Source organism: Paraplanobispora siamensis (assembly GCF_016863175.1).
Taxonomy (GTDB): domain Bacteria; phylum Actinomycetota; class Actinomycetes; order Streptosporangiales; family Streptosporangiaceae; genus Planobispora; species Planobispora siamensis.
Genome location: NZ_BOOJ01000010.1, coordinates 1 through 113,052 on the forward strand (window position 1 = coordinate 1; position 113,052 = coordinate 113,052).

At 72.3% G+C, this 113,052-nt stretch carries 102 protein-coding genes and 3 tRNA genes; 66 read left to right on the forward strand and 39 right to left on the reverse strand.

The annotated features are described in order from the left end of the window. Window positions 1-131 precede the first annotated feature (131 nt). The 23 genes from Psi01_RS04600 (at window position 132) to Psi01_RS04710 (ending at window position 25,866) form a co-directional block, all read left to right on the forward strand. Complete coding sequence (locus Psi01_RS04600; protein WP_204062667.1) at window positions 132-1,424, forward strand: bifunctional folylpolyglutamate synthase/dihydrofolate synthase; 1,293 nt, start codon at window positions 132-134, stop codon at window positions 1,422-1,424. Beyond that, window positions 1,421-1,795 (forward strand): DUF4233 domain-containing protein, encoded by a 375-nt coding sequence (locus Psi01_RS04605; RefSeq protein ID WP_239127091.1) that lies wholly within the window; start codon window positions 1,421-1,423, stop codon window positions 1,793-1,795. Before Psi01_RS04600 ends, Psi01_RS04605 begins: the two co-directional genes overlap by 4 nt. Before the next feature lie 11 nt (window positions 1,796-1,806). Further along, window positions 1,807-3,525 (forward strand): hypothetical protein, encoded by a 1,719-nt coding sequence (locus tag Psi01_RS04610; protein WP_204062668.1) that lies wholly within the window; start codon window positions 1,807-1,809, stop codon window positions 3,523-3,525. A gap of 91 nt (window positions 3,526-3,616) precedes the next feature. After that, window positions 3,617-4,027 (forward strand): nucleoside-diphosphate kinase, encoded by a 411-nt coding sequence (ndk, locus tag Psi01_RS04615; RefSeq protein ID WP_204062669.1) that lies wholly within the window; start codon window positions 3,617-3,619, stop codon window positions 4,025-4,027. Window positions 4,028-4,225: 198 nt separating this feature from the next. Further along, entirely contained in the window at window positions 4,226-5,257 is a 1,032-nt protein-coding gene (locus tag Psi01_RS04620; RefSeq protein ID WP_204062670.1) for a rod shape-determining protein, read from the forward strand. A 1-nt stretch (window position 5,258) separates the two neighbouring features. Further along, complete coding sequence (gene mreC / locus Psi01_RS04625) at window positions 5,259-6,173, forward strand: rod shape-determining protein MreC (RefSeq protein ID WP_204062671.1); 915 nt, start codon at window positions 5,259-5,261, stop codon at window positions 6,171-6,173. Beyond that, complete coding sequence (gene mreD, locus Psi01_RS04630; protein WP_204062672.1) at window positions 6,160-6,687, forward strand: rod shape-determining protein MreD; 528 nt, start codon at window positions 6,160-6,162, stop codon at window positions 6,685-6,687. The genes mreC and mreD overlap by 14 nt, the downstream gene beginning before the upstream one ends. Further along, entirely contained in the window at window positions 6,684-8,777 is a 2,094-nt protein-coding gene (mrdA, locus tag Psi01_RS04635; protein ID WP_204062673.1) for a penicillin-binding protein 2, read from the forward strand. Before mreD ends, mrdA begins: the two co-directional genes overlap by 4 nt. Continuing rightward, on the forward strand, window positions 8,774-9,934 hold the full coding sequence (gene rodA, locus Psi01_RS04640; RefSeq protein ID WP_239127115.1) for a rod shape-determining protein RodA: 1,161 nt from the start codon (window positions 8,774-8,776) through the stop codon (window positions 9,932-9,934). Before mrdA ends, rodA begins: the two co-directional genes overlap by 4 nt. A gap of 149 nt (window positions 9,935-10,083) precedes the next feature. Next, window positions 10,084-10,314 carry a hypothetical protein gene (locus Psi01_RS04645; RefSeq protein ID WP_204062675.1) on the forward strand — a complete coding sequence of 77 codons (231 nt, stop codon included), beginning with the start codon at window positions 10,084-10,086 and terminating at the stop codon, window positions 10,312-10,314. Between the two features lie 101 nt (window positions 10,315-10,415). After that, window positions 10,416-11,834 carry an NsdA family TPR-like regulatory protein gene (locus tag Psi01_RS04650; protein ID WP_204062676.1) on the forward strand — a complete coding sequence of 473 codons (1,419 nt, stop codon included), beginning with the start codon at window positions 10,416-10,418 and terminating at the stop codon, window positions 11,832-11,834. Window position 11,835: 1 nt separating this feature from the next. Continuing rightward, on the forward strand, window positions 11,836-12,735 hold the full coding sequence (locus Psi01_RS04655; RefSeq protein ID WP_204062677.1) for a phosphotransferase family protein: 900 nt from the start codon (window positions 11,836-11,838) through the stop codon (window positions 12,733-12,735). Between the two features lie 17 nt (window positions 12,736-12,752). After that, window positions 12,753-14,678, forward strand: coding sequence for a TIGR03960 family B12-binding radical SAM protein (locus Psi01_RS04660; RefSeq protein WP_204062678.1), 1,926 nt, complete (start codon window positions 12,753-12,755; stop codon window positions 14,676-14,678). 164 nt (window positions 14,679-14,842) lie between these two features. After that, entirely contained in the window at window positions 14,843-15,619 is a 777-nt protein-coding gene (locus Psi01_RS04665; protein WP_239127093.1) for a TIGR03936 family radical SAM-associated protein, read from the forward strand. A gap of 95 nt (window positions 15,620-15,714) precedes the next feature. After that, complete coding sequence (locus tag Psi01_RS04670) at window positions 15,715-18,504, forward strand: Rne/Rng family ribonuclease (RefSeq protein ID WP_204062679.1); 2,790 nt, start codon at window positions 15,715-15,717, stop codon at window positions 18,502-18,504. Between the two features lie 279 nt (window positions 18,505-18,783). After that, the gene (rplU, locus tag Psi01_RS04675; RefSeq protein ID WP_068925702.1) at window positions 18,784-19,086 is read left to right on the forward strand and encodes a 50S ribosomal protein L21; all 303 of its coding nucleotides are present in this window, start codon (window positions 18,784-18,786) and stop codon (window positions 19,084-19,086) included. Window positions 19,087-19,104: 18 nt separating this feature from the next. Next, window positions 19,105-19,362, forward strand: coding sequence for a 50S ribosomal protein L27 (gene rpmA / locus Psi01_RS04680; protein WP_049575729.1), 258 nt, complete (start codon window positions 19,105-19,107; stop codon window positions 19,360-19,362). Between the two features lie 120 nt (window positions 19,363-19,482). Further along, window positions 19,483-20,835, forward strand: coding sequence for a GTPase ObgE (gene obgE / locus Psi01_RS04685; RefSeq protein ID WP_204062680.1), 1,353 nt, complete (start codon window positions 19,483-19,485; stop codon window positions 20,833-20,835). Between the two features lie 49 nt (window positions 20,836-20,884). After that, the gene (gene proB, locus Psi01_RS04690; RefSeq protein WP_239127094.1) at window positions 20,885-22,018 is read left to right on the forward strand and encodes a glutamate 5-kinase; all 1,134 of its coding nucleotides are present in this window, start codon (window positions 20,885-20,887) and stop codon (window positions 22,016-22,018) included. A gap of 18 nt (window positions 22,019-22,036) precedes the next feature. Further along, window positions 22,037-23,323, forward strand: coding sequence for a glutamate-5-semialdehyde dehydrogenase (locus Psi01_RS04695; protein WP_204062681.1), 1,287 nt, complete (start codon window positions 22,037-22,039; stop codon window positions 23,321-23,323). A 47-nt stretch (window positions 23,324-23,370) separates the two neighbouring features. Then, on the forward strand, window positions 23,371-23,805 hold the full coding sequence (locus tag Psi01_RS04700) for an SRPBCC family protein (protein WP_204062682.1): 435 nt from the start codon (window positions 23,371-23,373) through the stop codon (window positions 23,803-23,805). 49 nt (window positions 23,806-23,854) lie between these two features. Then, on the forward strand, window positions 23,855-24,046 hold the full coding sequence (locus tag Psi01_RS04705) for a hypothetical protein (protein ID WP_204062683.1): 192 nt from the start codon (window positions 23,855-23,857) through the stop codon (window positions 24,044-24,046). A gap of 110 nt (window positions 24,047-24,156) precedes the next feature. After that, window positions 24,157-25,866, forward strand: a complete 1,710-nt coding sequence (locus tag Psi01_RS04710) for a serine/threonine-protein kinase (protein ID WP_204062684.1) — start codon at window positions 24,157-24,159, stop codon at window positions 25,864-25,866. A 49-nt stretch (window positions 25,867-25,915) separates the two neighbouring features. On the opposite strand, the gene Psi01_RS04715 is transcribed toward Psi01_RS04710, so the two are convergent. After that, the gene (locus Psi01_RS04715; protein WP_204062685.1) at window positions 25,916-26,665 is read right to left on the reverse strand and encodes a neutral zinc metallopeptidase; all 750 of its coding nucleotides are present in this window, start codon (window positions 26,663-26,665) and stop codon (window positions 25,916-25,918) included. 110 nt (window positions 26,666-26,775) lie between these two features. After that, complete coding sequence (locus Psi01_RS04720) at window positions 26,776-27,801, reverse strand: M48 family metallopeptidase (protein WP_204062686.1); 1,026 nt, start codon at window positions 27,799-27,801, stop codon at window positions 26,776-26,778. A gap of 74 nt (window positions 27,802-27,875) precedes the next feature. Here Psi01_RS04720 and nadD point away from each other — a divergent pair, with 74 nt between their 5' ends. Continuing rightward, on the forward strand, window positions 27,876-28,496 hold the full coding sequence (gene nadD / locus Psi01_RS04725) for a nicotinate-nucleotide adenylyltransferase (protein WP_204062687.1): 621 nt from the start codon (window positions 27,876-27,878) through the stop codon (window positions 28,494-28,496). A 216-nt stretch (window positions 28,497-28,712) separates the two neighbouring features. Here the strand turns inward: nadD and Psi01_RS04730 are convergent, their stop codons facing one another. Further along, a complete protein-coding gene (locus Psi01_RS04730) occupies window positions 28,713-29,294 on the reverse strand; it encodes a DUF4240 domain-containing protein (protein ID WP_204062688.1) in 582 nt (193 codons plus the stop codon). Between the two features lie 121 nt (window positions 29,295-29,415). Between Psi01_RS04730 and Psi01_RS04735 the strand changes: the two genes are divergently transcribed. The 6 genes from Psi01_RS04735 to Psi01_RS04760 all read left to right on the forward strand — a co-directional run bounded on the left by Psi01_RS04735 (window position 29,416) and on the right by Psi01_RS04760 (window position 33,815). Further along, window positions 29,416-30,507 carry a lytic transglycosylase domain-containing protein gene (locus Psi01_RS04735; RefSeq protein WP_204062689.1) on the forward strand — a complete coding sequence of 364 codons (1,092 nt, stop codon included), beginning with the start codon at window positions 29,416-29,418 and terminating at the stop codon, window positions 30,505-30,507. A gap of 210 nt (window positions 30,508-30,717) precedes the next feature. Next, on the forward strand, window positions 30,718-31,134 hold the full coding sequence (gene rsfS, locus Psi01_RS04740) for a ribosome silencing factor (protein ID WP_204062690.1): 417 nt from the start codon (window positions 30,718-30,720) through the stop codon (window positions 31,132-31,134). A gap of 46 nt (window positions 31,135-31,180) precedes the next feature. Further along, complete coding sequence (locus Psi01_RS04745; protein ID WP_204062691.1) at window positions 31,181-31,813, forward strand: histidine phosphatase family protein; 633 nt, start codon at window positions 31,181-31,183, stop codon at window positions 31,811-31,813. Between the two features lie 162 nt (window positions 31,814-31,975). After that, window positions 31,976-32,048 (forward strand) — tRNA-Ala (locus Psi01_RS04750). A gap of 121 nt (window positions 32,049-32,169) precedes the next feature. After that, window positions 32,170-32,841 (forward strand): hypothetical protein, encoded by a 672-nt coding sequence (locus Psi01_RS04755; protein WP_204062692.1) that lies wholly within the window; start codon window positions 32,170-32,172, stop codon window positions 32,839-32,841. Beyond that, complete coding sequence (locus Psi01_RS04760) at window positions 32,838-33,815, forward strand: WD40 repeat domain-containing protein (protein ID WP_204062693.1); 978 nt, start codon at window positions 32,838-32,840, stop codon at window positions 33,813-33,815. The genes Psi01_RS04755 and Psi01_RS04760 overlap by 4 nt, the downstream gene beginning before the upstream one ends. Before the next feature lie 58 nt (window positions 33,816-33,873). Here the strand turns inward: Psi01_RS04760 and Psi01_RS04765 are convergent, their stop codons facing one another. Continuing rightward, on the reverse strand, window positions 33,874-35,151 hold the full coding sequence (locus Psi01_RS04765) for a cation:proton antiporter domain-containing protein (RefSeq protein WP_204062694.1): 1,278 nt from the start codon (window positions 35,149-35,151) through the stop codon (window positions 33,874-33,876). A 215-nt stretch (window positions 35,152-35,366) separates the two neighbouring features. Here Psi01_RS04765 and Psi01_RS04770 point away from each other — a divergent pair, with 215 nt between their 5' ends. Next, a complete protein-coding gene (locus Psi01_RS04770; RefSeq protein WP_204062695.1) occupies window positions 35,367-38,639 on the forward strand; it encodes an AfsR/SARP family transcriptional regulator in 3,273 nt (1,090 codons plus the stop codon). Between the two features lie 146 nt (window positions 38,640-38,785). On the opposite strand, the gene Psi01_RS04775 is transcribed toward Psi01_RS04770, so the two are convergent. Both Psi01_RS04775 and Psi01_RS04780 read right to left on the reverse strand, forming a co-directional pair. Next, window positions 38,786-40,126, reverse strand: coding sequence for a sensor histidine kinase (locus Psi01_RS04775; protein ID WP_204062696.1), 1,341 nt, complete (start codon window positions 40,124-40,126; stop codon window positions 38,786-38,788). Window positions 40,127-40,164: 38 nt separating this feature from the next. Then, on the reverse strand, window positions 40,165-40,845 hold the full coding sequence (locus tag Psi01_RS04780; protein WP_204062697.1) for a response regulator transcription factor: 681 nt from the start codon (window positions 40,843-40,845) through the stop codon (window positions 40,165-40,167). Between the two features lie 50 nt (window positions 40,846-40,895). On the opposite strand from Psi01_RS04780, the gene Psi01_RS04785 reads away from it, so the two are divergent. Continuing rightward, complete coding sequence (locus Psi01_RS04785) at window positions 40,896-41,588, forward strand: hypothetical protein (RefSeq protein WP_204062698.1); 693 nt, start codon at window positions 40,896-40,898, stop codon at window positions 41,586-41,588. A gap of 33 nt (window positions 41,589-41,621) precedes the next feature. Here the strand turns inward: Psi01_RS04785 and Psi01_RS04790 are convergent, their stop codons facing one another. Beyond that, a complete protein-coding gene (locus Psi01_RS04790; protein ID WP_204062699.1) occupies window positions 41,622-42,119 on the reverse strand; it encodes a 2-thiouracil desulfurase family protein in 498 nt (165 codons plus the stop codon). Window positions 42,120-42,205: 86 nt separating this feature from the next. Here Psi01_RS04790 and Psi01_RS04795 point away from each other — a divergent pair, with 86 nt between their 5' ends. The 5 genes from Psi01_RS04795 to Psi01_RS04815 all read left to right on the forward strand — a co-directional run bounded on the left by Psi01_RS04795 (window position 42,206) and on the right by Psi01_RS04815 (window position 46,019). Then, window positions 42,206-42,568 carry a hypothetical protein gene (locus Psi01_RS04795; RefSeq protein WP_204062700.1) on the forward strand — a complete coding sequence of 121 codons (363 nt, stop codon included), beginning with the start codon at window positions 42,206-42,208 and terminating at the stop codon, window positions 42,566-42,568. After that, entirely contained in the window at window positions 42,565-43,047 is a 483-nt protein-coding gene (locus tag Psi01_RS04800) for a hypothetical protein (RefSeq protein ID WP_307819220.1), read from the forward strand. Before Psi01_RS04795 ends, Psi01_RS04800 begins: the two co-directional genes overlap by 4 nt. 109 nt (window positions 43,048-43,156) lie before the next feature. Continuing rightward, window positions 43,157-43,651, forward strand: coding sequence for an SRPBCC family protein (locus tag Psi01_RS04805; protein WP_204062701.1), 495 nt, complete (start codon window positions 43,157-43,159; stop codon window positions 43,649-43,651). Between the two features lie 216 nt (window positions 43,652-43,867). After that, the gene (locus tag Psi01_RS04810; RefSeq protein ID WP_204062702.1) at window positions 43,868-45,094 is read left to right on the forward strand and encodes an MFS transporter; all 1,227 of its coding nucleotides are present in this window, start codon (window positions 43,868-43,870) and stop codon (window positions 45,092-45,094) included. 67 nt (window positions 45,095-45,161) lie between these two features. Further along, window positions 45,162-46,019, forward strand: a complete 858-nt coding sequence (locus Psi01_RS04815; protein WP_204062703.1) for an alanyl-tRNA editing protein — start codon at window positions 45,162-45,164, stop codon at window positions 46,017-46,019. A 59-nt stretch (window positions 46,020-46,078) separates the two neighbouring features. Here Psi01_RS04815 and Psi01_RS04820 read toward each other — a convergent pair whose 3' ends face one another. Both Psi01_RS04820 and Psi01_RS04825 read right to left on the reverse strand, forming a co-directional pair. Further along, window positions 46,079-47,242, reverse strand: a complete 1,164-nt coding sequence (locus Psi01_RS04820; RefSeq protein ID WP_204062704.1) for an NAD(P)-binding protein — start codon at window positions 47,240-47,242, stop codon at window positions 46,079-46,081. Between the two features lie 58 nt (window positions 47,243-47,300). After that, on the reverse strand, window positions 47,301-48,188 hold the full coding sequence (locus Psi01_RS04825; protein WP_204062767.1) for an RNA polymerase sigma-70 factor: 888 nt from the start codon (window positions 48,186-48,188) through the stop codon (window positions 47,301-47,303). Window positions 48,189-48,336: 148 nt separating this feature from the next. Here Psi01_RS04825 and Psi01_RS04830 point away from each other — a divergent pair. Further along, window positions 48,337-48,409: transfer RNA gene (locus Psi01_RS04830), tRNA-Ala, on the forward strand. Window positions 48,410-49,053: 644 nt separating this feature from the next. Here the strand turns inward: Psi01_RS04830 and Psi01_RS44500 are convergent. The 3 genes from Psi01_RS44500 to Psi01_RS04845 form a co-directional block, all read right to left on the reverse strand. After that, window positions 49,054-49,350, reverse strand: a complete 297-nt coding sequence (locus Psi01_RS44500) for a WD40 repeat domain-containing protein (RefSeq protein ID WP_204062705.1) — start codon at window positions 49,348-49,350, stop codon at window positions 49,054-49,056. 117 nt (window positions 49,351-49,467) lie between these two features. Then, window positions 49,468-50,109, reverse strand: coding sequence for a TetR/AcrR family transcriptional regulator (locus Psi01_RS04840; protein WP_204062706.1), 642 nt, complete (start codon window positions 50,107-50,109; stop codon window positions 49,468-49,470). After that, a complete protein-coding gene (locus tag Psi01_RS04845) occupies window positions 50,106-51,626 on the reverse strand; it encodes an N-acyl homoserine lactonase family protein (RefSeq protein WP_204062707.1) in 1,521 nt (506 codons plus the stop codon). Before Psi01_RS04845 ends, Psi01_RS04840 begins: the two co-directional genes overlap by 4 nt. Window positions 51,627-51,774: 148 nt before the next feature. Here Psi01_RS04845 and Psi01_RS04850 point away from each other — a divergent pair, with 148 nt between their 5' ends. Next, entirely contained in the window at window positions 51,775-52,572 is a 798-nt protein-coding gene (locus Psi01_RS04850) for a hypothetical protein (protein ID WP_204062708.1), read from the forward strand. A 134-nt stretch (window positions 52,573-52,706) separates the two neighbouring features. Here Psi01_RS04850 and Psi01_RS04855 read toward each other — a convergent pair whose 3' ends face one another. Further along, on the reverse strand, window positions 52,707-53,273 hold the full coding sequence (locus Psi01_RS04855; protein ID WP_204062709.1) for an alpha-amylase inhibitor: 567 nt from the start codon (window positions 53,271-53,273) through the stop codon (window positions 52,707-52,709). Between the two features lie 659 nt (window positions 53,274-53,932). Here Psi01_RS04855 and Psi01_RS04860 point away from each other — a divergent pair. Together Psi01_RS04860 and Psi01_RS04865 are read left to right on the forward strand one after the other, a co-directional pair. Further along, window positions 53,933-55,411 (forward strand): acyl-CoA synthetase, encoded by a 1,479-nt coding sequence (locus Psi01_RS04860; RefSeq protein WP_204062710.1) that lies wholly within the window; start codon window positions 53,933-53,935, stop codon window positions 55,409-55,411. Window positions 55,412-55,468: 57 nt separating this feature from the next. Continuing rightward, a complete protein-coding gene (locus Psi01_RS04865) occupies window positions 55,469-56,584 on the forward strand; it encodes a 5-methyltetrahydropteroyltriglutamate--homocysteine S-methyltransferase (RefSeq protein ID WP_239127096.1) in 1,116 nt (371 codons plus the stop codon). A gap of 66 nt (window positions 56,585-56,650) precedes the next feature. Here the strand turns inward: Psi01_RS04865 and Psi01_RS04870 are convergent, their stop codons facing one another. Beyond that, entirely contained in the window at window positions 56,651-57,973 is a 1,323-nt protein-coding gene (locus tag Psi01_RS04870; RefSeq protein ID WP_204062712.1) for an MFS transporter, read from the reverse strand. 216 nt (window positions 57,974-58,189) lie between these two features. On the opposite strand from Psi01_RS04870, the gene Psi01_RS04875 reads away from it, so the two are divergent. Together Psi01_RS04875 and Psi01_RS04880 are read left to right on the forward strand one after the other, a co-directional pair. Continuing rightward, window positions 58,190-59,197 carry a diacylglycerol/lipid kinase family protein gene (locus Psi01_RS04875; RefSeq protein ID WP_204062713.1) on the forward strand — a complete coding sequence of 336 codons (1,008 nt, stop codon included), beginning with the start codon at window positions 58,190-58,192 and terminating at the stop codon, window positions 59,195-59,197. A gap of 48 nt (window positions 59,198-59,245) precedes the next feature. After that, window positions 59,246-60,148, forward strand: coding sequence for an oxidoreductase (locus tag Psi01_RS04880; protein ID WP_204062714.1), 903 nt, complete (start codon window positions 59,246-59,248; stop codon window positions 60,146-60,148). A 43-nt stretch (window positions 60,149-60,191) separates the two neighbouring features. Here Psi01_RS04880 and Psi01_RS04885 read toward each other — a convergent pair whose 3' ends face one another. From Psi01_RS04885 to Psi01_RS04895, 3 genes are all read right to left on the reverse strand, one after another. Next, on the reverse strand, window positions 60,192-61,010 hold the full coding sequence (locus tag Psi01_RS04885) for a MerR family transcriptional regulator (RefSeq protein ID WP_204062715.1): 819 nt from the start codon (window positions 61,008-61,010) through the stop codon (window positions 60,192-60,194). 100 nt (window positions 61,011-61,110) lie between these two features. Next, window positions 61,111-61,644, reverse strand: a complete 534-nt coding sequence (locus Psi01_RS04890) for a DUF1990 domain-containing protein (RefSeq protein ID WP_204062716.1) — start codon at window positions 61,642-61,644, stop codon at window positions 61,111-61,113. Between the two features lie 42 nt (window positions 61,645-61,686). Next, entirely contained in the window at window positions 61,687-62,589 is a 903-nt protein-coding gene (locus tag Psi01_RS04895; RefSeq protein ID WP_204062717.1) for a YndJ family protein, read from the reverse strand. A 106-nt stretch (window positions 62,590-62,695) separates the two neighbouring features. Here Psi01_RS04895 and Psi01_RS04900 point away from each other — a divergent pair, with 106 nt between their 5' ends. Continuing rightward, window positions 62,696-63,436 (forward strand): SAM-dependent methyltransferase, encoded by a 741-nt coding sequence (locus Psi01_RS04900; RefSeq protein WP_239127097.1) that lies wholly within the window; start codon window positions 62,696-62,698, stop codon window positions 63,434-63,436. A gap of 70 nt (window positions 63,437-63,506) precedes the next feature. Beyond that, on the forward strand, window positions 63,507-64,340 hold the full coding sequence (locus tag Psi01_RS04905; RefSeq protein ID WP_204062719.1) for an SCO6745 family protein: 834 nt from the start codon (window positions 63,507-63,509) through the stop codon (window positions 64,338-64,340). A 96-nt stretch (window positions 64,341-64,436) separates the two neighbouring features. Here the strand turns inward: Psi01_RS04905 and Psi01_RS04910 are convergent, their stop codons facing one another. Beyond that, window positions 64,437-65,696, reverse strand: a complete 1,260-nt coding sequence (locus tag Psi01_RS04910; protein ID WP_204062720.1) for a serpin family protein — start codon at window positions 65,694-65,696, stop codon at window positions 64,437-64,439. 100 nt (window positions 65,697-65,796) lie between these two features. On the opposite strand from Psi01_RS04910, the gene Psi01_RS04915 reads away from it, so the two are divergent. Further along, the gene (locus tag Psi01_RS04915) at window positions 65,797-66,240 is read left to right on the forward strand and encodes a MerR family transcriptional regulator (protein WP_204062721.1); all 444 of its coding nucleotides are present in this window, start codon (window positions 65,797-65,799) and stop codon (window positions 66,238-66,240) included. On the opposite strand, the gene Psi01_RS04920 is transcribed toward Psi01_RS04915, so the two are convergent. Continuing rightward, window positions 66,201-67,013, reverse strand: a complete 813-nt coding sequence (locus tag Psi01_RS04920; RefSeq protein ID WP_204062722.1) for a TetR/AcrR family transcriptional regulator — start codon at window positions 67,011-67,013, stop codon at window positions 66,201-66,203. The two genes, Psi01_RS04915 and Psi01_RS04920, sit on opposite strands and share 40 nt — an antisense overlap. A 72-nt stretch (window positions 67,014-67,085) precedes the next feature. Between Psi01_RS04920 and Psi01_RS04925 the strand changes: the two genes are divergently transcribed. The 3 genes from Psi01_RS04925 to Psi01_RS04935 all read left to right on the forward strand — a co-directional run bounded on the left by Psi01_RS04925 (window position 67,086) and on the right by Psi01_RS04935 (window position 70,665). Beyond that, window positions 67,086-68,051 carry an ATP-binding cassette domain-containing protein gene (locus Psi01_RS04925; RefSeq protein WP_204062723.1) on the forward strand — a complete coding sequence of 322 codons (966 nt, stop codon included), beginning with the start codon at window positions 67,086-67,088 and terminating at the stop codon, window positions 68,049-68,051. Next, complete coding sequence (locus tag Psi01_RS04930) at window positions 68,048-68,923, forward strand: ABC transporter permease (protein ID WP_204062724.1); 876 nt, start codon at window positions 68,048-68,050, stop codon at window positions 68,921-68,923. The genes Psi01_RS04925 and Psi01_RS04930 overlap by 4 nt, the downstream gene beginning before the upstream one ends. 107 nt (window positions 68,924-69,030) lie before the next feature. After that, the gene (locus tag Psi01_RS04935; RefSeq protein ID WP_204062725.1) at window positions 69,031-70,665 is read left to right on the forward strand and encodes a RecQ family ATP-dependent DNA helicase; all 1,635 of its coding nucleotides are present in this window, start codon (window positions 69,031-69,033) and stop codon (window positions 70,663-70,665) included. 91 nt (window positions 70,666-70,756) lie between these two features. On the opposite strand, the gene Psi01_RS04940 is transcribed toward Psi01_RS04935, so the two are convergent. Next, window positions 70,757-71,380, reverse strand: coding sequence for an HD domain-containing protein (locus Psi01_RS04940; protein ID WP_239127099.1), 624 nt, complete (start codon window positions 71,378-71,380; stop codon window positions 70,757-70,759). Between the two features lie 106 nt (window positions 71,381-71,486). Between Psi01_RS04940 and Psi01_RS04945 the strand changes: the two genes are divergently transcribed. Next, entirely contained in the window at window positions 71,487-72,425 is a 939-nt protein-coding gene (locus tag Psi01_RS04945; protein WP_239127101.1) for a helix-turn-helix domain-containing protein, read from the forward strand. A 31-nt stretch (window positions 72,426-72,456) separates the two neighbouring features. Here Psi01_RS04945 and ftrA read toward each other — a convergent pair whose 3' ends face one another. Further along, window positions 72,457-73,443, reverse strand: a complete 987-nt coding sequence (gene ftrA / locus Psi01_RS04950; RefSeq protein ID WP_204062726.1) for a transcriptional regulator FtrA — start codon at window positions 73,441-73,443, stop codon at window positions 72,457-72,459. 156 nt (window positions 73,444-73,599) lie between these two features. On the opposite strand from ftrA, the gene Psi01_RS04955 reads away from it, so the two are divergent. The 4 genes from Psi01_RS04955 to Psi01_RS04970 all read left to right on the forward strand — a co-directional run bounded on the left by Psi01_RS04955 (window position 73,600) and on the right by Psi01_RS04970 (window position 76,601). Then, the gene (locus tag Psi01_RS04955) at window positions 73,600-74,172 is read left to right on the forward strand and encodes a rhodanese-like domain-containing protein (RefSeq protein ID WP_204062727.1); all 573 of its coding nucleotides are present in this window, start codon (window positions 73,600-73,602) and stop codon (window positions 74,170-74,172) included. An 87-nt stretch (window positions 74,173-74,259) separates the two neighbouring features. Continuing rightward, the gene (locus Psi01_RS04960; RefSeq protein ID WP_204062728.1) at window positions 74,260-74,793 is read left to right on the forward strand and encodes a TIGR03086 family metal-binding protein; all 534 of its coding nucleotides are present in this window, start codon (window positions 74,260-74,262) and stop codon (window positions 74,791-74,793) included. A gap of 99 nt (window positions 74,794-74,892) precedes the next feature. Next, on the forward strand, window positions 74,893-76,407 hold the full coding sequence (locus Psi01_RS04965; protein WP_204062729.1) for a vWA domain-containing protein: 1,515 nt from the start codon (window positions 74,893-74,895) through the stop codon (window positions 76,405-76,407). Window positions 76,408-76,528: 121 nt separating this feature from the next. Beyond that, window positions 76,529-76,601, forward strand: a tRNA-Ala gene (locus tag Psi01_RS04970). Window positions 76,602-76,715: 114 nt separating this feature from the next. Here Psi01_RS04970 and Psi01_RS04975 read toward each other — a convergent pair. Continuing rightward, entirely contained in the window at window positions 76,716-78,344 is a 1,629-nt protein-coding gene (locus Psi01_RS04975; protein ID WP_204062730.1) for an ATP-binding cassette domain-containing protein, read from the reverse strand. Window positions 78,345-78,441: 97 nt separating this feature from the next. On the opposite strand from Psi01_RS04975, the gene Psi01_RS04980 reads away from it, so the two are divergent. Further along, window positions 78,442-79,179 (forward strand): TetR/AcrR family transcriptional regulator, encoded by a 738-nt coding sequence (locus Psi01_RS04980; protein WP_204062731.1) that lies wholly within the window; start codon window positions 78,442-78,444, stop codon window positions 79,177-79,179. Between the two features lie 21 nt (window positions 79,180-79,200). On the opposite strand, the gene Psi01_RS04985 is transcribed toward Psi01_RS04980, so the two are convergent. Together Psi01_RS04985 and Psi01_RS04990 are read right to left on the reverse strand one after the other, a co-directional pair. Next, on the reverse strand, window positions 79,201-79,710 hold the full coding sequence (locus Psi01_RS04985; protein ID WP_204062732.1) for a GNAT family N-acetyltransferase: 510 nt from the start codon (window positions 79,708-79,710) through the stop codon (window positions 79,201-79,203). Between the two features lie 123 nt (window positions 79,711-79,833). Beyond that, entirely contained in the window at window positions 79,834-80,583 is a 750-nt protein-coding gene (locus Psi01_RS04990; RefSeq protein ID WP_204062733.1) for a DUF6434 domain-containing protein, read from the reverse strand. 161 nt (window positions 80,584-80,744) lie between these two features. Between Psi01_RS04990 and Psi01_RS04995 the strand changes: the two genes are divergently transcribed. Beyond that, window positions 80,745-81,335, forward strand: coding sequence for a dihydrofolate reductase family protein (locus Psi01_RS04995; RefSeq protein WP_204062734.1), 591 nt, complete (start codon window positions 80,745-80,747; stop codon window positions 81,333-81,335). A gap of 12 nt (window positions 81,336-81,347) precedes the next feature. Here the strand turns inward: Psi01_RS04995 and Psi01_RS05000 are convergent, their stop codons facing one another. From Psi01_RS05000 to Psi01_RS05010, 3 genes are all read right to left on the reverse strand, one after another. After that, on the reverse strand, window positions 81,348-82,094 hold the full coding sequence (locus tag Psi01_RS05000; protein WP_204062735.1) for a hypothetical protein: 747 nt from the start codon (window positions 82,092-82,094) through the stop codon (window positions 81,348-81,350). Window positions 82,095-82,258: 164 nt separating this feature from the next. Further along, on the reverse strand, window positions 82,259-82,813 hold the full coding sequence (locus Psi01_RS05005; protein WP_204062736.1) for a hypothetical protein: 555 nt from the start codon (window positions 82,811-82,813) through the stop codon (window positions 82,259-82,261). A gap of 181 nt (window positions 82,814-82,994) precedes the next feature. After that, window positions 82,995-83,627, reverse strand: coding sequence for a maleylpyruvate isomerase family mycothiol-dependent enzyme (locus tag Psi01_RS05010; RefSeq protein WP_204062737.1), 633 nt, complete (start codon window positions 83,625-83,627; stop codon window positions 82,995-82,997). A 134-nt stretch (window positions 83,628-83,761) separates the two neighbouring features. Between Psi01_RS05010 and Psi01_RS05015 the strand changes: the two genes are divergently transcribed. Continuing rightward, on the forward strand, window positions 83,762-84,778 hold the full coding sequence (locus Psi01_RS05015) for a sigma-70 family RNA polymerase sigma factor (RefSeq protein ID WP_307819221.1): 1,017 nt from the start codon (window positions 83,762-83,764) through the stop codon (window positions 84,776-84,778). 8 nt (window positions 84,779-84,786) lie between these two features. On the opposite strand, the gene Psi01_RS05020 is transcribed toward Psi01_RS05015, so the two are convergent. From Psi01_RS05020 to Psi01_RS05030, 3 genes are all read right to left on the reverse strand, one after another. Next, complete coding sequence (locus tag Psi01_RS05020) at window positions 84,787-86,073, reverse strand: ArsB/NhaD family transporter (protein WP_204062739.1); 1,287 nt, start codon at window positions 86,071-86,073, stop codon at window positions 84,787-84,789. Window positions 86,074-86,379: 306 nt separating this feature from the next. After that, window positions 86,380-86,838: a CBS domain-containing protein gene (locus Psi01_RS05025; protein WP_204062740.1), complete on the reverse strand. Its 459-nt coding sequence runs from the start codon at window positions 86,836-86,838 to the stop codon at window positions 86,380-86,382. A gap of 137 nt (window positions 86,839-86,975) precedes the next feature. Further along, entirely contained in the window at window positions 86,976-87,929 is a 954-nt protein-coding gene (locus tag Psi01_RS05030) for an SPFH domain-containing protein (protein ID WP_204062741.1), read from the reverse strand. A 195-nt stretch (window positions 87,930-88,124) separates the two neighbouring features. Between Psi01_RS05030 and Psi01_RS05035 the strand changes: the two genes are divergently transcribed. Further along, window positions 88,125-89,174, forward strand: coding sequence for a sensor histidine kinase (locus tag Psi01_RS05035; RefSeq protein WP_204062742.1), 1,050 nt, complete (start codon window positions 88,125-88,127; stop codon window positions 89,172-89,174). A 2-nt stretch (window positions 89,175-89,176) separates the two neighbouring features. After that, window positions 89,177-89,836, forward strand: coding sequence for a response regulator (locus tag Psi01_RS05040; protein WP_204062770.1), 660 nt, complete (start codon window positions 89,177-89,179; stop codon window positions 89,834-89,836). Between the two features lie 48 nt (window positions 89,837-89,884). Here Psi01_RS05040 and Psi01_RS05045 read toward each other — a convergent pair whose 3' ends face one another. Beyond that, a complete protein-coding gene (locus tag Psi01_RS05045) occupies window positions 89,885-90,877 on the reverse strand; it encodes an ArsR/SmtB family transcription factor (protein WP_204062743.1) in 993 nt (330 codons plus the stop codon). 173 nt (window positions 90,878-91,050) lie between these two features. On the opposite strand from Psi01_RS05045, the gene Psi01_RS05050 reads away from it, so the two are divergent. Together Psi01_RS05050 and Psi01_RS05055 are read left to right on the forward strand one after the other, a co-directional pair. Next, window positions 91,051-92,466: an MFS transporter gene (locus Psi01_RS05050; RefSeq protein ID WP_204062744.1), complete on the forward strand. Its 1,416-nt coding sequence runs from the start codon at window positions 91,051-91,053 to the stop codon at window positions 92,464-92,466. Window positions 92,467-92,522: 56 nt separating this feature from the next. Further along, window positions 92,523-93,062 carry a hypothetical protein gene (locus Psi01_RS05055; protein WP_204062745.1) on the forward strand — a complete coding sequence of 180 codons (540 nt, stop codon included), beginning with the start codon at window positions 92,523-92,525 and terminating at the stop codon, window positions 93,060-93,062. Between the two features lie 180 nt (window positions 93,063-93,242). Here Psi01_RS05055 and Psi01_RS05060 read toward each other — a convergent pair whose 3' ends face one another. Next, complete coding sequence (locus Psi01_RS05060; RefSeq protein WP_204062746.1) at window positions 93,243-93,647, reverse strand: RidA family protein; 405 nt, start codon at window positions 93,645-93,647, stop codon at window positions 93,243-93,245. Between the two features lie 74 nt (window positions 93,648-93,721). Here Psi01_RS05060 and Psi01_RS05065 point away from each other — a divergent pair, with 74 nt between their 5' ends. Genes Psi01_RS05065 through Psi01_RS05085 form a run of 5 tightly spaced genes read left to right on the forward strand, consistent with a single transcriptional unit; the run spans window position 93,722 to window position 101,066 of the window. Further along, on the forward strand, window positions 93,722-94,225 hold the full coding sequence (locus tag Psi01_RS05065; protein ID WP_204062747.1) for a hypothetical protein: 504 nt from the start codon (window positions 93,722-93,724) through the stop codon (window positions 94,223-94,225). Then, the gene (locus Psi01_RS05070; RefSeq protein ID WP_204062748.1) at window positions 94,225-95,622 is read left to right on the forward strand and encodes a hypothetical protein; all 1,398 of its coding nucleotides are present in this window, start codon (window positions 94,225-94,227) and stop codon (window positions 95,620-95,622) included. The genes Psi01_RS05065 and Psi01_RS05070 overlap by 1 nt, the downstream gene beginning before the upstream one ends. 8 nt (window positions 95,623-95,630) lie before the next feature. After that, a complete protein-coding gene (locus tag Psi01_RS05075) occupies window positions 95,631-97,097 on the forward strand; it encodes a VWA domain-containing protein (RefSeq protein ID WP_204062749.1) in 1,467 nt (488 codons plus the stop codon). Window positions 97,098-97,110: 13 nt separating this feature from the next. Then, a complete protein-coding gene (locus Psi01_RS05080; RefSeq protein ID WP_204062750.1) occupies window positions 97,111-98,226 on the forward strand; it encodes an ATP-binding protein in 1,116 nt (371 codons plus the stop codon). Further along, window positions 98,223-101,066: a DUF5682 family protein gene (locus Psi01_RS05085; RefSeq protein WP_204062751.1), complete on the forward strand. Its 2,844-nt coding sequence runs from the start codon at window positions 98,223-98,225 to the stop codon at window positions 101,064-101,066. Before Psi01_RS05080 ends, Psi01_RS05085 begins: the two co-directional genes overlap by 4 nt. 130 nt (window positions 101,067-101,196) lie before the next feature. On the opposite strand, the gene Psi01_RS05090 is transcribed toward Psi01_RS05085, so the two are convergent. The 7 genes from Psi01_RS05090 to Psi01_RS05120 form a co-directional block, all read right to left on the reverse strand. Continuing rightward, entirely contained in the window at window positions 101,197-102,726 is a 1,530-nt protein-coding gene (locus Psi01_RS05090; protein WP_204062752.1) for an MFS transporter, read from the reverse strand. A 31-nt stretch (window positions 102,727-102,757) separates the two neighbouring features. Continuing rightward, entirely contained in the window at window positions 102,758-105,988 is a 3,231-nt protein-coding gene (locus Psi01_RS05095) for an AfsR/SARP family transcriptional regulator (protein ID WP_204062753.1), read from the reverse strand. A 93-nt stretch (window positions 105,989-106,081) separates the two neighbouring features. Further along, window positions 106,082-107,116 carry an ABC transporter ATP-binding protein gene (locus Psi01_RS05100; protein ID WP_204062754.1) on the reverse strand — a complete coding sequence of 345 codons (1,035 nt, stop codon included), beginning with the start codon at window positions 107,114-107,116 and terminating at the stop codon, window positions 106,082-106,084. Then, a complete protein-coding gene (locus Psi01_RS05105) occupies window positions 107,113-108,273 on the reverse strand; it encodes an ABC transporter ATP-binding protein (RefSeq protein WP_204062755.1) in 1,161 nt (386 codons plus the stop codon). The genes Psi01_RS05100 and Psi01_RS05105 overlap by 4 nt, the downstream gene beginning before the upstream one ends. After that, the gene (locus Psi01_RS05110; RefSeq protein ID WP_204062756.1) at window positions 108,273-109,253 is read right to left on the reverse strand and encodes an ABC transporter permease; all 981 of its coding nucleotides are present in this window, start codon (window positions 109,251-109,253) and stop codon (window positions 108,273-108,275) included. The genes Psi01_RS05105 and Psi01_RS05110 overlap by 1 nt, the downstream gene beginning before the upstream one ends. Before the next feature lie 19 nt (window positions 109,254-109,272). Further along, window positions 109,273-110,781: an ABC transporter permease gene (locus tag Psi01_RS05115; protein ID WP_204062757.1), complete on the reverse strand. Its 1,509-nt coding sequence runs from the start codon at window positions 110,779-110,781 to the stop codon at window positions 109,273-109,275. A gap of 141 nt (window positions 110,782-110,922) precedes the next feature. Next, window positions 110,923-112,671, reverse strand: a complete 1,749-nt coding sequence (locus Psi01_RS05120) for an ABC transporter family substrate-binding protein (protein ID WP_204062758.1) — start codon at window positions 112,669-112,671, stop codon at window positions 110,923-110,925. Between the last annotated feature and the right edge of the window lie 381 nt (window positions 112,672-113,052).

Consider the following 113,052-nt stretch of genomic DNA (forward strand, 5'->3'; position numbering starts at 1 on the left):
GGGGTATTCGTCCTGAGGTCGTCCCGGTGGGAGCAGCAGCCCGTGCCGGGAGAGGCGGACGGCGGTCGGGAGGGGGCGGACGGGGTCAGTAGGCTGGGAGCGTGGATTATCGAGCGGTTGAACTGGAAATCATGAAACGCGGCGTCGAGTGGAACTTCGAGCCCACTCTCGACAGGATCGCCGCACTCATGGACGTGCTCGGTTCCCCGCAACGCTCCTACCAGGTCGTCCATGTCGCCGGCACGAACGGCAAGTCGAGCACGACGCGGATGATCGAGACCATCCTGCGCGAGCGCAACCTCCGGGTCGGCCGTTTCACCAGCCCGCACCTGGTCTCCATGCGGGAGCGCATCTGCGTCGACGGGCTCCCGCTGAGCGAGGAGCGTTTCGCCGAGGTCTACGAGGACATCGCCCCCTACCTCGAGATGATCGACGCCCAGGGCAGGCGGCTCTCCTTCTTCGAGACCCTCACCGCGATGGCCTTCGCGGCCTTCGCCGACGCGCCCGTGGACGTCGCGGTCGTCGAGACCGGGATGGGCGGCAGCTTCGACGCCACCAACGTCGCGGACGGGAACGTGGCGGTCATCACCCCCATCTCCCTGGACCACACCGACTACCTCGGCGACGACGTGGCGACCATCGCGGGGGAGAAGGCCGGCATCATCAAGCCCGGTGCGACCGCCGTACTGGCCCAGCAGCAGCTTCCCGCGGCCGAGGTGCTGATGCGCAAGGCCGCGGAGGTCGGGGCGACGGTGGCCAGGGAGGGCCTGGAGTTCGGGGTGCTGGGCCGGGAACTGGCGATCGGCGGGCAGCTGCTCCACCTGAAGAGCCTCAAGGGAGACTACGAGGAGATCCTGCTCCCGCTGTACGGCGCGCATCAGGCGGGCAACGCCGCCTGCGCGCTGGCGGCGGTGGAGGCGCTGACGGCCGGGGACGACCCCCTCGACCCCGAGCTGGTCCGTCAGGCGTTCCTGCAGGTGCGCTCGCCCGGCAGGCTGGAGGTCGTCCGGCGGGGCCCCACCGTCCTCCTGGACGCCGCGCACAACCCCGGCGGGGTCCAGGCCACGTTGGAGGCCGTCCACGAGTCCTTCGGCTTCTCCCGGCTCATCGGCGTGGTCGCCGTGTTCGAGGACAAGGACGTGCAGGGCATCCTGGAGCTGATGGAGCCGATGTTCGACGAGATCGTGGTGACCCGCAACTCCTCGCCCCGCTCGATGGACGTGGCCGCGCTCGCCGCGCTGGCGGAGGACGTCTTCGGGCCCGAGCGGGTGAACCGCGCCGAGCGGCTCGACGACGCCATCGACATCGGCATCGGCCTGGCCGACGAGGCGGGGGAGCACGCCGGGGCCGGCGTGCTGATCACCGGTTCGGTGGTCACCGCGGGCGACGCGCGGGTCCTGCTCAAGGTGGAGGAGGCCAGGTGAGCGAGGACCGGCCGCCGGAGGGAAGGCGAGAGATGATCACGGTCACCCCGGGCATGCGGCGGCTGTGCGCCAGCGTGCTCGGCATGGAGGCGATCGTCGTGGGGCTCATCACCCCGGTGGCGATCAACGTCCAGGGTGTCGAGCCGCCGGTCGCGGTGGCCGTCGGCATCGGCCTGGCGGTCCTGTGCGTGCTGGTCATCGGCATGCTCAAGCGTCCCTTCGCCTATATCGCGGGGAGTGTCGTCCAGGTGCTCGCGATCGCCTCGGGCTTCCTCGTGCCGACCATGTTCTTCCTCGGAGTGATCTTCGCGGCCCTGTGGATTACCGCGATATTCGTCGCTCGCCGTGTCGAAGGCGTGACTTCCCGCTAAAGTCGGCCTACATGGCCGTCCCCCCTATGCAGCCGACGCAGGCGGTGGCCGCAGGGTCCACCGCCCCGTCGCGCTCGCTTCGTCTGTCCTTGCTGCTCGATGTCGTCCTCGGACTGCTCGTCGTGGTGGCGCTTCCGCTGGCGATCGTCGCCATCCCGAACACCGTCTCGGTGGTGGCAGCCCTGCTCCCGCCGGGCGTCTCCCAGATCGAGATGATCCGGGCGCACGGGCTGGCCCTGCCGGCGATGGTGCTGACCGTTCCGCTGGCCGCGGTGGCCGTGCGCCGTCTGAGGGCGGCCCCGATCCTCGTGGGCGGGCTGGCGCTGCTCGCCGTCGCCGACGTGGCCGGAGGATACGCCGACTCCCCGATGGTGGTGGCGCTGCTGCGCACCCTGCACGGGATCGGCGCCGGTCTCCTGGTGCCCGCCACGCTGGTGGCGGTGTGGGAGCGGCCCCGGATCCTGCGCGCGGTGTGGGCGGGCACGCTCGCGGTGAGCCTGCTGTCCGCCCAGGCGCTGGCGCTCTGGCCGCTGGACGAGGCCACCTCGTGGCAGATCACGCTCCAGCCGTACCCGCTGCTGACCGGCATCGCGCTCGGACTGGCCGGGTTCTACCTCGTGCTCTGGCTCAAGGGCGGCGAGAGCACCGCCTCGGGCCCGGGGCCGAAGGGCGCCGAGCGCGGGCGGCTGCTGATGACCGCCACGCCGGCGCTGGGCATCGCCCTCCTGGGGCTGGGCACCACCTTCGACTGGCCTCCCGACCTCGTCATCCTCGCCGCCGTGCTGTCCGTCGTGGCCCTGCTGGGCCTGGCGTCGGTGGGCACCTTCGAGGGTCTGGGCGGGCGCGCCCTGTCCTACACGATGGTGGCGGTGGGCGTGGTGGTCCTGCCGACGGCGGCCCAGGTCACCTACGTCGAGCTCGGCGGGCTGGGCGGTCCGGGGCTGTCCGGGCTCTGGCCGGCCTTCCTGATCGCGGGGGTCGCCGCCCTGGCCGCGGCCCTGCTGGCCGACCGGGTGAGCGAGTCGCTCATGCCCCCGGTCGCGGCCGGCGGCCTGGTGGCGGTGGTGGCCGGGCTGTGCGCGGTCCGCTTCCTGCTGCCGGCCACCGACGGGCCCGCGCTGATCATCCCGTTCGTGTTGCTCGCGGTCGGCACCGCGGCGGCTCTCGCCTCCGTCCTGCGTCCGTCCGGCGCGGGCACCGCGCTCTTCGGGCTGTCGCTGTTCTTCCCCGGCGTGCTCGCGGGTTTCCTGCTGGGCAGTGGGATCCAGTTCACCCGGCTGAAGGAGGCCGACACCCCGCAGGGGCTGGTCGACGCGTTCGTGAGCGCCCTGCACCTGTGGGCGCTGATCGGCGGCGTCCTGGTCGTCGCGGTGATCGTGCTCGGCGCCGTCCTGGCCCGCCGCTCACCCGTCCCGGAGACCGGCAGGGCGTCCGGCGCGAAAGCCGGCACGGCGGCCGGGATGACGTCCGAGACGGATCCCAAGGCGGTGGCCGACGCGGCGTCCCCGGTGGCGCCCGCCCCGGCGGAGACCACGGCGACGTCCGCGCCGAAGACCGACGCGGTGGCCGCGGCGATGACCGAGGCGCTGCCCGTGGTGAAGCCCGGCACGACCGCGGCGAAGACCGGGGCGGAGTCCGACGATCCGGATGGATCCGACACTTCGCCGGTGGTGCCCTCGCCGATGGCCTCTCCGGAGGACTCCATCGGCGACAGGCCGGCCGGGGCGTGAGCCCGCCGGGCACGGGGGGCGGCGCCGAGGGCGATAAACTTCGCCCGTTCACCGCACTCTGCGAGTCATCCATGTTCGAAGGAGAACATCAGTGTCCGAGCGCACTCTTGTCCTGATCAAGCCCGACGGCGTCGCGCGGGGTCTCATCGGCGACGTGATCGCCCGCGTCGAGCGCAAGGGCCTGAAGGTCGTGGCGATGGACCTGCGCACCCTGGACGCCGAGACCGCCAAGGCGCACTACGCCGAGCACTCCGAGCGGCCGTTCTTCGGCGAGCTGGTCGAGTTCATCACCTCCGGCCCGCTGGTAGCGATGGTGCTCGAGGGTCCCCGGGCCATCGAGGCGTTCCGCGCCCTGGCGGGCCTGACCGACCCGGTCAAGTCCGCTCCCGGCACCATCCGCGGCGACCACGCCCTGGAGATCGGCGAGAACGTGGTCCACGGCTCCGACTCGCCCGAGTCCGCCGCCCGCGAGATCAAGATTTTCTTCCCGGACCGCTTCTGAGGTTCGCACCGGATTTCCCGGCGCCACCGGGCCCCGTCATCCCCTGGGGAGGACGGGGCCCGTGGTGTTTGTGTGTCCCTGAGATTTTTGTGGGGCGAATCTGCGCATAACGCCCATTGTTGGGTACGTCAGGTAGCGGTTCACGTTCTCTCCGTAGTTTTCTTACCGGGGACCTGACGGAAGGAAGGGGCGCCTTCCATGGGCAGCAAGTTCGCGTTCCTCGGCCGGGACATGGCGGTCGACCTGGGCACGGCCAACACACTCGTCTACGTCCGGGGGCGTGGCATCGTCCTCAACGAGCCGTCTGTGGTGGCCATCAACACGGCCACCGGCAAGATCCTGGCGATCGGCATCGAGGCCAAGCGGATGATCGGCCGAACACCCAACGACGTCGTCGCCGTCCGACCGCTGCGGAACGGGGTCATCGCGGACTTCGACGTCGCCGAGCGCATGTTGCGTTACTTCATCCAGCGGGTGCACAAGCGCCGGCCCTTCGCCAAGCCGCGCATCGTCATCGCCGCGCCGAGCGGGATGACCGGCATCGAGCAGCGCGCGGTGAAGGAGGCCGGATACCAGGCCGGGGCGCGGCGGGTCTACATCGTCGAGGAGCCGATGGCCGCGGCGATCGGGGCGGGCCTCCCGGTGCACCAGCCCACCGGCAACATGGTGGTCGACATCGGCGGGGGGACCACCGAGGTCGCCATCATCTCGATGGGCGGCGTGGTGACCTGCCAGTCGGTCAAGGTGGGCGGCGACGAGCTGGACCAGGCGATCATCAACTTCGCTAAGAAGGAGTACGCCCTCATGCTCGGTGAACGCACCGCTGAGGAGATCAAGATGTCGATCGGTTCGGCCTGTGCGCTCTCCGAGGAGAGACACGCCGAGATCCGGGGCCGCGACCTGGTCAGCGGCCTGCCGAAGACGGTGATCGTCACGGCGTCGGAGATCCGCGCGGCCACCGAGGAGCCGGTGAACGCGATCGTGGACGCGGTGAAGACCACCCTCGACAAGTGCCCGCCGGAGCTGTCCGGCGACCTGATGGACCGGGGGATCGCGATCACCGGCGGCGGAGCGCTGCTGGCGGGCATGGACGAGCGGCTCAGGGACGAGACGGGGATGCCCATCCACCGGGTGGACAACGCGCTCGACTCCGTCGTGCTGGGGTCGGGCAAGTGCGTCGAGGACTTCGAGGCCCTGCAGCAGGTACTCGTACCGGAACCGCGGCACTGAGATGAAGGACACACGCCGGGGGCGGGCGATTCTGGGGCTGCTGCTGGCCACGGCTCTGGTGATCATGACCGTGGACCATCGCGCGGGGGACGGCTCTCCGCTCGCCCCGGTCAAGGGGGCCGGTACGGCCGTGCTGGGCGGCGTCGAGCAGGTGGGCTCCGGGATCGTGCAGCCGGTGGGCCGGTTCCTCCAGGCGCTGCTGGAGGCGCCCGGGGCCCAGCGGCAGATCGAGCAGCTGCGCCGGGAGAACGACCGTCTCAAACAGGAGCTGGCGGCCCAGGCCCTGGACCGCCGGAGATCCCAGGAGCTGCAGCACATGCTCGGCGCGGCGGGGGCCGGGAGATACAAGGTCGTGCCCGCCCAGGTGATCGCCAGACGGGGCGCGCCGGGCTTCGAGGAGGCCGTCGAGCTCGACGTCGGCGAGGCCGACGGGGTGCGGCCGGAGATGACGGTGCTCAACGGCGACGGCCTGGTCGGCAGGGTCGTCCGGGTGGGACCGTCCACCTCGACCGTGGTGCTGATCAGCGACCCCGCCTCCGCGGTGGGGGGCCGTCTGGAGGGCGGCGATGAGATCGGGGTGGTGAACGGGGCCGGTGAGTACGGCCGCCTGCTCAGGTTCCGCCTGCTCGACTCCACCGCGCCGCTCACCCCCGGCCACCGGATCGTGAGCTTCGGCTCCCATCGCGGCGTGCCGTACGTGGCGGGGGTGCCGATCGGAGTGATCGAGAAGGTCGAGGCGACGCCGGGCGAGCTGACCCGGATCGCCTACGCGCGGCCGTTCGCCGACCTGACCGCGCTGGGAGTGGTGGGCGTGGTGGTCGAGCCGCCGCGCAGGGACCCGCGTGACGGGGTCCTGCCCGTGCTGCCGGAGCCGGCGGCGGGGGCGACGGGAGGAGATCCGAATGGCGGGACGTGACTGGATGTCCCTGGGCCTGCTGCTGGCGGTCATGGTCGCGCAGGTGATGATCGTCAACAGGGTGCCGCTGCCCTGGCAGGTCGCGCCGGACCTGGCGCTGCTGGGCGTGGTGGGCTACGCGCTGGTCCGGGGGCCCGAGGCCGGGACGGTGATGGGGTTCACCGCCGGGCTGGCCAGCGACCTGCTGCCGCCGGTCGCGCACGTGATGGGGCAGCACGCGCTGGTGCTGTGCCTGCTCGGGTTCGTCGCCGGCCGGGTGGCGGAGGCCCGCCCCCAGGCCGGGCCCATGGTGGCGCTGGCCTGCGCGGCGGCCGGTCCGCCGGCCATGGTGGCGGCCGGCGGGCTGCTGGGTGAGGTCCAGATCATCCCGGAGACGCTCGGGGACGTGCTGCCCACGGCGGTGCTGTGCAACATGGTCGCCGCGCCGCCGATGGTGTGGGCGGTGACGAGGATCGTCCGGGGCAGCCCGCGGACCGTGTCGTGGGCGCGCTACGCCGTGCGGAGCCAGCCGTGAGCCTCATACGGGGACGGCTGCGGGTGCTGCAGGCGCTGACGCTGGTCCTGCTGCTGCTGCTCGGCACCCGGCTCTGGCAGGTGCAGGTGGTCGACGGCGCCAAGTACGTGGCCGCGGCGACCCAGACGCGTACGCGCGAGGTCGTCGTGCCCGCCGTACGGGGACAGATCCTCGACTCCGCGGGACGGCCGCTGGTGCGCAACCGGACGGCGCTGGTGGTCTCGGTGGACCGTACGGCGCTGGGCCGGATGAAGGACAAGGGCGCGGGCGTCATGGCGCGGCTGGGCGCGGTGCTCGGCCACGACCCCGCGGACCTGAGCCTGCGCATCAGGCCGTGCGGGCCCTCGGTCTCCCGTCCGTGCTGGGCGGGCTCGCCCCACCAGCCGGTCCCCATCGACGTCGATGTGACCACCCGCCAGGCCCTGCAGATCCTGGAACACCAGGAGGACTTCCCGGGGGTCACCGCCAGGGAGCAGGCCGTACGGGATCATCCGGGCAAGAGCGACGCCGTGCAGGCGCTGGGCTACCTGCAGCCGGTCACGCAAGAGGAGCTGGACCGCCGCGAGGGCTTCAAGGCGGAGTTCTCCGGGATCGACGTGGCGGGCCGGGACGGGCTCGAGTCGGTGTACGACCGCGAGCTGCGCGGCACGCCCGGGCGCAAGCGGGTGCAGGTGGACCGGCTCGGCCGGGTGCTGGGGACCGAGCACGAGGTGCCCTCGGTGCCCGGGCACACCCTCATCACCAGCATCGACGCCAAGGTGCAGGCGGTGACCGAGAGGGCGCTGGCCGAGGCGATGAAGAAGGCCCCGCACGCCGACGGCGCGGCCGGAGTGGTGCTGGACGCGCGGACCTCGCGGATCGTCGCGATCGCCAGCGCCCCCACCTACGACCCGGCGATCTGGACCGGGGGCATCACCGAGGCGGGCTACCGGCGGCTGCTGTCGGACAAGTCGGGCAAGCCGCTGGTCTCGCGGGCGATCAAGGGGGAGTTCGCCCCCGGCTCGACGTTCAAGATGTCGTCGGTCACGGCGATGCTGCGGGCCGGATACCCGCTGTACGGCAGCTACAACTGCCCCGGCTCCTTCAAGGTCGGCGGCCGGGTCTTCAACAACTTCCGCGGCCAGGCGCTGGGTGTGATGAGCCTGCACAAGGCGCTGGTGAAGTCGTGCGACACGATCTTCTACCGGGCGGCGTTCCAGCAGTGGGTGCGCGACGGCGGCATGAAGCCCAAGGGCAAGCCCAAGGAGATCATGGCGAACACCGCCAGGGCCTTCGGGTTCGGCCGTCGCACGGGCGTCGACCTGCCGGGCGAGTCGCCGGGCAGGATCCCCGACCGCGCCTGGAAGAAGGAGGTGTGGGCGGCCACCAAGGAGGACAACTGCCGCCGGGCCAAGGTCGGCTATCCGGAGGTCGCCAAGAAGAGCAAGGAGCGGGCCGACTTCCTCAAGGCGCTGGCGCGCGACAACTGCCTGGAGGGCAACCGGCTGCGCCCCGGTGACGCGGCCAACTTCTCCATCGGGCAGGGCGACGTGCTGGTGACGCCGCTGCAGCTGGCGACGGCCTACGCGGCGCTGGTCACCGACGGCAGGCTGCGCAGCCCCCGGGTGGGCTGGATGCTGGTGCGGCCGGACGGTACCAAGGTCAAGGAGATCAAGGCGCCGGTCCGCGGCAAGCTGCCGCTCTCCGCGGAGGAGCGGGCCTACATCAAGGGGGCGCTGAGCCAGGTGGCCTCCGACGGCACGGCGGCCGGGGCGTTCATCGGGTTCCCGATGAAGAAGGTGCGGATCGGCGGCAAGACCGGTACCGCCGAGGTGTACGGCAAGGCCGACACCTCGTGGTTCGCCTCGTTCGCCCCCGTGCACGACCCCCGGTTCGTGGTCGTCGTCATGGTGTCCCAGGGCGGCATGGGCAGCGAGAGCGCGGCTCCGGCCGTACGCAAGATCTACGAGGGCATCTACGGGTTCACCCCCGAGGGCGCGCCCGCTCCCCGCGCGCTCAAGGCCAGGGCCCCCGCGGCCAAGCCGCCGGTGATCAAGCCGGACGGGACGGTCGCGCACCAGGTGAGCACGGGTGGGAGGACCTCATGGTGAGCCGGGTGACGGCCGCACGGGGCCGGTTCCTGACGCGCCGGGCGGTGGCCTCCTCGGCGGTGCACCGCGTGGACGGCCTGCTGCTGGTCGCGGTGGCGGCGCTCCTGCTGATCGGCACGCTGCTGGTCTGGTCCTCCAGCAGGACCTGGGCGCCGGGGGCCACCGGCCTGGTCAAGAAGCACCTGCTCAACGTCGGCATCGGCGTCGCGCTGGCCGTGGCGGCGGCCACGGTGGACCACCGGGTGCTGCGGGCCTACACGCCGCTGGTTTACGGCGGGGCGCTGCTCGGGCTGATCCTGGTGATCACACCGGTCGGCTCCGAGGTCAACGGCGCCCACTCCTGGATCATGCTGGGCGGCGGCTTCGCCTTGCAGCCCTCGGAGTTCGCCAAGCTCGGCCTGGCGCTCATGCTGGCCATGCTCCTGGCCCAGCCCGCGGAGGGCGACGACCGGCCGCGCGGGCTGGCCGTGATGATGGCGCTGGCGGTGGCCGCGCTCACCATGGGCCTGGTCATGGCGCAGCCCGATTTCGGCACGACGATGGTCCTGGCCGTGATCACGGCCGGCGTGCTCATCCTCGGCGGGCTGCGCAAACGCTGGATCATCCTGCTGGCGCTGGCCGTGGCCGCCGGGGGAGCGGCCGTGTGGTTCATGGACGTGCTGAAGCCGTACCAGGTCGCGCGCTTCACCGCCTTCATCGATCCGGCCACCGACCCCCGGGGCGTGGGCTACAACAGCACCCAGTCGCTGAACGCCGTGGGGTCGGGAGGCCTGTTCGGCAAGGGCCTGTTCGGCGGCGGCCAGACCATGGGCCGGTTCGTCCCCGAGCAGCACACCGACTTCGTCTTCACCGTCGCGGGCGAGGAGTTCGGGTTCCTCGGCTCGGTCACCGTGGTGGTGCTGCTCGGCGTGGTCCTGCTGCGCGGGCTGCGGATCGCGCGCCAGTGCGAGGACCGGTTCGGCATGCTGGTGGCCGGCGCGATCGTGTGCTGGCTGGGCTTCCAGACGCTGATCAACGTCGGCATGACGATCGGGATCATGCCGATCACCGGTCTGCCGCTGCCGTTCGTCTCCTACGGCGGCACCGCGACCTTCGCCAACATGATCGCCGTCGGGCTGCTCCAGGCGATCCACATGCGCGAGCGGCACCCGGTCTGACCACGGCCCTGACTACGGCTCTGACATGGCGGCGTCCGCTCTGACATGAGAGCCGTCCGCATGCGCGTGGTCCCGCGCTCTCACTGGTGTTCCGCGCCGAAAGCGAACATCGTGGAAACGACGCCGGAACCCGTGATGACGGAGGGGCCGTGACTTCCGAGCTCGCCGAGCGGCAGCGCGCGCTGGAGCTGTTGCGCACCGCGTTCCCCGACTACCGGATCGTGTTCAGCAAGGGCCGGTGGGCCGCGGTGTCGGCGGGCAGCCCCCCGGCGGTGTGGTTCGCCGAGACCCCGAGCAGCCTGTGCGGCCAGCTCTTCCAGGCCCAGCTCCGCAGCGGCGGGACGATCGCGCCCATCGGCGGGGGCGGCGCCGCCTCATGAGAGGACCGGCCTCCGCGGCGGAGGCCGGTTCTCAGTCCACCCGGCACCGGCCGGGCCACTAGCGTGAAGACGATCCCTCGCACAGACGGCCGGGAGCGCCGATGACCCACAGTTCGCGTGGCGGAGACCGCGCCACGCTGGCCTACGCCACCATCATCCGCAACAGGACGCTGGCGGGCCTGTCCGGCCCGCCCTCCGCGGCCGTCATCCAGCGGATGGTGGAGGAGATCCACGCCTGCGCCCCGCAGCAGAGCAGGTTCAAGTGCTGGCGGCTGGCGCACGGCTGGACGGTGGAGGAGGCCATCGAGCACTTCCACGCCATGTGCGACCGGCAGGGGATCAGGCGGCGCGGGCTCAGCGAGCGCTCCTGGCGCGAGTGGGAGGCGGGCGGACGGCCCGACCGCGACTACACCGACCTGCTGTGCCGGCTCTTCGAGACCGGACCCGTCCAGCTCGGCTTCGCGCAGGACTACACGCCCGAGGGGCTGCGCGCCGCGCCGCCGCCCGCGACGGACCTGATCGCCGCGGCCGCCGACGAGGCGGGCACCCACGCCGAGCAGGCCGAGGCGAGCGAGCTGGGCTCCGGCGCGCTGGAGCGGCTGCGCACCCAGGTGATCTGGGTGGGCAAACGCTACGTCTCCGAGCCCCCGCTGCCGCTGTTCGTGGAGATGCGGGAGCTGCAGGAGCGTACCCGCCGGGCGCTGGACAAGCGCATCCACCCCGGCCAGGCCAGGGAGCTGTACTTCCTCACCGGCGCGCTGAGCGGGCTGATGGCCAACGTCAGCATGGACATGGACCGCCGCATCCCCGCCGACACCCTCGCCCGCGCGGCGTGGACCTACGGCAAGGTGGCCGGGCACCCGGCGCTGATGGGCTGGGCGCGCGGCATGCAGTCGTCGGTGGCGATGTGGGACAGGCGCTACGGCGACGCGGCCCGGTACGCCGAGGAGGGGCTGACCCACCTGCGCGCGGGCTCCGGCGCGACCCGGCTGCACATGCTCAGGGCCCGGTGCTACGCGCTGCTGGGCCGGGCCCGCGAGGCCGCCGAGGCGCTCGCCCGCGCGCGGGACGCCCGCGCGGCCGGGGCCGACGAGCTGCACGACGAGATCTCCGGGGAGTTCGCCTTCATCCCGGCCAAGGAGCGCTACTACGCGGCGGTCACCCACCTGCACCTGGGCGACCCGGCCCGGGCCATCGAGGCGGCGCGGGAGTCGCTGGCCCTGTACGCCGCGGGGGAGCCGGAGAACCGCTCCTACGGCTGCGAGTCCATGGCCGGCGCCCACCTGGTGGTCGCCCACCTGATGGAGGGCGACGCCGAGGGCGCGGAGGAGGCCATGGCGCCCATCCTCGCGCTCCCTCCCGACCGGCGCATCGGCAGCCTGGGCACCACCCTGGACACCGGCCGCGCGCTGGTGTCCGGCCGGCCGGACGGGGAGCGGATCGCCCGCCGGATCGAGAGCTTCTGCGCGGTGGGACTGCCGCAGCAGGCCCGGCACGCGATCTCCGAGAGGAGCCGATGACATGACGATCGCCGCCGAGGGGGAGATCCTCGGCCGGACCCCCGCCGAGGCGCTCCGGCTGGCCTGTGAGAAGGCCGGGCTGGACACCCGGGGGGTCACGCTCCTGCGCGACTTCGCCAACAGGGTCTACCACCTGCCCGCCGAGGGGGCGGTGGTCAGGCTGGCGCAGGCGGCGGCCCCGGGCAAGTACGACCGGCTGGCGACCTCCGTCCGGGTCACCCGCTGGCTGTCCGACCAGGGCTTCCCCACGGTCCGGCCGCTGGAGGTCCGGCAGCCGGTCGCCGCGGAGGGGTTCCTGGTGACCTTCTGGCACCACGAGCGGCATGCCGGACCGGCGCCGGACCCGGTGGATCTGGGGACGATCCTGCGGCGGCTGCACGAGCTGCCGCCGGTCCCCTTCGAGCTGCCGACCCACGACCCCTTCGGGCCGGTGCGCCGGGCGATCGACGCCTGCCGCGTGCTCGGGCGGGACGATCTGGACTGGCTGCTCGGGCGCTGCGACGAGCTCGCGGAGACCTACTACGAGCGGACGCGCTTCGCGCTGCCGTACGGCCTCATCCACGGCGACGCCCACCGGGGCAACCTGATCCGCACCCCGGAGGGCCTGCTGCTGTGCGACTGGGACTCGGTGTGCGCGGGACCGCGGGAGACCGACCTGATCCCCACCCTGCAGGGCGTGCGCTTCGGGCTGACCGAGGAGCAGCGGGCCGGTTTCGTGCGGGCCTACGGCCACGACCTGACCGTCTGGGCGGGCTATCCGGTGATGCGCGACATGCGGGAGCTGCAGACTCTCACCGCGATCCTGCGCAACGCCCACCGCGACCCGGTGGCCCGCGACGAGCTGCGGCACCGGCTTGACTCCCTGCGAGCGGGTGACGACCGCCTGTGGCATCCTTTTTAGCGGATACCCTTGGACACATGTCTGTCGAGTCTCAGCCTGTAGAGTCTCTGTTCCCGCGTTTGGAAGCGCTGCTCCCGAAGGTGAGCAAGCCGATCCAATACGTCGGCGGTGAGCTCAACTCGACCGTCAAGGACTGGGACGAGGCCACGGTCCGTTGGGCTCTGATGTATCCCGACGCCTACGAGGTGGGATTGCCCAACCAGGGCGTCCAGATCCTTTACGAGATCCTCAACGAGATGCCCGAGACGCTCGCCGAGCGGACCTACGCGGTCTGGCCGGACCTGGAGGCGCTCATGCGCGCCGAGGGCGTCCCGCAGTTCACGGTCGACGCGCACCGGCCCGTGCGGGCCTTCGACGTGCTCGGCGTCTCCTTCTCGACCGAGCTCGGTTACACCAACATGCTGACGGCCCTGGACCTGGCGGGCATCCCGCTGGAGGCGGCCGACCGCGGCGACGACGACCCGATCGTGCTGGCCGGAGGCCACGCGGCCTTCAACCCCGAGCCGATCGCCGACTTCCTCGACGCCGCGGTGCTGGGCGACGGCGAGCAGATCGCCATCGCGATCACCGAGGTCATCCGCGAGTGGAAGGCCGAGGGCTCGCCCGGCGGACGCGACGGGCTGCTCATGCGGCTGGCCGAGTCCGGCGGGGTCTACGTGCCCAAGTTCTACGACGTCGACTATCACCCCGACGGCCGCATCCGGCGGGTGGCGCCCAACCGCTCAGGCGTGCCGTGGCGGGTGCACAAGCACACCGTCATGGACCTGGACGAGTGGCCCTATCCCAAGAAGCCGCTGGTCCCGCTGGCCGAGACCGTGCACGAGCGGTTCAGCGTGGAGATCTTCCGGGGCTGCACCCGCGGCTGCCGCTTCTGTCAGGCCGGGATGATCACCCGTCCGGTGCGCGAGCGGTCCATCACCACGATCGGCGACATGGTCGAGGCGGGCGTCAAGGCGTCCGGCTTCAACGAGGTGGGACTGCTCTCGCTGTCCAGCGCCGACCACTCCGAGATCGGCGACGTCGCCAAGGGCCTGGCCGACCGCTACGAGGGCACCAACACCTCGCTGTCGCTGCCCTCGACCCGGGTCGACGCCTTCAACATCGACCTGGCCAACGAGTTCTCCCGCAACGGCCGCCGGTCCGGCCTGACCTTCGCCCCCGAGGGCGGATCCGAGCGCATGCGCAAGGTGATCAACAAGATGGTCACCGAGGAGGACCTGATCCGCACCGTCACCACCGCCTACACCCAGGGCTGGCGGCAGGTGAAGCTCTACTTCATGTGCGGGCTGCCCACCGAGGAGGACGCCGACGTCCTGGGCATCGCCGACCTGGCCAGGAAGGTCATCCAGGCGGGCCGGGAGGCGACCGGTTCCCGGGACATCCGCTGCACCGTCTCCATCGGCGGGTTCGTGCCCAAGCCGCACACCCCCTTCCAGTGGGCGGCCCAGGCCGACCACGAGACGGTGGACCGCCGGCTCAAGGCGCTCAAGGACACCCTGCGCGGCGACAAGGAGTACGGCCGGGCCATCGGCATGCGCTACCACGACGGCAAGCCCTCGATCGTGGAGGGTCTGCTGTCGCGGGGCGACCGCCGGGTGGGCGCGGTCATCCGCGCGGTGTGGCAGGACGGCGGCCGCTTCGACGGCTGGAGCGAGCACTTCTCCTTCCAGCGCTGGATGGACGCCGCGGCCAAGGTCGGCGTCGACGTCGACTGGTACACCACGCGCGAGCGCGAGGAGAACGAGGTCCTGCCCTGGGACCACCTCGACGCCGGGCTCGACCGCGAGTGGCTCTGGCAGGACTGGCAGGACGCGATCAACGACGTCGAGGTCGAGGACTGCCGCTGGACGCCCTGCTACGACTGCGGTGTGTGCCCCTCGATGGGCACCGAGATCCAGATCGGCCCCACGGGCAGGAAGCTCCTGCCGCTGACAGTCGTATAGTCCCCGCACGCGCGGCGCCCCGCCGGGGGCCGCGCGTGCGTAACCGGCGGTCGCCCCGGATGGACGGTGCGTGAGCACGACCTATTCTGGAATGACAGTCGCGATTCAGAAAGGACGGTAGCACTCTGAAACCCGCTCCCGACGGCCCTCCGCCCGCGCCCCCGGTGCAGCGCCTGCGCGTGCGCTACGCCAAGCGCGGACGCCTGCGCTTCACCAGCCACCGTGACATCTCCCGAGCCGTCGAACGGGCGGTACGCCGGGCCGAGGTCCCCGTGGCGTTCAGTGCGGGCTTCTCACCTCATCCGAAGATCTCCTACGTGGGGGCGGCCGCCCCGACCGGAGTCGCCAGCGAGGCCGAGTACCTCGAGATCAGCGTGACGCGGCAGTGTGATCCCGGCCGGCTCAAAGCCGCCCTGGACGGCTCGCTGCCGCCGGGTCTCGACGTTCTCGACGTCGTCGAGGCGGGCTCGGGGAGCCTGGCCGACCGCCTGGAGTGTTCGGCGTGGGAGTTGCGCCTGCCGGGAGCCGACCCCGCCCTCGCCGCGGTCGCGGTCGCGCGGTTCAACGCCGCCGAGCGGATCGAGGTGGAGCGTCTGACCAAGAAGGGGATGCGCCGCTTCGACGCGCGGGAAGCGGTGCTGAGCCTGACCACTGCCGAGGGGAGCGGGACAACAGCAGGTCAGGCGACCAGTCAGTCATGTGTCATACTTCGCATGGTTGTACGGCACGCAACTCCTGCCGTTCGACCCGACGACGTCCTCACCGGACTGCGTCTCGTGGCCGACTTCGCGCCGCCGTCACCCCCTGAGGTGACCAGGCTGGCGCAGGGGCCGCTGGACGTGCGCACCGGTGGCCCCGTCGACCCGTTCGACCTTGACCGCGACACTTCGCGCGGCGGCGAAACGGGACCGGCGGGCGAGCACGTCGACGGCGACCTATAGGACTTGGCGCCGGGCGCACGCCCGGCGGACAGCGAGAGACGAGAGCTCCCGCGCGGCGCGGAGACGCGCCCGGGAGCTGACGGGAGAACGCCCGCATGCTCGACAACGAGCCCAATGCCGGGGCCAACGGCCCTGCCGGGGATACAACAGAACAGACAACCCAGCCGACGCGCCGTCGCAGGTCAGCCAGCAGGCCCGCCGGCCCTCCGCCGGAGGATCCGGAGCCCGAGAGCGCGCCGCCGGTCGTCACCGTGACCGCTGCGGCAGCGGCGGCGGCTGAGAGTACGGCGGGCACGGCCGCGCAGGAGGAGGCGCCCGCCGGGGTGCCCGCCGAGGAGGCGCCCGCCGGGGTGCCCGCCGAGGAGGCGCCCAGGCGCGCCACCCGGCGCCGGACGACGGCTGCCGCCGGCACCACCACGCGGCGCAGCCGTACGAAGAAGGCCGACGCCGAGCAGACCGAGGCCCCCGCGGCTCCCGCGCCCGCCGAGGCCGGAGCGCCGACGGAGACGGAGCGGCCCGAGGGCGAGGCCCCGGCCGCGCAGGAGGAGGTGCCCGCGCCCGCTCCGGCCAAGCGGACCCGCTCGCGCAAGAAGGCGGTCCAGGAGGAGCCGGCGCGCGCCGAGCCGGTGCCGCTGGAGCCCGACCCGTCGCTCGACCTGACCGAGGCCGAGGCCGAGGAGGTCGCCGCGTCCCTGCTGCTGGCCATGCCCGCCGACGAGCCGCTCGACGACGAGCCGGCCGGCGAGGACATCGAGGAGGAGCCGGGCGACCTGTTCACCGACCCGTTCGGGCTGGCCGCGCAGCGGCGCGCCGAGGTGCCGTCGGTGACCTTCCAGGCGCCCGCAGCGGTCTTCCAGCCGCTGTTCCAGGCCCCCGACCCGTACCGCGCCGAGCAGCCCCAGGCCCGTCCCGCCCCCGAGCGGCAGCCCGAGCCCGCCGAGGCCGAGGCGGAGACGGCCGAGGAGCCGGACGAGACCGAGGACGAGGAGACCGAGGGCGACGAGGGCGGCGGCCGCCGCCGTCGCCGCCGCCGGGGAGGCCGCGGCCGCGGCCGGGCGCGAGAGCTGGACGAGGCCGAGGAGACCGAGGCCGAGCCGGCCGAGGATGACGAGGAGACCGCCGCGGAGGCCGAGCGCGAGGACGAGGCGGAGGAGGGCGGCAGCTCCCGTCGCCGCCGGCGCCGTCGCCGCCGCAGCTCCGACGACGCGGTCGAGGCCCAGGACGACCCGCCGAACACCGTGGTGCGCATCCGCGCGCCCCGCGCCGGGCGCAGCACCTCGATGGACGAGGTGCAGAGCGTGCGCGGCTCGACCCGGCTGGAGGCCAAGAAGCAGCGCCGCCGCGAGGGGCGCGAGCTCGGCCGCAGGCGTCCCCCGATCATCACCGAGTCGGAGTTCCTGGCCCGCCGCGAGTCCGTCGAGCGCATGATGGTGGTCCGCCGCACCGGCGGCCGCACCCAGATCGCGGTGCTCGAGGACGACATCCTCGTCGAGCACTACGTCGACCGCGAGGCCAGCCAGTCGTACGTCGGCAACGTCTACCTCGGCAAGGTGCAGAACGTCCTGCCCAGCATGGAGGCGGCGTTCGTCGACATCGGCAAGGGCCGCAACGCGGTGCTGTACGCCGGTGAGGTGAACTTCGACACCGCGGGCCTGGAGGGCCAGCCCAAGCGGATCGAGGCGGCCCTGAAGTCCGGGCAGTCCGTGCTCGTCCAGGTCACCAAGGACCCGATGGGGCACAAGGGCGCCCGCCTGACCTCCCAGATCAGCCTCCCCGGCCGCTACCTGGTCTACGTGCCCGACGGCTCGATGACCGGAATCAGCCGCAAGCTCCCCGACAAGGAGCGCACCCGGCTGAAGAGCATCCTGAAGAAGGTCATGCCCGAGAACGCCGGCGTGATCGTCCGCACCGCCGCCGAGGGCGCCTCGGAGGAGGAGCTCGGCCGCGACGTGGCCAGGCTCTCGGCGCAGTGGGACAACATCCGCCGCAAGGCCAAGTCGGCCAGCGCGCCGGAGCTGCTGTCCTCCGAGCCCGACCTGACCGTCCGGGTGGTCCGCGACGTCTTCAACGAGGACTTCACCTCCCTGGTCGTCCAGGGCGACGAGGCGTGGGAGACGGTGGACGAATACGTCCGCTACGTCGCCCCGCACCTGGCCGACCGCCTGGCCAAGTGGGAGGAGGAGGGCGACGTCTTCTCCGCCTACCGGATCGACGAGCAGATCTCCAAGGCGATGGAGCGCAAGGTCTGGCTGCCCAGCGGCGGTTCGCTGGTGATCGACCGGACCGAGGCGATGACCGTCGTCGACGTCAACACCGGCAAGTTCACCGGGCAGGGCGGCAACCTCGAGGAGACCGTCACCCGCAACAACCTGGAGGCGGCCGAGGAGATCGTCCGCCAGCTCCGGCTGCGGGACATCGGCGGCATCATCGTCATCGACTTCATCGACATGGTGCTGGAGAGCAACCGGGACCTGGTGCTGCGACGGCTGCTGGAGTGCCTGGCCCGGGACCGTACCAAGCACCAGGTCGCCGAGGTCACCTCCCTGGGCCTGGTCCAGATGACCCGCAAGCGGGTCGGTCAGGGCCTGCTGGAGGCGTTCTCGACCGTCTGCGACTGCTGCAACGGCCGGGGCCTGCACATCTCGACCGAGCCGGTCGACGGCAAGCCCGAGCCGCGCGGCACCCAGGGCAAGATGGCCGTGGAGAAGGCCGTCGCCGAGAAGCTGGGCGGCAAGGAGGGGTCGAGCGCCGTCGCGGCCGGGGACCAGTCCGGGCGTGATACGGTGACCGATGCGCTCGTCGACGTCCAAGCTGACGACGCCCAGGGCGCACAGGCCTCCGGCCGGGGACGGCGACGCTCCCGCAAGGCCAAGCCGGCCGACTGATCAAGGCCAAACCGGCCGACCGATCGGGGCCCCGCGGCGCTGGACCGCCGCGGGGCACGACCAGGTCGGGTCCGGTGACCGCCGGCGCGCGGGTCGCGCCGGCACCCCGACGTTCCGCCCGGTTCGACCAGGCCGCCGTAGTCCGGTACCCTGATGAATCGGTGCGCTCGTGGCGCGCCCTGTTCGCGCGCCTACCTGGTTCGTCGGTCAGACAAGTGACCGCAGCCGGATGCGGGGCGCAGCATCCAGCGAGCATTGAGTCAGAAGAAGGGTTCCGCGGTGTACGCGATCGTTCGTTGCGGCGGCAGGCAGCAGAAGGTCTCCGTCGGTGACGTCCTCGAGGTGGACAAGGTCGCCGGCGAGGTCGGTTCCACGGTTACGCTGCCGACGGTGCTCGTCGTCAACGACGGCGACGTGACCACCGAGGCGGGCCGGTTCACGGTGGCCGCCGAGATCCTCGGCGAGACCAAGGGTCCGAAGATCCGCATTCTGAAGTACAAGAACAAGACCGGTTACAAGAAGCGCCAGGGTCACCGCCAGCGGTACACCCAGGTGAAGATCACCGGCATCAACCAGGCCTGAGTTCGGGAGTTTTGCGAGATGGCACACAAGAAGGGCGCGTCGTCCACCCGGAACGGCCGTGACTCCAACGCCCAGCGGCTCGGTGTGAAGCGCTTCGGCGGCCAGCTGGTCAACGCCGGTGAGATCATCGTCCGCCAGCGCGGCACCCACTTCCACCCCGGCGACAACGTCGGCCGTGGCGGTGACGACACGCTGTTCGCGCTGGCCGCGGGTCACGTGCAGTTCGGCACCAAGCGCGGTCGTCGCGCGGTGAGCATCGTCCCGGTCGCGGAGTAGATCCGCACCGCAAGACGTTGAGGACAGGGGTGGATCGCGTTACGCGGTCCGCCCCTGTTCGTGTTGTGAGACGGGGTCCCGACAGGCGAGATCTCGATAGATGGGGGTAGGAAAGCAGACATGCCGGACTTTGTGGACCAGGTGGTCCTGCACATCAAGGCCGGTGACGGGGGGCATGGCTGCGCCTCTGTCCATCGGGAGAAGTTCAAGCCGCTGGGCGGCCCCGACGGCGGCAACGGCGGCCGGGGCGGTGACGTGATCCTGGAGGTGGATCCGAACACCGCCACGCTGCTGGACTACCACCGCCGCCCGCACCGCAAGGCCGACAACGGCAAGCAGGGCTCCGGTTCCAACCGCGACGGGGCCAACGGCGAGGACGTCATCCTGCCCGTGCCCGACGGCACCGTGGTCAAGGACGCCGTCACCGGTGAGGTCATCGTCGACCTGATCGGCGCCGGCACCCGCTACGTCATCGCCGAGGGGGGCCACGGGGGCCTGGGCAACGCGGCGCTGGCCTCCGCCAAGCGCAAGGCCCCGGGCTTCGCGCTGCTCGGCGAGCCCGGCGACGCGCTCGACGTGATGCTGGAGATGAAGAGCGTCGCGGACGTGGCGCTGGTCGGCTTCCCGAGCGCGGGCAAGTCCTCCCTCATCGCGGCGCTCAGCGCGGCCCGGCCGAAGATCGCCGACTACCCGTTCACCACCCTGGTGCCCAACCTCGGCGTGGTCACCGCGGGCGACACGATCTTCACCGTGGCCGACGTGCCCGGCCTGATCCCCGGCGCCTCCGAGGGCAAGGGCCTCGGTCACGAGTTCCTGCGCCACGTCGAGCGGTGCAACACGCTCGTGCACGTGATCGACTGCGCCACCATGGAGCCGGGCCGCGACCCGATCAGCGACTACGAGGCGATCGAGGCCGAGCTGGCGGCGTACGGCAAGCTGGAGGACCGGCCGAGGCTGGCCGTGCTCAACAAGGCCGACGTGCCCGACGCCCGTGAGCTGGCCGACATCGTCCGGCCCATGCTGGAGGAGCGGGGCCTGCGGGTCTTCCAGATCTCCGCGGCCACCCACGAGGGTCTCAAGGAGCTGACCTACGCCATGGGCGAGATGGTCGCCGCGGCCCGCGCCGCCGCCCCCGCCCCCGAGCCCACCCGCCTGGTCATCAAGCCCCGGCAGCTCGGCGAGGCCGGCTTCACCGTGCGGAAGGTCGGCGAGAACACCTTCCAGGTCACCGGGACCAAGCCGGAGCGGTGGATCCGCCAGACCGACTTCACCAACGACGAGGCCGTCGGCTACCTCGCCGACCGCCTGGAGCGCCTCGGGGTCGAGGAGGAGCTCGCCAAGGCCGGCGCCACGGCCGGGGCGGAGATCGTCATCGGCTCGATGGAGGGCGGCTACGTCTTCGACTGGCAGCCCACGCTCAACGCCGAGGCCGTGCACCAGGGGCCGCGCGGCACGGACAACCGGCTCGGCTAATCTGCTCACGCCTGCCATACCCTCTCAAAGCCCTTGAAAGGTGCGTCCTGTGACCCCGGCGACCTCCGCCCGCGACCGGATCCGTACGGCCTCGCGCCTCGTCGTGAAGGTGGGGTCGTCCTCGCTCACGACACCGCAGGGGACGATCGACGTCGACCGGGTGGACGCACTGGTCGACGTGCTCGCCGCCCGCCGTACGGCCGGCACGCAGATCGTGCTGGTCTCCTCCGGCGCCATCGCGGCGGGCCTGGGCCCGCTGGGCCTGTCGGCCCGGCCCAGGGACCTGGCCACCCAGCAGGCCGCCGCCTCGGTCGGCCAGGGCGTGCTGGTGGCCCGCTACACCTCCTCCTTCGCCCGTTACGGCCTGCGCGTCGGCCAGGTGCTGCTGACGGCCGACGACATGATGCGCCGCGCGCACCACGTCAACGCCCAGCGCACGCTGAACCGCCTGCTGGAGCTGGGCATCGTCCCGGTGGTCAACGAGAACGACACCGTGGCCACCGACGAGATCCGCTTCGGTGACAACGACCGCCTCGCCGCGCTGGTCGCCCACCTGACGCGGGCCGACGCGCTGGTGCTGCTGTCCGACGTGGACGCGCTCTACGACGGCGACCCCCGCCGCCCCGGGGCGCGCAGGCTCGCCGACGTACGCGGCTCCCAGGACCTGGCCGGCGTCGAGCTCGGCAAGGGCGGCGCGGTCGGCACCGGCGGGATGATCACGAAGGTGCAGGCGGCCAGGATCGCCACCGGCGCGGGCGTGCCCGTGGTGCTGACCGCCGCCGCGCACGCCGCCCAGGCCCTGGCCGGCGCCGACATCGGCACCTACTTCCACCCCGACGGCCGCCACCCCGGCACCCGGCTGCTCTGGCTGGCCCACGCCACCACCGGCCGCGGCCGGCTCCACCTGGACGACGGGGCGGTCGAGGCCGTCGTGGCGCGGCGCAAGTCGCTGCTGCCGGCCGGGGTCACCGCGGTCGAGGGCGACTTCGCCGCCGGGGACCCGGTGGACCTGTGCGGGCCGCACGGCCACGTGGTCGCCCGCGGCCTGGTCAACTTCGACGCCGCGGAGATCCCCGACCTGCTCGGCCGCTCCACCCGCGAGCTGGCCAGCACTCTCGGTCCGGAATATGAACGCGAGCTGATCCACCGTGACGACATCGTCATACTGGAGCCCACCTACTAGTCCCTCCCTGGAGCGCACATGTCCGAGGATTTCCTGAAGGTAGCCCTGGCGGCTAAAGAGGCCGCCGCCGAGCTGGCCCCGCTGCCGCGGGCGCCGAAGGACGCCGCGCTCCGGGCGATCGCCGACGCGCTGGTGACCCGGTCCGCCGAGATCGTCGAGGCCAACGCCCTCGACGTGGCCAAGGCGCGGGAGAACGGCACCTCCGAATACATGATCGACCGGCTCAGCCTGGACGCCGGGCGGATCGAGTCCATCGCCGACGCGGTGCGCCAGATCGCCGACCTGCCCGACCCGGTCGGCGAGGTGCTCCGCGGCAGCACGCTGCCCAACGGCCTGGAGCTGCGCCAGGTCCGGGTGCCGCTCGGCGTGATCGGCATCATCTACGAGGGCCGCCCCAACGTCACGGTCGACGCGGCCGCGCTCTGCCTCAAGAGCGGCAACACCACCCTGCTGCGCGGCTCCTCCAGCGCGTATGAGTCCAACACGGTCCTGGTGAGGGTCATGCAGGAGGCGCTCGCCGGCACCGAGGTCCCGGCGGGAGCCGTACAGCTCGTGCCCGGCCAGACCCGTGACTCGGTCAAGACGCTGATGAAGGCGCGCGGCCTGGTCGACGTGCTGATCCCGCGCGGCGGCGCCTCGCTGATCAACTCGGTGGTGGAGGAGTCCACGGTCCCGGTCATCGAGACCGGCGTGGGCAACTGCCACGTCTACGTCGACGCCGACGCCGATCTCGACCTGGCGCTGGAGATCCTGCTCAACGCCAAGACGCAGCGGCCCTCGGTCTGCAACGCGGCCGAGACCTTCCTGGTGCACGCCGCCGTCGCCGACGCCTTCGTGCCGCGCGCGCTGGCCGCGCTGGCCGAGGCGGGCGTCACGGTGCACGGCGACGAGCGGATCGCCTCCCACGGCCAGGGCGTCGTCCCGGCCACCGAGGAGGACTTCGGCGCCGAGTACCTCTCGCTGGACATCGCCGCCGCCGTGGTCGACTCCCTGGAGGACGCGGTCGCCCACATCAGGAAGTACGGCTCCGCCCACACCGACGCGATCGTCACCCGCTCGGTCACCGCCTCCCGCAGGTTCGTGGCGCTGGTCGACTCCGCGGCCGTGGCGGTCAACGCCTCCACCCGCTTCACCGACGGCGGCGAGTTCGGCTTCGGCGCGGAGATCGGCATCTCCACCCAGAAGCTGCACGCCCGCGGCCCGATGGGCCTGCCGGAGCTGACCTCCACCAAGTGGGTCTACACCGGCGAGGGCCACCTGCGCACCTCCTCGGGCACGATCATCGCCTCCTGCCCCGGCGCCTGACCGTCGGCGACAAGTCGGATACAAGGCGGGCGGGATATCACTGGGGTGTGGCTGAACAACATATTGAGATCACACACAACTCGCCCGCCCCGCCCGAACGCCTGTGGGCGGTCCTGGCGGATGTGTCCACCTGGTCCCGGTGGGCCGCCTTCGACGTCGCCAAGCTGGAGTCTCCGGGCCTGCCCGAGCCGGACGGTGTGGGGGCGGTCCGGTTCTTCCAGCGTGGCAGGAGGGTCACCCGGGAACGGGTGATCGTCTTCGATCCCGGCTCCTGGCACTTCGCGTACGAGCTTCTGGAGGGTGTGCCGGTGCGGGACTACCGGGCCGACGTCACCTTGGAGGCGATCCCCGGGGGCGGGACCACCGTCCGGTGGCGCTCGCGCTTCCACGGCCGCCTGCCCGGGCAGGGGCCGATGGTCAGGTTCGTGCTGCGCCGGTTCATCGATGATCTGGTAAAGCGCCTCGCAGCTCAGGGTATGTGACCGCGTGTCGCGCCCGGCGGACATGGCGGGCGTGGCTTGACTGGCCCGCATGGACACCGCGATCGCATTGCTCTTCATCGGCGCCGTGCTGTTCGGGGCCGACCGGGTGATGGTGTTCCTGGAGAGCCGGGGACACGTGTACTGGAGGCACAGGAAGCGCCGGGACCCGGACGCCGAGCCGGTCGCCGAGCTGGAGAGCATGCTGACGTCCCCGGAACGGGAGCCCGCCGGCCGGTCGTGACGCGTTCCGCCGTCCGTTCCTCTCGCTGATCTTCCTTCTTGTACGGCGCGCCGCCGGGAGATCAGCCGTCCCCGCCCGCTAAGGTGTGGTCTCCTATGGCTGGAGGGCGGGTGGGCAGGCTCGGACGCGTCGGGCCGTACACACTGGTGGAACGTCTCGGCAGGGGCGGGATGGGCGAGGTCTACCTCGCCACGACCCGGCGGGGTGAGCACGTCGCGCTCAAAATGCTCCGTGACGCCGTCGACGTCGGCGCCGAGGCCCGCATCCGGCTCGAACGCGAGGTCCGCGCCCTACGCCGGGTCGAGAGCCCCTACGTCGCCCGGGTCCTCGACGCCGACCTCACCTGCGACCGGCCCTACATGGTCATGGAGCACATCGAGGGGGACACCCTCCTCGACCGGGTACGGCACGGCGGCCCGCTGCGCGGCGCCGACCTGATCATCCTGGCCCAGGGGCTGGCCGCCGCCCTGGCGATCATCCACGCCGCCGGGGTCGTGCACCGCGACCTCAAGCCGGCCAACATCCTGGTCGGCCCGTCGGGCGAGCCCGTACTGATCGACTTCGGCATCGCCCAGGTGCTGGACGCCACCCGGCTCACCATGACCGGCACCTTCCTCGGCACCCCCGGCTACGCCGCGCCCGAACTGTTCGCCGACGAGCCCGTGGGCGAGCCGGCCGACGTGCACGCCTGGGCCGCCACCGTGGCGTTCGCCGCCACCGGCCGCCCCACCTTCGGCCGGGGCACGGTCGAGGCGCAGATGTACGCCGTCCTCAACGGCCGGGCCGACCTGGTCGGCGTCCCGGCCGTCCTGCTGCCCCTGCTGCGCGCCGCCCTCCACCGCGAGCCCGCCAAGCGCCCCACCGCCGCCCTGCTCTCGGCCCGCCTGGCGCGGCTGGCCCGCGCCACCCCCGTCAAGCCGGCGGCCACCCGCCGGGCGGTGAAGCCCTCCGTGCCGCCCCCCGCCGAACCGATCTCCACACCCGTCCCCGAGAAGGCGGGCTCGCGCAGGACGGGACCGTCGACGGCCAGGAAGACGGAGCCCCGGGCCAAGGCCGGGGCGAAGACGGAGAACCGGGCGGAGCCGGGAGTCAGGCCGGAGACCCGGCCGGAGTCCTCACGCGCGGCCCGTCTCGCCGACAAGGAGCCGCAGCCCGCCGTACGGCCCGCGGACAAGGAGTCTCCGCGCGCGGCCCGCTCCCCGGCCAAGGAGGCGCGCCGGCCCGCCGCGGCCGCCCGGGTGGCCTCCAGGGTCCGGCGGGCGGACGCCGCGGCGGAGGCGGCGCCGGACGACTTCCGGGGACCGCTGCCCCCGGGGAACATGGCCCTGGTCCTGCTGGCGGTGCTGGCGGTGCCCTGCGTGGTGGCCTCGGTGATCTGGCCGCTGGCGACCTTCGCGGTCACCGGGCTGTTCGCCGTCCTGGCCCGTACGGTCTGGACCGGGCACTGGCTGGTCAGGAAGCGCAAGTCCGCCAGGGTGCGGGGCGCGCTGCGGGTGCTGGGCTTCCCGCTGACGTTCACGGGGTCGCTGGCGACCGCCGTGGTCTGGCCGGGACTGCCCGCCGCGGGCCTGGCCGCCGTCGCCCTCTGGCTGGCCCTGGGCGGGTCGCTGCCGCACGAGTGGTGGCAGCGACCGGCCCCGGTCGCCGTCGCGGGCGTCGTGTTCGGGGTGGTGTGCGGGGGGATCGTCGGCCGCGAGGTGGAGCGGGTCAGCTCCGGCCTGCCCGACCTGCGCAAGGAGGGGCTGAGGGCGCTGGCCGTCCTGGGCGGGTTCGTCGCCCTGTGCACGGCGGCCGTACGGGTGGTGGCGCTGGTCCTGTGAGGGCTGCGGGATGCCGTTCCTCACAGGACGGGTCGCGTCATCGGCCTGGTCAGGCGACCTTGGAGGCGGGGGCGGCCCAGGTGTTGCAGGAGGCGGGGTCGCCGGTGGTGTAGCCGCGCTTGGCCCAGTAGACGATGTTGGAGCCCTTGCCGGAGAATCGGGGTTCGCCCCTGGCGTCACCGTTGTCTTTCAGCAGGCTCTGCAGTTCTCTCCAGTCCTTGTCCGAGCGGTCGAGGGAGGACCAGATACTCCGGAGGAACACCATGCTGAGGCAGTCGCTCTGGAGGTTCAACCTCCGGAATTGCTCGTCGCTCTCCTTGCTGTTCGCATACCGCATCTTCTGGTAGACCCGTTCGATGCCCACGAGGTCCTGGATGTGGTAACCGTACGAGGAGGCCGCGACGTACAGCAGCCAGAGGTCGTCGGTGTCGTGGAGCCAGCTCTTTCCGATCTGCGCGAGGATGGTGTTCGTGTCCGAGCAGTGATACACCATCGAGTTGTCCTTGCCGACCGTGTAGCCGCAGAACTTCTTGGGTATCTTCCCGAACTTCAGGGTGGGCTCGCTGAACGGCAGCCCGGCCGCGGTCAGATGCGCCTCCCAGGCGGTGTTCAGGCAGTCCTGGACCCCGGCCCAGTACTTCTTCGCCAAGGTCAGGTCGCCGTCGTTGATCGGCGGTTCCTTGCACTCGGTCTCGGCGAGTTTGCCGGACTCGTAGAGCGCGTTCTTCGTCAGCTCCTTGTCCTTGATCGGGTAGGCGTGGGCCGTACCCGTCAGAAGGAGCCCTGCCACGCCGGTCATAGCAATGATCGTGCGGATTCTCATGGACCGGCACAGTAGAGCATTACCCATGGGCGTACAAAAGGCCCAGGAGGTGAACTCCCGGGCCTTTCCTGTGAAGGTACGGAGATCTAGTTGCCATCGCGGCGGGCGAAGCGGTTGAAGATCCGCTCACCCGCGTTGGCCGCGCCCTCGGCCACGTCGCGCAGCACGCCGATGAACGGGTCCTGAGACTGCGACCACGACTCGCGGTAGGAGCGGGCCGCGGCCTTGACCTCCTCGGAGATCTTGGCGTTGGAGTCGTCGGCGCGGCGGGGGTAGGTGCCGGCGAGGATCGCCTCGTACTCGCCGCTGCGGCGCCACTTGTCGAGCTCGGCGACGCGGGAGACGGCGAACGGGTGGGTCGTGCCCAGCAGGTTGAGCACCTTCAGCAGGCCGTCGCGCACGTCGCCCGCCGTGTCGTACTCACGCGCCTGGTCGAGGAAGGCCTCGATGTTCATCTCGTGCAGGTGCGAGCCGCCGGCGAGCTTCATCAGCGCGCGCAGGGCGGCGTCGGGGTCCTGGCCGACGAGCAGGCCGCCACGGTCGGCGGAGAGCTCGGACTTGCGGTGCCACTCCTCCAGGCCCGCCACGATCGCGCGCAGGCCGATGTAGCCCAGCGGGATCCAGGCCACGCGGGCGGCCAGGCGGGTGAGGATGTCCAGCATGGTGCGGTAGACCGCGTGCCCGGACAGGATGTGGGCGGTCTCGTGGCCGATGACGAAGCGCTGCTCCTCCTCGTCCATCAGGTTCAGCAGGCCGGTGGTGACGACGATGAACGGGTCGTCGAAACCGATCGCCTTGGCCTGGACCTGCGGGTTCTGCTGGACGTAGACCTCCGGGATGCGGTGGAGGTCGAGGACGTAGGCCGCGTCACGGCCCATGTCGTGCAGTGCGCGGAACTGGGTGTCGCCGGTGCGCACGGCGGAGGCGAGATAGATCAGGCGCAGACGGCGTTCGCTGACAAGGCCGGACATCTGCTTCAGGACCGTGTCGAACCCGCTGAGCGACCGGAGGGCGACCAGCGCGGACCGGTCTGCGGGATGTTCGTAAGCACGGGAGCTGATGCCGGGAAGCTGCACGCGGTTGCGATCCGGGGTGGTGGTCATGTCCGGCATGCTACGTCGGGTACGCCCGTCACGCGCGGGGGGCGATTAAAAGCTCCGTACGGCTTGCGCGTATGGTCCGTTCCATGACGAATGCGCCGATCAGCCGGGGGAAGCGCCGTCTGGGCGTCATGGGTGGCACCTTCGATCCGATTCACCATGGTCACCTGGTCGCCGCCAGCGAGGTCGCGCACCACTTCGACCTCGACGAGGTCGTCTTCGTGCCGACCGGCAGGCCATGGCAGAAAGCCGACAAGGTGGTCTCCGCCGCCGAGGACCGCTATCTGATGACCGTCATCGCGACCGCCTCCAACCCCCGTTTCTCGGTGAGCCGGGTCGACATCGACCGGCCGGGCCCGACCTTCACCATCGACACCCTGCGCGACATCTCCGACCTGCACGGCCCCGAGACGGACCTGTACTTCATCACCGGCGCGGACGCCCTCTCCCAGATCCTGAGCTGGCGCGACGCCGAGGAGCTGTTCACCATCGCCCACTTCGTCGGAGCCACCCGCCCCGGCCACCACCTCCACGACCCCGGCCTCCCCGAGGGCCGCGTCAGCCTCCTGGAAATCCCGGCCCTGGCCATCTCCTCCTCCGAATGCCGCCAACGGGTGGCCGCCGGAGAACCCATCTGGTACCTGGTCCCCGACGGCATCGTCCAATACATCAACAAGCGCGGCCTCTACCTGGAAAAGGACGACTGACCGGCGCTTTCGTCATTTCCCCGCCGGTCGGGCGCCGCCGGACGGCGTGCTCGCTCGGCCGGAGCTGGTGCGGGCGTTGGCGGCGGCGCAGCGCTTCGTCGACTCCTACCCGCACAGGGGGGACCTTCCCGCCGCCGGCGATCAAGGAGTTGTTCTCCGCCGATCACCGGTATCCGGGGTGGGCGGGAGACGCCTGGGCTGATCGCGCGGCCGCGATCAGTCCTCGGGATCCAGGAACAGGGCGCTGAGGCGGGGCAGGTGCTTGCGGGTCTCGTCCTCGTCGTCGATGTCCCAGTCCTCGCCGGCCGGGTGATCGGGCCGGTCCATGGCCGCGAACGCGGCCGTCAGCACCTCGTCGAACGACTCCGACTCACCCTGGACGCGCTCGTAGGCCCGCTTCGCCGCGTAGGAGGCGTCCTCGCAGCCGATCCAGCCCTCTCCGGCACGGCCCATCCGCACCACGACGGGAAGGTCGGCCAGCGAGTCGGGGTCGGCGACGGCCCGGGTGAACACCGTGCGCCCGAGAAGCATGAGCCCGGCGCGGAAGTCGACGAAGCCGTCGTCGCCGCAGCCGCCCTCGATGAGCTGCGCGGCGTTGCGCAGCGGCCGCCGGTAGGCGAGGTCCTGCATCTGCACGAAGATCCGCTCGAACGCGATGATCTCGACGGGCTCCAGCTCGGAGATCAGATCGGTCAGGATCTCCACCAGCGGGTCGTCGGGCGGGTCGCGGTCGTCGGCACGGTCGCCGGCGATCGCCCGCGCCCGCTCGATGATGTTCCACCAGGTATCGACGTCCACCCCGGTCACCATAGCCCCGGCCGGGCTCCCCGGGATTCCGGGGAGGCTGATGCGCCGGAGAACGCCTGGAGAGGCGTGTTCCGTACGGCGAGCAGACCATGCCCTCGGGTACGTTGGCCGGATGGAGGATCAGCACGCGAGAGCTGCCCGACCGAAGCACGACCACCGGCAGGGTCGTCCCGGCCCGGCGCCCGCACCCGGGGACGACCCCGCCGCCGGGCCGCCGGGAGCACGCGCCGGACGGCTGCGCGGCAGGCCGCTGGCCGCCTCGTTCCTCGGACTGGCGATGCTCCTGTCGGGCTGCGCCGGTACGGAGGGCTCCGCCTCCACGGCCGCCTCCGACCGGACGCCGATGCGGTCGGCCGCCGAGCAGCCGGCGTCGGGGCGGGCCGCCGCGGGACCCTCGGCGACGCCGACGGCCGATCCCGCGGGCCGTACGACGCCCGCCCCGCCCGACCCGGACGTGGCCATCCCCAGGGACCCCGCCCGGCTGGCCCGTGCCCTCGCCGGCACCACGACGCGGCTGCGCGGCGCCATCGACGAGTGGCGGCGCACCGGCGACCCCGCCACCGGGCAGGCTCCCGAGCCGGTGGTCCTGCTGGCCCTGCACCAGCAGCGCATCTACCGCTTCATGGCCCGCAACCGCGAGATCGCCTCCCGCACCTACGCCGCGCTGCCGAAGGCCCTGGCGGGACCGGCCAAGGAGAACGTGACGGCGATCCGCGAGCTGCTCAGCCTCGCCCATCCCGTCAGCAAGCCCGCGAAGTTCCGCGTCACCCAGCCCAAGCCCGCCGACGTCCTGATCGGTCACTTCCGGCGGGCCGAGCGCCGCTTCGGCGTCGACTGGGAGGTGCTGGCGTCGGTGATGTTCGTCGAGACGAAGTTCGGCCGTGTCCGCTCGCCCAGCCACACCGGCGCCAAGGGGCCCATGCAGTTCATGCCCGGCACCTGGAAGGCCTACGGGATGGGGGGCGACGTCCACGACACCGGCGACGCCATCCTGGCCGCGGCCAACTATCTGCACGCCTCGGGGGCGCCGCGGAACTACCGGCGGGCGCTGTACGCCTACAACCACTCCTGGGCGTACGTCAACGCGGTGCAGCGGCACGCGCGCCAGATCAAGCGGGACATCCGCAACTACTACGCCTACTACAACTGGCAGGTGTTCGTGCTCACCACCCGCGGCGAGCGCCGCCTCAGCGGACCCTCCTGACCCCCGCCGGCGCGCGCCCTTCCGCGTCGTGGCGGCTCACGGAGGCGGACGACCGGTGAGTGGGGAGGGTCATGAGTGTGAATCTGTTTGCAGGGTGGAATCGGGTGGCAGAGGATAGGCGTTGTACCTATCCGGGCCTGCTCTTCAACGCGGGCCGCACCGGGCATCCTTAGGGGTGACGACACCGACTACGGAGGATCAGTCCACACCGTGACAGCAACCGAAAGATCCGTCCAGCTCGTGAGGATCGCCGCAGAGGCAGCTGCGGACAAGCTGGCCGACGACATCCTGGCCTACGACGTGAGCGACCAGCTCGTCATCACCGACGCGTTCCTGCTCTGCTCCGCCACCAACGACCGTCAGGTCCGCGCCATCGTCGACGAGATCGAGGACCGGCTCCGGATCGAGGCCGACGCCAAGCCCGTCCGCCGCGAGGGGGAGCGGGAGGGCCGCTGGGTCCTGCTGGACTACGTCGACATCGTCGTGCACGTCCAGCACGAGGAGGACCGGACCTTCTACGCCCTGGAGCGGCTCTGGAAGGACTGCCCCTCCATCTCCCTGCCCGACAGCGTGACCCAGGTCGCCGCGCAGCGCGCCCGGCCGACCGGCGTGGAGGACGCCTCGTGAGGGACCTCCACGCACGGATCGCCGGGGTGCGGGGCGAGGGCGGAGCATGAGCCGTCGCGTCGTCTGCCTGAGGCACGGCCAGACGCTGTGGAACGTCGAGCGCCGCTTCCAGGGGCACACCGACATCCCGCTGGACGAGACGGGCATCGCCCAGGCTGACCGGGCGGCCTCGATGCTCGCCACGCTCCGCCCCGACATGATCGTCTCCTCCAACCTGCAGCGGGCCTCGGAGACCGCTCGGGCGCTGGCCCGTGTCACCGGCCTGGACGTGGCCGTGGACGAGGACCTGCGGGAGCGCGGCGGCGGCGAGTGGGAGGGCCTGACCCGCGAGGAGATCTCCGCGGGCTGGCCGCGGGAGTTCGCCGCCTGGGAGGCCCCGGGAGGCGAGGACGTCGCCGACGTCGCCAAGCGGGTCTCCTCAGCGATCACCCGCTGGGCCGACCGCATCGACCCCGACGGGCTGCTGGTGGTGGTCTCCCACGGCGCCGCCATCCGGCTCGGCATCGCCAGGCTGATGGGGCTGCCGCAGGAGCACTGGCCGGCCCTCGGCGGCCTGGGCAACTGCTCGTGGTCGGTCCTGCAGGAGGGCCGCAAGGGCTGGCGCCTGCTGGAGCACAACGCCGGGACCCTGCCGGAGCCGATCCAGAGCGACGACAGCCCCGAGGCCACTCCCTCCTGAACGACCCTCTGACAGCCTCCTGAGAGGACAGCCTCCTGAGAGCAGGCGTCACCCGCGCCGCGGATGGCGCGCGCGGGCCGTACGCCCGTCGATTAGGTGAACGGGACGTTGTCCCTATATGCTTCCGGAGCGCCGCAACGAGAGCACTCGGAGCGGTGACCAGGGGCTATGGCGCAGCTGGTAGCGCGCCTCCATGGCATGGAGGAGGTCTGGGGTTCGAATCCCCATAGCTCCACAGTGTGAGGCGGGATCCCGTCCGATCATCTCGATCGGGCGGGATCCCGTCGTTTTCGGCCTCCGGCCTCGCCGTTCCCGCAGGCCGCACCGATCGGTGCGCGGGGGCTACGGTTGCAGGCGTGAACGACTCTGTGCCCCCCGAGCGTCTTACGTCCTCCGAACGCCCCACACCTCCCGAACGCCTCGCCTCCCCGGAGCGCCTCGCCTCCCCGGAGCGCCTCGCCTTCGCCGACGCCGACGAGCGCCTGGACGGATCCCTGTCCGCCTGCTTCCAGGGCGACCACGACACGGTCCTGTTCTTCGACGGCGACGTCGTGCTCGGCGGGGACTTCCTGGACGCCCTCACCGAACTCGGCGGGCAGGGGGCGGACATCGTGGTGATCACCGGGGACCTCACGGTGAGCGGCCGGATCGCCCTGTACGACGACACGCCGGGACTCTACGTGGAGGGCACCACCCGGGCCGAGACCCTGGAGGGCGGTGACGCCGAGATCTACATCCAGGACGGCGTCTTCACTCATCTGGTCCACGGTTACTACAACCACGGCGTCCTGGAAGCGGGCAGGGTCGAGACGCCCTGGGTGATCAACTATGATCACGATCTGCGGATCACCGCCCCGGGCGCCCGGCACGTGGACAACTACGGCTTCTCCGCCGAGGCGGAGTTCACCAGGCACGACATCGCCGGGTCGTTCGTCCCGGAGGTGGTCGACCCGGGCCGGGGCTCGATCGTCGTCGAGAGGTTCCTCGACCGGCTCCGCGCCGGACTGCCCGTCCGTTCCTGGTCGTGAGCCCTCCGGTCCCGCCTCCCGCGTTCCGGGACGTGCACATCGGGCGCTGCGGCCCGGCTGATGTGGCCTTCCACCCCGGCGGGGGCTGTTTCGCCGTCGCGGGGGAGGACGGGACGGTGCGGCTGTGGGACACCGTCACCGGTCACGAGATCGCCCGGTCCCCCACCGGTACGGCCGGACAGGCCTGGGCGGTGGCCTTCCACCCCCGGGGCCGCCTGGTCGCCACCGGCTGGTCGGACGGCGCGATCCGGATGTTCCGCACCGCCGCCCTGCGGCCCGCAGGTGAAACGCCGGGCGGCCACAGCGAAGGCGTCACCGCGCTGGCCTTCCACCCCGGCGGTCGCCTGCTGGTCAGCGCGGGCCAGGACGGGACGGTACGGCTGTGGCACACCGGCACCCCGCGGCCCGCTGAGGAGCCGCCGGGCGGCCACAACGGAGGCCTCACCGCGCCGGCCCTCCGCCCCGGAGGTCGCCTGCCGGCCGGCGACCCCGTGCACGCGGTGGCCTTCTCCGCCGACGGACGCCTGCTGGCCGGCGCCGCGGGCCGTACCGTGCGGCTGTGGGACGTCGTGACCGGGCGGTCCGCCGGTCATCTGAGGGGCGATCGCAGCGGGGCCGTCCACGCGGTGGCCTTCCATCCCGGCGGACGCCTGCTGGCCGCCGCCGGTTACGACCTGAACCAGGTGAGACTGTGGGACGTCGCGACCGGCTGTCCCGCCGGCGAACCGGTGCGCGGTCATCTCGGGGACCACGTCTGGGCGGTGGCCTTCCACCCCGGAGGCCGGTTCTTCGCGACCGCCGGCGACGACCTCACGGTGCGGCTGTGGGACACCGCGACCGTCCGGCCCGCCGGGGAAGCGCTGAGCGGCCACACCGGGTATGTCTCCTCGCTGGCCTTCCACCCCCGCGGGCACCTGCTGGCCGCTCCCGACGCGAGCGGCACGGCGCGGCTGTGGAGCATGCCTGTCCACTGAGAGGCCCGCGTCACGGCCTCCCGCCGGGGCGTCCCGGTCACGCAAGCGGGGCCGCCGGTCAGACCCAGGGGCGCCCGATGCGCCGATGGCGGCGGATGAGGCGTCGTTCGGGCACGTCGGTCAGATCGGGCGGGCCGTCCGCGTCCCCCGGCCGGGCCAGCCGCGGGCCGTACCGTTCGGCCAGCGGGGTGGCGCTCAGCCCGTGTGCGAACACGCTGAGCAGTACGGTGAAGGCGATCACCGTGACCGCCGGCTCCGCCACGGGCCCGGCCAGGTCCTCCGTGGCGAGCAGCCCGAAGACGACCGAGGCCAGGCCGCGCGGGCCGAACCAGCCCACGAACAACACGGTGGGGCGGCCCAGTCCCGACCCGGCCAGGGCGATCGCCACCGGCAGCATCCGGAGCACGGTCAGGCTCGCCAGGGCGTACAGCACCACCTGCCAGGTCAGTCCCGCCAGCGCCGGGACCACCGCGACCATCCCGAACATCAGCCACGCCAGCAGTGAGAGCAGAGTGCCCGTCTCCTCCACGAAGGGGACCATCCCGACGGCCGGGCCGGCCCCGGCGGCGAAGGCGAGTCCTCCGACGAAGGCGGCGATGAAACCGTTGCCGTGCAGCGCCACGGAGGCGGCGTAGGCACACAGCGCCAGGCCCAGCACCGCGGCGCCCGCGAACCCCTGGGCCACCCAGCCGCGGCTGCGGCAGGCCTTGACCAGCAGGCCGCCGCCACCGCCGACCGCGATCCCGATCAGCAGACCGAGCGCCAGCTCGCCGAGCGCCGTCCCGACGCCCCTGTCGGCGTGCTCGGCGGTACCGGCGCCCGCGATAGCCAGGAGCACGAACGGTGTGGCGATCCCGTCGTTGAGGCCGCTCTCGACGTTGATCAGCCGGCGGATCCTGGCGGGGACCGCGGGGTTGACCATCATGGCGGCCCCCAGTGCGGCGTCCGTCGGCGCGAGCGCCGCGCCGACGAGCAGGGCGAGCCAGATGCCGGTCATCCCGGGCAGCGCGAGGGCCAGCAGCGTACCCAGGCCGATGGTGAACAGCAGCCCGATGCCCAGCAGCCGCGCGCACAGCCCCATGTCGTCTTTCAGGTGGTGCAGTCCCACCCGGGACGCGTCAGAGAACAGCACGAGCACCAGCGTCAGCTCGGCCAGGAGCTTCACCGCTTCGTTGCCGGGCGCCGCCTCCGGCCTCGCCAGCGGGCCGTGGGTCAGCAGCACTCCGGCGGCGGTGAACACGATCGGCGCGGTCATGTCGAAGCGTTCCAGCCGCGCCGACAACGCGCCCCACACGAACACCAGCCCGGCGATGATCGCCACATTCGCCGCCGTCATCGTTTCCCCTGACCGCCTGGACCCCGGGATCCGCGCGGGCCGGTACGCCCCGCCCGGCCGCCCGTGCCGTCTGCAGTCCCAGCTTCCGCCGGTCGGGCGCGCGCGCATCACCCGCAACGGGTCGCAATCACCGGTCTCGGCCGATCCGGGGACGGAGCGGTGATCACGAGGCCGGGCGGTCGCCACATGACCATGGAACAGGGAGAATTCAGCGCATGTGGTTCGGCGTGCTGGGGGCGGTGGAGGCGCGGAGCGCCGATGGGCTGGTGCTCGCGGTCGGAGGGCCGCGGGTGCGCGCGGTGCTGGCGATGCTGGCGCTCGACGCCGGGCGGGTGGTCACCGCCGAGCGGCTGATCGACGGCCTGTACGGCGACGAGCCTCCGGCCAACGCCGCCAACGCGCTGCAGTCCCAGATCTCCCGGCTCCGGCACCAGCTCGGGCGGACCGGCGCGGTCGAGGGGCATCCGGCGGGATACCGGCTCCCGGCCGAGCCGCAGGACGTCGACGCGCACCGCTTCGAGCACCTGGCGGAGGCCGGGCGCCGGGAGCTGGCCGCCGGTCGCGCCCGGGAGGCGGCGGCGCTCCTGCGCGAGGCCCTCGGCCTGTGGCGGGGACCGGCGTTCGCCGACGTGGGGGACGCGCCGTTCGCGCGCGGGCAGGCCGCCCGCCTGGAGGAGCTGCGGCTGGGCGCCGTCGAGGACCGGATCGAGGCCGGGCTCGCCCTGGGCGCGCACCGGACGCTGGTCGGGGAGCTGCGGGACCTGGTGGCCGCGCACCCGCTCCGGGAGCGGGTGCGCGGGCAGCTCATGCGGGCGCTGTACGGCGGAGGCCGCCAGGCCGAGGCACTGGCCGCCTACGAGGAGACCAGGCGCGTCCTGGCCGAGGAGCTCGGCGCGGAGCCGGGAGCCGACCTGGCGGCCCTGCATCTGGCGATGCTGCGCTCCGAGCCCCTGCCGCCCGTTCCCGGCTCCCCGCCCTCCGTCGCGGGCCCACCGCCGGAGGCGGAGCCGCGTACCGGGCCGGATGCCGGGGTCACCGGGGCCGCGGTCGCGGAGGAGCCCGCGGGGAGCGCGGCCGGGGACACACGTGCGGGCCTGCCCGCGCAGCTGACGAGCTTCGTCGGGCGATCGCAGGAACTGGAGCGGGTCGGCGCCCTCCTGGAAGAGGGCAGGCTCGTCACGCTCACCGGCCCCGGAGGCGCAGGCAAGACCCGGCTGGCCGTGGAGGCGGCCGGGCGCTCGCCTGGCGAGGTCTACTTCGCCGACCTCGCCGCGGTCACCGACGGCGCGGAGGTCCCGCAGGCCGTCCTTGGCGCGCTCGGCCTCCGGGAGACCGGGCTCGCGCCGCCGATGCCCGGCAGGCCCGTCCCCGGCCCGGTGGAGAAGATGATCGCGGCCCTCACCGGGCGCAGGGTCCTGCTCGTCCTGGACAACTGCGAGCACCTGGTCGAGGCCGCCGCCGGGCTCGCCGCCCGGCTGCTCGGCGCCTGCTCCACACTGCGGATCCTGGCCACCAGCCGGGAGGCGCTCGGGATCACCGGGGAGAGCCTGTGCCCGCTGTCCTCCCTGGCCCTGCCGCCCGCCGGGACGCAGGCGCAGGAGGCGCCCGGCTATCCGGCGGTGCGGCTGTTCGCCGACCGGGCGGCCGCCGTACGACCCGGGTTCACGCTGGACGAGACCACCGCCGAGGCCGTGGTGCGGATCTGCCGGGCGCTGGACGGGCAGCCGCTGGCGATCGAGCTGGCCGCGGCGCGGCTGCGGTCCCTGACGGCCGAGGAGGTGGCCGCGCGGCTGGACGACCGCTTCCGGCTGTTGTCGCGCGGCAGCCGTGCCGCCCAGCCCCGCCATCGCACGTTGCGCGCGGTGGTGGAGTGGAGCTGGGACCTGCTGGAGGAGGACGAGCGCGTCCTGGCCAGGCGGCTGACCGTCTTCGCCGGAGGGGCCACGCTGGAGGCCGCCACGGCGGTGTGCGGGCTCCCGGGCGAGGACGTGGTCGAGTGGCTGACCGGGCTGGCGGACAAGTCGCTGGTGGAGGTGACCGGCGACCGCTATCGCATGCTGGAGACGATCCGCGCCTTCTGCGCCGAGCGGCTGGCCGAGGCGGGCGAGCAGGAGCGGATGCGGCGGGCCCACGCCGACCACTTCCTCGGCCTGGCGCTGGCCGCGGGGGCGCGCCTGCTCGGGGCCGACCAGCTGCGGTGGCTGGCCTCGCTGGACGCCGAGCGGGACAACCTGCACGCCGCGCTGCGCCGCGCGACCGACGCGGGCGACACCGAACGGGCGCTGCGCCTGCTCGCGGCCCTGATCCCCTACCTGTGGATGCGCGGGACGCGCGGGGAGGGGACGGGCCCGGCCGAGGAGATCATCCGGTCGATCGGCACGCGGATCCCGGCGGGACTGGAGGAGGAATACGCCATGTGCGTGTTCAGCATCGTCTCGGGCGGGTCGCGCGGGGAGTTCGACGAGCACCTGAACAGCGTGATCGGGAGCATGGTCGCCGCCGGACGGCCGCCCCGGCAGCCGTTCCTGACCATGCTGTGGGGCATGGCGATGGGCATCCCCGAGCCCGGCGTCGCCGCGTCGATGAAGGAGGAGCGCGCCCTGATCGGGCAGGACCCCTGGAGCCGGGCGCTGGGGCTTCTCGGCGACGGGCTCATGATGGTGCACGCCATGCGGGTCGAGGAGGGGGAGCGGGCGCTGTCGGCGGCGCTGGAGGGCTTCCAGGCGGTCGGGGAGAGGTGGGGCCTGTCACTCACCCAGTCCGAGCTGACCAAGATCGCCGAGTGGCAGGGCGACACCGGCCGGGCGCTGGCGCTGATCGAGGCGAGCATGGAGCTGTCACGCGAGCTCGGCGCGGACGACGACGTCGCCGAGCGACTGTGCCGCCGGGCCCTGATCCGGGTGCGGACCGGAGAAGCCGAGGGGGCGCGCCGCGACGCCGAGCAGGCGATGGAGATCGCCCGCCGGGCGGGGGCGGCGGAGGTGCTGGCCCAGGCGTACCAGGCCCTGGGCCGGATCGCGCGCGCCCAGGGGGACGCCGACCGGGCCCGTGGGTTGCTGGAGGAAGGGCTGGCCGCCTGCCCGACCGGCTGGTTCGGGTTCGAGGAGACCCGCGCCGGCATCATGATCGACCTGGGGTTCCTCTGCGAGGCGGCGGGGGAGGGTACGGCTGCGCTGGCCTGGTACCGGCAGGTGCTGGACATCGCCGTGGCCCACCGGAACATGACGCTGGCAGCGGCCGTGGCCGGGGCGTTGAGCGGGGTCGCGCTGCTGGAGGGCGACGACGAGCGCGCGGCGCTGCTGCTGGGCACCGCCGCGGCACTGCGCGGTACGGCGGTCGCCCCGGACGCCGAGGCGGTCCGGCTGGAGAGCGCGGCCCGCGCCCGGCTCGGGGACGCGGCCTTCGAAAAGGCCTTCGGGCAGGGCACGTCGGCGACCGGCGAGCAGGCCCTGGCCGTGCTCGTCTCGGAGGACGCGGGCGGTCGGTGACCGGGGCCGGACGTCGGGTCGGCGGTTCCGGGCGGCTTACGACCGGGGCGCATGACCGGAGATCGCCGTCAGCGAGTCCGGACGGCGTACGACCGGAGACCGCCGTCAGCGGATCCGGTGGGCACGCGACGGGGCCGGACTCCGTGTCAGCGGGCTCGGGCGGCGCGGGACCAGCGGTTGCGGACCAGGCGGCGGGCCGTACGGGGGGTGCGGTCGCGCTGGTCGGTCCTGAACCACAGCTGCACCCTGGCGCCGCCCATGGAGGAGCCGTCGATCCGCAGGTCGCCTCCGGAGGACTCGGCGAGCTGGCGGGCGATGTCCAGGCCGAGACCGGTGGAGCCCGACCCGCTGGCGCCGCGCCGCAGCGCCGCATCGATGTCGGGGATGCCCGGCCCGGCGTCGGCGATCAGGATGCCGACCGTGCCGGAGCCCTGGTGCAGGGTCACGGTGAAGGCGGCCCCCTCGGGGGTGTGCCGGAAGACGTTGCCGAGCAGCGCGTCCACCACCGCGCTGAGCTCGGTGGCCGCGACCGGGACCCGGACGGGCTCGGAGGCGCCGATCAGCTGCCACGGCCGCTGCTGGTCCTCGGCCAGCGCGGACCAGAAGGTTATCCGCTCGCGGAGCACCTCGGCCGCGTCGCACGAGACGAACGCCGGGGCGCGCGACGGCTCGCGGGCCGCCGCGATGATCTGGTCGACCTCGGACTCCAGGCGGCTGAGCGAGCGACGGCTCTGCTCCGCCTCCGGGCCCAGGTGGTCGAGGCTGAGCCGCAGGGCGGTCAGCGGGGTGCGCAGCCGGTGCGACAGGTCGGCGGCCATCTCGCGCTCGGCGGCCAGGAGCTGGACGACCCGGTCGGCCATGGTGTTGAAGGCCTCTCCCGCGGCGACCAGCTCCGGCGGGCCCTCGGGTTCGATGCGCACGGTCAGGTCGCCCGCGCCCAGTGAGCCCGCGGCCCGGCCCAGGCGGCGGGCCGCGCGCACCACGCGCCCGCCCAGGCGGTCGGCGACCACCACCGAGCCGGCGACCAGCACCACGGCGACGCCGGTGAGCACCGCCCACGAGGAGGTGACTCCCCGGGTGAGCTCCTCGGCCGGCACGAAGACCTCGATGACCACCGTGCGGCCGCCGTCCAGGGCGACGGGGCGCAGCAGCAGGCGCCCGGTGCCGGTCTCGGCGGTGACGGCCCGGGCCCGCTGGGAGACCGCGGCCACGGTCGGGGCCGGGGCGCGGACGGTGCCGATCGAGCCCCCGCTCGGCAGGTGCACGGCGATGCGGTCCTGCGCCCCGGTGCTGGCCAGGGCGTGCGGCAGGCGGGCCGGGTTCACGGTGATCGCCAGGACCGGGACGAGCGCCGAGGCCTGCCGTTCGGCCTCCGCCATGGCCCTGGCCTCGGCGCTCTCCTTGATGAAGAGCGCCAGGGGCACGAGGAACGCCAGCGCGATCATCGAGGCCCCGGCGAGCGCGAGCAGGGCGAGGGTCCTCCTCATCGCGGCCCTCTCATGACGACGGGCTCACAGCGACCGGCTCATGACGACGGGGCCACCAGCATCACCCCGACGCCCCGGACGGTGTGCAGATAGCGGGGGGCCGAGGCGCTCTCGCCGAGCTTGCGGCGCAGCCACGACAGGTGCACGTCGATGGTCTGGTCGTCGCCGTAGGACTGCTGCCACACCTCGGTGAGCAGCTCCTTGCGGGATACCACCCGGTCGGCTCTGGCGGCGAGGTAGGCCAGGAGGTCGAACTCCCGGCGGGTCAGCGTCAGGGGAGTGCCGCCCACGGTGGCCTCGCGCCGGTTCAGGTCCACCGCCAGCTCGCCGACCCGCACGATCTGCGGGGGGCTCGCGGCCCGGGCCCGCCGCAGCACCGCGTCCAGCCGGGCGTTGAGGTGGTCGCCGGAGAACGGCTTGACCAGATAGTCGTCCGCCCCCGCCTCCAGCAGGCGGACGATCTCCGCCTCGTTGTCCCTGGCCGTCGCGACGATGACCGGGACGCTGGATACGCTGCGGACCATCTTCAGCGCCTCGGACCCATCCAGATCGGGCAGGCCGAGGTCGAGGATCACCGCGTCCGGAGGATGCTGGGTGATCTCTCGTAACGCGTCGAGGGCACGCCCCGCGCTGCGCACGGCATGCTGGCGCCTGCTCAGTTCCTGAATGATCGCGGAGCGCACATACTCGTCGTCTTCCACCACGAGAACGGTCGCCATGAGAGGTAACCGTAGTGAACAAAGAGACATCTGGGGTAATAATTCACCGCATGCGGCAAAAGCTGGGCTTCGTAGCGGTGTGGGTGGGCGCCACGGTCATGGCGACCTCCGTCGCCTGGTTCGGCGTCCGGGACGTGCTCCACCGAGGGGCCTTCGACGACGTGAAGATCGAGCCGCTCAGCGCCGCGGACGGGCGGACGGGCGAGACGCCGCCGCCGATCGAACCGGCGGAGTTCCTCGGCACCCCGGCGGTGTCGCCCAGCCCCGGCGAGAGCGGTACGCCGACCCCTGCCGCCCGGCCGCGCCCGGCCCGCTCGGAGCAGGCGGGCGGCACCTCCGCGCGGCCGCGTACGTCGCCGAGCCCCAAGCGCTCGTCGAGCAGCCCGGGGATCAAGCCGGTCCCGGCGCGCACCACGCCGACGACCGCCCGCACCACCGCGGCGCCCCGGCCCGCCCGGACCACCTCGGCCCCCCGGGCGGCCCAGACCACCTCCGCGCCCCAGCCGGCCACCCAGGCGGCGGCGAACCAGAACGTGCGGGTGGTGCAGGTCAAGGGCGGCACCGTCTCGTTCACGATCGAGAACGGCGCCTGCCGCCTGGTGTCGGCCGTGCCCGTCTCCGGTTACCAGACCAGGATCTCCCAGGCCGACGGCTGGATCCGGGTGGACCTGTTCCAGGGTGACCACGGCTCCTCGGCCTTCTGCATCGGGCACGAGAACCGCACCGACACCTGGGAGTACTGACCCGTACGGAGGCGCGGGCGTACGGCGCGCGGGTCAGCCGTTCTCGATCTCCCGCAGCAGCTTGCCCGCCTCGGCGATCCGGTCCTCGGAGAAGACCGCGATGCCGTGCAGCTCCAGCAGGGCGGTGGTGACGCCCTGGCCCGGCAGGCGGTGGCCGCGGAAACCGCCGTCGTAGATGGTCAGGCTGCCGCAGGAGGGGCTGCCCTCCTTCAGAACGGCGATCTTGACGTCGAAGGACGTGGCGACGGCGAGCGCGGCCTGGGCCCCGGCGAGGAAGGCCTGGGTGACGTCGCTCCCGTCGGCGGCCAGCACTCTGGCGGCCCCCGCGAGCACCGCCGCGCCCCCGGCGCCGGCCTCGATCTCGGCGGCCGGGCGGGGGACGGGCAGGCCGCCCTCGACCTCCGGGCAGAAGGGGACCAGGCGTCCCTCCCGGCGCCAGTCGGCCAGCAGGGCGTCGCCGCTCGTCTTGGCGGCCCCGTCGTAACGGACCTTCCGCCCCATCAGGCAGGCGCTGACCAGGATTCTCTCCACGTTCCCAGCCTATGCGCCTCGGATCAGGGGGCGGGGCGGGCGGGCAGTACCCTACTGCCCATGTCCGCAAACCTCCTGAGGTCCCGATGATCGATCCGCTCGCGATCGGCCTGATCGTGCTGGCACTGGTGATCGCGCTGGTCAGTCTGCTGACGACCGCGCTGAACAAGGCGATGGGCAACCTGCTCCTCGTCGCCCTCGGCGTGCTGGAGCTCGGCCTGCTCATCCAGGCGGGGTTCCTGATCGCCGCGCTGGTGCGGGGCGAGGGCCCTGAGGAGACGGCGACCCTGATCGGCTACATGCTGGGCACCGTGGTGATCCCGCCGGTGGCGGCGTTCTGGGGAGTGGGCGAACGCTCCCGCTGGGGCCCGGCGGTGATCGCGGTCGCGGGCTTCGCGATCCCGGGCATGGTCGGGCGGATGATGCAGATCTGGCAGGGGGTGGCATGAGCGGGACGACCAACGGGCACGACACGCCCGTGAACACGGACTCCGGTCACGAGGCGGGCGCCGCCGCCCCCTCCTCCGGGAACGGGCACGGCGGGGACGGGCACGGCATCGGCTCCGGGCCGGGCCGGGTCCTGGTGGCGGTCTACGCCGTCTTCGCCCTCGCCGCCGGGTCGCGGGCGGCCGTGCAGATCGCGCGGCAGTTCGACGAGGCCCCGCTGGCCTACTCGCTGTCGGCCTTCGCCGCCGTGGTCTATCTCCTGCTCGCGGTGGCCCTGGCCATGGGCAGGCGCACACTGGCCCTGGTGGCCTGCGGCATCGAGCTGGCCGGGGTGCTGATCGTGGGCACGCTCAGCCTGGCGGATCCGGAGGCTTTCCCGAAGGCCACGGTCTGGTCGGGCTTCGGGAGCGGATACGTCTTCATCCCGATGGTCCTGCCGTTGATCGGCCTGTACTGGTTGTCGCGGCGCAGGCAGCCGTAAAAAAGTCGCTCCGACGTCGCGTGTGACGGGTTTCCGACATCCCGGGGTGTTAGCCCCGCGCCGACTCGGGCAGTCCTGCCTTCCCCGACCCCAACAGGAAGGCAGGATCGTGAGCACTATCGAGCAGTCCATCGACGTGAACGTGCCGATTCGCACGGCCTACAACCAGTGGACCCAGTTCGAGAGCTTCCCCGAGTTCATGGAGGGCGTCGAGTCGGTCAAGCAGATCAGCGACACGCGTACCGCGTGGATCGTGGAGATCGCCGGCGTCCGCCGCGAGTTCGAGGCGGAGATCACCGAGCAGCACCCCGACGAGCGGGTGGCCTGGAAGTCCATCGACCGGCCGCACCAGGCGGGTGTGGTGACCTTCCACCACCTGACCCCCGACACCACCCGGGTCACGCTCCAGATGGAGTACGACCCGGAGGGCTTCGCCGAGACGGTCGGTGACTGGCTGCAGATCGTCCGGCTCCGCGTCCGCGGCGACCTGGAGCGTTTCAAGACGTTCATCGAGGCGCGCGGCGCCGAGACGGGCGCCTGGCGCGGTGACGTCCCCGGCCCGCAGGACCGGGGCACGGGCACGCTCCCGGGCGGGCAGTTCTAAGGGCGGCTCTCCGTTCCCGGCGGTACGGTTCCGCGGAGCCGTACCCCGCAGGTCACCGGAGGCCCGGGTTCCTCTCTGTCAACGGAGAGGGGTCCGGGCTTTCACCTTGTCAGGGGTTCTTCACGTCAGGAACAAATTCATATTTCAGTCCTGTTAAAGTCAGGGTCGACCAATCATCCCATGAATAGACGCTGACATCAGGAGGACTGAACCCGCATGAGCGTGCTCACCCAGGAAGCCCGGGGCCGCACCCAGACAAGGCCGGGACCCCTGGCATGGTTGCTCGTGCTGGGCATCGTCCTCGCCGCGCTGAACCTGCGCACCGCCGTCACCAGCGTCGGACCGGTCCTCGACCACATCTCGGCGGGCCTGGGCATGTCCGGGGCCGGGGTCGGGTTGCTGACCACCCTCCCCGTGCTCATCTTCGCCACGGTCGGCGCGGTGACCCCCGCGATGGCCAGGAAGGCCGGCGACCACCGGCTGCTGCTGCTCGCCCTGCTCGCGCTGGGCGCGGGCCTGCTGATCCGCGCGATGGTGGACTCGGCGGAGGTCTTCCTGTTCAGCAGCGCCCTGGCGCTGTCCGGCGGAGCGGTGGGCAACGTGCTCATCCCCACCCTGATCAAGCGCCACTTCCCGGGCCGGGCCGGGACCATGACCACCGTCTACACCACGGCCCTCGCGGTCGGCACGATGCTCGCCGCCGCGGCGACCGTCCCGATCGAGCGGGCCGCCGACGGCAACTGGCACGTCGCGCTCGGGGTGTGGGCGGCGCTGGCCGCCGTCGCCGCGCTCCCGTGGCTGGTGCTGCTGCGCGCCGAGCCGGAGAGCACCGGCGCCCGCGCCCTCGGCATGCGGACGCTGCTGCGCAGCAGGCTGGCCTGGGCGGTCGCCGCCTACTTCGGGACGCAGAGCATGGTCGCCTACATCATGTTCGGGTTCCTGCCGACGATCCTCACCGACGGCGGCCTCACCACCGGCCAGGCCGGTCTGCTGCTGGGCGTCTTCACCGCCATCAGCATCCCCGTCTCCCTGATCGTGCCGTCGGTCGCCGAGAAGTTCTCCGACCAGCGCCCCGTGGTGGCGGCGTTCGTGGTGTTCTACGTGACCGGCTTCCTCGGCCTGTGGCTGGCCCCGGCCGCCTGGGCCTGGCTGTTCGTGGTCCTGGTCGGGATCGGGATGGGCTCCTTCCCGCTGGCGCTGACCATGCTCGCCCTGCGCACCCGCACCCCCGAGGCCACCGCCGCGCTGTCCGCCTTCGGGCAGAGCGCCGGATACCTCATCGCCGGCGCCGGTCCGCTGGTCGTCGGCGTGATGCACGAGGCGACCGGCGGCTGGACGGCGCCCTTCGCGCTGTTGTTCGCCGTGGTCGCGGTGCAGCTCGCCGTCGGCTGGTACGCCGGTCGCTCGCGCTATCTGGAGGACGAGCGGGCCCTGGCCCGCTGAGTCCCGGAGCGGGGTACGGCCTGCGCCTCCTCGGGGGCGGCGCAGGCCGTACTGGCATCATGAGGGCATGAAGATCGAGGCATCGACGCTGGTCACCTATCCGGCGGGAGACGTGGGGGGAAGCTCGGCGGTCGTGGGGATCGTGCCGGTGGGGGACCGGCACGGCGTGATCGTCACCGAGACCCCCTTCCACCCGCTGGACCACACCTGGCCGGACCAGCCCGCCGACACCGGCACGATCGGCGGCGTCCCGGTCCTCGACTGCGTCACCGGAGCCGTTCAGGACGGCGGGGAGACCGTCCACCTCGGCGCGGACATCCCGGTCCGCCGGGGGACCGAGGGCTGGCACTGGCTCGTCGTCCACGTGACCGGCACGCCCCCGCCGAGCCCGCCCGACGGCGAGGTCGAGCTGGCGGTGGACGCGCGGCACCGCCGGGCCCTGTCGGCCGGGCACACCGCCTGCCACCTGGCCGCCCTGGCGCTCAACGCCGCGCTGGCCGATCGCTGGCGCAAGGAGATCCCGGCCGACGGGCTGGGCAATCCCGACTTCGACCAGACGGCCATCACCTCCTCTCGGATCACCCCGTACGGCAGCCGCGACGTCTACCGGCTGGGCAAGTCCCTGCGTCGCAAGGGCTTCACCGCCGACGGGCTGGCCGAGGAGCTCCCGGAGATCGCCCGGCGGGCCGGAGACCGGCTCAAGGAGTGGATCGCGGCCGACGCCCCGGTCCGGGTCGATAGCCCAGGACCCGAGCTGACCGCCCGCCGTACCTGGCACTGCGACCTGCCCGAGGGGGCGGTGAGCATCCCGTGCGGGGGCACGCACCTGTCGCGCACCTCCGAGCTCGGGACGGCCACCGTCACCCTGGAGCTGTCGGCCGACGGCTCGGAGCTGACCATGCTCACCGCGGTGTCCCCGGACTGACCGGCCTCCCCGTGACCGGCGACGGCCCCCGCGTCGTCGCCGGTCACCGGGTGACGGGGTCAGGCCGCCACGGGCGAACCCACGGCGCGCAGCGCGCCGCGGGCCGCCGCCAGGGCGCTGTGCGTGGAGACCTCGCTGAGCATGCCCGGGGCCGCGACCGAGTCACCGGCCAGCCAGACGCCGTCACCCCGGTCGATCGCCGGCCGGTCCCGCCAGGAGGTGCCGGGCAGGTCCAGGGCGCCGCTGCGGCCGTTCGACACCGCCTCCCGCCGCCAGGTCGTGCGCTCACGCCAGCCCGGCAGGGCCAGGTCGGCCAGGCGCTCCAGCCGGGCGAGCCCGTCGGCCTTCGCCTCACCCGCCCGCAGCGGCATCTCCAGCTGCGCGAGCGTGTGCCCGGCCGGGGCCAGCGTGCGGTCCGCCATGCCGTACTGCTCGACGAACCCGCCCTCGTCCAGGTCCGAGGCGAAGAACACGTCCCGCGGGCTGCGGGCGAGCCCGAGATCCAGCAGGACCGCCCGGCCGCTCTCCCAGCGCAGGGACTCCTCGCCCAGCAGGGGCCCGGCCGCCTCCAGCGAGGTCGCGACGATCACGGGCGTGTCCTCCGGCAGGCGGTCCACCCGCGATCCGGTCTCGATCCGCACGCCGAGCCCGCGGGCGTGGGCGGCCATCCGTTCGACCACCTTCCGCCAGCCGCCGACGACGTAGCGCGGGGCCGGATACTGCGGCGCGCTCGCCCGCAGCGCCCGCTCCCAGACGAACGCGGCCGACAGCCGCCCGGGGTCGGCGTCGAAGGTGATGACGCCCACGAGCCCGCAGGCCGCGCGCATCGCCTCCGCGCCGAAGCGCTCGGTGGCCCAGCTGCGGAAGTCCTGATCCACCGGGGCCACCGCCTTGCGCTTGGTCAGCGCGCTCACCAGCGGCCAGGGAGGGGTCAGGGTCAGGCGGCCGCCGTACCGGAGCCGGCTCCGCGCGATCTCGCCGAGCGTGGGCTTGCGGAACGGCTGGACCAGCCTGCGGGCCGCCATCCAGCGCCACGGCGCGCCGTCGGAGTAGAACACGTGCGGCCCGTCGTTGGCGATGTACGGCGCCGCGGACGAGCGGGCCCGTCCGCCGAGCGACCGATGGGCCTCGTGGAGGGTGACGGCGGCGCCGCCCTCGGCGCACGCGATGGCCGCGGTGAGCCCGGCGAGGCCGCCGCCGATGATGGTGATTTCTCGTCTCATGCCCCTCATGACGCGAGGCGTCACGGCATTCGTGACATCACAGGCCGGATTCGTGACATCACACGCGGGAGAGTTTCTCCGGGTTGACGACAAGATAGATCGTCTCGATCAGCCCGTCCCGCACGACCAGGGAGAACATCGTGATCGCCCGCCCGCCGGCGGTGACCACGGCCGCCGGGGCGTCGTTGACCTCCGGGAACTCCACGGTGATGCCGTCGGCTTCGGTGAGGCCGACGGACTCCAGGAACCGCCGGGCGCCCGTCTCGGACGCGATCGAGATGAGAAGACGCGCGATCTTGTCGGCGCCGGTGATGCTCCGCAGCGGCGCCCTGACCTTCCCGCCGCCGTCGCCCACCAGCGTGGCGTCGGCGGCGAGCATCGAGACGAGGCCCTCCAGGTCCCCGTCCACGGCGGCGCCGATGAAACGCTCGGTGATCTCCCGGCGCCTGGCCCGGTCCACCTCGAACCTCGGGCGCCGCTCCTCGACGTGCCGCCGCGCCCGGCGCGAGAGCTGCCGGGCCGTCGCCTCGCTGCGCCCGATCGCCTCCCCGATCTCCGCGTACGGCAGGCCGAACGCCTCCCGCAGCACGAACACCGCCCGCTCCAGCGGCGAGAGGGTCTCCAGCACCACCAGCAGCGCCAGCTCCACCGAGGTGGTCAGCTCCACCCGCTCGGCCACGTCCGCGCCGGTGGCGACCGGCTCGGGCAGCCACTCCCCGACATAGGACTCCCGGCGGGCCCCGATCCGCCGCAGCCGGTCGATGGACAGCCGGGTGGTCACCCTGATCAGGTAGGCCCGGTCGTCCTCGACGACGCCGGCGTCCACACCCGACCAGCGCAACCACGCCTCCTGCACGACGTCCTCGGCGTCGGCGACGGTGCCCAGGATCCGGTAGGCCACCCCGGTCAGCAGGTCGCGGTGTCGTTCGAAGCGTTCGACGGTCATCTCGACGGACATGGACCTAGGACGTATCACGCCCTGCCCGGCGTGACATCTTCAGGGAGAGACCGCCCATAATGATGGCGCGAGGCGGTCACGGAGTCGGCTAGGATTCTTCTGTGCCGCGTTCCGCGAGGGACACTCCACACCGCAAGGGGCTATGGCGCAGCTGGTAGCGCGCCTCCATGGCATGGAGGAGGTCTGGGGTTCGAATCCCCATAGCTCCACAGTGTGAAGCGAGATCCCGTCTGATCATCTCGATCGGGCGGGATCTCGTCGTCTTCCCGGATGCCGTGGCCGCCGGCGGGCTCGTCCGGGAGACCGTCTGACTTTCCTGATCACCTTGTGATCATGCGCGCCGTACGGCGGTTTGTGCCGGGCAGGTGAGCCCACCCGTGGAGCGCGTCCGTGGCCGGCCGGGTGTCGCCCACCCGGGCTGCGCCGTACGGCAGACGGACCCGACCGCCACGCCGGAGCAGAAACGGCGAAGGATGCTGAGGATCGAGGTGGACGACGAAGCGGTCGAGCAGTTTCGGAACGCGTTGCGGCTCGTCCTCGCCTATGGCCGAGAGGCCGCGCGCCCGGGCGTTGTCCACCTGTGACGCGACGACGCCAGGATGTATCGGCCGTTGGAGACGGCCGGACTCACCGCTGCAGCATCCGGCCACCGGCGGAACCCCGAAGGCGGAGTAACGAACCTGCCCTCCAGCACCTTCGGAGATCGAGCAAGACACCCCGTGACCCTCCATCCGGAGGGACAGTCTTGCGGAACACCCCTGTCGAGAGGCGGTCCTGCAGTCACCGACCCACCTGTACGACCTTCTCCGCGCCTTATGGCCCGTCCTCCCCCATCCGCCGGTGTGCCCGGTGTTCACCGACCGGATACGGGGATGCCGTGTTCCACGGGCGCGTCACGGACGTTGTCGGTGATGTGCCACAGCCGCGCGGTGCCGTCTGCGCCGGCGGTGGCCAGCAGGTGCCCGTCGGGGTGGAAGGCGATCGCGGAGATCGACCGCGCCGGAAGGTGATCGATGGAGTGGACGGGACGCTGCCCCGAGCCTTCCGGGGCGCCAGGTGGCGGCAGGAGGGTCGCAGCAACATCACGCCCCGCTCGGCCCGATAGGCACCCGGCTCGGCCGCCGTGCGGCGCAGCGTGGGCGGGCAGCACCCGGCCCGGCGGGGAGACGCCTGACGGGTGGGCTCACCCGCCCGGTACGCATCGCCGTACTGCTCTCCGCTTCAGGAGTCACTCATCTGACACCGGCGGACGGCCCGGTGTGTCCGGTCATGTGGGTTCTCGTCCCTGCTCCTGCCGGGGGCGTATCAGGCGGTCGGCCTGGTTGAGGACGGCCTGCAGGTACCGGCGTGCGGCGGCGGGGTCGGCCGGGGAGTCCTGGTCGACGAGCATGCGGTACACGGCCGCGCCCACGACCATGTCGATCACGGTGTCGAGGTCGGCGTCGGCGGCCAGCCGGCCGTCGCGGCGGGCGCGTTCCAGCGCGGCGTGGATCAGCCGGCGGCGGGGCCGGATGTACTGCTCGCGGTAGGTGGCCAGCAGCGACGGCTGGGTGACGCTGGAGCCGATGAGCTGGGCGAGGATCGCCCGGAAGCGGGCGTCGCCGAGGGTGTTCGCCCAGGAGTCCATGAGCCGCCCGTCGACCGGCTGCGCCGCGGCGTCGGCGGTGGTCCAGATGTCGTCCTCGGGGACGAGGGTGCGGGCTCGTTCGATCGCCTGGATGAGCAGCTCCTCCTTCGACGACCAGCGCCGGTAGACGGTCACCTTGGCCACGCCGGCGCGCTTGGCGATCTGCTCGATGTTGGCGCCCTCCAGACCGCGTTCCACGAACAGCTCCAGCGCCGCCTTCATGATCGCATCGTCGGCCTCGGGGTCGCGGGGCCTGCCCCGGGTGCGACGGTCGGAGGTCATCGGAAGTCCACCTTTCCCGGGCCCGTCCCCGAGGAGGGCGCGACGAAGTGGGGGGTGTGCCCGGGCCGCAGCCGCCAGCCGGGGGTGAGGACGGTCTCCATGTGCCCGCGCAGCTCCCGCAGCCCCGCCTCGCCGGGCGCGCCCCGGGCGAACACGGAGGCGACCAGGTCGGACTGGTAGCGGGTGTTGTCGTGGGCGAACAGCGGCACGGTGCCGGGTTCGGAGGCCAGCAGGTGCTGGATGCGCCGGGCGGCCTCGATCTGGCGGACGGTGTCGGCGCCGCCGACGGTCATCTGCCGGACCTGGTCGACGGCCAGATGGGGCAGCGTGTAGAGGGTGTCACCCATGAACAGTACGCTGCCGGACTCCAGACGCAGCAGCACGCACATGTGGCCGGGCGAGTGGCCGGGGGTGGGCAGCAGGATGACGCTGCCGTCGCCGAAGTGGTCCTGGCTGGCGGGGAAGGCGCCGAAGGCGCCGGAGTCGAAGGCCGGGAAGGAGAGGTCGTCCTCGACCGGGGCGAAGGAGTACGGATACAGCACGCCGTGCTCCCAGTCGCGGCGATCCAGCACCACCGTCGCCCGGGGCAGGTGGCGCAGCCCTCCCGCGTGGTCCTCGTGGACGTGGGTGAGGAACACCGTGGTGATCTCCCCGGCGTCGTAGCCGAGCCGGGCCAGGCTGACCCGCAGGTCCTGCCCGAGGGTCATCCGGTACTCGTCGCGCTCGGTCAGCAGGCGCGGGGTCATGTCGTAGTACGCATCGTGATCGTGGGCCTGTTCCCAGCTGACACCGGCGTCGACCAGCAGCAGGCCGTGCCGGGGGTGGTCGATGAGATAGGCGTAGACCGGCACCACGATCTGCGTCTTGTCCACCAGGGTGCGCAGATAGCCGTTCAGCCCCTCCCAGCCGGCCAGACCGCCGTAGAACTGGCCGTAGGTGACGACGGTGTCGCCGGTGTGGATCGGGAACACCCGTACGGCGCCGTCGATGATCCGCCGCCGCGCGCCCGGGGCGCGCACGGCCGCCTGCCGTTCCCGCTCCGCACGTGCCAGCGCCTCGCGGCGCCGCCGTTCCACCTGGCCGGCCGAGAGCCCGCTCAGCACGCCCAGCGCCAGCCCGGCACCGGCCGCCAGGAAGGCGCGCCTGCTCTGCCTGGCGCCCCGGCCGCCCGCCGGCCGGCGTCCGCGCAGGAGGGAGGCCGCCGCCCATGTCAGGCATCCCGCGGCGGCCAGCGCGAGCAGCACCGGCAGGTCCGTGACGTGGTAGACGACCGCGAGATAGAGCCCCAGCGTGCCCAGGACGGCCGGGACTCCGAGGAACGTCAGCACCCGGCGCCGCGTGGACGGCGGGCCGAGCGCACCGGGCCACAGCAGCCCGGCCATCGCTCCGGCCGACAGCAGTCCGTAGGCCGCCAGCAGCGGCACCGGCACGTTTTCCAGTCGCAGGACGACCAGCCAGACGGCGCCCACCGCGAGGGCTGGGACGAGCAGCCCGATCTTGCCCAGGGTCTTCAGCATCCGATCACCTCATTATGTAAACGCTAACGGATGCGTTTACATAAAAGAACAGGGTGGTGGCACCTGTGGGACCCGGTTGCGTGTGACGCGTTCGTGATCAAGGGACGGCAGGATTTCCCTTCCCATACCGGGCTGAAAGGACATCACTGTGAAGCGAGTGATCGCGGGCGCCGTCGCGGCCGTGGCCATCACCTCCGTGGCGGCGGCACCTGCCCAGGCGGCTTCCGCGGATCCGGTCAAGGCGTTGGAGAGCCGGTTGGTCGCGGGCAAGGGGGTGAAGTTCACCGACATCACCACCCTGGTCGAGTTCCAGGACAACAGGACGCCTTTCCTGCGGCGCACCGGCTCCTTCCAGTTCGGCAAGGGCACGATCGTCGCCTCCGAGGTCAGCGTCAAGCGCACCAGCGAGGCGACTCCCGACGAGTGGTTCAGCTATCTCCCCCAGCCCGGGGACAAGCCGGAACGGACGATCAGGATCGGCACCACCAGCTACTACTCCGGTGGCCGCTGGCGGCCGTCGAAGGGCAAGACCTGGATCAAGCACCGGGACGGCATGAGCGCCGGACTCAGCGGCGAGTACAGCCAGCAGGTGAACGCGGCCGAGCCGGCGACGCTGAAGGCCCTGATGGCGAAGGGGAAGCGGACGGGGCGCACCTACTCCGGCAAGATCACGTTCGGCGCGCTGGACAAGGTCTCCCCGTGGGCGCGGAACAGCGGGGAGTTCGGACGGTTGAAGGGGGAGGCATCCGAGGTGCTGCACTTCACCCTCACTCTGGGATCCGACCACCTCCCCGAGCGGCTGGTCGTCCTCTACCCGTGGCCCACCCGCGACAACGCGGCGGAATGGGAGAAGAGCAAGATCAGCGTCGAGACCCGCTACACCGGGTGGGGCAGCCGGGTGAGCGTCAAGGCGCCTCCGGCCGCCAAGACCATGACCGTGAAATAGCCTCGGGAAACAGCGTCGGCCGATCGTCATGAGCGGGCCGGGCGGTGGACCGCGATCGTCCCCGCCCGGCCCTCGCCGTACCCGCCCGGCGTACGGCCGCCGCGGAATTCGGTGTCCGCGTCGGAAGGCGGCCGTCAGAAGGCGGGCTGGATGTGGTGGACCCCGCCCCCGGTGCCGGTGTGGTCGGCTCCGGTGGACCAGACACGGTCGTTGAGCAGCACCTTGTAGGCGAAGCGCTGCCCGTCGGGGATGCCGGTGACCGTGCACTCCCACAGGTCGGCGGCCCTGTTGACGCACGGCAGGCCGGAGTGCCAGCTCAGCGGCGGCACGTCACCGCGGATGGTGATCGCGTTGCCGAAACCCGCGTCGTGGCGGACGAACACGGTGCTGTCGCCGGCGCACAGTTCCAGGTGGTCGACTCTGCCGTGCGGGCCGATGTGCCCGGAGCCGACGGTGGAGGTCTGGCCGGGCGCCAGGGACACGCAGGTCCCCCGCTCGCCGTCCTGGTAGACGATCCTGAAGGTCAGCCTCTCGGCGCAGCCGTTGGTGGCCATGGTGTAGCGCCAGTCCTGCCCGTAGGTCAGGCAGGCGGGGACGGGCGTGCCGGAGGCGGAGCGGGCGCCGGCGGGACCGGCGGCGCCCAGCAGCGCGGCGACGACGAGGCCGGCGACGGCCGCCGCCATGGTGAACCGGAACTTCATCTGCTGTTCCCCCAATGATCGGGCGCGGGCCGATGAAATGGCCTGCGCGTTTTCTGGAAATGACGAGGAAACCGTTGGACGGCCGTGCGGAGAATGGCTCCGGAGCAGCTCGTGGAAACGACGTCTGAGTTTCTCCGGAGAGGAAAGCGGATGAGCCCTCGACGGGATCACCGCTCGGTCGTCGAGATTCTCTGTGCGCGTTCGGCGGGGTGCGGTGACACCGCGGATCCTCCTCGGTCGCTGACGGATGTGGACTCCCGGGGACGCCGTCGCTGCGGTGACGGGTCTCCGGGACGCACGGAGCTCCTTGCGGTCTCGGATTCTGATGACGGCCCAGAGCCCTTGCAAGACCTTGTGGAAACTTTCTGAAATATTGCAAGAAGCGATCTGTCGCGAAGAGGGCACGGAGGGTGCCGACACGGCTCTGAGGTGCTTTTCAGCGGGAATCCCGTACAGAACCTTTATCTGTGAGAAGACTCACACTGTCATTTTCCGGACGGTCGCATTCGACGGTCGGGGGCATTTCCGGATTGACGCGGAATGAAATTCCGGAGAGTCGGCGAGAAACTCTGCGGCGAGCGATGTTCGGCACGGTGGTGACAGCGGTGAGATATTGGCCTAACTTGATGGCGGGATGATCCGTCCGTCGAGGAGTGCCGATGCGCAATCAGGGACTCGGCTCGTGGCCGGCACGCCGGGCGAGGATGACACCGGACCGGACGGCGCTGAGCCACCGCGGCGGCCGGACGACCTACCGGGAGCTGCACGCGAGGGTGAACAGGCTCGCCTCGGCCCTGCGAGACCTGGGGGTACGGCGCGGCGACCGTGTCGCCTACCTCGGGGTGAACCATCCGGCGCTGGTGGAGACCTTCTTCGCCGCCGGCACGCTGGGTGCGGTGTTCGTGCCGCTCAACACCCGCCTGGCCGCGCCGGAGCTCGGCTACATCCTGCGCGACGCCGAGCCCGCCGTCCTGCTGGCGGGTGCCGAGCACACGGGGCTCGCCGCCGACCTGCCCGCCCGCCTGGCGGACCACGGGGAGCTGGCGGCGGCGGGCGATCCGGCGCCGATCGACGAACCCGTGGACCGCGACGAGGTGTGCCTGATCATGTACACCTCGGGCACCACGGGGCGTCCCAAGGGGGCGATGCTCACCCACGCCAACCTGACGTGGAACACCTTCAACCTGCTGGTCGACGTCCCGCTGGCGCACGACGAGGTCACCCTGATCGGCGCCCCGCTCTTCCACATCGCCGCGCTGGCCCAGACGCTGGTCCCCACCGTGCTCAAGGGCGGCACGGCCGTACTGGAGCCGGTGTTCGACGTGGAGCGGACCTTCGACCTGATCGAGGCCGAGCGGATCACGGTCATGTTCGGCGTCCCGGCGATGTTCGCCTTCCTGTCCCAGTCGCCGCGCTGGCCGCGGGCGGACCTGTCCAGCCTGCGCTATCTGCTGTGCGGGGGAGCGCCGGTCCCCGAACCGCTGATCCGGGCCTACCAGGATCGCGGCCTGACGTTCCTGCAGGGGTACGGGATGACCGAGACGTCGCCGGGGGCGCTGTTCCTGGCGGCGGAGCACTCCGTCGCCAAGGCCGGTACGGCCGGCGTGCCGTGCTTCTTCTCCGACGTGCGGCTGGTGGGGCCCGACGGCGCGCCCGCGGCCCCGGGGGAGCCGGGAGAGGTCCACGTGCAGGGGCCGAACGTGACGCCGGGCTACTGGCGCCGTCCGGAGGAGACCGGGAAGGTGCTGTCGCAGGACGGCTGGTTCCGCTCGGGCGACATCGGCGTCGCCGACGAGGACGGATACGTGCGCATCTCCGACCGGATCAACGACATGATCATCTCTGGCGGGGAGAACGTCTATCCCGCCGAGGTGGAGGGCGCGCTGTACGGGCACCCCGATGTGGCGGAGTGCGCGGTGATCGGCGTACCCGACGACCGGTGGGGCGAGGTCGGCAAGGCCCTGGTCGTCCTGCGGCCGGACGCCAAGAGCGGGGGCGCCGACCTGCTGGCCTACCTGGACGGCCGGCTGGCCCGCTTCAAAATCCCGAAATATGTGGAATTCGTCCCGCAGCTGCCCAGGAACGCCGCGGGCAAGGTACTGAAGGCACAGCTCAGAACGTCGCACGGAGCGCCGTGACCACCCCGTCGCGGCTCGCCGGGATCACGGCCGTCCAACGTGGGAGAAGTGATGCAGATGCGTACCCGACCCCCCTTCCGCGCCGACCACGTCGGCAGCCTGCTGCGCCCGGAGCGGCTGCTGCGGGCCCGCGACGACGCCGCAGCCGGGAACCTCCCCGCCGAGCGGCTGCGCGAGATCGAGGACGAGGCGATCCGCGAGGTGGTGCGCAGGCAGGAGGAGATCGGCCTGCAGTCGGCCACCGACGGCGAGTTCCGCCGCACCTCCTGGCACATGGACTTCATCTACCGGCTGGGCGGCGTCGCCCCCAACCCCGACGAGCGCATCACCGTGAAGTTCGCCAACGCGCAGGGGCGGATCGAGTTCACCTCCGCCGCACTGCGGGTCCGCGACCGGGTCCGGCTCGATGAGACGATCTTCGCCGAGGACTTCGCCTTCCTGCGCGACACGGTCACCACGGCCACCCCCAAGCTGACCGTCCCCTCGCCCAGCATGGTCCACTACCGGGGCGGCCCCGCCTCGATCGACCCCGGCGTCTATCCCGACGTCGAGGAGTTCTGGTCCGACCTCAGCGCCGCCTACGCCGAGCAGGTCCGCCGGATCGGCGAACTGGGCTGCACCTACCTGCAGTTCGACGACACCAGCCTGGCCTACCTCAACGACCCCGCGCAGCGCGCCGAGATCGCCGCGCGCGGTGACGACGCCGAGCACCTGCACCTGCGCTACATCAAGCAGATCAACGCCGCGCTGGCCGCCAAGCCGGAGGGCATGACGGTCACCACGCACATGTGCCGGGGCAACTTCCGCTCCTCCTGGGCCGCGGCGGGCGGTTACGACTTCGTCGCCGAGGCGCTCTTCGGCGAGCTGGCCGTGGACGGCTTCTTCCTGGAGTACGACGACGAGCGGTCGGGCGGGTTCGAGCCGCTGCGCTTCGTCCCGCCCGGCAAGACGGTGGTGCTCGGCCTGGTCACCACCAAGAGCGGCGAGCTGGAGTCCAAGGACACCCTCAAGCGCCGCATCGAGGAGGCGGCCAAGTTCGTCGACGGCGACCGGCTGTGCCTGTCGCCGCAGTGCGGCTTCTCCTCCACGGTCGAGGGCAACGCGCTCAGCGCGGAGGAGCAGTTCGCCAAGCTGGCCCTCATCGCCGAGACCGCCCGGGAGGTCTGGGGCTGACCGGGCGGTCCCGCGCGGTCGCCGGCGGGCGGCCCCGGCCCCGGTGGGAGGCCGCCCGCGCCGTCGTCAGGAGGCCGTCCGCGCCGCCGTCGTGGGCTCGTCGGTCAGATCGGCCCGGTGGCTCTCCCGTGTCATGAGGACCGACGCCACCGTCACCAGGCAGCACGCGGCCATCACGGCGGAGATGAGCACGGTCGAGCCGCCCGCCTCGAGGATGGCGGCGAAGACGAGCGGGGCGAACCCGGCGCCGGTGGCCGCGATCTGGTAGCCGAGGGAGGCACCGGTGTAGCGGGTCCTGGTGGCGAACATCTCGGCGTACAGCGCGGCCAGCGGGCCGTACATGGCCGGATGCGCGAGCGACTGGCCGAGCACGACCGCGACCGTGAGCAGGGCGGCCGACCCGGTGCTTATCAGGGGGAAGAGCGCGAAGCTCAGCACGGCCATGGCGACCGCGCCGCCGAGCACCACCGGGCGCCGGCCGACGCGGTCGGACAGGGCGGCGAAGGACAGGATGGCGACCACCGCCAGCGCGGAGGACAGAGTCAGGGCGTTCAGCACCGTCGGCCGGGCGAACCCCGCCTCCTCGACCGCGAAGGAGATGACGAAGGTGGTGATGGTGGCCTGCGTGACGAAGGCCGCGAAGCCCACGCCGACCGCTAGCGCGAGGTTGCCGGGCTGACGGCGGAACACCTCCACCACCGGCATGCGCTCGACCCCGCTCTGCCGGGCGCGGGCGAACACCGGGGTCTCCTCGACCTTCAGCCGCACGAACAGGCCCAGTGCCAGCAGCAGGATGCTGAGCAGGAACGGCACCCGCCAGCCCCAGGACAGGAACTGCTGCTCGGTGGTGATGGCGGCCATGAGGGCCAGGACCAGGGAGGAGACCACCATGCCGCTGGGCGCACCGGCGTTGGTGAACCCGGCCCACAGGCCGCGCCGCGAGGTGGCGTGCTCGGCCGAGATCAGCACCGCGCCGCCCCACTCGCCGCCGATCGCGATGCCCTGCACGATCCTCAGGAGCACCAGCAGGACCGGTGCCAGGAGGCCGACCTGGGCGTAGGTCGGCAGCAGGCCGATGAGCGTGCTGGCCACGCCCATCATGGTCATGGTGATCACCAGCATCCGCTTGCGGCCCAGCCGGTCGCCGAAGTGCCCGAACAGGACGCCGCCGATCGGCCTGGCCAGGTAGCCCGTGGTGAAGGTGCCCAGCGCGGCCACGGTTCCGACGCGCGGGTCGAGGTTGGAGAAGAAGATCTGACGGAAGAAGGTCGCCGCCGCGGTGGCGTACAGCAGGAAGTCGTAGAACTCGATCAGGCTGCCGAGATAGCTGGACAGTACGGCGCGCCTGAGCTGGGTGGCCGGCGGCCGGGATGCGTGAGTGTCTGACATGGCGGGGCCCTGTCTGTCAGGTGGCCGGTGCCGGGCGGCCACACGTATGGCGCACATCACAACGTTGCCCAGAAGTTAAACAAATCCGTGACTGCCGTCAATGCAGTGCCTAATGTGCGGAGTCGTCCGGAGAGCGGGCGACCTTCCCGGCGTTTGGATCTTGCCGGCCGGGGCAGCGGTCGGTTACCTCGGGGACGGACGCTGCGGGAGGTCACCATGAAGAAGGGACGACGGAAGGTCGGCACGGTCGCGGTCGTCGCCCACCAGAAGAAGTCGCTCGGCGGCGGTCTGGACGAGCTGCGCAGGCTCGTGGCCGACCAGGGCGTCGAGAACCTGCTCTGGTACGAGGTCCCCAAGAGCAAGAAGGCGCCCAAGCAGGTGAAGAAGGTGCTCAAGGAGGGCGCCGACCTGGTCCTGGTGTGGGGCGGGGACGGCATGGTGCAGCGCTGCGTGGACGTGCTCGCGGGCTCCGGGACGCCGGTGGGGATCATCCCCGCCGGTACGGCCAACATGTTCGCCAGGAACCTCGGCATCCCCGAGGACCTGCCCGAGGCCGTGCGGATCGCCTTCCACGGCGAGGACCGCAGGCTCGACCTCGGCAGGGTCAACGGCGAGCACTTCGCGGTGATGGCCGGGATCGGGTTCGACGCGGAGATGATCAAGGATGCGGACCGGGGGCTGAAGGACCGGATGGGCCGGGCGGCCTACTTCTGGACCGGGCTGCGGCACGTCCGCGGCGAGCTCGTCACCACGAAGATCAAGGTCGACGGGACGCCCTGGTTCGAGGGCGAGGCCAGCTGCGTGCTGTTCGGCAACGTCGGCACGATCACCGGCGGCATCGAGGCCTTCGACGACGCCCGCCCCGACGACGGCTGGCTGGAGGTCGGCGTCACCACGGCCAGCGGTCCCATCCAGTGGGCCCGCACGCTCGGCCGGATGAGCGTGAGCCGCTCCGACTCCTCGCCGTTCGTCCGGATGACCCGCGCCCGCAAGGTCACCGTCAAGCTGGGCAGGCCCATGGCCTACGAGCTGGACGGCGGCGCGAAGGGCACCGTCACCAAGCTGACCGCCGAGGTCGTCCCCGGCGGCCTCATCCTCCGCGCCCCCGAGCCGGTCGCCTCCGGGCGCGACGGGGAACCGGGGGCGGACGGGGAGGCCGCGGCGAACGGCAGGCGTGCCGGTGACCGCTCCGCCGACGGAGTGCCCGCCGGGAAGAGCCGGTGAGTAGGGTGATCTCCACAAGCTTCGCCTGATCCGGAAGTGGTGGGCGCCATGGGCACGGACCGCTGGACCGAGGACGACATCCCCGAGCAGAAGGGGAGGATCGCGGTGGTCACCGGCGCCAACTCCGGCATCGGCCTGGAGACCGCCCGGGTGCTCGCCGCCAGGGGCGCCACGGTGGTGATCGCCTGTCGCGACACGGCCAGGGCGGAGCGCGCGGCCGATCTCATCGGCTGCCCGGTCGAGGTGCTCCGGCTCGACCTGGCCTCGCTCGACTCGGTACGGCAGGCGGCGCAGGAGGTGCGCGACCGCCACGACCGCGTCGACCTGCTGATCAACAACGCCGGGGTGATGGTGCCGCCCCTGACCCGCACCGCGGACGGCTTCGAGCTGCAGTTCGGCACCAACCACCTGGGCCACTTCGCCCTCACCGGGCTGCTGCTCGACCTGCTGCTGCCGGTGCCGGGCTCCCGGGTCGTCACCGTCGCCAGCATGGCCCACCACCGGGGCCGCATCGACTTCGACGACCTGCACTCCGAGCGGTCCTACGACCGGGTCGCCGCCTACGGCCGCTCGAAGCTGGCCAACCTGCTGTTCACCTACGAGCTCCAGCGCCGCCTGTCCGCCGCCGGGGCGGAGACGGCTGCGCTGGCCGCCCACCCCGGGGTGGCCCCGACCGAGCTGGCCCGCCACCTGCCCGGGGTGCTGCGATTCCTCAACGACACCGCGGGCAGGCTCGTGCTCCAGCGTCCCGAGATGGGCGCCCTGGCCACTCTGCGGGCGGCCACCGATCCGCAGGCCGAGGGCGGCTCCTACTACGGCCCGTCCAGCCTGGGCGGGATGCGCGGCCACCCGGAGCGGGTCCGTTCCAGCGCCCGCTCCCACGACACCGCCGTCCAGGCCCGCCTGTGGGAGGAGTCCGAGCGCCTGACCGGGGTCGCCTATCCGGTGTGACGCGCGCCCAGCCCGGTCAGCCCGGTCGGCCCGGTCGGCGCGCTCAGACCCGGGTGACCGTCATCTGCAGCTCGGTGACCCAGTCCTTCGGGTCCTGCGGGCAGTCGAGATAGACCTCGCGGGCCAGGCCGACCGGGCGGTAGCCGTTCTCCTCGATCCAGTGAGCCAGGACCTGGAAGGTCGGGTCGACCTCCTCCATCGGGCCGCGGTGGACGATCGTGGCGGCTGTCTCGACCGCGGGCAGGTCCACGATCTCGAAGTCGAATCCCTCCCGGGGCGCCGTGGCGACCTGCATGCCCGCGTGCACGACCACCTTGCCGTCGTCGCCGGGCTCGTAGCAGGCGATGCCCGGGCCGGTGATCTCGACCCCGGCGCGTTCCAGCCGCGCGCACAGCTCCTGGTAGAGCGGCTGGATGACCGGGCCGATGTCCTCGCCGTCGTAGCTGGCCGCGACCGCGGTGAGCTCCGCGACGCGGACCGGGGCGACACGCTTGACCATGACCTCTTCCGTGCTCATGTGCCCTTCCCTCTCGATCATCCGGAGCCTCGCCTCGACCCGGAGCAGCCGTGCGGCGTCGGCCGCGATCCGCTCCTCCAGCTCCGCGCGGCGCAGCCGTACCATGCCGTGCAGCTCCTCGGCGCTCACCTTCTCGTCGAGGATCGAGGCCACCTGCCGCAGGGTGAAGCCGAGGTCCTTCAGAGCGATGATGCGGTTGAGCCGCGCGAGCTGGGCGGCCTGGTAGAACCGGTAGCCGCTGGCCGGGTCGACGTGGGCCGGCCGGAGCAACCCGAGCGCGTCGTAGTGACGCAGCATCCGGATCGACACGCGGCCGAGCTGGGCGAAGTCTCCGATGCTGAACATGGTGCCTTCAGGTGTAGGGCCTCACACGGTGTCAGGGTCAACGCCGTCGAAACGCCGTCAGGGGGACGCCGTCGGGACCGACACTGCCAGAGGGTCGGCCTCAGCGCAGGGCCCGGGCGTACAGGCGGGCGAAGGCGTGCTGCAGGAGCACCGGGGCGGGGCCCGCGATCCGGGTGTACCACCGGCCGGGGCGGCTGTAGGCGTGCACCGTGAACCACACCCGCCCGCCGGAGTCGCGCTCCAGCAGGAAGCCCTCCTCGCCGCTCTCCGGATGCCCGGACAGGGTGCCGTAGCCGAACCCGGCGCGGTCCTCCTCCTCCAGCGCCCACACGACCCGGCAGGGCGCGGAGATCCGCAGCGGTCCCAGGCCCATGCGCGAGACCACGGTCACCCCCCGCGCCGCCCTGGGGGCGGAGGCGACCGGGCGCAGGCCGCACCCGGCGTGCGCCCGCCACGTCAGCAGGGTCTCGGCGGCCCGCTCCAGGCTCTCCCCGCGGCCGATGAGCGTCCGGTGGCGCAGCCGCCGGTAGCCGGGCGGGACGGCGCCCGTCTGGAACTCCTCGGTGTCCGGATGGGTGAGGCCGACGTCGGGATAGCTGAAGGCGGCGTCGCGGTAGCGCTGCAGGAGGTCCATCGTGCTCCTCGTCGGTGGATGCGGCAGTGGGAGTGCGGGCGGTCAGAGCGGCTCGGGGCGGAGCCTGAGCCGGGCGGCGATCGCGCACAGGGCGAACCCGAGGGCGTTGGCCAGGCCGTGGGTGGCGATCATCCAGTCCAGCGGCGGATGGGGCAGACCGGCCGCCTGGCCCAGCGCCCAGCTCATGGCCAGCAGCATCGAGACCACCAGGACCGCGGACGCCACGGTGAGCAGGACACCGTTCAGCCGGTCGTGGCCGCCCCGCCGCACCTCGGCCAGCGTCAGCAGGCTCACCAGCCACATACCCGCGGTGAGCACCGCCGCCCCGGCCAGTTCGGCCCAGTCGCCTGCGAAGTAGCCGCCGAGCACCAGCAGCGTCCCGCCGGGCACGCTGAGCGCCGCCGCCCGTGTGAGCGGACCGTCCCCGGCGGCGCGGCAGGTCAGCCCCGCGACGAGCGCGGCGGCGAAGCCGGCGAAGTGGAAGTGGGCGACGGTGAGCGCCAGGATCTTCAGCGAGAAGCCCCACAGCGGGTGGCCCGCGCGCTCGGCGACCAGGGCGACGGCGCCGACGGCGGGGGTGACCATCGCGGTGAGGACGGCGACCTCCACGGGGGCGGGCAGGCGCCGCGCCGGAGCGCGGAGGGCGACGGGGGAGCCGGACGGATCCGCGGCGCCGGGGACACGGGACGGGCTCGTGGAGGCGGGGGAGTAGCGGGACCACAGGCGGATCGGTGCCTGCACGGCCAGGCACACGGTGGCGAGCGCGTAGACCGAGGCCGCGGCGGCCGCCCAGGGACCGCGTTCCAGCCACAGGGAGGCCGCGCCCGGCAGCGCGCCGGCCCACCACACCGGCGGCAGCCACGGGGGCACTCGGAGCAGGCGCAGACCGGCCGGGACCACCACGAGCATCCCGATCGTCAGAACCGCGTCGAGCAGGGGACGCATGGCGCCCTCCAATTTTGAACACGTTCAAATCCTGACTCCCTCACGGTAGCACCCGGCCGGAGATAACCGGTTGGCGGGCTGACGCGGTGGGGGGAGCATGGCGGGCATGTCACTGCGTTTCCATGAGATCGCCGAGAGCGGTCATCGCATCCTCAACCCGTTCACCGACGACAAGCTCGCCCTGCTCGGTGAGGTCGCCCGGCTCCGGTCCGGCATGCGGCTGCTCGACCTGGGCTGCGGGAAGGGGGAGATGCTCTGCCAGTGGTCGCGGGCCCACGGGATCGAGGGGGTCGGGGTCGACATCAGCGAGGTCTTCCTCGACGGCGCCAGGGCCAGGGCCGCGGAGCTCGGGGTGAGCGGGCGGGTGCGCTTCGAGCACGGGGACGCCGGCGCCTACCGGGCCGAGCCGGGCTCCTTCGACGTCGTGTCCTGCCTCGGGGTGACGTGGATCGGCGGCGGCCTGGAGGGAACCGTCAAGCTGATGCTCCCCGCGCTCAAGGACGACGGGATCCTCCTCGTCGGCGAGCCGTACTGGATCTCCGAGCCGCCCGCGGGGGCCCACGAGGCCTTCGGCTTCGCGCCGGAGGAGTTCGCCTCGCTGGCCGGGACCTTCGACAGGTTCGAGGCGGCCGGGACCGAGGTACTGGAGATGGTCCTGGCCGACCGGGACAGCTGGGACCGCTACGTCGCCAGCCAGTGGTGGACGCTGAGCGACTGGCTGCGCGCCAACCCCGATGATCCCGACGTCGTGGACGTCCGCGCCTTCCTGGAGGGCTCGCGCCGCTTCCACGTGGAGTACGGCAGGCGGTATCTCGGCTGGGGCGTCTTCGTGGTGCGCCGTCGTTGACGGTTACCGGCCGGTAGAAATATGTTCTAGAAAACTGTTCTGGAACGACCGCCGACCGCCCGGAGGCATCATGACCGACGTCCAGCTCGCCCGGCAGGCCTGGCGCCGTCTGGAGCCCGTCCACGGGATGATCTACTTCGTGCCCGAGGCCACCGAGCGCTACGCCGCTCTGGGCCTGGACGTCCACGCGGGATACTTCGCCTCCCGCTCGGCGGCGTTCGGCACCGCCTCGCCGGAGCTGGTCATCGCGACCTTCTACAACTTCTGCCCCGCGCTGGTACGGCGGGCGCTGCCGGCCGCCTGGGAGGTCGTGACCCCCGAGAAGATCCTCCAGGCCCGCTACGACGCCGCCGGCGCGGCGCTGCGCCGGGGCGGGATCGACGGGGTGCCCGGCCTGGCCGAGACGGTCGCGCTGGCCCGCCGGGCGGCCGAGCGCGCCTGCGAGCACCCGCAGGGCCGGCCGCTGTTCGCGGCGCACGCCACACTGCCCTGGCCCGACGACCCGCTGCTGGAGCTGTGGCACGCCCAGACCCTGCTGCGCGAGTTCCGGGGCGACGGCCACGTCGCGACCCTGCTCGCCGAGGGGGTCGGGCCGCTGGAGGCGCTGGTCCTGCACGGTGCCTCCGGGGGCGTGCCGACGATCTTCCTGAAGTTCAGCCGCGCCTGGCCGGAGGAGGAGTGGGCGGCGGCCGAGGAGGCGCTGCGCGGGCGCGGGCTGCTGGCCGGTGACGAGCTCACCGAGCAGGGACGGGCGCTGCGGCAGCGCATCGAGGACCGCACCGACGAGCTGGCCCTGCCCGCCTACGCCGCGCTCGAAGACGAGGAGCTCGCCCGCCTGGCCGAGCTGGCCCGCCCCTTCGGCCGCGCCGTGGTCGGCGCGGGCCTGCTGAACATCGGCGGCTGACCCGCCCGGCCCGTCGCTGTCCGGCCCGTCGCTGTCCGGCTTGTCACTGTCCGGCTTGTCACTGTCCGGCGCCCCTAACACGGGGCGCCGGTCCGGTCAGCCCGTCGCGGCAGGGTCGGCGACCTGGCCGACGAAGAGCGGGACCCGCGTCGGCAGGTGGACGATCGCGAAGGCGAACGGCCGGTCGGCGCGGACCTCGACCTCGGCGGGCGGCGGGGCCGAGACGGCGAAGGCCATGCCGGTGACCGCGGCGGCCTCGGTGCCCCACTCGTCCACGGTCACGTTCGCCCGGTGGACCGCCTGCTGCAGGAAGAGGCCGTCGGCGATGCCGGAGTAACCGGTGCTCTTGAGCCCGAGGCCCCCCAGCGACTCGGCCAGGTCCAGCCCGGTGGAGAAGTCCCAGCGGGGCATGACGACCCGCACCCTGGTCTTCTTCAGTCCTTCGGCCGTCTTGGCGAGCGCCTCGGGGGCGAGCCGGTCGCCGGGGGAGCCGCCCGCCTCCGGCAGCAGGATCCACATGGCCAGCCCGCTCTCGGCGTAGGGCAGTTCGACGGCCTGCCAGCCGGGCCCGCTCGCGTAGCGGAACTCGTTCTCCTGTCGCATCAGGGCCGTGCGCACCACCGTGCCGTCGGCCCGGGTGAAGCTCCCGTCCTCCTGCGGCGGGTCGGTGAACGGCAGGGCCCAGTCGGCCTTGAGATAGAGGGTGTTCGCGATGACCAGCTTCGTGCGCGGGTCGAGCCGGTCGAACACCCGCTTGATCCGTCCCGCGGTCTGCTCGTCGGCCCAGGCGTTGATCGCGCCGGCGGCGTCCCCGGTGAAGTCCACCTGACGCGCGCCCGTGCCGTACTTGGCGGCGAGCACGCGCAGGAACTCCTGCCTGACCGCCAGCCCGTCCTGGACGAACAGGGCGCCCCCGAGACTGACCACCGGCGGCTGCGGCTGGTCGTCCGGGTCCTGTGCGTCCCGCACCGCGTCCCGGTCGGGGACCGGCGGCGGCCCGTCGGTCGTGGTGATGACGCGGGAGAGCGTGTTGAACGCCGAGTGCGGTCCCTCCGAGGGGAAGCCGAAGACCTCGTCCAGCTCGGCCCCGGTCGCCGGGTCCGCGCCGGCCCTGGCCATGCCGTACGCGTAGGCGATGCTCAGCGGGGACAGCACCGTGTTGGTCCCGGGCTCGGCGACCGCGGTGAACAGCCTGTGGCCGAAGGCGGCCAGGGCGGGCTGCAGGTTGCTGACCGGAGCCCCGGCCGGGGTCTCCCGCCCGACCCCCTCGGCGGTGATCACGCGGGGTTCGGACACGCCGCATGCGGCGAGGGCGGCGACGGCCAGCAGGCCGAGAGCGAACGCGCGACGAGTCATGCCCTTCAAACGTCCGCCGGCGCCGTACGGTTCACCGGCCGGTCCCGATCGTTTCCTCTCCAGGATTGACCCCGGCCCCACCATGCAAGTTAATGTGAACATGAAGTCGACCGCCGGAGAGCTGCTCTCCATCGGGGAACTGGCCGGCCGCCACGGCCTGGCCACGCACGTCCTGCGCCACTGGGAGGCGGTGGGCCTGCTCAGCCCGGCCCGCCAGGCCGGTGGGCGGCGCCGTTACGGCCCCGAGGACGAGGCCAGGGTCGCGCTGATCGTGCGGGCGAAGGAGACCGGGGCCTCGCTGGAGCAGATCCGCCTGCTGGTGACCGCGGGCGACGGGGCGCGCAGGCGAGAGATCCTCACCGGGCACCTGGCCGTGCTGGCCGGGCGGATGGAGCGGCTCCGCGCGTCGATGGAGCTGATCGAGCACGTCCTGGAGTGCCCCAGGGAGGACTTCTTCACCTGCCCGCGGTTCCAGCGGATGCTGGCGGGGGAGGGGGCGGGCCGTCAGGAGGCGCCGCGCCCGCCGGGGCCCGCGTTCACGTAGGCCTCGATGCCGTCCAGCACCCGCTGCAGGCCGAACTCGAAGCCGTCGCCGTCCGACGGGTCCCCGCCGCTCACATCGGCGAACACGCCCGCGTCGGCGATGCGCCGGAGCGTCGCGAAGCGCCCGTCGTCCAGCAGGCGCATCATGAACGGCTCCTGCGCCTGCCAGAACTGCTCGTCGCTGACGCCGGTCTGCTGCGCGGCCCTGCCCGCCTCCACGATGATGCGGGCGGTGCCGGTCACGTAGCCGTCGACGAGAGTGATCATCTTCATCATCTCGAACTCGTCCAGGCCGATGCCGTCGAGCACGCGCAGGGCGATCTCCAGGCCCTTGATCGAGCTGGGGCCCAGCACCGGCCGGGCCTGGGAGACCTGCAGGATCCACGGGTGGCGCAGGTGCAGCGCCCACGCCCCCCGGGCGATCTTCTCCAGCCCGGCCCGCCAGCCCTTCTCCCGCAGGGCCTCGGCCTCCTGCTCCGGGGTCTTGTCCGGTTCGAGGTCCTCGCCGTACGCCGCGTCGAGCATGAGGTCGACGAGCTCGTTCTTGCCCGGCACGTAGCGGTAGAGCGACATGGTGCCGACGCCGAGCTCGGTGGCGATGCGGCGCATCGACAGCGCGGCAAGCCCCTCGGCGTCGGCGACCTGGATCGCGGCCTGGACGATCCGCTCCACGCTGAGGCCGGGCTTGGGTCCGCGGGTGGGTTTCTCCCTGCCGCCCCACATCACCTTGAGGCTGAACGTCAGGTCGCCGCCACCGCTGTATTCCGTCGACATATTGCGTTCATCATAAAACTGCGTAGTCTGTACGCATAACTTCGTACACCGTACCCAGTAAGGGGGCCGAAGGTGACTCCGAACGGATCGGCGATCGTCGCCGAGGGACTTCGGAAGGAGTACAAGCAGACCAAGGCGCTGGACGGATTCGACCTGACCGTCCGCGAAGGCGCGGTCTGCGGGCTGCTCGGCCCCAACGGGGCCGGCAAGACCACGGCGGTGCGGATCCTGGCCACGCTGCTGGAGTTCGACGGGGGCCGCGCCGAGGTCGCCGGGTTCGACGTCGTACGGCAGGCGGCCGAGGTGCGCTACCGGATCGGGGTGATCGGGCAGAGCCCGGCGGTCGACGAGATCCTCAGCGGCCGGCAGAACCTGGAGATGTTCGGGCGGCTCTACCATCTCGGCGGGGCCGAGGCCCGCCGCCGCGCGGACGCGTTGCTGGAGCGGTTCGGGCTGGCCGAGACGGGCGGGAAATCCGTCAAGCACTACTCCGGCGGCATGCGCCGCAGGCTCGACCTGGCGGCCGGCCTGATCATGGCGCCGCAGGTGCTCTTCCTCGACGAGCCGACCACGGGCCTGGACCCGCGCGGCCGCGTCGAGGTCTGGGAGGCGATCCGCTCGCTGGTCGAAGGCGGCACCACGGTGCTGCTGACCACCCAGTACCTGGAGGAGGCCGACCGGCTCGCCGACCAGATCGCGGTGATCGAGAGCGGCCGGGTCATCGCCGAGGGGTCGCCGGAGCGGCTCAAGTCCACGATCGGAGGCGACCAGCTCGACGTGGTGGTCGCCGACGGCGGCGAACTGGCCGCGGCCGTCGCGATCGTCGCGCGCGTCTGCGGGGCCGAGCCCGACGTCGGGCACGACGCCCGCCGGGTCAGCGCCCCGGTGCGGCACCGCGTCACCACGCTCACCGAGGCGGTCCGCGCCCTCGACGACGCCGGCGTCACGGTGGAGGACATCGCCCTGCGGCGGCCGACCCTGGACGAGGTGTTCATGCGGCTGACCGGGCACCGGGCGGAACAGGAGGCGAACGCATGACATCGACCACCTCGTCCAGGACGACGGCCGCCGGGGGGCCGCCCGGCGGCCCCCTGCCCGGGACGCTCACGATCTCCCCGCTGTCGCGGGTCCGGTGGGCGGTCTCCGACAGCTGGACCGTCACCCGCCGCTATCTGATCCACTGGGTGCGCGAGCCCTCCTACATCGTGTGGGGGCTGATGTACCCGATGGTCTCGGTGCTGCTGTTCGGCTACGTGTTCGGCAGCGCCATGGTCGTGCCGGGCGGCGGGGACTACCGCGAGTTCCTGCTGCCGGGCATGTTCGGCATGACCATGATGTTCGGCATCGGCAACACGATGATGGCCGTCACCACCGACGCCGCCAAGGGCATCGCCGACCGGTTCCGGGCGATGCCGATGGCCCGGTCGGGAGTGGTGGTCGGGCGGAGCGGAGCCGACATGCTCAACTCCGTCATGGACCTCGTCGTGCTGATCGGCTGCGGCTTCGTCGTGGGCTGGCGGGCGCACGGGAGCCTGGCCGAGACGCTGGCCGGGATCGGCCTGCTGCTGTTGCTCAGGTTCGCGTTCATCTGGGTCGGCATCTACATGGGGCTGATCGCCAAGAGCCCGGAGACGGCGGGCAACCTCTACGCGCTGCTGTTCCCGCTCACGATGATCTCCAACGCCTTCGTGGCGCCGGAGATGATGCCGGGCTGGCTGGGCACCATCGCCGCGTGGAACCCCCTGTCCTCCACGGTGGCGGCGACCCGCGAGCTGTTCGGCAACCCCGGCATGGGCGGCGACTCCTGGATCGCCCAGAACGCGATGCTCATGGCCGTGGTCTGGCCCCTGGTGATCGTCGCGGTGTTCCTGCCGCTCTCCGTGCGCCGTTACCGCCTGTCGCGGCGCTGACCGGACCTTCCGGTGCGGCGCTGACCGGCGAGGACTCCCGGCCCGCCGCCGACTATCACGCCGATCCGCGGGTAGCTGGTGGCGGGCACGAGGAGAGGCGGAAGTGCATGGGGATCAGGGGCAGGTTCGGGTCGCGGGCCGGGCGGCTGCGCGCCAAGGCCCGCGAGGTGTTCGGCTGGCGCGAACTGCGGCCCGGGCAGGTGGAGGCCATGACCCACCTGATGAAGGGCGGGGACGCCCTGGTGGTCATGCCGACCGGGGCCGGGAAGTCGGCCGTCTACCAGGTGCCCGCCCTGCTGCTCGACGGTCCGACGGTGGTCGTCTCCCCGCTCATCGCCCTGCAGCGCGACCAGGTCGCGGGGCTGGTGGAGGCCGACGCGGGCGGGGCGGTGGCGATCAACTCCGCCCAGTCCGGCGGGGAGGAGCTGCTGGAGGGGGTGCGGGCGGGCCGTACCGAGTTCGTGTTCCTGGCCCCCGAGCAGCTGGCCAAGCCCGAGACGGTGGAGCGGCTGCGCGCCGCCCGCCCCTCGCTGGTGGCCATCGACGAGGCGCACTGCGTGTCGGCCTGGGGCCACGACTTCCGCCCCGACTATCTGCGGCTCGGCCAGGTCATCGAGCGGCTGGGCCACCCGCCGGTGGTGGCGCTGACCGCCACGGCGACCCCGGCGGTGCGCGAGGAGATCATCGCCTCCCTGGGGCTGCGGGACGTCCGGCAGGTCGTGCGCGGGTTCGACCGGCCCAACCTGGAGCTGTCGGTACGCCGCTTCGTCTCCGACGACGACCTGCGGCGGGAGCTGGTGCGCGAGGCCGCCGACCGGTCCGGGACGGGCCTGGTCTACGTCGCCACCCGCCGGGCCACCGAGGAGTACGCCGCCGAGCTGCGCGAGGCGGGCCGCCGGGCGGAGCCGTACCACGCGGGGATGAAGGCGGCCGACCGTCACCGCGTCCACGAGATGTTCCGCGACGACGAGCTGGACGTCGTCGTGGCGACCTCGGCGTTCGGCATGGGCATCGACAAGCCCGACGTGCGCTTCGTCCTGCACGCCGCGCCGCCGGAGTCGCCGGACTCCTACTACCAGGAGATCGGCCGGGCCGGCAGGGACGGGGAGCCGGCCGCCGCGGTGCTGTTCTACCGGTCCGAGGACCTGGGGCTGCGACGGTTCTTCGCCGCGGGGCGGGCCGACGAGGAGCTGATGCTGCGGATCGCGACGCTGGTCGGCGAGCACGGCGGCACCGTCCCCGTCCGGGAGCTGCGCGAGTTGCTCGGCGTCAGCGCCACCCGCCTGACCCGCGCGGTGAACCTCCTGGAACGCGCGGGCGCCGTCGAGGTCACCGCCAAGGGCGACCTGCGCCGGTCCTCCGGCGGGCCCGATCCCGAGCGCGCCGTCGAGCGGGCCGTGGAGCTGGAGGACAACCGCCGTCGCATCGACGAGTCGCGCATCGAGATGATGCGCGCCTACGCCGAGACCACCGGGTGTCGGCGCCGCTTCCTGCTGGAGTACTTCGGCGAGCCGTACGAGCGGCTCTGCGGCACCTGCGACACCTGCCGGGCGGGCGAGGCCGAGGCGCCCGAGAGCGAGGGCCCCTTCGAGATGCACGCCCGGGTACGGCACAGCGCCTGGGGGCCGGGGACGGTGATGAGCAGGGAGTCCGACCGGGTCACGGTGCTGTTCGACGAGGTCGGCTACAAGACGCTCCTGCTGGAGGCCGTCGAGCGCGAGAACCTGCTGGTGGCCGGCTGAGCCCGCCCCGCCGCAGGGTCGTTCCGCCGCAGGGTCGTTCCGCGGTACGGCGACTGCGGGGGCGGTCCCGCGGGCCGGGCGCCGGGGCGGGTCAGGCCTCGCGCTCCACGCCGGCGGCGAGGTCCGGGCCGCCGGGATCACGCTCCCCGTTGAGGGCGTGCGTCACCCACTCCAGCGACCCGGTGCGCAGCACCTCCTCCGCCAGGCGCTTGGCGGTCTCCGTGGTCAGCTGGGCCAGGGAGCTGTCGATCCACGGCTGGACGTTGTGGTTGCCCTGCTCGCGGTACTCGACGGCCTGGATCAGGCACTCCAGCTTGTCGGCGTCGCGGGCGCAGACGGCCTCGCGGCTGGCCCTGGCCTCGTACTCCCGCACCGCGCCGCCCACCATGTCCGCCACGACCCCCGGCAGGCCGCGCGTCTGGTCGGCGGTGACCTGCTCGTTCGGCGCCGCCGTCAGATAGCGCTTGCCGAGGTAGGGGATGTCGGTGATGCGCGTCTCCTGGGTGTCGTGGAACAGGCTCATGAACGCCGCGCGCTCCGGGTCACCGCCCTCCAGAGCGGCGATCACGCTCGCGATGACCGCCGTCCGGAACGAGTGGTCGGCGACGCTCTCCGGATCGCGCACCCCGGCGACCAGCCAGCCGGTGCGCCGATAGCGTTTGAGCAGACCCATCTCGTAGAGCAGTCCGGCCAGGCCCGTCAGTTCCTCCGCCACGGAAAGTCCCCCTTTTCCTTCTGGATCGGTCCCTAGAGCGTAGATAACGCTTCCCCGTGAATGGGGGCTTGAGCTTCCAGCCGCTGGAAGGCCCACACTCGGCTGTATGAGCGACGGCTGTATGGACGACGGCGGCCCGGAGGCGTTCACCATCGGGGAGCTCTCCGCGCGCACCGGGACGCCGGTGCGCACCATCCGCTACTGGTCCGACATCGGCGCGCTCCCTCCGGCGGGCCGCAGCGAGGGCGGCTACCGCCTCTACGACGCCGGGTCCGTCGCCCGGCTCGAACTGGTCCGCACGCTGCGGGAGCTGGGGCTCGGCCTGCGGGACGTGCGCCGGGTGCTGGAGCGGGAGACCACGGTCGCGGCCGTCGCGGCCGTCCACATCAAGGCGCTGGACGCGCAGATCCGCACGCTGCGGCTACGGCGCGCGGTGCTCGGCACCGTGGTCAGGCGGCAGTGCGGCACGGAGGAGATGAAACTGTTGAACGATCTGGCACGCCTGTCGGCCGAGGAGCGCCGGCGGATCATCGAGGGGTTCGTGGCCGAGGTCTTCGGCGGCGTGGACGCCGATCCGGACATCGGGCAGCGGATGAACCACACCGCCGTGGACCTGCCCGACGATCCCACCCCCGAGCAGGTCGACGCCTGGGTGGAGCTGGCCGGGCTGGTACGGGATCCGGGCTTCCGGCGGCGGATGCGCGAGATGGTGGAGCACAACGCCCGGGGACGCGCCGGGGAGGGGCCGCAGCGGGAGTCCGGTGCGTCCATGTGGTTCGCCAAGAAGGTCGTCCGGCTGGTGGGCGAGGCGCGGGAGCGCGGCGTGGCCCCGGACTCGCCCGAGGCCGCCGACGTCCTCGACCGGCTGATGGGCGACATGGACGAGGCCGGGCGGGCCGCCGTGCTGCGGCGGCTGGAGACGGGGCTGTACGGCGAGGCCGAGCGCTACCGCCGCCTGATGGCCCTCGTCAACGGCCGCCCGCCCAAGCCGTCCCACGGCGAGGACTTCGCCTGGCTGGCGGCCGCCCTGCGCGCCGCCGGGTGAGGGGCGCCGTGTCCCGGGCGCGGGCCGTGTTTCAGGCGGAGGGGCGGAAGGCCCGGCGGTAGGCCGACGGGGAGGTGCGCATCGCCCTGCCGAAGTGGTGGCGGAAGGTCGCCGGGCTGTCGAAGCCGACCGCGGCGGCGATCTCCTCGACCGGGGCGGCGGTGGACTCCAGCAGGGTGAGACTGGCCGCGATCCGCTGGGAGATGACCCAGCGCAGCGGGCTGGTGCCGGTCTGGCGGCCGAAGTGACGGATGAAGGTCCGCTGCGACATGCGGGCGGCCCCGGCCAGGTCGGCGACCGTGAGGGGCTCGGATAGGTGTTCAAGGGCCCAGTCCATCGCGGCGGCCACGGCGTCGTCGTCCTCCACCGGAGCGACGGCCGCCTCGACGAACTGGGCCTGGCCGCCGTCCCGGTGCGGCGGGATGACCAGCCGGCGCGCGACCGTGTTGGCCACGCCCGGCCCGTGGTCCCTGCGCACGAGGTGGACCAGCAGGTCCAGCCCGGCCGCGCTGCCCGCGCTGGTCAGCACGTCGCCGCCGTCCACGTAGAGCACGTCGGGGTTCACCCGCACGCGGGGGAACCTGCGCTGGAGCAGTTCGGCGTACCGCCAGTGGGTCGTCGCCTCCCGCCCGTCCAGCAGTCCCGCGGCGGCCAGCGCGAAGGCGCCCGAGCAGATCGACACGATCCTCGCGCCCCGCTCCCGCGCGGCCCGCAGCGCGGCGGTCACCCCGGGGGAGACCTCGCCCCGTACGTCCGGGACCCCGGGGACGATCACCGTGTCCGCCGCGGCCAGCGTCTCGAGCCCGTGCTCGGCCCGCATGGTGAAGCCGCCCACGACCCGCAGGTCGGCGGGGGTCTCGGCGCAGACCGTGAGGTCGTACCAGGGCACCTCCAGCTCGGGGCGGGGGATGCCGAAGATCTCCACCACGCATCCCAGCTCGAAGGGGGCCATGCCGTCGAAGGCCAGGACGGAGACCGCGTGGCGCGGGCGGCGCGGCGCGGGCAGGGGGAGCAGCATGGCGAAATCTTAGCGATAAGCGGCATTCACGCCACTGGTGCCGGTCGGCCCGGTGCCAGCAGCATTTCCCTGTCGCCCTTCCCGCTCTGCGGGGAGGGCCGCCGGGCCCGACGACAGACCCGACCGTCCCGACCCTCTCGACAGAAAGGCCGGATGATGTCCGCCGCTTCCGTTCCCGCCCCCGCCCCCGCCCCCGCCGCCTCCGCGCAGGCCGTACCCGGATCCACCGCCGTACAGGCCGAACCCGCCGCGCCCGGGCAGGCTGCGCCCCGCTCCGCCGTCACGGCCGTCCCGGCTGCCGGGAACGCCGCCGCGCTCGCCCACTTCGCCGCCCGTCTGGCGTTCGAGACCGACGTGTCCGACGTCGCCGCCGCGCTGGCCGCCGGGGCCGGCGACGTCATCGTGATCGATTCCCGCAGCCGGGAGAGCTGGGAGCAGGGCCGCATCGAGGGCGCCGTGCACCTGCCCACCGCCGAGATCGCCGCCCGCGCGGCCGGGACGGTCCCCGCCGGGGTGACCGTGGTGACCTACTGCTGGGGCCCCGGCTGCAACGGCGCCACCCGGGCCGCCCTGGAGTTCGCCCGGCTCGGCTATCCGGTCAAGGAGATGCTGGGCGGCTTCGAGTACTGGGCCCGCGAGGGCTTCCCGGTGGAGACCGCCGACGGCGTCTCCCGCCGGCCGGCCGACCCCCTGACCGCCCCGGTCTCCGGCGTCGCCTGCGCCTGCTGACCCCGGCCGTACCGGCGGCGCGAGACCATCGATCTTCGGTTCCGATTCCCCGGGACAATCCGGGGTTCGGAAGGAAGGATGGTTCTCATGAACGAGATGCTGTCGCGTGCGGCCGCTCGCACGGTGAACGTGGTCCGCGGGATCCGGGAGGACCAGTACGGCCTGCCGACCCCCTGCGCCGAGTACGACGTCCGGACCCTGCTCGGTCACCTGTCCTGGGTGGCGCTGATGTTCGAGGCGCTGGCCGACAAGAAGCCCATGCCGCCGGAGGACAACGAGCCCGGGGCCCTCGAGAGCAGGGTCGAGGGGATGGTCGCGGGCTGGTCGAAGCAGGAGGCGTTCGAGGGGGAGAGCCCCGGGATGGGGCTGCCGATGACCGTGGTCTTCCAGATGGGCCTGGGCGACCTGGTCTTCCACGGCTGGGACCTGGCCAGAGCCACCGGGCAGGACTACGAGGTGGACAAGGAGACCGGCGAGGCGATGTTCGTCTACGCCGAGCAGATGGCCCCGATGGCCCGGCAGAACGGGGTGTTCGGCGACGAGGTCGCCGTGCCGCAGGACGCCCCGCACTTCGAGCGCGCCCTCGGGCTGACCGGCCGGGACCCCGGCTGGAAGCCCTGATCACGCGCCGAACACGGTTCGCACTCGCTTGGGTCAAGCACCCGGCCCGTGTGCGGGATTCGTCGTCGTAGGAGGTGACACGCATCCTACGGAGGCGATATGAGATCACGTCCGTTCGTCATCGCTTGTGCCGTTCTCGCTTTGCTGTCCGCCGCCGCCTGTGGCGGGGCGGACAGCTCGGGCGGCCGATCCGTCAACGTGCCCTCGATGGACGCCGAGGCCGCCCGGCCCGCGCCGCCTGAGGCGTCGGCCGGGGGGAACGACTCGGCCACCGTGCGGGAGAGCCCGCGCGAGGAGAGCGAGAAGCCGGACACCGGTGCCGAGCAGATCTCCACCTTCGCCCTCGACGTGGACACCGCCTCCTACGGCTACGCCCGGCGGACCATCCAGGAGGGCCGCCTGCCCGAGCCCTCCCAGGTCCGGCCCGAGGAGTTCGTCAACTCCTTCCGGCAGGACTATCCGGAGCCGGGTGACGACGGCTTCGCCGTACACGTCGACGGTGCCAGGACGCCCGAGGAGGGCACCGCGCTGGTCCGGGTCGGCCTGCAGACGCGCAGGGCCGATCCGGAGGCGCGGCGCCCGGCGAACCTGACCTTCGTGGTGGACGTGTCCGGCTCGATGGGCGAGCCCGGGCGGCTCGACCTGGTCAAGGAGGCCCTGCACAAGCTCGTCGACCAGCTCGGCCCGGGGGACCAGATCTCGATCGTGGCCTTCAGCGACCAGGCCGAGACGGTCGTCGCCATGACCCCGGCGACCGACGGGGACAGGCTGCACTCGGCCGTCGACGGCCTCGCCGTACAGGACTCGACGAACGTGGAGGCGGGCCTGACCAGCGGCTACACCGAGGCCTCCCGGACGTTCAGGTCCATGGCCACCAACCGGGTCATCCTGCTGTCGGACGGTCTGGCCAACACCGGCGACACGAGCTGGCAGGGCATCCTGGACCGGGTGAGGGAGTACGCCGGCAAGGAGATCACCCTGCTGTGCGTGGGCGTCGGCCGCGAGTACGGCGACGAGCTGATGGAGCAGCTCGCCGACAACGGCGACGGCGCCGCCGTCTACGTCAGCTCGGTCGACGACGCGCGCAAGGTCTTCGTCGAGCAGCTCGCCACCACCCTCGACCTGCGGGCCCGCGACGCCAAGGCGCAGGTCGTCTTCAACCCCTCGGTGGTGGAGTCCTACCGCCTCGTCGGCTACGAGAACCGCGAGCTGGCGACCGAGGACTTCCGCGACGACGCCAAGGACGGCGGCGAGATCGGTCCCGGCCACTCGGTGACGGCCCTGTACCGCGTACGGCTGCGCGAGGGCGCCTCGGGCCGGCTCGGCACGGCGACCGTACGCTGGCAGGACCCCGACACCCGCCGCCCCACCGAGGCCGGCCGGTCCCTGGACGCGGCGGACCTGTCGCCCTCCCTGTGGGAGTCGGCCTCGCCGAGGTTCCAGGTCGACGTGGTGGCGGCGGCGTTCGCCGAGCACCTGCGCACCCGCGAGTCGCTGGCCGGAGTGGCGACCGCCGACCTGGCCGGCCACGCCACCCGCCTGGCGAGGACCACCGAGGACCCGATGGTGACCGAACTCGCCGACCTGATCGGCAGGGCCGCGACACTCGGCTGACCGAGCGGGTACGGCACCGCATACGACCGGACTCGCTCCGCGCCTCGCGGTTACGGGGTGCGGAGCGTTGTCCTATACACTGGCGGGGTGCCGCAGGGGTGAACGCCCCGGTGGTCACCCAGGGGCTATGGCGCAGCTGGTAGCGCGCCTCCATGGCATGGAGGAGGTCTGGGGTTCGAATCCCCATAGCTCCACAGCGTGAAGCAGCCGAGATCCCGTCCGATCACTTCGATCGGGCGGGATCTCGCCGTTTTCCGCCTCTCCACCACCGCCGATCGATCCGGCACCGGGCGGGACGGTCTGCGATCTCAGTAGGCGCGTTCGACCCGGCCTTCGTGCCAGACCGGCTCGTCGCTCTCGTAGACCGTCCCGTCGGCGGCGAAGATCAGGAAGCGGTCGAAGTCGGCGGCGAACCAGCGGTCGTGGGTGACGGCCAGCACGGTGCCGGAGAAGGAGGCCAGGCCCTGCTGCAGGGCCTCGGCGCTGGCCAGGTCCAGGTTGTCGGTGGGCTCGTCCAGCAGCAGAAGGGTGGCACCGGACAGCTCCAGCAGCAGGATCTGCAGCCGGGCCTGCTGGCCGCCCGACAGCGTCTCGAACCGCTGGCCGGCCGCGGGGGCGAGCTCGTAGCGGGCCAGGGTGGCCATCGCCTCGTTCAGCGTGAGCGCATGACCGGTCATGACCAGCTCGGCCGGAGTGTGACCGTGCAGATCAGGCCGGGCGTGGGTCTGCACGAACCTGCCGGGCGCCACGCGCGCTCCCAGCCGCACCGAACCGCTGTGCCGCACGGCGGGCACCGCGCCGTCGGCGGCCTGCTCCAGCAGTTGCAGGAAGGTGGACTTGCCCGAGCCGTTGGAGCCGAGCACCCCGACGCGCTCGCCGTACCAGATCTCCGCGTCGAACGGCCGCATCAGACCGGTGAGCTCCAGGTTCCGGCAGATGACGGCGCGTTTGCCGGTACGGCCGCCGCGCAGCCGGATCCGCACGTTCTGCGCCCTGGGCGGGCGCTGGGGCGGACCGGTCTCCTCGAAGCGGCTCAGCCGGGTGCGCGCGGCCCGGTAGGCCGAGGACAGCGCGTCGTTGCTGGCCGCGGTCTGCTGCAGGGTGCGCACCAGCTGCTTGAGCTTGGCGTGCTCCTCGTTCCAGCGGCGGCGCCGTTCCTCCAGGCGGCTGATGCGCTCCCGGCGGGCCTCGGCGTAGGTGGCGAAGCCCTCGCCGTGGATCCAGACGCCCCGGTCCTCCACGGTCACGATGCGGTCGGCGGCCTCAGCCAGGAGCCGGCGGTCGTGGGAGACCAGCAGCACGGTCTTGGCCGTGGCCCGCAGCCGGGCCTCCAGCCACTGCTTGCCGGGCACGTCCAGGTAGTTGTCCGGCTCGTCCAGCAGCAGGACCTCGTCCGGGCCGCGCAGCAGGGCCTCCAGGGCGAGGCGCTTCTGCTCACCCCCTGACAGGGAGGTCACCGGGCGGTCCCGGATCGCGTCGTAGGGCGGGCCCACGGACTCTGTGGCGCACACGTCCCAGACGACCTCCATGTCGTAGCCGCCGGCGTCGGCGTAGTCGGCGGCGGCCTGCGCGTAGGCCAGCTGCGCCGCCTCGTCGTCGCGGGCGGCCAGTGCCGCCTCCGCCTGCTCCAGGGCCGCGGCGGCGGCCCGGACCCGGTCCGGCGCCACCGACAGCAGCAGGTCGTGCACGCTCCGGTCGTCGCGGACGCCGCCGATGAACTGCCGCATCACCCCCAGCCCTCCGGAGGAGACCACGCGGCCGTCGTCCGGTCGCAGATCTCCGGCGATCAGCCTCAGCAGGGTGGTCTTGCCCGCGCCGTTCGGCCCCACGAGGGCGGCCTTGACCCCGTCGCCGACGCGGAACGACACCTCGCGCAGGAGCAGTCGCCCGTCCGGCAGCACATAGGTCAGCCGGTCCACCTCGACGTGTCCTGCCACGGCGCCTCCCTGATACGGGCTTCCCACGCTTCCGGATCGGTGTTCTAGTGACTAGACCAACGATCCGGTACCCGATCCTCATACTAGACTCACGCCCGTGGACACGAGCAAGACAGATCAGGGAGCACGTCGCGCGGGAGCGGCAGGGGACGTATGGCTGCGGCCGTCTGCGCGAACGGGACGCGACGCCCCGCCGCTCAGCCGGGACCGGATCGTCCAGGAGGCCGTGGCCCTCCTGGACGCCGAAGGCGCCGACCGGCTGACCATGCGACGCCTGGCCGAGCGGCTGGGCACCGGCTCCACCACGCTGTACTGGCATGTGAAGACCAAGGACGACGTCCTCGATCTCGCCCTGGATGCGATCTTCGCCGAGGTCGGGATCCCGCCGAAGAGCGACGAGGGGTGGCGCGCCGACGTCACCGCGCTGATCAACGGATGGCGCGCGGTCCTGCTGAGGCACTCCTGGTCGGCGGCGCTGCTGAGCCGTCCGATGCTGGGCCCCAACGTGCTGGCCCGCACCGAGTTCCTGTACGCGACCCTCCTGGAGGCCGGGGTCGTCGAACCCCGCCTCACCGCCGCGGCGTACGGGCTGTCCAACTACGTCATCGGCTCCGGGCTGATGCAGGCCACCTGGCCGGCCGACGCGGAACGGGATGTGCGGAGCGCCGCCCGGGAGTATCTGGACGCCAACCGGGAGCGCTACCCGGCTCTCGCCGCCCACGGCCCTCTCGTCGTGGAAGGCGACTGGGACGCCGGTTTCGCTCTCGGCCTGACCTGGCTTCTCGACGGTATCGAGGCCGGCATCGCCGGTGCCGGTGGTGCGGCGCGAGCGTGAGACGGCCGAGAGCCCGTCCGATCACCCGGATCGGGCCGTCCTGCGATAGCGGACCATCGGGCCCAGCAGGCCGGGCACCGTCGCGAACGGCGTCATGCCGAGCCGCTCGACGACCGCGATCGAGGTGACGTTGCCCTCGTCGACCTCCGCCAGCACCTCGGGTAGTCCGAGAGGACCGAGAGCGTATTCCACCACCGCGCCGGCGGCCTCGGTGGCGTATCCCCTGCCCCACACGGCCGGCGCCAGACTGTAGACGACCTCGAGCCCGAGCTGCTCCAGCGGCCGCAGTCCGGCTGTGCCGACCACGTCGGGTCTCTCCTTCTGCCGGATCAGCCACAGCCCGTAACCCGCTGCGGCGAAGTCCCGCGTGCTGTCCCCGATGACCTTGGTGATCTCCGCATCGGACAGGACCGCCCCGTCGAAGAGGAAGCGTCGCACTTCCTCGCTGTTCCAGTGGTCCGTCAATCGGGCCCGGTCGTGCAGGGTGGCCGGACGCAGGACCAGGCGCTCCGTCGTCAGGACGTGATTCATGACGGCCAAGCTACCGATCAGGTCATCGAAACCGCTTCCGAGATTCACGTCCCGGGCTCCTTCGATGCGCTCCCGGCCCTGCGCCATTCTCATGTCCCACGGCGTACCGGGCCGGGCACACCACTACGGACACGATGGGCAGCACTTTCCATGAGCATCGATCCTCATGGGCGCCTCACCGGGTCGCGGCAGACCGGCGCGGATCGGCGGGCGGCCAACGCCGCTGCGGCCGGCGGTCATGACGCTGCCCAGCGGATCTCCGTCACCGACCCGATGTGGGGAATGTGGGGCGGCTGCCTGGTGGTGATCGGCCTGTCCACCCGGACCCTGACGGGCCTCGACAGGTAGGGAGCGATAGTGCCGCCAAGCTTGCAGGGCCTCGTGGCGACCGGCGCCGGGGTGGGCCGCGTGCCAGTCGCGAAGGAAGCGGTTGAGCTCGAACTGGGCGCCGATCTGGGAGGGCGGGGCCTGGCGTGTCGCGTGCCAGTGCCGTACGGCCTCACCGAGGGTGCGCCCGGCGCCGGTGGCGATGAACTCGCGCATCGCGGCGTCGAAGTGGAAGGCGGCACCTATCCGTTCCCGGAAGAAGGCGCGCAGCTGCTGGCTGCAGCGCTGTCCGTCGGGAAGCACGGTGTCCGGTGTCAACGGCTCGGGCAACCGGGCCGCCGGGGGCCTGCGGGCCGCCGGGGGCGGCTGCGGAAGGGGGCGGCCGTCCAGGGCCGCCGCCAGACGGGCCAGCAGGTCGTGCTTGCCGCCGCCGGTGCCGGTGCCGATCTGCCGGGCGAAGGCGACCAGCTCGTCCTTGCGCCAGTACCAGCGCGTCAGCTCCTCTCCGCTCAGATCGGGGGTGAGGGCGGGGCGGAGGTCAGTCATGTCGATGAGCATGGCAGGGAGGCCCGACAATCCCCGGCGCCTCTGCGACCGGAGCGCCCGTCCCGGAAAAAAGACGGCGGATCGTGCCGGCCCGCTGTCCGATCCGGCGCATCGGCTCCGACGTCCCAGGCAAATCCGGTCTTCGGAAAGGACTGCGCACCATGGGAAAGGTGATCGCGAGCGCGACGGTGTCGCTGGACGGGTTCATCGCCGACGAGTCGGATAAGGTGGGCCCGCTCTTCGACTGGTACGGCAACGGGGACGTCCCCTTCAACGGCGGCGACCCGGAGCGGGTCTTCCACGTGTCGGCCGCCAGCGCCGCGTACATGGAGCGGACCTGGCCGCGGATCGGAGCGGCCGTGATCGGACGCCGTCTGTTCGACCTCACCAACGGCTGGAACGGCCGCCCCGCGGCCGGTGACGCCGTCTTCGTGGTGACCCACGAGCCGCCGGCGGACTGGCCCTTCCCCGATGCGCCGTTCACGTTCGTCACAGACGGCTTGGCGGGCGCGATCGCCCGGGCCAGGACCGCCGCCGGGGACAAGGACGTGTCGCTGACCGGCGGCGACCTGCTCGGCCAGGCCCTGGCCGCCGGTCTGGTGGACGAACTCCAGGTCGACCTGGTCCCGGTGGTCTTCGGCAAGGGCGTACGGTTCTTCGGCGCGTACGACGGTCCGCTGGTGCTCCTCGGCGACCCGGAGATCGTCCAAGGCGACCGCGTCACTCATCTGCGATACGACGTGCGCCGATAGCGCGCGCTCGGCTCACACGTGGGCGGTTCTCTCCGGCCGGAGCAGCCGGGCCACCCCGGCGGCGTTCAGGGCTCTGCCCCAGAGCGTGAGGACGACGAGCCACTGGGCCCACATCACCGCGCTCATCTGGCCGGAGAGCAGGTTCTGCGCACCGGCGAACGGGGTGAGCCAGTCCTGGGCGGGGCGCAGGGCTTCCACGTTGCCCAGCGCGTACCACAGACCCAGCGGCAGCACGATGGTGGCGAGGCAGGCGATGACGGGCGAGCGCAGCAACAGGCCCAGCCCGGTACCGGTCAGCTGGGCGAGGGCCTGCACCAGCACGCCGCCCACCGCGATGGCCCCGGCGTGATCCCACGCGGCGGGGGCGGTGGACGGAACGACCGCGAGGGCGGCGGCGCAGACCAGGAAGCCGAAGGCGCCGACGGCCGCGGCCAGCAGGACCGCTCCCAGCAGGGTGGGGGCGATCCGGGTCGTACGGGACGCCCGGCGCAGGTCGTGGGCGAGCAGGACGCCGAAGAACGGCACGGTGACGGACATCAGGAGCTGCACCGCCTGCGACAGTCCGGCGAGCGTCCGCTCGGCGGGCGGCAACGCCGCGGCCAGCGCCGCGGCGGCGGACAGGCCCAGCAGAAGGGTGATCGCGAGCAGCCACCGCCGGGACCGGGTGCCGACGGCGCGCCGGATCACGCCGAAGGTCTCCTCGCCCGGGCCGGTGGGCACTTCGCCGGTGCTTGAGGTGCTTGAGGTGTGCTGCTGCAAGATCTGGCCTCCCGTCCGTCTTCTCCTGCATGATCTCTCATCCGGCCGGAGAAGTCATGGGCCGATCTCTCCGGGCGAACCGCCCCGGCCCCGGCCCCGGGGCGGGCGTGCGGACGGCGGCCGGTCGCCGGGGCGGTGATGCGGGGTCCGGTGGGGACGGAGCGTCAGTTGGCGCAGTCCTGGTTCTTGAGGGCCAGCGCCACCTGGTAGATCTCGCCGTGGGACAGGAGGAAGCGGTAGGAGGCCTTCGGGTTGCCCGGAACGGTGACGGTGGCGTATCCGCTGTCGCTCTGCTCCAGCTTGGGATAGGCCTTGATCATCTGCCTGGCGGTGGAGCCGATCTTGATCCCCTGCGGGGTCCTGACGCCCTTGGGCGCGTAGATGATGGCCACGCCGCGCTTCTTGGAGATGAGCATGCCCACGTTGTCGCGGCCGGCCGGGTACGCCTTCAGGTCCCAGCCGGCGCACGGGCTGTAGCCGGGCTTGCGCACGATCTTCTTCGTCGCGGCGGCCTGCTTGGCGCTCATCCCGAGCCGCACCCCGCCGAACCCGAACGGCCCCAGCGTGGCGGTCTTGCCGGCGGCGGCGTGCTCGGCGAACGCGGTGGACTCGGCGGACCCGGCAGCCGTCGCGGGCGCGACACCGCCCAGCAGCCCTCCTCCGACCAGCGCCGTCACCAGCGCCGTACGGCCCAGCCGCCGCGTATTGGTACGTTCCATTTCGATCCCCTCCGTCATGGTCATCGGTCGTACGATCATCTGACGGAAGATCCACTGTGAAGGTTCACGACTCCGCCGGAAACATCCGTCTCCTTTCGGCGTGAGCGCCGAAGGCGGCACTCCCCCGGATCGGTACGGCGCCGGCCGTACCGATCCCGGGGAGAGGCTCAGGGCGGTCCGGTCACCGGTCCCGCCGGGTGAAACGCGCGGCGGCCTCGCCGCCGAGGCGGCCCGGCGGGAGCAGGCGGCCGCACACGACGAGCAGCAGGTCCTGGGCCAGACCCCGGACGGGGGCGCCCGTGCCGTGGCTCCAGTCGAGGTCGGTGGCCTGCAACGTCACTCCCGTGAGGTCGGCTCCGAAGAAGGAGATGTTCTTCGGCCGCATCCCGGACAGCACCACGGCGATCCGGTCGGCGGGGACGCGGCGGTCGAGTCCCAGGCCCACCGTGATGTCGAGCCCGTGGATGACGTCGTGCGAGAGCGCCCCGTGGACGCCCCCGCCGGGCGGGGTCCACGGGTGGGCGGCGTTGTCCCGCAGCGACGCGACCAGCTCCGCGGGGGACAGCTCGGCGGCGTCGCGGCGCGCGCACCGGTCGGCCATGCGGTTGAAGTCCCCACGGGCCTTGACCAGCTCCAGCAGTGTCCGCGGGAGCGAGGCCCGGAAGGGCATCGTCGTGTGGGCGACCACCTCGCGCACCCGCCAGCCGTCGCACAACGTGGGCGCGTCCCACTGCTCCGGCCGGAGGGAAGCGAGCAGGTCCGCCTGCTCACGACGTTCCGCCACCACCGCGTCCCGAAGGCGGTCCTCAGTCATCACATACCTCCCGCATTCGGCGCACCCGCTGTGCGCCTTCCTCCGGGGTACGGAGGCGGAGGCGCAAACTCATCGGTCGGCGCCGGGAAATGTCGTGCCGGGACGTGTCGGAGGCGGGGCCTATGGTCGGGGGCGTGGCGGGAATTCACGGGACGGCGGGGGCGGCGGCCGGAGAGGCCTCCCGGCTGGAGCCGTACCGGACCGAGCTGACCGGTTACTGCTACCGGGTGCTCGGCTCCGGCTTCGAGGCCGAGGACGCCGTGCAGGAGACGCTCCTGCGCGCCTGGCGGTCGTTCGGCCGGTACGACGAACGGCGCGCCTCGCTGCGGACGTGGCTCTACAGCATCGCCACCAACGTCTGCCTCGACATGCTGCGCAGCACGCAGCGCCGGGCACTGGCCGTGGACCTCGGCCCGGCGGCGGAGGGCGGGGCCGACATCGGCCGGCCGCTGCCCGAGCGGGTCTGGGTCCAGCCGGTCCCGGACTCCCTGGTGCTGCCGGCGGAGGGCGATCCGGAGAGCGACCCGGAGGACGCGGCCGTGCGCCGCGAGACGATCCGCCTGGCGTTCGTCGCCGCGCTGCAGCACCTGCCGCCCCGGCAGCGGGTCGTGCTGATCCTGCGCGACGTGCTGGCCTTCAGGGCCGAGGAGGTCGCGCAGCTCCTGGAGACCACCGTCGCGTCGGTGACCAGCGCGTTGCAGCGGGCGCGGGCGACGCTCAGAACCGCCGGCGTCACGCCGGGCGAGCCGTCGCGGCCCGCCGACCCCGCCCAGCGCGAACTGCTCACCCGCTACTGCGCCGCGTTCGAGCGCCACGACGTCGCCGCGCTCGTTGCCCTGCTCCACGAGGACGCCACGATGTCGATGCCGCCCTTCACCTGGTGGCTCCGCGGACGCGACCGGATCAGGCAGGCGCTGCTGGACCCCGCGGCGTCCTGCGCGGGCGCCCGCCTCGTCCCGGTCGCGGCCAACGGCTCGCCGGCGTTCTGGCAGCTGCGGCCCGGCCCCGGCGGCGCCTACGCGCCCTTCGCGCTGGTCCTCCTCGACGTGTCGGAGGGGTCGATCACCGGCATCACCACCTACCTCGACGCCGACCGGCTGATCGGCCTGTTCGGCTCGCCGGGCGATCCAGCCGCCGGAGCCCTCACATGAAGTGACCCTCACATGAAGTAACGCAGCCATACGTAGCCCCAGGCCATCAGCGAGCTGAGGGCCGTGACGAGGAGGCCGTACCTGGTGAACTGCCAGAAGGAGATGGGGTGCCCGGAGCGGGCGGCGATGCCGATGGCCACCACGTTGGCGCTGGCCGCCACCGCGGTGCCGTTCCCGCCGAAGTCGGCGCCCAGGGCGAAGGCCCACCACAGGGACTGGCCGGTGGCCGGGTCGGGGGCCTGCGCCACGATCCCGTCGACGACGGGCGCCATGGTGGCGACGTAGGGGATGTTGTCGAAGAAGGCGCCCAGCGCCGCGGAGCCGAACAGCAGCGCGGTCGCCGCGCCGAAGTAGTTGTCGCCCACCGCGCCGATCGCCCAGTCGCCCACGGTGGAGATGACACCGGTGTGCACCAGCCCGGCGACCATGACGAACAGGCCGACGAAGAACACCAGAGTCGGCCACTCGACCTCGCGCAGGGTCTCGGAGACGTCGGCGCCCGAGACCAGGATCATCACGCCGGCGCCGACCAGGGCGATGATCGACGGGTCGACGTGCACGACGGCGTGCAGCCCGAAGCCGACGATGACGAGGGCCAGGACGGCCAGGCAACGGGCCAGCAGGCGCGGATCGGTGATGGCGCGCCGCTCCTGCAGGGCCATCACCGCGGCCACCCGGTCGGGGTTGTAGCGGAACGACCTGCGGAACAGCACGCGGGTCAGCAGCACGAACGCGGCGAAGGCGACCACGACGATCGGCGCCATGTGGATGAGGAAGTCGTTGAAGGTCAGACCGGCCCGGCTGCCGATGATGATGTTGGGCGGATCGCCGATGAGGGTGGCCGCACCGCCGATGTTGGAGGCCAGGACCTCGGCGATGAGGTAGGGCTGGGCGGGAATGTCCAGCCGGTTGCACACGACGATGGTGACCGGGGCGACGAGCATGATCGTGGTGACGTTGTCCAGGAACGGCGAGGCGACGGCGGTGATGGCCATCAACATGACCATCAGCCGGTACGGCCGGCCCCGGGACTTCTTCGCGGCCCAGATGGCCAGATAGTCGAAGATCCCGGTCTGCTTGAGAATCCCGACGATGATCATCATGCCCAGTAGCAGGAAGATCACATTCCAGTCGACGCCCTCGTGTTCGGAGAAGAACACCTCGGAGCCGGGGACCAGACCGAGCACCGCCATGATTCCGGCGGCGACGAGCACCACCTTGACCTTGTCCGCCTTCTCCGTGGCGATGAAGAAGAACGCCACCACGAAGACGGCCAGCGCGATGAGGGCACTCATCGCGCCCGCCCCGGCGGTCCGCTGCGGGCGGTGGCCGCGGCGGCCGAGATGACGGGACGTGCCGGGTGTGACGGTATGGAGAACCGGGGCACGCCGAAGAGAGCTCGCCGGAAATGGTGCATGAGAAGGCCTCCGAACGGTGCGCGCGCCTGTGGAACCTCGGCGCGGGAGAGCAGGACCTGGTGATGTACGGCGCGCGCGAAGGCGGGGGCCGGTGACCTATCGCGGGCGGAGCGCCGGGCGTCCCGGCCGCGGCGGTCCGGGACGCCCGGCCCGGCCCCGGGGGCCAGGACCGCCCGCCCGGGGTCAGTCGTCGGGGGCGGCGAGGGCCATGCTGGTGAGCAGCCGGTCCAGAGTGATCGTTCCGAACAGGACTCCGGTCCTGTCGACCACCGCCACCAGCGGGCTGCGCAGCCGGGCCATGAGAGCCGCCACCTCCAGGAGCGTCGCGTCCAGGGCCACCGCGGCGGGTCTGATGGGCCGGTTCGGCAGGCAGTCGCCCACCGTCAGCCCGCCCCGCTCCTGCCAGAACAGATCGGCGTGGGCCTCATCGATGGCCCGGGTGAGCGCCGGGTCCTCCTGGTAGGCGCCCGGGACCGTCATGCGCAGCACCTGGGTGCCCGGGAGCACCACGCGGGGCCGCGAGTCGTCGTCGACGACGATCAGTCCCGGCAGGCGGGCCAGTGTCATCACCCGCACCGCCCTGGTGACCGGGTCGTGGACCGTCACCGTCGGCAACTTCACCGCGATATCGCGTGCCTGCATGACACCGTCCCTTCGGGCCGTGCGGGTACGACCCGATTTCGAGCAATGGCTTCTCACATCCGGAGAGTGCGCGGACGGCACACGCATGGATCTGTGCTGCGCGTTCGGGAGGGGTGCTCCGGTCCTGCCCCGGCTCGTCATGGCGCCCCTCCGGTGAGCGAGGTGAGCCGGTGTTCGAGGTCGGCTATCCGGTCGGCCAGCGGCCGGACCTGGAGGACCTCGGCGACCTGGCCGGCCTCGTCGCGTTCCATGACGATGGACTGCACAGGCGTGTCGGGGTCGACGGAACCGTAGACCATCAGGCAGAGCTGGTCCGCGGTGTCGTCGGCCAGCACGCTGAAGCGGTGCCCGCTGCGGGTGGTGAAGTGGTGCAGGGCGCCGATGCCGGGGACGGTGGTGCGGTTGATCTCCATGGTGTTCCTCCGTTCGCGGGAGCGGGACGCGGCCGCGGTGGACCCGTCATGACGTGGAGGGGCGGCGGGCCCGTTCTGACGTGGAGAGGCGGTGAAGGCCTCCGCCCAGTGGATCAGGCCCGCGCTGAGCGGGACCTCGATCCGGTGGACGTCGACGCCGGTGACCTCGACCCCCCATTTCCGGGTTCCGGCGGTGATGACGGAGGGCAGGTTCCGCCTCCTGTCGCCGGGCGGCGCGGCCAGCTCCGCCAGTTCGCATCCGGCGACGTACCGGCGCACCTCGGCCTCCACCAGGGCGATCAGGGCCGGCTGCACGGAGTCACCGGCCGCGCCGTAACGGATCGGATCGCGCACCGAGGCCAGTACGGCGCCGCTGACCGTCACCGCCACACCGTCCCTGGTCTCGGCCTCCAGCCAGAGCAGGTCGAGACAGATCGGGCGCAGCGAGACCCGTACGCCCCGCTCCAGGACCGGCAGAGTGAACACGACCCCCGGTCCGCCCACCCGGGCCGGGCGCCCGCGCCTGGACAGGACGAGGCGCTCGTCGGAGGCGAGGACGCGGACCGTGAAGACGGCGACCGCCGCGATCCCGGCCAGCACCAGCGTACCGGCGACCACCCAGGCGGGCAGGACCTCGACGGCGAGCCCCGCCTGCGGACCGGTACTGAGCACGGTCATGTTCCCTCCCCTTCCACCTGCGCTTTTCCTTCTCTTCCAGCCTGGGCGAGAACGGGCCGTCGCACCATCGGGGCCGGTACCCATCTGTGGCAGGGGGCATCATGTAGAAGGGACGGGTGGGAACGGGGCGGGGTGCGGCCTGATGGGGAGCGCTGCGCATGGACAGGGGAGCCCGGTCACAGTGAGGCTGGGAACATGAGCGATCGCACCGGGCGGCACCCGGACCGGACCGGCGCCTCCGACGCGCCGCCGTCCGCACCGCCGCCGGCTGCCCGCTCCCGCAGAGCACCGGTGCAGTCCCTGTTCTGGCGGCTCTTCGCGATCAACGGCCTGGTCTTCACCGCCGGCACGCTCGTCCTGGCGCTCTCCCCGGCCACGGTGTCCTCACCTGTCCTGCTCACCGAGGTCCCGGTCCTGACGGTCGGGCTGGCCGTCATCCTGTCCGCCAACGCGCTGCTGCTGCGCAGGAGCCTGGCCCCGCTCGACGCCCTCACCGCGCTCATGCAGCGGGTGGACCTGCTCCGTCCCAGCAACCGGCTGGCCGAGAGCGGCAACGGGGACCTCACCCACGTGATCGGAGCCTTCAACGCGATGGTGGAACGCCTGGAGACCGAACGCAGCATGACCAGCGCGCACGCCCTGGCCGCCCAGGAGGGCGAACGGCAGCGCATCGCCCGCGAACTGCACGACGAGATCGGCCAGAGCCTCACCGTGGTGCTGCTCGGCCTCAAACGCACGGCGGACCGTGCCCCGGACGACCTGCGCGAGGAACTGCACGCCATCACTGAGACCGTCCGCGCCAGCCTGGACGAGGTCCGCCAGGTCGCCCGCAGGCTCCGGCCCGGCGTGCTGGAGGACCTCGGGCTGATCAGCGCCATGAACGCCCTGGCCGCCGACTTCTCCGAGATGAGCGGCGTCCCGGTGACCCGCCGCCTCGACCCGAAACTGCCCGCCCTGGGCAACGACGCCGAACTCGTGCTGTACCGCATCGCACAGGAGGGCCTGACCAACGTGGCCCGGCACGCCGGTGCCTCGCGTGTGGAGCTGGAGCTGGGCGGCGGGCCCGGCGCCGTGGTGCTGTCGATCACCGATGACGGCCGCGGCGGGCCGATCCGGGAGGGCGCGGGCATCCGAGGCATGCGTGAGCGCGCCCTGCTGATCGGCGCCCGGCTGACCGTCCACCACCCGCCGGAGGGCGGGACACAGGTGCGCCTGGCCGTACCGCACGGGGGAGAGGCGAAGTGAGCATGGGGGAGCGGCGTCCGACCCGCATCCTGCTGGCCGACGACCACGCGCTGGTCCGCCAGGGGCTGCGGCTGATCCTGGACGCGGAACCCGACCTGACCGTCGTCGCCGAGGCCGGCAACGGCGCCGAGGCCGTGGAGCTGGCCGACGCCCGCGAGGTCGATCTGGCCATCCTGGACATCGCCATGCCCCGGATGACCGGTATCCAGGCCGCGCGCGAGATCTCCCGGCGTGCGCCGGAGATCCGGCTCCTCATGCTGTCGATGTACGACAACGAGCAGTACCTCTTCGAGTCCCTGCGCGCCGGCGCCTGCGGCTACGTGCTCAAGTCCGTCGCCGACCGGGACCTGCTGGAGGCCTGCCGGGCGGCCATGCGCGGGGAGCCCTTCCTCTACCCGGGCGCGGTCACCACCCTCATCCGCGACTACCTGCGGCGCGACGACGCCGCCGAACGGCAGCCCGCCGACGTGCTCACCCCGCGGGAGGAGGAGATCCTCAAGCTCGTCGCCGAGGGGCACTCCTCCAAGGACATCGCCGACATGCTGGTCATCAGCGTGAAGACCGTCGACCGGCACCGCGCCAACATCCTGGGCAAGCTCGGCATGCGCGACCGGCTGGAGCTGACCCGCTACGCCATCCGCGCGGGCCTGATCGAGCCGTGACCCGAAGCCCGCCTGGCCGTCACCGCCGCCCGGAGGACGGCCGGGCCCTCACCGCCGCCCGGCGGTCCCGCCGGTCAGTTCCTCGCCCAGCGGGCTGAGGCGGTACAGCACCCGCCGCCCGTCACGGGCCCGGCTGACCAGGCCCGTGGCGTGCAGCACGCGCAGGTGCTGGGACACCGCGCTCGGGGTCACCCTCAGGCGGCGGGCGAGCTCGACCGTGGGCATCGGCTCCGACAGCAGGCCGAGCAGCCTCGCCCTAGGCGCGCCGAGCAGCGACACGAGAGCCGCCGCGTCGGCGACCGGAGCCGGTTCCCACAGCGTCGCCACCCCGCGGCCGGGATACACCAGCAGCGGCGCCTCCTGCGGGCTGAGCGGCGGAGCGGGCTTGTGGGCGAACACCGACGGCACCAGCAGAAGCCCCCGCCCGTCCGCCGCGACACGGTGGTCGCCGATCATCTTGTCGATGCGCAGAGTGCCGTCGTGCCAGCGCAGGTTGGGATGCATGTCGGCGAACAGCAGACGCGCGCCGCCCACGGCCAGCTGCCGCGCTCGGTAGGTCATGTCGGCCTCCAGCACGAGCCGCATCCGGGGCCACGCCGGTTCGACGGCGATCCGCCAGTAGTCCCGCAGGAGCTCGCACACCGCGTCGCGCAGCCCGGCGACGGCGGCGTCGTCACCGGTGGCGGCCGCGCCCAGCGCCTCGGGAAGCGGGTCCGGCGCGTGCGTGGCCGACAGGTCGCGGCGGACGATCTCCGGAGGCGTCCGCCGTACGGTGGCCAGTTCCTCCCCGAAGTCCGCGGCGAAGACCGCAGGGCGCGGGGTCAGGAAGTCGGGGAGGGGGAGGCGCCGTCCGACCAGGGACGTCAGCAGCCCGGTGTCGAGCCCGTCGAGCCTTCCCAGGACGGACCTGCGCCATGGGAGGTGCAGCGCGTGCAGGCCCGGATCGCACAGTATCCGCAGGCTGAAGACCGTCTCGTTCAACGGGGAGATCGCGAACCGGGTGTCCGCGAGGTCCTCGACACCGAGCACGAATTCGATCATTAAGCCTCACGCTACATCAATTGGCGCCGGGGCCGCTGTGGCGTGGACTTCGACGCATGGAACCCACGGCTCACAGACAACCCGCAGCCCATGGACGACCGGCAGATCACGCACGGGGCACCGCGATCCGCAGGGGTGCGGCGACCGGTACGGGCAGGAAGACCGGGACGGGCATGGCGACCGGTGCGGGTACGGCGGATGTCACGGGTGCGGCCGCCGGCACCGGTATCGCACGGGACTCCGGCGGGCCCGGCGCGGCCGGTTCTCCGTGCCCGCCGCCCCGTCTGAGCCGCCGGGTGATCCTGCTGCTGGCCGTCACCTGCGGGGTGGCCGTGGGCAACGTCTACTTCCCCCAGGCCGTCAACCCGTCGGTCGCCTCCGGCCTGTCCGTGACCCCCGACGCCGCCGCGCTGGTGGTGACCGCGGCGCAGTTCGGCTACGCGGCCGGGATCTTCCTGCTGGTGCCGCTCGGCGACCGGCTCCCGCACCGCCGGCTGATCGTCACCCTGCTCGCCCTCACCGGCCTGGGACTGCTCGCCGCGGGCGCCGTCCCCGCACTCGCTCCGCTCATCGGAGTGAGCGCCCTCGTCGGCGTCACGACCGTGGTCGCGCAGATCATCGGCCCCATGGCGATGGGGCTGGTGGCCGATGACCGCCGTGGGGAGGTCAGCGGCATCCTGCTGAGCGGATCCATCGGCGGCATGCTGCTGTCGCGCACCGTCGGCGGGGCCGCCGGCCAGTGGCTGGGCTGGCGGGCACCCTACCTGCTGGCCGCGGCGCTGACCCTGCTCGCGGCGGCGCTCCTGGCCCGCGCACTGCCCGCCACGACCCGGCCGGTACGGCAGCGGCCTCCGAGCGCGGCGGTACGGCGACGCCACCCGGCCCCGCCGCAGACGGCTCCGGCGCGGGAGCGCCATGCGGCCCCGCCGCAGACGGCTCCACCGTCCCGGGAGCGCCATCCGGCCCCGCCGGTGCGGGAGCGTTATCCGGCGCTCCTGGCCGGGGCGCTCCGGCTGCTGCGCGCCGAGCCAGACCTGCGCCGTTCCTGCTTCTACCAGGCCATGCTCTTCGCCGGTTTCTCGGCGCTCTGGACCAGTGTCGCGCTGCTGCTGACCGGCCCGGCCTACGGCCTGGGCACGTCGGCGGTCGGCGCGCTCGCCCTGGTCAACGCCGCGACCATGCTGTGCACGCCGCTCGCGGGACGGCAGGTGGACCGCCGGGGGCCCGACGCGGTCAACCTCGTCTGCATGCTCGGAGCGGTCGCCGCGGCCCTCGTCCTGCTGCCCGGCGGTCTCGGCGGGGCGGCGGGCCTGACGGCGCTCGTGCTGGGGTCGCTGCTGCTCGACGTCGCGATGCAGTCGGGGATGGTGGCCAACCAGGTGCGGATCTACGCCCTGCGGCCCGAGATCCGCAGCAGGCTCAACACCGCCTACATGACATGCGCCTACGTCGGCGGCGCCATGGGCTCCTGGCTCGGGGCGCGCGCCTACGCCCACGCCGGATGGCGGAGCGTGTGCGCGCTGGTGGCCGCGCTCGCCGCCCTCGCCCTGGTCCGTCATCTCAAGTTCATGTACGGGCGGCGTGGTTGAAGGCGGCCCGAGGGCTGTTCATACTCCGAAGGACACCGGTCTGAGGAGGCTGCCCCGTGCTGTACGTCTTCGGTTTCGAACGGATCGGCGTGGCGGTGAGCGACATCTTCTTCGTCGACCCGAACCCGGACAAGGGGCAGGAGGGCGCCGAGCGCGGCGTCCGCCTGGAGGTGCGGGTGCTGGAGCAGGCGGAGCTGAAGGGCTCGATCTACTCGGCGCGGCCCATCCGGGTCGACCGGCCCGTCTGGCGGGTGGACCTGCTGGAGTCGGTCGCCGGGGAGCCGGGCAGCTTCGACCGGACCCACCACCACCCGGCCTTCACCGGCTGGGAACCGGGCCCGCGGGTGTTCGACAAGGAGCTGTCGGCCGACCCCCTCGGCTGGCTGGAGGGCAGGCTCGGCGACCTGGACGGCGTGCTGCGGGAGGCGGGCGTCGAGCCCGACGACGCCACCGCCGCCGACGCGGCCCGGCTCCGGGAGCGCGCCCCGGAGATCGTCGACAGTGCGCGCCGGCTGCTGGCCGGGGTACGGGCCGGCGAGCTCGCCCGGCCGCCCGGGGAGGGGCCGGACGACAACGTCCGCGCGAGCTGGCTGTGACCCGGTGCCTGTCCGCGGGCTGGGTGCGGTCCGGTTTTCTTCCGTGAGCCGGTTGTGATCCGTTCTCGTGACCCCGCGCCGGTGAACGCCGCCCTCGGGAGCCCGCCCTCGGGAGCCCGCCCTCGTGAGCGCCGCGGGCGGGCGCCCGGCCCGGCGGCGGGCCGGACGCCCCGGGGCGGGTCAGCCGGCGGCCACCACCTCCAGCTCCACCAGCCAGTCGCTGACGAGCGTCTGAACGACGATCGCCGTGGTGGGGATGGTGCGGCCGCCCAGCGCCTTCACCCGGGCCGCGGCGTTCTCCTCGGCGTAGGAGGCGTCGCGCAGATAACTGGTGAGCCGGACGATGTTGTCCACGGTCATGCCGGCCGAGGCCAGGATCGCGCGCAGGTTGGCCCAGACGAGGTCGAGTTGTTCGCCGAGCGTGGCCCCGGCCGCGCCCGAGGGGTCCAGTCCCATCGTTCCGGAGACGAACAGCAGCCGCTGCGCGTCGCGGACCTCCACCGCGTGGACGTAGTCGTCGGTGGTGGCGTACACCCCGTCCGCCGGATCGTGCGTGATGATCTCCATCTGCGGGTTCGTGGTCATGATCTGGATCATGGCAGCTCCCGCTCCCGGGTTCGCCCCGTTTTCTGTCGGAGCGCTTCGCTACGTTCCCGCTCATGATTGACGGATCACCCGACGGCGCAGCCGTGTGGGAACAACACAGCAGGGTGCGGGTGGTGCCGCCCGTCCGGCCGCGCAAGCTGGCGAAGGTGCCCTTCGTCGAGCTGGCGGACGGCCGGCTGCAGGGAGTGGTGTCGAGCGGCTCGGACATCGGCCGGGTCTACGTCTCCTCCATCGCCGCGGGCACCCACGCCTACAACTGCAGCACCAACAACAACCGCCCGTGCGGCGGCCTGTACGGCGCGCCGTGCAAGCATCTGCAGGCCCTGGCCGCCGAGGCCGTGCTGCAGTACGGCCTCGACCGCGTGGCCCGCTATCTGCGGGTCGAGGTCCCCGAAGGCGCCGACCTGATCGGCTGCCTGGACGGCTCGCACGAGCCCGCCCCCGCCGCCATGGTGTTCAGCCGCTTCCTGCGCCACCTGGCCTACCTGGAGGTGCCCGACACCACCATGCCGATCCCGGAACTGCACTGGTTCCCGGCCCCGGGGACGGTGGGCTGATGCTGGCCGTACAGCTGACTGCGCTGCTCGGCGGCGACCCGCAGGGCGCCCCGGAGGCGCTCGCCCTGGTGCACGGCTTCGACGAGGCCCTCGTGCACGGCCTGGGCCGCCTCGCCGAGGAGCGCGCCGAGGCGCTGGACGCCCTGGCCGGCGCCTTCGCCGCCACCCCGATCGGCGAGCGGCTGGCGGAGGCCGCGGCCAAGGTCGCCTCCGGCTCGATCGCCGAGGAGCACCTGACGGCGCTGGCCGGCGGCCGGGCCGCGCTGCTCGGCGCCGTGCACGACGCCCTGCTCGCCGGGCTGGACGCGGCGCTGGAACGCGAGCGCGCCCCCTGGCAGGCCGCGCCCGCCCCCGAGGCGGACGGCGCCGGCAACCTGACGGCCGGGGCCCGCTCCTGGCTTCGCGAGCTGGCCATCGCCGGCTGGCGCGGCGTCGACCACGACCTGGTCTCGGCCGCGGACCAGACCATCGAGGGACTGCTGGCCGTACCGGAGCAGCGCCGGCTGGCGGTGCTGCTGGACGGCCTGGCGGCCGAGCTGCGCGCCTGCTGCCCGGTCGGCACGATGGACCGGTTGCCGGTGCGGCGCTGGGCCGACCTGTGGACCCGGGCCCTGCTGCTGGCGCAGGGCGGCGCGGCCGGAGCCCCGCAGAGCGCGGGGACGGTGTCGGGGCGGCTGCTGATCCTCGGCGTCGACGTGCACGAGCACGGCACCGCGGCCCAATTCCAGGTCCACGGAGTGCTGGAGCCCGCAGACGGCGGCCGGGCCCGGCTGGTGCGGACCGCCGTCACCGTCGCCAAGGTGGACACCATCACCGGCCCCGCGACCTGGAAGCTGCCGAGCCGGCACCGGATGCTGCTGGCCGCGCTGGCGGACCGCCGCAGCCTGGACCTCACCGACATGCCCCTGCTCGACAGCGGCGATCTGGTCTGGCACGACGACCGGGCCGTGGTGGGCGGGCCCGCAGATCCGTTCACCGCCGCCCGGCTGACGCTCACCGGCGCGCTCGCCCCGGCGACGCCGCCGCTGGACCGCCACCCGGTGGGGATCGCCGAGCCCGTGCTGGTGGAGGGCTACCGCGTGACCGGGGAAGGCTCGTTCGACCTGGGCGGCGCCGTACTCGCCGTGGACACCGGACGGCTGCCCGCCTGCGGCCCGCTCACGCCCAAGCTGGTGGCCGCCTCCGCGGCGTGCGTCGGGCTGGTCCGCTGGGACGGCGGACGCTGGCTGCTGCAACCGCTCGCCGTACAGGCCACGGTCAAGAAGGAGACGGTCGAGGCCGGGACCGGTGACTGGGCGCTGGGCCCCACCGACCCCAAGGCGGTCAAGGCCGAGGCCCGGGCCGGGGACGCGGTCGCCGTCCTGCGTGAGCGGGCCGGACGGTTGCTGAGGCGATGAGCGACGACATGCCGACCGATGAGGGCGCTCCGGTGCACTCCGGCACCGTGACCGGCGAAGGCGAGACGACGGACGCCGCGCGCAACCGGCGCCAGGTGCTCTACTGGCGGCTGCTCGCCCGCCTGTTCGACCACGACGAGCAGCCCGCGCTGGAGACTGCGAGCATGGGCGTCGTCGGCGACCTGGGCCTGCCCGCGGCGCTGCTCGACCCCTCGGTGTCGGTCGACACCCTGGTGCAGCGCTTCCCCGAACTGGCCGAGGAGTTCCGGAACCTGCTCGCGGAGGGGGACCGGGCACCCGGTGACGAGGTGCGCACGGCCGCCCTGATGTCGAAGCTGCTGCTCAACGTCTTCGCCACCGGGACGGGTGACATCACCGCCACCCAGCTCGCGGCCTGGCAGCAGGACGCGGACTGGTTCAGACAGGCCATGTGCTCCGGGCCGGGCAACGGCCCCGGCATGGGCATGGGCATGGGTGTGGGCCCCGGCGCCGGGGTGGGCGCGGGTGCCGGTGCGGGTGGTGGCGCAGGCGGGGGCATGGGCGTGGGCACCGGTCCCGGAACGGGCCCGGGCGTCGACCTCGACGGCCAGCTCGCCGCGACGCTGGCAAACCTGGAGGCCGACCTGGTCGGCCGGATGCGGCTGCGCGAGGTGCTGGCCGACCCGTCCCTGGCCCGCAAGCTCACGCCCAGCATGTCGCTCGTCGAGCAGCTGCTGCGTGACAAGTCCAACCTGTCGGGGGTGGCGCTGGCCAACGCCAAGGCGCTGATCCGCAGGTTCGTCGACGAGGTCGCCCAGGTGCTGCGCACCCAGGTCGAGAAGGCCAGCGTGGGCGAGATCGACCGGTCGGTGCCGCCCAAGCGGGTGTTCCGCAACCTCGACCTCGAACGGACCATCTGGAAGAACCTCGTCAACTACAACCCCGAGGACCAGCGGCTCTACGTCGACCGGCTGTACTACCGGCGCACCGCCCGGCGCACCACGCCGGCCCGGATGATCGTGGTCGTCGACCAGTCCGGCTCCATGGTCGACGCCATGGTGAACTGCACCATCCTGGCGTCGATCTTCACCGGGCTGCCCAAGGTGGACGTGCACCTGATCGCCTACGACACCCGGGCCCTCGACCTCACCCCGTGGGTGCACGACCCCTTCGAGGTGCTGTTGCGCACCCAGCTCGGCGGCGGCACCGACGGCACGGCCGCCCTCGCCCTCGCCCAGCCCAAGGTCGCCGACCCGCGCAACACCGTGGTCGTGTGGATCTCGGACTTCTACGAGTGGAACTGCGAAGGCGTCTTCGCCGGACTGGAGGCGATGCACCGCTCCGGCGTCCGGGTCATCCCGGTCGGGTCGGTCAGCAGCGGCGGCCAGCAGAGCGTCAACCCCTGGTTCCGCCAGAAGCTCAAGGACATGGGCGCGCCGGTCATCTCCGGCCACATCCGCAAGCTCGTGCTCGAACTCAAGAACTTCCTCGCTTAGGAGACCCCCTCAAATGACCAACGAAATGCTGCGCGCGCCCGCCGAGGTGAAGTACGCCGAGGAGCTCGACTGGCTGGAGTCGATCGACGACGGCCCCAAGCCGTTCTCCTGGCGGCTCAGCCCCCGCATGGTCCGGCTGTTCGTCCTGGGCTCCGAGCGCTCGGACGGCCTGGACCGGGAGATCCCGCAGAAGTGGTTCGGCGACCGCAGCTTCGTCGAGCGCAGCATCGTGACGCTCGCCTCCGACCGCGGCCTGCTGCTGATCGGCGACCCCGGCACCGGCAAGAGCTGGCTGGCCGAGCTGCTTTCGGCCGCCATCTGCCGCGACTCCACCCTGGTGGTCCAGGGGACGGCCGGCACCACCGAGGACCACATCAAGTACTCGTGGAACGTCTCCATGGTGATCGCCAAGGGACAGTCCCGCGAGTCGATGATCCCCTCACCGATCATGACGGCGATGGAGCAGGGCATGATCGGCCGTTTCGAGGAGCTGACGCGCTCGACCAGCGACGTCCAGGACGCGCTGATCTCGATCCTGTCGGAGAAGTACGTGTCCATCCCCGAGCTCGACACCGACAACACGGTGTTCGCCAAGCCCGGATTCTCGATCATCGCCACGGCCAACAGCCGCGACCGGGGCGTGAACGACCTGTCCTCGGCGCTGAAGCGGCGCTTCAACTTCGTGCGGATCCCGGTCGTGACGAGCAAGGCCAGCGAGGCGGAGATCGTGCGTTTCCGCACCACGGAGCTGCTGCGCCGGCACCGCATCGAGCTGGACCTGCCGCCCACGCTGCTGGACATCCTGCTGCAGAGCTTCGCCGACCTGCGCGCCGCGGCGGCCTCGGCCACCAGCGAGGACGAGAAGCTGGAGTCGGCGCTGTCCACCGCCGAGCAGATCGGCGTGCTGGAGGACGCCATCCTGCACAGCCACTTCTTCGGCGACCGCGCGCTGCGCGCCGAGACGCTGGCCGGAGCCCTGGTGGGCTCGCTGGCCAGGCGCGCCCCCGAGGACCTGGCCATCCTGAACAAGTACTGGCACGGGGTCGTCGAGCCGCGCAGCAAGCGGGACGGCGGGGAGTGGACGAACTTCCTCGAGGGCGGCCGTCAAGCGATCTCCACGCTGTCATGAGCACCTTCGACGCCCTGCGCGGGCAGCTCCTCGACGCGGCCGAGGCCTTCTCCGGCGGCCGGGACGCCCTGTCCGGGATCCTGTCGGGCATGGTCGACGACGTCGACCGGATGCTGCGCGAGCAGCTTGAGATCTTCCCGGTGTGCCACCACTCGCCCGCCTCCGCGCTGGCCATGACGCGGCGGCTGCGCGAGCGGCGGCCCAAGGTCGTCTATCTGGAGCTGTGCGAGGACATGCGGCCGCTCCTGGAGGAGCTGCGCAACTGCCGGCTGCCGGTGGCGCTGCAGGCGTTCGCCACCCAGCTCGACGGCTTCCCTCCCGGTTCGGGGCCGCTCAGCGTCGTGGCCCCGGTCACCGAGGCCTCGGCGGAGTACCAGGCCATCGCCTACGCGCTCGACACCCCGGGCGTCGAGCTGGTGCTGGTCGACCGCTCGGTGGACCACGTCTTCCAGTGGCTGCCGAAGGAGCAGGCCGGGCCCGCGACCGCCGGAGACGGGGAGGACGGAGAGGATCCCGGGCACGAGGAGGAGGCCGCCCTGCACGGCGACGCCGTGGGCGTCGAGATCGGCGAACTGCGGCCCCGCTTCGCCGAGCTCGAGGCGCACCTGCTGCACCACGGCAAGGTCCGGCACTGGTCCGAGTGGTGGGACCAGTACGTCGAGCAGCCGCTGACCGGGGCGGACTACGACACCTACCGCCAGGCCATGGCGCTGATCGGCAGCCTGTTCCGGCGCCTGCGCCCCTCCGCGGACGACCGGCTGGCCGTCGACGAGGAGCGCGAGCGCTACATGTGGACCCGGATCCGCGAGCATCTGGCGCAGTCCGGCGCCGACCCGGCGGACTGCCTGTACGTGTGCGGCGCCTTCCACGCCGTCAGCCGGGTCGCCGAGTTCGGCCTGGCCGCCGATGCCCCGCCCTACGTCATCACCCCCCGTACGGCCACCCGCTGGCTGTACGGCCTCATCCCCTCCAGCCACTCGGCCATCGAGGCCCAGTTCGGCCTGGCCCAGGGATCGGTGTCGATCGCCGCGGCGACCTGGGCCAAGGCGGTCGAGCGCGGCGGGCTGAAGCCGTACCGGCTGGAGGGGCAGAAGGGAGGCCGCACCCGCTCTCGGGCCAAGGCCAAGGCCGCGCCCGCGTCGCCCGCCGCCCGGGAACCGGCCGCCGACCGGCTGTCGGGCTTCCTGGCGACCCCGCCGGAGCTGGACGGCCTGGACGAGGACGAGCTGCGCGGGTGGTGCGTCGACATCGTGCGGCTGGCCCGCCGCAACGGCTACCTGGCCAGCACGGCCGACGCCATCGCGGTGTTCGAGACGTCGATCCTGCTGGCCGGGCTGCGCGGCCGGGCCAGGCCGACGCCGTACGACTTCCAGGACGCCGCGGTCACCTGCATCGAGAAGGACGTGGTGCCGGGCCGCCGCGACGTCCGCCGCCTGTGCGAGATCCTCCTGGGCGGCGACCGGATCGGCCAGGTCGGCTACGACGCGCTCCCGCCGCTGGCCCGCGACGTCTACGACCGGCTGGAGCCGCTCGGGATCGACCCGGGCAGGCGCACCCAGCAGCGGGTGCTGCTCGACCTCACCGCCGATCCCGAGCTGGTGCCGTGCTCGGACCTGCTGTGGAGGCTGCGCTACCTGCTCCCCGAGGGCGCGGTCCGGCCCATCATGGGCACGCGCCGCCTCGGCGAGCGGCCCATCCAGGAGAGCTGGGACCTGGCGATCGGCCGTCACCAGCGCTCGATCATCGAGCTCGGCTACGAGGGCGTCACCGTCGAGCAGGTGCTGGAGCAGCGGCTGCGGCGCAAGGTCTGGGAGCCGCGCGCCACCGCGGGGGACGCGCTGGCCGCCGTGGAGGACGCCGTCGTCTACCTGGGCGGCCGCCGCCTCGCCGACGAGCTGGGCGAGCGCGCGGTGGAGCTGCTGGCCGCCGAGCGCACCGTCGACGACGCCCCCGAGGTGCTGCGGCGGATCCGCCGGCTGCTGGCCCACTACCGGACCACCGGGCCGGAGCTGCCGGCCTGGTGCGAGGCGTTCGTCACGGCCGGATACGCCCACTACTGCACGCTGCTGCCGACCGCCTTCACCGACGACGACACCGGCGTCCGCCAGGTCGGGGCCATGCTCGGCTTCCTGTTCTCCATGGAGAGCCTGGCGCTGTCGCTGGGCTGCGAGCGGGCCCAGCTGGAGCTGGCCGTACGGCAGTCGCATCCGGAGGCGCCGGCCAAGGTGGCGCTGCTGTGGGCGGCCAAGACGCAGCTGGGGCTGCTGCCCAGGCAGGAGCTGCGCGCCCGGTGCGACGAGCTGCTGGGCAATCCGCTCGTCGTCCCGGCCTTCCCGCTCTATCTGAGCGGGTTCGTCCAGGCGCTCGAACCCGTCCCCGGTCTCGCGCCGTTCGTGGTCGAGGTGCTGTCCAAGGCCTTCGCGCGGCTGCCCGACCCCGTCCTGCTGCCGTGGCTGCCGACACTGATCACGACGCTGCGCCGGCAGGTGCCGGAGCTGGTGCCCGTGCTCGTCAGGGAGGCCGGGCGGACCTTCCCCGGCGGGCTGACCGAGCTGGACGCGTGGGTCCCGCCGTGGGAGCGGCCGGCCGCACCCGCCCGCCCGGCCCGCGGGGCCCCCGCGCCCGCCGGGCCGGTGACCGGGCTGCTGGCCCGGCACCCGCAGGCGTGCGACGCGGTGGCGGCGCTGCTCGGCTGTGCCGGTGAATGGGCCGGTGAATGGTCCGGTGAGTGGGCCGCCGGGGACGACGGCCCGGACCCGCGGGAAACGCGGGTGAGGGAGCTGCTGGCCCGGCATCCCGCGACGGCGGGTGCGGTGGCGGCGCTGCTGGGAGGCACCTGAGCTCCCTGGGCCCGCCCCGCGGGGGAGCGGACGCAGGGAAAAGGGATGCCGCCCGATCGGGTGATCGGGCGGCATCCCGCTGTCCGCGGCGGTCTCTCCCGCGGCTGAGTCTCTCCCGCGCTCGGGGCGCTCAGGCGTGGCTGAGCTCGGTGACGTCGTCGGAGATCTCCTTCGGCACGCCGCGCAGCGCGTAGAGCGCGACCGCCGCGAGGACCACGAGGATGCCCGCGCCGGTCAGCACGGTCGTCTGCATGCCCGCGACGAACGCCTCCCGCGCGGCCCCGGTGACGGAGGAGGCCAGATCGGCCGGGAGCGTCGCGGCGGTGCGCAGGGCGTCGCCCAGGGTGTCGCCGACCTGCTCGCCCGCCTCGGCGGGCAGACCGGCGGGAAGGGCCAGGTTGGCGGTGTAGGCGCTGTTCAGCACGGTGCCCAGGACGGCGATGCCCAGGGCGCCGCCCATCTCGGTGGCGGTCTCGGAGATCGCGGCGGCCGCTCCGGCCCGCTCCCGGGGCGCGCTGGCGACGATGGTGTCGTTGACCACGGCGAAGGTCAGGCCGATGCCCGTGCTGGCGACGATCATCGCGACGACCAGGTAGGGGTAGGAGAGCTCGGTGCCCACCTGGCTGTAGAGGCCGAAGCCCACGGCGGCCAGGACCATGCCGAGCGCGACGACCTCGGCCCGGCCCAGCCGGGAGATCAGCGGGCCCGCGGCCGCCCCGCCGATGCCCGCCCCCACTCCGCCGGGCAGCCCGGCCAGCCCCGCCACCAGCGGGGACCAGCCCAGGACGAGCTGGAAGTACTGGGCGAAGATGAGGGACATCGCGAGCATCGCGAACATGGCGATCATCGCGGAGCCGACCGACGCGGAGAAGGCGCGGTTGCGGAACAGCTGGACGTCGATGAGCGGCTCGGCCAGCCGGGTCTGCCGCAGGGCGAACGCGCCGAGCGTGACGACGCCGAGCACGGCCGCGACGATCACCGAGGTCTGGCCGGCGCCCCCGTGGGCGGCCTCCTTCAGCGCGTAGATGATCGCGATCACTCCGACGATGGACATCGGCACGCTGACCAGGTCGATCCGGCCGGGGTTCGGGTTGCGCGACTCGGGCAGGACGATCAGGCCGGCGATGACGATCCCCGCGATCACCGGCACGTTGACCAGGAAGACCGACCCCCACCAGAACTCGTTCAGCAGCGCCCCGCCCACCAGCGGGCCCAGGGCGAAGCCCGCCGCGCCGACGCTGCTCCAGATGCCGACCGCGGTGGTCCGCTCCTTGGAGTCGGTGAACACGTTGCGGACCAGCGAGAGGGTCGAGGGCATGATCGTGGCGCCCGCCACGCCGAGCAGCGCGCGGGCCGCGATCAGCAGCTCCGGGGTCGGCGCGTAGGCCGTCAGCAGGGAGGCGACGCCGAACGCGGCGCTGCCCGTCAGCAGCAGCCGCCGGCGGCCGATCCGGTCACCCAGGTTGCCCATGGTCACCAGCAGTCCGGCCAGTACGAAGCCGTACACGTCGGCGATCCACAGCAGCTGCGGCGCCGACGGGTCCAGGTCCTCGGTCAGCATGGGCGTGGCCAGGTGCAGCACGGTCAGGTCGATGGAGAGCATCAGCATGGCCAGGCACCCGATGACCAGCGTGCCCCATTTGCGGGAGTCGTTTCTCATGGCACCCAGCCTCGGGGGCGGCGCTGACGGATCACTCACCGAGCGCTGACAGCTGCTCCCCGATGACGGTCAGCGCCGGTCGCGGCCGGCCGGCGAGGGCGGGCGCGCCGTGGGCGAGCGCGGCACCGCGGGCGTGGGCGGCCCGGTAGGCCTCCCCGCCGAGCCGGGCGCGGCACCACGCGGTGACCCGCCCGACGTCGGGATCGCCGCCGGCGGCGCCGCGCAGCGCCGACCCCACGCCGAGCAGCAGGGCGGCGCGCTCGGCGTCCTGCTCCAGCATCGCGACCCCCGCCAGGCCCTCGGCGACGCGGGCCGCCAGCCAGCGGTCGCGCTCGTTGAACCCGGTGGACAGGATGCGGCGGTGCTGGTCGAGGGCCCCGGCGGCGTCGCCCTCCGCCACGGCGATCCACGCCATCGCCAGGTGGACGCGGACCCGCGTGTGCTCGCCGTCGAACCATCCCGCCGAGCACTCCGCCAGCGCCGCCTCGTACAGCCGCCGCGCCTGCGCCAGATCGCCCTGGAAGCGGGCGAGGTCGCCGAACCCGAGCCGGGCGGCGGCCACCGCCTCCCACGCGCCCGCCCGGCGCCCGAGCTCGGCCGTGCGCTCATAGTCGGCCCGCGCCCCCTCCAGATCGCCGTCGCGCGCCCTGCCGTCGGCACGACGGCGCAGCAGCTCGGCCACGTCGACGTCCGCGCCGATCTCCTCGACCAGGCGCAGGGCCTCGTCCGTCAGCGCGGCGGACTCGGCGCGGTCCCCCCGCCAGTCGGCGAGGTCGGCCATCCCGGACAGCGTCTGCGCCAGGCCCCAGCGGTCGCCCAGCGCCCGGAAGTCGGCGAGCGCGACGGCGAAGTCGCGCTCGGCCTCGGCGGGGTCGCCCTCGAACAACCGCAGGTAGCCCCCGCCGAAACGGATGATCGCCCGCGTCCAGGAATCGATGCTCTCGGACATCTCCCACCGGCTGCGCTGCTCTTTTGCGAGGTCCGCGTCGGGCGGGCCGGCGATCATCGCCCACATGACGCTGATGAACGGCTGCCGCGGGACGGAGTCCCGCTCCTCCATGATCTTCCGGGTGGTCCGCAGATGCGCGTCCATCCCGGGGTCGGAGCCGCCGCCGGAGACCACGAGCATCACGCACAGCGCGTACTCGTCGGCGAAGCCGGCGGGCGGTCCGGAGCCGATCCGCTCCAGGAGCTCGCGGGCCAGCGCGACCGCCTCACCGCGCAGGCCGCGCAGCCACCAGTAACAGGTCAGGGCCGACAGCAGCCGCAGCGCCGCCCCGGTGTCGCCGGCCGCGGTCGCCCGGTGCAGCGCGGCGTGCAGGTCGTCGTGCTCGGCGTCCAGCGAGGCCAGCCACCGCAGCTGGTCGGCCCCGCGCAGGTGCGGGTCGGCGGTCTCGGCGAGGTCGAGGAAGAACGCGAAATGGGCCCGCCGCATCCGCTCCCGCTCACCCGCCTCGGCCAGCCGCTCGGCGCAGAAGGCGCGGATCGTCTCCAGCATGCGATAACGGTCGCCGGCCCGCTCGACCAGGGACTTGTCGACCAGGGAGGCCAGGACGCCGTCGGTGTCGTCCACGCCGCAGACCCGTTCGGCGGCCTCCAGGGTGGCCCCCGCGGCGAAGACGGTCAGCCGCCTGGCCAGCGTGCGCTCGTCCTCCTCCAGCAGGTCCCAGCTCCACTCCACCACCGCGCGCAGCGTGCGGTGCCGGGGCTGGGCGGTACGGCTGCCGCGCGACAGCAGCCGGAAGCGGTCGTCGAGCCGGGAGACGATCTCCGCGGCGGTGAGCGAGCGCAGCCGGGCCGCGGCCAGCTCGATCGCCAGGGGCAGGCCGTCCAGCGCCCGGCAGATCCGCACCACGGCCTCGGCGGTGGCCTCGTCCAGCGTGAAGTCCGGCTGTACGGCGCGGGCCCGGTCGGCGAACAGCCGCACCGCGGGCGCCCGGTCGGCGGGGACGCCGGGGGAGGGCAGCGCCAGGGGCGGCACGGGGAGCAGGACCTCCCCGGTGATGCCGAGCGCCTCGCGGCTGGTGGCCAGCACCCGCAGCCCCGGGCAGGAGGACAGCAGCCGGTCGGCGAGGCGGGCCACCGCCTCGACGACGTGTTCGCAGTTGTCCAGGACGAGCAGGAGCTCCCGGCCGGTGAGCGCCGCGACCAGCCTGCCCGTGGGGTCGGGGACGGCCGCGTGCCCGCCCCGTCCCGTCAGCACGGGGGTCTCGCGCAGCCCGAGGGCGCCGAGCACCGCCTGCGTGATCTCCGGTCCCTCGCCCAGCGGCGCCAGCTCCACGAGGCACACCTCGCCGGGGTGGCGCCCTGCGGCCTCGGCGGCCAGGCGGGTCTTGCCGGTCCCGCCGGGCCCGGTGAGGGTGACCAGGCGGGCCCCGGCCAGCAGGGCGCCGATCCGTGCCAGCTCCTCGTCGCGGCCGATCAGCGGGGTGAGCTGGGCGGGCAGGCCGTGCCGGGCGGCCGCGGAGGAGGTCGCGGAGGAGACCGCCGGGGAAGGTGCGGGCGCCGCCTCCAGGGACGGATCGGCCCGCAGGATCGCCAGGTGGAGCGCGGCCAGCTCGGCCGACGGGTCGGCGCCGAGCTCCTCGGCCAGCCGCCGCCGGCACTCCTCGAAGACGGCCAGCGCGTCGGCCTGCCTGCCGGAGCCGTACAGAGCCCGCATCAGCAGCCCCGTCGGCCGCTCCCGCAGGGGATGGGCCCGCAGCAGCTCCTGCAGGCCCGGCACGAGGTCGCGGTGCCGGCCGAGCGCCAGCCACGCCTCCGCGCGGTCCTCGACGGCGGTGACGCGCAGCTCTTCCAGCCGTACGGCCTGCGCCGCGGCGAAGGGCGCCTCGCTCACGTCGGCCAGGGCCGGGCCGCGCCAGAGCCCGAGCGCCTCGTCCAGGACGGCTGCGGCCCGCCGGTGCTCGCCCGCGGCCAGGGCCGCGCGGCCCTCGGCGGCCAGGCGTTCGAAGCGGTGGACGTCGACGTCGCCCGGGTCGACGGCGATCAGATAGCCCGCGGGGTGGCGCATAAGGAGATCTCCCCCGCCCGCCTCGCCGAGCAGGGCGCGCAGCCGGGAGACCTGCGCCTGGAGCGCGTTGGCGGGGTCACCGGGCGGGGCGGCGCCGTACAGGCCGTCGATCAGCCGCTCGGCGGTGACCGGCCGGCCCGCCTCCAGCAGCAGCATGACCAGCAGGGCGCGCAGCCTCGGCCCGCCGACGGCGACCGGCCGCCCGTCGCCGAGCCGGGCCTCGGTAGACCCCAGGACGCCGAACCGCATGGGTGGATTGTCTCTCAGGATGCCGGGCGCCGCGGACCGGCGCCGGGCGGGAGCGGGGCGGGCCGTACGGGACCCCGTACGGCCCGCCGGTGCTCAGCGGGGGGTGACCTCGGCGAAGTGGCAGGCCACGGGGTGACCGTTGCCGCGGTCGATGAGGGCGGGCTCCTCGACGGCGCAGATCTCCTGGGCCTTCCAGCAGCGGGTGCGGAAGCGGCAGCCGCTGGGCGGGTTCAGGGGGCTGGGCACGTCGCCGGTCAGGATGACGCGCTCGCGGGCGCGCTCCTCCTTCGGATTGGCCATCGGAGCGGCCGACAGCAGCGCCTGCGTGTACGGGTGGGCGGGGCGGTCGTAGAGATCGTCGCGGGGGCCGGTCTCGACGATCTTCCCGAGGTACATCACCGCCACCCGGTCGGAGATGTGGCGGACCACCGACAGGTCGTGGGCGATGAAGATGTAGGCCAGCCCGAGCCGGTCCTGCAGATCCTCCAGCAGGTTCACCACGCCGGCCTGGACCGACACGTCCAGCGCGGAGACCGGCTCGTCCAGGATCAGCAGCCTGGGCTCCAGCGCCAGGGCGCGGGCGATGCCGACGCGCTGGCGCTGACCGCCGGAGAACTCGTGCGGGTAGCGGTTGCCGTGCTCGGGGCTGAGCCCGACCAGGCGCAGCAGCTCGGCCACCCGGTCGGGGCCGCCGTCCTTCCACAGCTCGTGGACCTTCAGCGGCTCGGCGACGATGTCGTTGACCGGCAGCTTCGGGTTGAGCGAGGCGTACGGGTCCTGGAAGACGATCTGCATGTCACGCCGGACCGGCCGCAGCTCCTTGGCCGACTTGCCGATCAGCTCCTTGCCCTGGAACCTCACCGAGCCCGAGGTGGGCTTGTGCAGCTGCAGGATCGCCCGGCCCGTGGTGGACTTGCCGCAACCGGACTCGCCCACCACGCCCAGGGTCTCGCCGCCGTCCACGTGGAGGGAGACGCCGCTGACGGCCTGCACGTGGGCCACCACCCGGCGCAGGAAACCGCTGCCGCGGACCGGGAAGTTCATCACCAGGTCCTTGACCTCGAGCAGGTGGTCGCCGGTGTCCGGCTCGCGCTGGGGCGCGGGCGTCTCCTGGGTCTGCACGCTCATGCCACGGTCTCGCTCTCGGTACGGAAGAACACGGTCGGATCCTCGACCGCTGCCAGCTTGTCCCAGTGGTGACAGGCCGCGTAGTGCCCGCCGCTGTCGGTCTCGGCCAACGGGGGCTCCTGCTCGCGGCAGACGTCCGTGGCCAGCGGGCAGCGCGGCGAGAACGGACAGCCGGTGGGCAGGTTGATCAGCGACGGGGGAGTGCCCTTGATCGGGCGCAGCCGGGAGGAGCCGCCGCCCTCCAGCGACGGGATCGAGCCGAGCAGACCCGCGGTGTACGGCATGCGGGGCTCCTCGAACACCGGGTCGGTCTCACCGAGCTCGACGGGACGCCCGGCGTACATGACCAGCACCCGGTGGGCCATGCCCGCGATCACGCCCAGGTCGTGCGTGATGAGCACGATGGCGGCGTTGACCGCGTCCTTGACCTCCAGGAGCTTCTCCAGGATCTGCGCCTGGACGGTCACGTCGAGGGCCGTGGTCGGCTCGTCGGCGATGATGACGTCCGGGTTGTTGATGACCGCCATGGCGATCATCGCGCGCTGGCGCATGCCGCCGGAGAACTCGTGCGGGTAGCTGCGCAGCCGCGCCTCGGCCTGGGGGATGCCGACGAGGTCGAGCATCTCCTTGGCCCGGGCCAGCGCCGTCTTGCGCGGCATCAACTCGTGCGCGAGCACCGCCTCGGCGAGCTGGTCACCGATCGAGTGCACCGGGTTCAGGGCCGTCATCGGGTCCTGGAAGATCATTGCGATCTTGCGGCCGCGCAGGCTCCGCTGCTTGCGGGCCGACATCTTCAGCATGTCGTCGCCGCGGAAGAGGATCCGGCCCTTGACCCGGGCGTTCTTGGGCAGCAGCCCCATGACCGCCAGGGACGAGACCGACTTGCCCGAGCCGGACTCACCGACGATGCCCAGCACCTCGCGCTCGCGCAGGCCGTAGGAGACGCCCCGCACCGCGTGCACCACGCCGTCCTCGGTGGGGAACTCCACGGTGAGGTTCTCGACCCGGAGGATCTCCTCCTGCGAGGGCGGGCGGGCGTCCTGGAGGGTACGGCCGAGGTGCACCTCCCCGTCGGAGTCGAGCAGGTGGGCGGCGTCTTCGTAGGCGTGCGGGTCGATCACCTGCGGGTCGATCGGCACGTTCGGAGGAGTCGTCATTAGGCACGCACCCGGGTCTGTCGGGGATCGAAGGCGTCGCGGAGACCGTCGCCGATGAAGTTGATGGACAGCGCGATGGCGATGATGAAGATACCCGGCCACCAGAACAGCCACGGCCGGGTCACCATCGCGGTGCGGTACTCATTGATCAACTGTCCGAGCGAGGTGTCCGGCGCCTGGACGCCGAGGCCGAGGAAGGACAGGGCCGACTCCAGCAGCACCGCGTTGGCCACCGTCAGGGTGGCGGAGACGATGATGACGCCGACGGTGTTCGGCAGGATGTGGCGGAAGATGATCCGCCGCGCGGAGGTGCCGAGCGCGCGGGCCGCCTCCACGAACTCCTTCTCCCGCAGCGACAGGAACTCGCCGCGGAGCAGGCGGGCCATGCTCGGCCAGATCACCAGGCCGATGAAGATGCCCAGGACCACGACGCCGCTGGCGCCGAAGCGGCGGCCGACGACGGCGGCGATCACCAGCACCGGGATGGTGATCATCACGTCGGTGAAGCGCATCAGCACGGCCTCGGTCTTGCCCCGGTAGTAACCGGAGACGGCGCCGACGAGGGTGCCGACGGTGGTGGCCACGATGGCGACCAGGAAGGCGACGATGATCGACTGCTGGGTGCCGCGCATGGTCTTGGCGAAGTAGTCGACGCCGATGTCGTCCTGGCCGAACGGGTGCTCACCGAGGCGGATGCCGGACCCGCCGAGGAACTCGGGGACCACGCTGAGCGTGGGCTTGCCCTGGTTCACCAGGGCGCCGGTGGTCAGATAGCTCTTGTCCCACCAGCCGGGGATCCCCATGAAGCCGATGGAGCTGAACGACAGCACGACCACGAACCCGAACAGGATCATGCCGGCCAGTGCGGCCCGATGCCGGAAGAAGCGGCGGCGGATCATCTGCCCCTGGGTGCGGGCGACGATCGTCATCCCCTGGGCCGCGCCGGTGTCGGGCCCGGATGCCTGCGCACTGAGTGTCATAGGTGGTTCTCCGATGCTTTCACGACAGCCGGATGCGCGGGTCGAGATACGCGTAGAGGATGTCCGCGATCATGTTGAAGACGACGATCGCGGTCCCGGTGACCAGGAAGAACGCCATGACCGGCGCCGGGTCGACCTCCTCCAGCCCCTTGGTGAACATGAAGCCCATGCCGCGCCAGCCGAAGACGGTCTCGGTGACCACGGCGCCGCCGATCACGCCCGCGAAGTCGAAGGCCATCAGCGTGGTGATCGGGATGAGCCCGTTGCGGAAGGCGTGCTTGACCACGACCGTGCGCTCGGGCAGTCCCTTGGCCCGGGCGGTGCGCACGTAGTCCTGGTTCATGACCTCCAGCATGCTCGCCCGGCTGTAGCGGGTGTAGGTCGCCAGAGAGATCAGGATGAGCGCCATGCTCGGCAGCAGCAGGTGGCCGGCCGAGTCGAGGTTCAGCTGCCAGAAGTCGCCGGTGTAGTTGGGGGTGCGGGCGCCGATCGTGGAGATGGGGCGGCCGCGCACGGAGGCGCTGTAGGAGGCGAACGCCTGCAGCATCCGGTCCAGGAAGACCATTCCGCCGGTGAACAGGCCGGTCAGCACCGTGGCGATGATCGCCTGGCGGCGCTGGAGGCCGCCGAGGCCGTAGCCGAGGCCGACGCAGACCGCGACGGTCAGCAGGACCAGGCCGCCGATCTCCAGCCAGGTCGGGTCGATCAGCAGGGGGTTCAGCAGCTCCGAGCACATGGCGCCGATCACGGCGGCGGCCAGGGCCGCGTACAGCGGGCCGCGGTACTGCAGGCCCGCGGACAGGGCGGTGAATCCGACCGCGGAGGCGAGGCCGAAGGCGAGGATGAGGGGCAGGCCCAGACCGGGGTCGGCGAACCAGCGGGTCACCGACAGGATGGTGAACAGCACGCCGCTGATCGCGAAGCCGACGGCGAAGGCGATCAGCCGCCGCTTGCGGTCACCCGTGGTGAGCGCGCCGAAGATCAGGCCGCCGAGCAGTGCGAGCAGGGCGATGACGGGATACGGGATGACCGGATTCTTCAGCCAGTTGTTGAACTCGATGGCCATGTACTGCTTGAGCATGACCGCCACCCAGAAGAGCGGCAGCGAGAAGCAGACGAAGGCCGCGAAGGTCACGGTGTAGTCGAATCCGCTGTACTGGCGGAGCGCGGAGACGATGCCGACGATGACGCCGACGGTGATCGCCAGCACGGTGGCCGCGAGCACGAGCTGGAGCGTCGCCGACAGCGCGTCGGCGAGGATGGTCGCGATGTCCTGGCCGTCCCGGTTCACCCCGAGGTCACCGCGGACGGTCCTGCCCAGCCAGTCGAGATAGCGCACCGGGATGGGGAGGTCGAGTTGCATCCGTTCGCTGCGGTCAGCGATCTTCTGCGCTTTCTGAGGGCTGTTGTCCTGGCGGAGGTCCTCCAGCGGGTCACCCGAGAGCGCCGTGAGGACGTAGATGATGAACGTCGCCGCCAGGAGGACGAAGAACGAGATGACCAGTCTCCGCGCGATGAAGACGATCACTTCGCCACCTCCCGTTCGTGGAAGAGGGACTGCGTGGATCAGGGCCGGGACCGAGAGGGCTTGTGGCCTTCCCGGTCCCGACCCTGTGGTGGATGATGCTCCGTCAACCGCCTCGACGGCCAGCGGTTCAGAGCGGGAGGACTAGCTCATGCTCCACTTGTCCATGTTCCAGGCGATACCGGCCTGGGTCGGGTTCGGAACCACGCCGGTGATGCCCTCGGACCACGCGGTCAGGTTCGGGTTCTCATAGAGCGGGATGGTGGCCAGGTCCTGCCACATGATCTTCTCGGCCTCGGCGAGCAGCGGCGTCTGGGCGGCCTTGTCGGTCGTGGCGTTGACCTTCTTCAGCAGCTCGTCCACCTTCTTGTTGGAGTAGCAGCCGTTGTTGTTGCCCTTGTTCTCGCTGTCGCACTTCTTGGGCGTGGTGTAGGTCGAGGTGGTGCCGCTGACCAGGTCGGAACCGATCCAGCCGAACAGGGCGACGTCGTAGGTGTTGTTGGCGAGGCCGTTGCCGAAGAAGTCGTCGGCGCCGTTGTCAACGATCTTGAAGCCGGCCTGGCCGCAGGAGTCGGCGATCAGCTGGACGACCGAGCTGCGGCGGGGGTTCGGCTTCTGGTAGCCGATCTTGACCTCGAGGTTGGTCTTGCCGGCCTTCTCCAGCAGGGCCTTGGCGCCGGCGATGTCGACCTGGTCGTACTTCTTCTCCTCGCCGCCGATGCCGGCGACGATCTCGGGGTAGCTGGCCTGGGTGCTGGCGGTGATGCGGGCCTGCAGGATCTTCGCGTTCGGGTTGATCGGCTTGATCAGGTTGTCCACGATCAGCTGCCTGGGCACGCACTTGGCGAAGGCCTCACGCAGGTCGCGGTCCTTGAACGGGCTGGAGTCGAAGTTGAAGTCCAGGTGGTCGTAGAAGAACTGGTCACCGCTCTTGACCGTGACGCCCTCCAGGGCGTTCAGCTGGTTGAGCACGTCCGGACCCGGCTGCGGGTAGACGATGTTGACCTCGCCGTTCTGCAGCGCCTGGGCCTGCTGGTCCAGGGCGATGAAGCGCTCGACGATCGTCGGGGTGGTGGCCTTGTTGGCGCCCCAGTACTTGTCGTTGGCGGCGAAGGTCAGAGACTGGCCGGCGTCCCACTTGGAGAGCTTGTACGGGCCGGACGACGGGATCAGGTCCTCGCTGAGCAGCGTGCCCTTCATGACCCAGCCGTCGTTGTAGAACTTGATCGCCTCGGCGAGCTTCTTGGCGTCGCCGTCCTTGACGGCGGCGATGAACTCGTCCTCCGAGATGTTGCCCTTCTTCTCCACGACGTGGGCGGGCATGATCTGGCCCACCGAGTACAGGGCGCCGTGCCAGTCGGCGAACGGCTCGGAGTAGGTGTGGGTGACCTCCTTGCCGCCCTTCTCGCAGTCGGGGGTGGAGGTGAGCTCCCAGCCGGTGGTGCCGGCGCTGGAGAAGCCCTTGATCTTGCCCGAGTTCGCGGCCCAGGCGAGCATCAGGTCGTCACAGTCGATCGGCGTGCCGTCCGACCAGACCGCGTTCGGGTTGATCGTGTACTTGACCGTCAGCGGGTCGTCGGAGGTCTTCTCGTAGGTGCCGAAGTCCTTGTCCGGGGTGACCGCGCCGTCGCCGCCGAAGTACCAGAAGCCGCTGAGCACGCGCTGCAGGGGACCGTTGTTGCGGGAGGCGTTCTCTGCACCGGTGTTGCCGTTGTAGGAGCTGAACTCCTGGTCGAAGGCGTAGGTGATGGTCTGCGCCCCGGCCGGAGCCGATGCCGAGCCCGACGCGCTGGGGTTAGCCGCCTGGTTGTCGTTGCCCGCGCAGGCGGTCAGCAGGAGTGCACCTCCCGCAACTGCTGCTAGAAACTTGCCAGATGTCCGCGTGTGGAACACGGCAGCACTCCTTAGGTATCCGGTTTGAGGTCAGCCGCCAGCTATGTCGAACAAAGCTGAGCACCGTGACTCTGTTCTGGACAAGTAGGACGACAGGGGTGTTGCAGACCTGAGACCGGCAGCGCCCCAACCTGTAACAAACCCGGGCGGCAGGCCTGAAACACCGCAATAGGTGAGGATCAGGAAAAACGTTACGTTTGCCCGAATCGTCCCAGTATTTGAGATGACAGAGAGTAGTCTATCAGCGCCAACAAGATGCGGTTTTCGGGGTTTGTGGGGATTTTTTGCCGTCTGCAGGCCGTTTCCGGACTCGGGCGTTTGCTTACTCTCCGTGGTTATCTTCCCGTCTGTCCATCTATGGGGATGGATCGGCCCGTCGCG

Bases quoted from the DNA above. Each gene is read 5' to 3' on its own strand.
- Psi01_RS04600 (WP_204062667.1), top strand. From the start codon at position 132: ATGAAACGCGGCGTCGAGTGGAACTTCGAGCCCACTCTCGACAGGATC.
- Psi01_RS04610 (WP_204062668.1), top strand. From the start codon at position 1,807: ATGGCCGTCCCCCCTATGCAGCCGACGCAGGCGGTGGCCGCAGGGTCC.
- Psi01_RS04620 (WP_204062670.1), top strand. From the start codon at position 4,226: ATGGGCAGCAAGTTCGCGTTCCTCGGCCGGGACATGGCGGTCGACCTG.
- mreC (WP_204062671.1), top strand. From the start codon at position 5,259: ATGAAGGACACACGCCGGGGGCGGGCGATTCTGGGGCTGCTGCTGGCC.
- mreD (WP_204062672.1), top strand. From the start codon at position 6,160: ATGGCGGGACGTGACTGGATGTCCCTGGGCCTGCTGCTGGCGGTCATG.
- Psi01_RS04650 (WP_204062676.1), top strand. From the start codon at position 10,416: ATGACCCACAGTTCGCGTGGCGGAGACCGCGCCACGCTGGCCTACGCC.
- Psi01_RS04655 (WP_204062677.1), top strand. From the start codon at position 11,836: ATGACGATCGCCGCCGAGGGGGAGATCCTCGGCCGGACCCCCGCCGAG.
- Psi01_RS04660 (WP_204062678.1), top strand. From the start codon at position 12,753: ATGTCTGTCGAGTCTCAGCCTGTAGAGTCTCTGTTCCCGCGTTTGGAA.
- Psi01_RS04670 (WP_204062679.1), top strand. From the start codon at position 15,715: ATGCTCGACAACGAGCCCAATGCCGGGGCCAACGGCCCTGCCGGGGAT.
- rpmA (WP_049575729.1), top strand. From the start codon at position 19,105: ATGGCACACAAGAAGGGCGCGTCGTCCACCCGGAACGGCCGTGACTCC.
- obgE (WP_204062680.1), top strand. From the start codon at position 19,483: ATGCCGGACTTTGTGGACCAGGTGGTCCTGCACATCAAGGCCGGTGAC.
- Psi01_RS04695 (WP_204062681.1), top strand. From the start codon at position 22,037: ATGTCCGAGGATTTCCTGAAGGTAGCCCTGGCGGCTAAAGAGGCCGCC.
- Psi01_RS04705 (WP_204062683.1), top strand. From the start codon at position 23,855: ATGGACACCGCGATCGCATTGCTCTTCATCGGCGCCGTGCTGTTCGGG.
- Psi01_RS04715 (WP_204062685.1), bottom strand. From the start codon at position 26,665: ATGACCGGCGTGGCAGGGCTCCTTCTGACGGGTACGGCCCACGCCTAC.
- Psi01_RS04720 (WP_204062686.1), bottom strand. From the start codon at position 27,801: ATGCCGGACATGACCACCACCCCGGATCGCAACCGCGTGCAGCTTCCC.
- nadD (WP_204062687.1), top strand. From the start codon at position 27,876: ATGACGAATGCGCCGATCAGCCGGGGGAAGCGCCGTCTGGGCGTCATG.
- Psi01_RS04735 (WP_204062689.1), top strand. From the start codon at position 29,416: ATGGAGGATCAGCACGCGAGAGCTGCCCGACCGAAGCACGACCACCGG.
- Psi01_RS04745 (WP_204062691.1), top strand. From the start codon at position 31,181: ATGAGCCGTCGCGTCGTCTGCCTGAGGCACGGCCAGACGCTGTGGAAC.
- Psi01_RS04765 (WP_204062694.1), bottom strand. From the start codon at position 35,151: ATGACGGCGGCGAATGTGGCGATCATCGCCGGGCTGGTGTTCGTGTGG.
- Psi01_RS04770 (WP_204062695.1), top strand. From the start codon at position 35,367: ATGTGGTTCGGCGTGCTGGGGGCGGTGGAGGCGCGGAGCGCCGATGGG.
- Psi01_RS04775 (WP_204062696.1), bottom strand. From the start codon at position 40,126: ATGAGGAGGACCCTCGCCCTGCTCGCGCTCGCCGGGGCCTCGATGATC.
- Psi01_RS04780 (WP_204062697.1), bottom strand. From the start codon at position 40,845: ATGGCGACCGTTCTCGTGGTGGAAGACGACGAGTATGTGCGCTCCGCG.
- Psi01_RS04785 (WP_204062698.1), top strand. From the start codon at position 40,896: ATGCGGCAAAAGCTGGGCTTCGTAGCGGTGTGGGTGGGCGCCACGGTC.
- Psi01_RS04795 (WP_204062700.1), top strand. From the start codon at position 42,206: ATGATCGATCCGCTCGCGATCGGCCTGATCGTGCTGGCACTGGTGATC.
- Psi01_RS04800 (WP_307819220.1), top strand. From the start codon at position 42,565: ATGAGCGGGACGACCAACGGGCACGACACGCCCGTGAACACGGACTCC.
- Psi01_RS04810 (WP_204062702.1), top strand. From the start codon at position 43,868: ATGAGCGTGCTCACCCAGGAAGCCCGGGGCCGCACCCAGACAAGGCCG.
- Psi01_RS04815 (WP_204062703.1), top strand. From the start codon at position 45,162: ATGAAGATCGAGGCATCGACGCTGGTCACCTATCCGGCGGGAGACGTG.
- Psi01_RS04820 (WP_204062704.1), bottom strand. From the start codon at position 47,242: ATGAGACGAGAAATCACCATCATCGGCGGCGGCCTCGCCGGGCTCACC.
- Psi01_RS04825 (WP_204062767.1), bottom strand. From the start codon at position 48,188: ATGACCGTCGAACGCTTCGAACGACACCGCGACCTGCTGACCGGGGTG.
- Psi01_RS04840 (WP_204062706.1), bottom strand. From the start codon at position 50,109: ATGACCTCCGACCGTCGCACCCGGGGCAGGCCCCGCGACCCCGAGGCC.
- Psi01_RS04845 (WP_204062707.1), bottom strand. From the start codon at position 51,626: ATGCTGAAGACCCTGGGCAAGATCGGGCTGCTCGTCCCAGCCCTCGCG.
- Psi01_RS04855 (WP_204062709.1), bottom strand. From the start codon at position 53,273: ATGAAGTTCCGGTTCACCATGGCGGCGGCCGTCGCCGGCCTCGTCGTC.
- Psi01_RS04860 (WP_204062710.1), top strand. From the start codon at position 53,933: ATGCGCAATCAGGGACTCGGCTCGTGGCCGGCACGCCGGGCGAGGATG.
- Psi01_RS04865 (WP_239127096.1), top strand. From the start codon at position 55,469: ATGCGTACCCGACCCCCCTTCCGCGCCGACCACGTCGGCAGCCTGCTG.
- Psi01_RS04870 (WP_204062712.1), bottom strand. From the start codon at position 57,973: ATGTCAGACACTCACGCATCCCGGCCGCCGGCCACCCAGCTCAGGCGC.
- Psi01_RS04875 (WP_204062713.1), top strand. From the start codon at position 58,190: ATGAAGAAGGGACGACGGAAGGTCGGCACGGTCGCGGTCGTCGCCCAC.
- Psi01_RS04880 (WP_204062714.1), top strand. From the start codon at position 59,246: ATGGGCACGGACCGCTGGACCGAGGACGACATCCCCGAGCAGAAGGGG.
- Psi01_RS04885 (WP_204062715.1), bottom strand. From the start codon at position 61,010: ATGTTCAGCATCGGAGACTTCGCCCAGCTCGGCCGCGTGTCGATCCGG.
- Psi01_RS04890 (WP_204062716.1), bottom strand. From the start codon at position 61,644: ATGGACCTCCTGCAGCGCTACCGCGACGCCGCCTTCAGCTATCCCGAC.
- Psi01_RS04895 (WP_204062717.1), bottom strand. From the start codon at position 62,589: ATGCGTCCCCTGCTCGACGCGGTTCTGACGATCGGGATGCTCGTGGTG.
- Psi01_RS04900 (WP_239127097.1), top strand. From the start codon at position 62,696: ATGTCACTGCGTTTCCATGAGATCGCCGAGAGCGGTCATCGCATCCTC.
- Psi01_RS04905 (WP_204062719.1), top strand. From the start codon at position 63,507: ATGACCGACGTCCAGCTCGCCCGGCAGGCCTGGCGCCGTCTGGAGCCC.
- Psi01_RS04910 (WP_204062720.1), bottom strand. From the start codon at position 65,696: ATGACTCGTCGCGCGTTCGCTCTCGGCCTGCTGGCCGTCGCCGCCCTC.
- Psi01_RS04915 (WP_204062721.1), top strand. From the start codon at position 65,797: ATGAAGTCGACCGCCGGAGAGCTGCTCTCCATCGGGGAACTGGCCGGC.
- Psi01_RS04920 (WP_204062722.1), bottom strand. From the start codon at position 67,013: ATGTCGACGGAATACAGCGGTGGCGGCGACCTGACGTTCAGCCTCAAG.
- Psi01_RS04930 (WP_204062724.1), top strand. From the start codon at position 68,048: ATGACATCGACCACCTCGTCCAGGACGACGGCCGCCGGGGGGCCGCCC.
- Psi01_RS04935 (WP_204062725.1), top strand. From the start codon at position 69,031: ATGGGGATCAGGGGCAGGTTCGGGTCGCGGGCCGGGCGGCTGCGCGCC.
- Psi01_RS04945 (WP_239127101.1), top strand. From the start codon at position 71,487: ATGAGCGACGGCTGTATGGACGACGGCGGCCCGGAGGCGTTCACCATC.
- ftrA (WP_204062726.1), bottom strand. From the start codon at position 73,443: ATGCTGCTCCCCCTGCCCGCGCCGCGCCGCCCGCGCCACGCGGTCTCC.
- Psi01_RS04955 (WP_204062727.1), top strand. From the start codon at position 73,600: ATGTCCGCCGCTTCCGTTCCCGCCCCCGCCCCCGCCCCCGCCGCCTCC.
- Psi01_RS04960 (WP_204062728.1), top strand. From the start codon at position 74,260: ATGAACGAGATGCTGTCGCGTGCGGCCGCTCGCACGGTGAACGTGGTC.
- Psi01_RS04965 (WP_204062729.1), top strand. From the start codon at position 74,893: ATGAGATCACGTCCGTTCGTCATCGCTTGTGCCGTTCTCGCTTTGCTG.
- Psi01_RS04985 (WP_204062732.1), bottom strand. From the start codon at position 79,710: ATGAATCACGTCCTGACGACGGAGCGCCTGGTCCTGCGTCCGGCCACC.
- Psi01_RS04990 (WP_204062733.1), bottom strand. From the start codon at position 80,583: ATGACTGACCTCCGCCCCGCCCTCACCCCCGATCTGAGCGGAGAGGAG.
- Psi01_RS04995 (WP_204062734.1), top strand. From the start codon at position 80,745: ATGGGAAAGGTGATCGCGAGCGCGACGGTGTCGCTGGACGGGTTCATC.
- Psi01_RS05005 (WP_204062736.1), bottom strand. From the start codon at position 82,813: ATGGAACGTACCAATACGCGGCGGCTGGGCCGTACGGCGCTGGTGACG.
- Psi01_RS05010 (WP_204062737.1), bottom strand. From the start codon at position 83,627: ATGACTGAGGACCGCCTTCGGGACGCGGTGGTGGCGGAACGTCGTGAG.
- Psi01_RS05020 (WP_204062739.1), bottom strand. From the start codon at position 86,073: ATGAGTGCCCTCATCGCGCTGGCCGTCTTCGTGGTGGCGTTCTTCTTC.
- Psi01_RS05025 (WP_204062740.1), bottom strand. From the start codon at position 86,838: ATGCAGGCACGCGATATCGCGGTGAAGTTGCCGACGGTGACGGTCCAC.
- Psi01_RS05030 (WP_204062741.1), bottom strand. From the start codon at position 87,929: ATGACCGTGCTCAGTACCGGTCCGCAGGCGGGGCTCGCCGTCGAGGTC.
- Psi01_RS05035 (WP_204062742.1), top strand. From the start codon at position 88,125: ATGAGCGATCGCACCGGGCGGCACCCGGACCGGACCGGCGCCTCCGAC.
- Psi01_RS05040 (WP_204062770.1), top strand. From the start codon at position 89,177: ATGGGGGAGCGGCGTCCGACCCGCATCCTGCTGGCCGACGACCACGCG.
- Psi01_RS05045 (WP_204062743.1), bottom strand. From the start codon at position 90,877: ATGATCGAATTCGTGCTCGGTGTCGAGGACCTCGCGGACACCCGGTTC.
- Psi01_RS05050 (WP_204062744.1), top strand. From the start codon at position 91,051: ATGGCGACCGGTGCGGGTACGGCGGATGTCACGGGTGCGGCCGCCGGC.
- Psi01_RS05060 (WP_204062746.1), bottom strand. From the start codon at position 93,647: ATGACCACGAACCCGCAGATGGAGATCATCACGCACGATCCGGCGGAC.
- Psi01_RS05065 (WP_204062747.1), top strand. From the start codon at position 93,722: ATGATTGACGGATCACCCGACGGCGCAGCCGTGTGGGAACAACACAGC.
- Psi01_RS05070 (WP_204062748.1), top strand. From the start codon at position 94,225: ATGCTGGCCGTACAGCTGACTGCGCTGCTCGGCGGCGACCCGCAGGGC.
- Psi01_RS05075 (WP_204062749.1), top strand. From the start codon at position 95,631: ATGCCGACCGATGAGGGCGCTCCGGTGCACTCCGGCACCGTGACCGGC.
- Psi01_RS05080 (WP_204062750.1), top strand. From the start codon at position 97,111: ATGACCAACGAAATGCTGCGCGCGCCCGCCGAGGTGAAGTACGCCGAG.
- Psi01_RS05085 (WP_204062751.1), top strand. From the start codon at position 98,223: ATGAGCACCTTCGACGCCCTGCGCGGGCAGCTCCTCGACGCGGCCGAG.
- Psi01_RS05090 (WP_204062752.1), bottom strand. From the start codon at position 102,726: ATGAGAAACGACTCCCGCAAATGGGGCACGCTGGTCATCGGGTGCCTG.
- Psi01_RS05095 (WP_204062753.1), bottom strand. From the start codon at position 105,988: ATGCGGTTCGGCGTCCTGGGGTCTACCGAGGCCCGGCTCGGCGACGGG.
- Psi01_RS05100 (WP_204062754.1), bottom strand. From the start codon at position 107,116: ATGAGCGTGCAGACCCAGGAGACGCCCGCGCCCCAGCGCGAGCCGGAC.
- Psi01_RS05105 (WP_204062755.1), bottom strand. From the start codon at position 108,273: ATGACGACTCCTCCGAACGTGCCGATCGACCCGCAGGTGATCGACCCG.
- Psi01_RS05110 (WP_204062756.1), bottom strand. From the start codon at position 109,253: ATGACACTCAGTGCGCAGGCATCCGGGCCCGACACCGGCGCGGCCCAG.